This window comes from Streptomyces sp. NPDC085927, assembly GCF_044540975.1.
In the GTDB taxonomy this organism is placed as follows: Bacteria; Actinomycetota; Actinomycetes; order Streptomycetales; family Streptomycetaceae; genus Streptomyces; species Streptomyces hirsutus.
This window is the reverse complement of the sequence record NZ_JBITSN010000002.1, coordinates 1-85,267: the sequence shown is the minus strand read 5'-3', so window position 1 is coordinate 85,267 and position 85,267 is coordinate 1. Positions and strand designations below refer to the sequence as shown.

The window sequence follows — 85,267 nt, the reverse complement described above, 5'->3', positions numbered from 1 at the left end:
CCGGCGGGCGGCGCCCCCCGCCCCGGGGCGGGCGGGGGGGGGGGCGCGGGCGCCCCGGGGCCCCGGCCGGGGGGGCCCCCCCGCCCCCCCCGGCGGGGGGCGCCCCCCCCCCCCCGGCCCCCCCCCCCCACGCCGAACGCTCAACGGCCACAGAGACGCCGTCCCGGCCCCACGGCACTCACCCGAGGCGCTGGGCAGCGCGGCACGAACGTCCTCTCACCCGCCCCGGGAACGTCGCCATCTCCGCGGTGCCGATGGTGCGGGGCCGGAGACGGGCGCCTTGCGGAAGAACGTGAGCAGTCGGCCGCCATGTGTCACATAAGAGCTCAAACGAGCGGCATCAGGACAGTGGCGGTCGAAGTGCTCCCGCTTTGGCGGCGGTGTGTCCTCCCCGGAGCCCCGCAGCGTGATCCGGCATCGCGCACATCGAGGCCCCCCGGCGGCCGGGGAAAGCCGCCCGCACCTGCGGCCGACCGGAGCAGGTCGCGTTCCTCGAGGCAGTTCTCGGAGATGATCCCGACGCGGGAGGACAGCCCTCACGGCCTGCTTTCAGCAGCAAGGAACTCCGCGGCCCCGCTCTCGGCCTCTTCCTTGTCCAGCACGTCGGTCGGCCCTCATGAGGCAGTGGCGCCTCCTTGACGGGTGCGCTTCAGCGGGCTCGGTCCCGGCCCCACCCCGGCCAGCGCCGTGCAGAGAAGAACGTATGCGGTGAGGGCGAGGACCGGTATGTGCCCGCCCGGGCGGTCGATGTCGTCGGTGAAGTACCAGGAGACCCCCACCCAGACCAGCCCGCCGACGAGCACGAGCACGGCGTTGCCGGTCTCCCCCGTCACCCCCATACCGGCCCACAGCAGGAGGGGCATGAGGGTCCAGGAGGCTGCCATGGTGAATAAGAACTCGAAGGCACCGGCGAAGATCGTGTCTCCGCTCGCGGCCGCACTGTCGCGGGACCACGCGTAGCCGGTGGACATCAAGGTGTGGCAGGCCGCGGTGGCGGCGACGACGGTGAGGGCGCCTTTGGCGTGTCGCATGTATCGCATGCCGGGAATCCTCGCCCTTCGCAGGCCGGGGGTCCCCTCACGAGCGCGAGATCTACGACACGGCGACCGCCGGCCCGGGGGCGGAGGCCAGACGCAGGCCGACCTCCACCAGGGTCCAGCCGAGACGGGCGCGGAAGGGCCGAGGATGCCGAACCGACCGGGCCGTTGCGGCGAGGCGGTACGCGTCGGCTTCGGTACGGAGTTCGGCGGCGCGGATGCGGTGCAGGGCGAGGTGGATCTCGGTGTGCATCGGGTCGTGGCCTTTCAGTCCGTGGAGTCCGTCAAGTCCGTGGAGTCCGTCAAGTCCGTGGCGAGGGGGAACGCTCGGGTGTGGATGCGCACCTGGGCGGTGTCGGCGTCGTCCTCGCCGGCGGCCCGGTCGCGGTAGGTCTCGACGAGCTCGTGCATCTTCTCGACGAGTTCCCGGGTCAGCTCGGGTGTCAGCCGCAGCGTCGCGCTGCTCATGTCCCAGGTCCGGTTCCACTCCCCCGGCCAGGTCAGGCGATTGCCGAGCCAGGTCGACAGGTCCCGGCCCTGTGAGGTCGCGACCTCGTGGAGGTACAGGTCGGCGGCCCCGCGCACGTCCGGATCGGCGTCGGTGAGCAGCGCGTCGTCGAAGCTCAGGCCCTTGTGGGCCGCCTTCCACCACCGCTCCCGGCCCTTGCCGCGTTCGGGGGCGTCCTCGATGAAACCGTGCACGGCGAGCTGGCGCAGGTGGTAGCTGGTCGCCCCGCTCGACTCGCCCAGTTCCGCGGCGAGCTGGGACGCGGTGGCCGGGCCGCGGAAGCGCAGGATGTCCAGCAGCTGGATGCGCAGGGGGTGGGCAAGCCCGCGCAGGGAGCGGGCATCGAGACTGCGGACCTGCGGGTCCTGCGGTTCCTGAGGCTCATCCATGTACACAAAGATAGCTTTGCAAAGAGATCCTTGCAACAACTTCTTTGGAACTCGTGCGGGCGGCGAAAGAAACGGCCCCGCCCCCGGGCCACGGCCTCTCGGGCCGGGGCCGCCCCTCGGGAGGGAGACCCGGTCCGCCCCCGGGCGGCCCCCGTTCGGCTCCCGGCGCCACGGCTTGCGACGGCGCACAGGAGAGGGCGGCACCCCCGCACGGGTGCCGCCCTCTCTTCGTGATCCGGAGCCGTTGCCGATCGGTGAGGGTGGTCGGGTGACAGGCAACGGCTCCGGGGTTCAGTCCGCCCCGGAGGGCGGGGGCTCAGGGATCAGCGGTGGTCGCTGCCCTTCGAGGTGACCGCCGCGCGGCCTGCCTCCAGACGGGCGACCGGGATGCGGAACGGGGAGCAGGAGACGTAGTCCAGGCCCACCTCGTGGAAGAAGTGGACGGACTCCGGGTCGCCGCCGTGCTCGCCGCAGACGCCGAGCTTGAGGTCGGGGCGGGTGGCGCGGCCGGCCTCGGCGGCGAGCTTCACGAGGGAGCCGACGCCGTCCCGGTCGATGGTCTCGAACGGGGACACCCCGAAGATGCCCTTCTCCAGGTACGCGGTGAAGAAGCTGGCCTCCACGTCGTCCCGGCTGAAGCCCCACACCGTCTGGGTGAGGTCGTTCGTGCCGAAGGAGAAGAACTGCGCGGCCTCCGCGATCTGGCCGGCGGTCAGCGCGGCGCGCGGCAGCTCGATCATCGTGCCGATGGCGAGGTTCAGCTTCGTGCCGGTGGCCTCCTCGACCTCCGCGATGACCTTGTCGGCCTCCTCGCGGACGATCTCCAGCTCCTGGACCGTACCGACCAGCGGGATCATGATCTCGGCACGCGGGTCGCCCTTGGCCGCCCGGCGCTCGGCCGCCGCCTCGGCGATGGCCCGTACCTGCATGGTGAACAGGCCGGGGATGACCAGGCCGAGCCGGACGCCGCGCAGGCCCAGCATCGGGTTCTGCTCGTGCAGCCGGTGCACCGCCTGCAGGAGGCGCAGTTCGTTCTCGTGCGGTTCCTGGCGGGACTCGGCGAGGGCCACGCGGACCGACAGTTCGGTGATGTCGGGCAGGAACTCGTGCAGCGGCGGGTCGAGGAGCCGGACGGTGACGGGGAGGCCGTCCATCCCCTCGAACAGCTCGACGAAGTCCTTCCGCTGCAGCGGCAGCAGCGCCTTGAGGGACTCCTCGCGCTCGTTCTGGGTGTCGGCCAGGATCAGCCGCTCCACCAGCTCGCGCCGGTCGCCGAGGAACATGTGCTCGGTGCGGCACAGGCCGATGCCCTGGGCGCCGAAGCGGCGGGCGCGCAGCGCGTCCTCGGCGTTGTCGGCGTTGGCGCGCACGCGCAGCCGGCGCTTGCGGTCGGCGAAGGCCATCATCCGGTGGACGGCCTCGACCAGTTCGTCGGCGTCGTCGGCGCCCGGGTGCATCCGGCCCTCGAAGTACTCCACGACCGGGGACGGCACGACCGGGACCTCACCGAGGTAGACCTTGCCGGTGGAGCCGTCGATGGAGATCAGGTCGCCTTCCTCGACGACGTGCCCGCCGGGGACGGTCATCCGGCGGCGCTTGGTGTCGACCTCGAGCTCCTCGGCGCCGCACACACAGGTCTTGCCCATGCCGCGTGCGACGACGGCGGCGTGCGAGGTCTTGCCGCCGCGGGAGGTGAGGATGCCCTCGGCGGCGATCATGCCGTCCAGGTCGTCGGGGTTGGTCTCGCGGCGGACCAGGATGACCTTCTCGCCGGAGCGGGACCACTTGACGGCCGTGTACGAGTCGAAGACCGCCTTGCCGACCGCCGCGCCCGGCGAGGCCGCGATGCCGCGCCCGACCCGTTCGACCTTCGCGTCCTCGTCGAAGCGCGGGAACATCAGCTGGGCGAGCTGCGCGCCGGTGACGCGGGTGAGCGCCTCGGCCTCGTCGATCAGCCCCTGGTCGACGAGCTGGGTGGCGATGCGGAAGGCCGCGCCCGCGGTGCGCTTGCCGACGCGGGTCTGGAGCATCCACAGCTGGCCGCGCTCGATGGTGAACTCGATGTCGCAGAGATCCTTGTAGTGGTTCTCCAGCGTCTCCATGATCTGCATCAGCTGGTCGTACGACTTCTTGTCGAGCTGCTCCAGCTCCGCGAGCGGCACGGTGTTGCGGATGCCCGCGACCACGTCCTCGCCCTGGGCGTTCTGCAGGTAGTCGCCGTAGACGCCCTGGTGCCCGGAGGCGGGGTCGCGGGTGAAGGCGACGCCGGTGCCGGAGTCGGGGCCGAGGTTGCCGAAGACCATGGAGCAGACGTTGACGGCCGTGCCCAGGTCGTGCGGGATGCGCTCCTGGCGGCGGTAGAGCTTGGCCCGGTCGGTGTTCCAGGAGTCGAAGACCGCGTGGATGGCGAGGTCCATCTGCTCGCGCGGGTCCTGCGGGAAGTCCCGGCCGGCCTCGGTCTTGACGATCTTCTTGAACTTGGTGACCAGCTTCTTGAGGTCGGCGGCCTCCAGCTCGGTGTCGACCGTGACCTTCTTCGCCGCCTTCGCCGCCTCCAGCGCGTCCTCGAACAGCTCGCCGTCGACGCCGAGGACGGTCTTGCCGAACATCTGGATGAGGCGCCGGTAGGAGTCCCAGGCGAAGCGGTCGTCGCCGGCCTGCTTGGCCAGTCCCTGCACGGACTTGTCGGAGAGGCCGATGTTCAGGACGGTGTCCATCATGCCCGGCATGGAGAACTTGGCTCCGGAGCGGACCGACACGAGGAGAGGGTTGTCGGGCTGGCCGAGCTTCTTGCCCATCGCCGCTTCGAGGGCGTCGAGGTGCGCACTCACCTCGTCACGCAGTGCCGCCGGCTCCGTGCCGCTCTCCAGGTAGACCTTGCAGGCTTCCGTGGTGATGGTGAAGCCGGGAGGGACGGGAAGACCCAGATTGGTCATCTCGGCGAGGTTCGCACCTTTTCCGCCGAGGAGGTCCTTGAGGTCCTTGTTGCCCTCGGTGAAGTCGTAGACGAACTTCACGCCCTCAACGCTGTGACCCTGCTGGCCTACGTGGGGATCTTTGTTTTCCGACACGGGTCTCGACTCCTCGAGGACGCGGTGGCTGCCCTGACGGGCAGGAACATACCCAGATCAAAGGCATCTGGGTACGTCCACACGTGCGTCATGCGCCTGCGACCACTCCGCCGCCACGGGATCGAAAGTCAAGGCTTGGTAAGCCGCCACAACCGCATGTTTTCACTTCTTGAACGCGTCGGTCCCGGATTGGCCCATCTGGTCGCTCATGTGAGCGCTAACCGGCACGTCTGATTTCGCTCGATGAACGATCGAGGGATGGCACCGAGTGCCATCCTTTGAGAAGTGCACCCGCCTATAATTCGCTCATCTGAGCGCAACCCTTATCAGGGGTGGCGAGAATCACGCTGCCACAGTCGCCGGGATTTCACCATGCGGACGTGCCCCGTACGACTCCCCCGACGGCCGCGCGGGCAGTGGTGCAGGCATCTCACCTGCGCTCCACGGACGGCGTGCCCGGCCTTTGCTCCCTGTTTTCCGAACGTACCCCCGCCGCGCTGAACGCGCCGGTCAGCGCGCCCGTACGGAACTACGGCGGATCCGGACCCCCACGCCGGGTCCGCCACCTCACCGGGTTTTGCACGGAAGGACCTCCGGGTGCCTGTCTTCCCACGCCTGCGCCGACCGGCCCGCACGACCGAACCGGCCCGCGCCACCGAACCGGCCCGCGCCACCGAACCGACCCGCGCCACCGAACCGGCCCGCACGGCCGAACCGCCACGGACGGCCGGAGAGAACCCGCGGGGAGAAGGGCACCCGCACCCGCCCCCGGAGGAAGGGACGGAAGAGCGGCGTGGGGAAGAGACCTCGAGGAAGCCCGGCCTCCACGCCTTCCGCACCCTCCGCGCCCGCTGCGCCCGCCTGCGCGAGGAGTACCCCCGCGCCGCGCGTGCCGCCCGCTGGACGCTGCACGGCCTCGCCGCCGCGCTGATCGTCGGCGCGCTCCTGCTGCCGAACACCGCCGGCGCCCTGCGCCCCAGCCGGTTCACCCGGATTCCGGCCGAGGCGATCATCGGCGCGGTGCTGCTGCTCGCCCTGCCGCGCCGCCCGCGGATCGTCGCGGCGGCGCTGTACGGGGCCGGCATCGCCGTACTGACCCTGCTGAACGTGCTGGACATCGGCTTCAACGAGTATCTGGGCCGGGGCTTCAACGTGGTGCTCGACTGGGGGCTGCTCGACGACGCGCAGCACTACGTCGAGGACTCGATGGGCGGCGCCACCGCCACCGCCGCCGCCGTGGGCGCGGTCCTCCTCGCCCTGCTCCTGGTGGTCGTCATGGCACTCGCCGCGGTCCGGCTGAGCGGCCTGCTGGCCCGGCACCGTGCGCGGGCCACCCGGGGCGCGCTGATCGCGGGCACCGTGTGGATCACCTGTACCGCCCTCGGCCTGCAGGTGTCCGGTGTGCCGGTCGCCTCCGACCGGGCGGCGGCCGCGCTGAAGGTGCAGGGCAAGCGCGTGCGGGACACGCTGCGCGACGAAGCGGCGTTCGAGAAGGTGGCGCGCACGGACCCGTTCGCGGGTACGCCGTCCGGCCGGCTCCTGCCGGACCTGCGCGGCAAGGACGTCCTCATCACGTTCATCGAGAGCTACGGCCGGACCGCCCTGGAGGACCCGGTGATCGCCCCCGGCGTCACCGCCACCCTGGACGCCGGCACCGAGTCGCTCGCCGGGGCGGGGTTCGCGGCGCGCAGCGGCTGGCTGACGTCGTCGACGTTCGGCGGCAGCAGCTGGCTCGGGCACTCGACGGCGCTGTCCGGCCTGTGGATCGACAACCAGCAGCGCTACCGCACCGCCACCGCGAGCGACCGCCTCACGCTCACCAAGGCGTTCGGGAAGACCGGGGCCTGGGACACCGTCGGCGTCATGCCGGGCGTCCAGAAGGGCTGGCCCGAGGCCGAGTGGTACGGCCTCGACACGGTCTACGACGCCTTCGGGATGGGCTACCGGGGGCCCAAGTTCAGCTGGTCGACGATGCCCGACCAGTACGCGCTCGAGGCCTTCCAGCGCCTGGAGCACGGCAAGAGGCGCGACGGGGGCAAGAACCTGATGGCGGAGATCATCCTGACCTCCAGCCACCAGCCCTGGGCACCCGTCCCCGAGATGGTCGGCTGGGACGAGCTCGGCGACGGCTCCGTCTTCGGCCCCGTCCAAAAGGCGGGCAAGCAGCCCGGCGACATCGTGGCGGACACCACCAAGTCCCGTCAGGAGTACGGCAAGTCGGTCGAGTACTCGGTGACCGCCCTCACCCGGTGGCTGGAGCGCTACGGCACCGACGACACGGTCCTCGTCTTCCTCGGCGACCACCAGCCCATCGCCCGGGTCAGCGGCCTGCGGGCGAGCCGGGACGTGCCGGTGACGATCGTCGCCAAGGACCCGAAGGTGCTGGACGAGGTCGCCGACTGGAACTGGACGGAGGGACTCAGGCCGGACCGGGACGCGCCCGTGTGGCGCATGGACGCCTTCCGGGACCGTTTCCTGAAGGCGTACGGCTCCGTCCCGCACCCCGCCGGCGGCTGAACCGGCGCCGCCCCGCTCCCTGTTCCGGGCCGGGCCGGCTCAGCCGCCGGACGTGTCGAGTTCGGCGTCCTCGCCGACGCCCGCGCACTCGTAGGGGTCCTTCAGCCAGCCGTCCGGCAGCGCCACCCGGTTGTTGCCGGACGTCCGGCCGCGGGGACCGTCGGCGCCGGCCGGCCAGGGCTGGTCCAGGTCCAGTTCGTCCAGCCCGGCCCGCAGTGCCTCGAGGGACGAGGTGATCGCGAGCCGCTTGCGCATCTCGGAGCCGACCGCGAAGCCCTTCAGGTACCAGGCGACGTGCTTGCGGAAGTCGATCACTCCGCGGGCCTCGTCGCCGATCCACTCGCCGAGCAGGGTGGCGTGCCGGACCATGACGTCGGCGACCTCGCGCAGCATGGGCCGGCGGAAGTCGTCCCGGCCCTCGAAGGAGGCGACCAGGTCGGCGAACAGCCACGGCCGGCCCAGGCAGCCGCGCCCCACCACGACCCCGTCGCAGCCGGTCTCGCGCACCATCCGCAGCGCGTCGTCGGCGGACCAGATGTCGCCGTTGCCGAGCACGGGGATCTCCGGCACGTGCTCCTTGAGCCGGGCGATGGCGTCCCAGTCGGCGGTGCCGCCGTAGTGCTGGGCGGTGGTGCGGCCGTGCAGGGCGACGGCGCTCACGCCCTCTTCCACCGCGATGCGGCCGGCGTCCAGGTAGGTCAGGTGGTCGTCGTCGATGCCCTTGCGCATCTTGATCGTGACCGGGAGGTCCCCGGCGCCGGCGACCGCCTCGCGCAGGATGGAGCGCAGCAGGTTCCGCTTGTAGGGCAGGGCCGAGCCGCCGCCCTTGCGGGTCACCTTCGGTACCGGGCAGCCGAAGTTGAGGTCGATGTGGTCGGCGAGGTCCTCCTCGACGATCATGCGGACGGCCTTGCCGACGGTCACCGGGTCGACGCCGTACAGCTGGATCGAGCGCGGTGTCTCGCTCGCGTCGAACGTGATCAGCTGCATGGTCTTCTCGTTGCGTTCGACCAGCGCCCGGGTGGTGATCATCTCGCTGACGAACAGCCCCTTGCCGCCGCTGAACTCCCTGCAGAGCGTGCGGAAGGGCGCGTTGGTGATCCCGGCCATGGGGGCCAGCACGACGGGCGGCCGGACCGCGTACGGGCCGATCGTCAGGTCCGACGGGGCCGGGGCGGGGTCCGACGTCGCGGCCGGGTTCGGGGTGGAGGGGGGCGTGGACATTCCCCCATTGTCCCGCATACCGAGGATGCACCGGTCATTAGTTAGCCGCACTATTGAACCGCGCGTACGATGGCGTGCATGTCCGAGCTCAGCCCGCGCCGACGTCTCCTCGTACTCGCGATCTGCTGCATGAGTCTGCTCCTCGTGAGTCTGGACAACACGGTCCTGAACGTCGCCCTGCCGTCGCTCCAGCGGGATCTGGACGCGAGTACCTCGGGTCTGCAGTGGACCATCGACGCGTACACCCTCGTCCTGGCGTCGCTGCTGATGCTCGCCGGCTCCACGGCCGACCGGATCGGCCGCAGACGGGTCTTCACGGCGGGCCTGGTCGTCTTCACCCTCGGCTCGCTGCTGTGCTCGCTCGCGCCGAACCTGGACGCGCTGGTCGCCTTCCGCATGGTGCAGGCGGTGGGCGGTTCGATGCTCAACCCGGTCGCCATGTCGATCATCACCAACACCTTCACCGACCCGCGCGAGCGCGCCCGCGCGATCGGCGCGTGGGGCGCGGTCGTCGGCCTGTCGATGGCGGCGGGGCCCCTGGTCGGGGGTCTGCTGGTGGACTCCGTCGGCTGGCGCTCCATCTTCTGGATCAACCTGCCGGTGGGCCTCGCCGCCCTCGTCCTCACCCTGCGCTTCGTCCCGGAGTCCCGGGCGCCGAAGGCCCGCCGCGCCGACCCGGTGGGCCAGCTGCTGGTCATCGCCCTGTTCGGCTCGCTGACGTACGCGATCATCGAGGCGCCGCACGCGCCGCTCCTGGTCACGGTCCCTTTCGGCGCCCTCGCGCTCGTGTCCCTGATCGCCCTGCTCCGCTACGAGTCCCGGCGTCACGAACCCCTCATCGACCTGCGCTTCTTCCGCTCGGCACCGTTCAGCGGGGCCACGGTGATCGCGGTGAGCGCGTTCGCCTCGCTCGGCGGGTTCCTGTTCCTGTCCACGCTCTACCTGCAGAACGTACGGGGCCTGAGCGCCCTGGAGGCCGGGCTGTGGATGCTCCCCATGGCCCTCCCGACGTTCCTGTGCGCCCCGCTCTCCGGCCGGCTGGTCGGCAACCGGGGGCCCCGGCTGCCGCTGCTGATCGCGGGCGGCGCGATGACGGCGGCCGGGTTCCTGTTCGCCCTCTTCGAGGCCGAGACGTCCAACGCCACGCTGGTCGTCGGGTACGTCCTGTTCGGTGTCGGCTTCGGCTTCGTCAACGCGCCCATCACCAACACCGCCGTCTCCGGCATGCCCCGCGCCCAGGCCGGGGTGGCCTCGGCGGTGGCCTCCACCAGCCGGCAGTTGGGCCAGGCGCTCGGCGTCGCGGTGATCGGCGCGGTGCTGGCGGCCGGGGTGGGCTCCTCGTCGTACGCGGAGAGCTTCGTGGAGGCCTCGCGGCCCGGCTGGTGGATCCTCACCGCGTGCGGGCTCGCGGTGCTGGTGGTGGGCGCGGCGACCTCGGGCCGCTGGGCCCGCGCGACCGCGCGGCGGACGGCCGAGCGGCTGGAGTCGGCGGAGATCCGCGAGGCGGCCGGAGCGGACGTCTGAGCACACGGCCCCGTGTGAAGGCGTGCGCTCGCGCGTCACCGGGCGCGCGCTCCCGCGCGGGCCGGTTCTCCACCGAATTCGCCTACGGAGAGCCCCCGTTGATGTTGTTCTTGCCGCAGACTCCTTGTCGTCCCCGATCGGGGGCAACAGGTACGGCGACAACGACCGCGGATGCCGGAGGCCTCATGCCCCAGATCGACACGAGCAAAGTCAGCCGCTGGGACCAGCACGGCCGGGAGCACGTCGTACGGGTCCGGCGCACCGGTGTGCAGCGCACGATCAGCTGCGAGACCTGTGACTGGCGCCGGCGCGCCCAGTTCCTGCCCTGGCTGAAGGCACAGGAACACCTGGTGGAGGCCCACCAGGCGACGGTGGACCCCACGGAGAGATGAGCCCGCCCCGGACGGCGCGGGAAGCGCTGTCCGGGGCGGGCCCGACGCAGTCGGCGGTGCTACGGCGTCAGCAGCCGACCAGCCGGCTCGCCAGGTAGCCCTCGATCTGGTCGAGGGAGACCCGCTCCTGCTTCATGGTGTCGCGCTCGCGCACGGTCACCGCGTTGTCCTCGAGCGTGTCGAAGTCGACGGTGACGCAGAACGGCGTACCGATCTCGTCCTGGCGGCGGTAGCGGCGGCCGATGGCGCCGGCGTCGTCGAACTCGATGTTCCAGTTCTGCCGCAGCGCCTGGGCGAGGCCCTTGGCCTTCGGCGACAGCTCCGGGTTGCGGGAGAGCGGGAGCACCGCGACCTTCACCGGGGCCAGGCGCGGGTCGAGGCGCAGCACCGTGCGCTTCTCCAGCTTGCCCTTGGCGTTGGGCGCCTCGTCCTCGACGTACGCGTCGAGCAGGAAGGCGAGCATCGCCCGGCCGAGACCGGCCGCCGGCTCGATGACGTACGGCGTCCAGCGCTCGCCGGCCTCCTGGTCGAAGTAGGAGAGGTCCTGGCCGGAGGCCTTGGAGTGGGCGCCGAGGTCGTAGTCGGTGCGGTTGGCGACGCCCTCGAGCTCGCCCCACTCGCTGCCGCCGAACTGGAAGCGGTACTCGATGTCAGCGGTGCGCTTGGAGTAGTGGGAGAGCTTCTCCTTCGGGTGCTCGTACCACCGCATGTTCTCCTCGCGCATGCCGAGGCCGGTGTACCAGTTCCAGCGCTGCTCCATCCAGTATTCCTGCCACTGCTCGTCCTCGCCCGGCTTGACGAAGAACTCCATCTCCATCTGCTCGAACTCGCGGGTGCGGAAGATGAAGTTGCCGGGCGTGATCTCGTTGCGGAAGGACTTGCCCACCTGGGCGATGCCGAAGGGCGGCTTGCGGCGCGAGGTGGTCTGCACCTGGCCGAAGTTGGTGAAGATGCCCTGGGCGGTCTCGGGGCGCAGGTAGGCGACGGAGCCGGAGTCCTGCGTCGGGCCGAGGTGGGTGGAGAGCAGGCCCGAGAACTGCTTGGGCTCGGTGAACTGGCCCTTGTTGCCGCAGTTGGGGCAGTTGATGTCGGCGAGGCCGTTCTCCGGGGCGCGGCCCTTCTTCTCCTCGTACGCCTCTTCCAGGTGGTCCGCGCGGAACCGCTTGTGACAGGCGGTGCATTCGGTGAGCGGGTCCGAGAAGGTGGCGACGTGACCGGAGGCGACCCACACCTCGGGGGCCAGGATCACCGACGAGTCGATACCCACGACGTCCTCACGCGACGTCACCATGTAGCGCCACCACTGACGCTTGAGGTTCTCCTTGAGCTCGACACCCAACGGCCCGTAGTCCCAGGCGGCACGCTGGCCGCCGTAGATCTCACTGCAGGGGAATACGAAGCCTCGGCGCTTGCTCAGGCTGACGATGGTGTCGATCTTGTCGGCGGCCACGGTGCTCTCTTCATTACGACGACGGGCGACGAAGCGAGATTGCTTCCAGCGAAGCACTCAGGCTACCGGCGGGCCCTGCCCCCCGACCAATTCGGGGCCCGCACCAGGAGCCCGGGGCCCCCTGGTGCGGGCCCCTCACCCGCCTTGTTGACAACGGTTTCCATATTAGTTGAAAATGGGAGTCATGAACGTACGACGACGCCTCATACCCGCCGCAGCGGCGACCGCGGTCACCGCGCTCGCCCTGGGCACCCTGTCCGCCTGCTCCTCCGACAGCGCCGCCGCGGGCAACACCGACAAGTTCGACGTCGTCGCCTCCTTCTACCCGATGGCGTTCCTGGCCGAGCAGATCGGCGGCGACCATGTGAACGTCACCAGTCTGACCCAGCCCGGCCAGGAGCCGCACGACCTGGAGATCAGCGCCAAGCAGACCGCGCAGCTCGAGGAGACCGACGCGGCGCTCCACCTCAAGGGCCTGCAGCCCAACATCGACGAGGCCATCGGCCAGTCCGGGGTGAGGACGAAGATCGACGCGGCCACCCTGACCACCCTGGAGGCGCACGGCGCCGGGGACGGGCACGGCCACGAGGACGAGGACCACGCCCACGAGGGCGAGCACGAGGGCCACTCCCACGAGACCGAGGGCGGCAAGGACCCCCACGTCTGGCTCGACCCGGTCAAGTACGCCGAGGTCGCCGAGGGCGTCGGCGAGGCCTTCGAGAAGGCCGACCCCGACCACGCCGCCGACTACCGGAAGAACACCGAGACCCTCGTCGGCAAGCTGAACGAGCTGGACACCACGCTCGAGGCGGGCCTCGAGGACCGGAAGACCGACGTCTTCATCACCACCCACGCCTCCTTCGGCTACTTCGCCGAGCGCTACGGACTGACCGAGGAGGCCATCAACGGCCTCGACCCCGAGTCCGAGCCCAGCGCGGCCCGCGTGAAGGAGCTCGCCCGGACGGCCAAGGCCGACGGCGTGACCACCATCTTCTACGAGACACTGGTGAGTGACGACACCGCGAAGACGGTCGCCAAGGACGCCGGACTGAAGACGGACGTCCTCGACCCGCTCGAGGGCATCACCGACAGCTCCCGCGGCGACGACTACTTCGAGGTCATGGAGTCCAATCTGAAGGCCCTGCAGACGGCCCTGGGATCCGCGTGACCCGCCGCCCGGCCGGCCGACCGACCCACCGGAGGACGGCAGCATGAGCACGAAGACCGAGCCCGTCATATCGACGCCGAAGGCCGAGCCCGTCATATCCCTGCGGGGCGTCCACGCCGAGCTGGGCTCGCGCCCCGTCCTGCGCGGCATCGACCTCACCGTGCGCCGCGGCGAGGTCGTCGCCCTGCTCGGCGCCAACGGCTCCGGCAAGTCGACGACCGTGCGCAGCGTCATCGGCCAGGTGCAGACCGGCTCCGGCGAGATCGAGCTGTTCGGCGCCCCGCAGCGACGGTTCCGCGACTGGGCGCGCGTGGGGTACGTCCCGCAGCGCACCACGGCCGCGGGCGGCGTGCCCGCCACACTGACCGAGGTGGTCGCCTCCGGCCGGCTCTCCCGCACCCGCTTCGGCGTGTTCCGCAAGGCCGACCGCGAGGCCGTACGCCACGCGCTGGACCTCGTCGGCATGGCGGACCGGGCGAAGGACTCCGTGGACGCGCTCTCCGGGGGCCAGCACCAGCGGGTGCTGATCGCCCGCGCGCTCGCCGCCGAACCCGAGCTGCTGATCCTGGACGAGCCGATGGCGGGCGTCGACCTGGCCAGCCAGGAGGCGCTCGCGGGGATACTGCGCCGGCAGGTCGACCGGGGCACCACCGTCCTGCTCGTCCTGCACGAGCTGGGCCCGCTGGAGCCCCTGATCGACCGGGCGGTCGTCCTGCGCGACGGCTGCGTCCTGCACGACGGCCCGCCCCCGAAGGCGGTCGGCCAGCACGCGCTGCCCGGCCACGACCACGTACACCCGCACGCACCGGCGGGCGCCGAACCGATCCGCACGGGACTGCTGAGCTGATTGCTGATGGACCTCCTGAACTACGCCTTCATGCAGCGGGCGCTGCTGGCGGCCGTCCTGGTCGGCATCACCGCCCCCGCGGTCGGCATCTACCTCGTCCAGCGCCGCCAGGCCCTCATGGGCGACGGCATCGGGCACGTCGCGATGACCGGCGTCGGCCTCGGCTTCCTGCTCTCCTGGTCGCCGGTGTGGATGGCGACCCTGGTCTCCGTCCTCGGCGCCGTCCTGATGGAACTGATCCGCTGGTACGGCAAGGCCCGCGGTGACATCGCCCTCGCGATGCTGTTCTACGGCGGTATGGCGGGCGGCGTGATGTTCATCAACCTCGCTCCGACCGGCTCCAACGCGAACCTCACCTCGTACCTGTTCGGCTCCCTGTCGACGGTCTCCGAGTCCGACGTGACGGCCATCTGTCTGCTGGCCGCGTTCGTGGTGCTGGTCACCGTCGGTCTGCGCCGCCAGCTGTTCGCGGTCAGCCAGGACGAGGAGTTCGCGCGGGTCACGGGCCTGCCGGTGCGGTTCCTGAACCTGCTCACCGCGGTCACGGCGGCGGTCACCGTCACCGTCGCGATGCGCGTGGTGGGCCTGCTGCTGGTGAGCGCGCTCATGGTCGTGCCCGTGGCCGCGGCCCAGGCGCTCAGCCGCAGTTTCGCCGCCACCTTCGCCATCGCCGTCGCGATCGGCGTGAGCGTGACCATCGGCGGCACGGTCACCTCGTACTACCAGGACGTGCCGCCCGGGGCGACGATCGTGCTGCTGACGATCGCCGCGTTCATCGCACTGACCGTACTGGCCACCCCGCTGGCCCGCCGCCGCGCCCGCGCGCTGGCCGCGGACCGGCCCGCGCCGGACCCGGCCGAGTGCGCCGTACCGGCCGGCCGGAAACCGCCCGGCGAGGCCGACGCCTGACTCCCTCCTGCCCGGCCTGGCACAATGGCCGCGGCAGAGCAGAGGCAGACTGAGGAGGAAACCGGTGACCACCGCTGGACCGCCTGTGAAGGGCCGCGCCACCAGGCAGCGGGCCGCTGTGGCGGCTGCGCTCCAGGACGTCGACGAGTTCCGCAGCGCGCAGGAACTGCACGACGTGCTCAAGCACAAGGGCGACTCGGTCGGGCTCACCACGGTCTACCGCACCTTGCAGTCCCTCGCCGACGCCGGCGAGGTGGACGTGCTGCGCACTGCCGACGGCGAGTCCGTCTACCGCCGCTGCTCCACCGGTGACCATCACCACCACCTGGTCTGCCGCAGCTGCGGCAAGGCGGTCGAGGTCGAGGGCCCGGCCGTGGAGACCTGGGCGGAGGCCATCGCCGCCGAGCACGGCTACGTCAACGTGGCCCACACCGTGGAGATCTTCGGGACCTGCGCGGAGTGCGCGGCGGCGGCGAGCGGCACCTGAGACCCCGGGCACGGCGAGGGGCGCGGAGATGATCTCCGCGCCCCTCGCCGTGTCCACGCCTACTCCCTCACTGTTCCTGCCTGCCCTCCATGGCGAGCAGTTCCTCGTTCGGGATCGCGCCGCCGAAGCGGCGGTCGCGGGAGGCGAACTCGAGGCACGCTCGCCACAGGTCCCGGCGGTCGAAGTCCGGCCACAGGACGTCCTGGAAGACCATCTCCGCGTAGGCGCTCTGCCACAGCAGGTAGTTGGACGTGCGCTGCTCACCGCTCGGCCGCAGGAACAGGTCCACGTCCGGCATGTCCGGGTAGTACATGTAGTTCTGCAGCGTCTTCTCGTTGACCTTCGCCGGGTCGAGACGCCCCGCCTTCACGTCCTCGGCCAGTGCCTGCGCCGCGTCGGCGATCTCGGCGCGGCCACCGTAGTTCATGCAGAAGTACAGGGTGAGCCGGTCGTTGTCCTTGGTCTGCTCCTGCGCGACCTGGAGTTCCTTGGCGACCGACTTCCACAGCTTGGGCATCCGCCCCACCCAGCGCACCCGCACCCCCAGCTCGTCGAGCTCGTCACGGGACTTGCGGATGAAGTCGCGGTTGAAGTTCATCAGGAAGCGCACCTCGTCCGGCGAGCGCTTCCAGTTCTCGGTGGAGAAGGCGTACAGCGAGATGGCGCCGACGCCCATCTCGATACCGCCCTGGAGCACGTCCAGCACGCGCTCGGCGCCGACCTTGTGGCCCTCGGTGCGCGGCAGGCCCCGCTCCTTGGCCCAGCGGCCGTTGCCGTCCATCACGATCGCCACGTGCCTGGGGACCAGCTCACCGGGAAACTTCGGAGGCCGCGCGCCGGAGGGGTGCGGTACCGGCGTCTTGTACTCCCGGCGCTGACGCCCCAGGAACCCGCGTACGGCCATGTTCTTCTCGTCTCCCTCAAGGTGTTCCGGATGTTCGCTACTTCTCGACGTACCGCAGGGAGCGCAGTCCGCGCTCCAGGTGCCAGTGGAGGTACGCGGACACCAGTCCGCTCCCCTCCCGGACGTACCGCGCCTCGGACGCGTCCGCCGTCTCCCAGTCTCCCGCGAGCAGCGCGCCGAGCAGTTCCAGGGCCTGCGGCGAGGGCACGACGCTGCCGGGCACCCGGCAGTCGGCGCAGACGGAACCGCCGGACGCGACCGAGAAGAACCGGTTCGGTCCGGGCATCCCGCACTTCGCGCAGTCGCCGAAGGTCGGGGCGTAGCCGTTGACGGCGAGGGAGCGCAGCAGGAACGCGTCGAGGACGAGATGCGGTGCGTGCTCGCCGCGGGCGAGGGTCCGCAGGGCGCCGACGAGCAGCAGGTACTGCTGGACGGCCGGCTCGCCCTCGTGGTCGGTGAACCGCTCGGCGGTCTCCAGCATGGCCGTTCCGGCGGTGTAGCGGGCGTAGTCGGTGACGATCCCGCCGCCGTACGGCGCGATGGTCTCGCTCTGCGTGCACAGCGGGAGGCCGCGCCCGATCAGCTCGCTCCCCTTGGAGAAGAACTGCACGTCCACATGGGAGAACGGTTCGAGGCGCGCGCCGAACTTGGACTTCGTCCGGCGCACGCCCCTCGCCACGGCGCGTACGCGACCGTGACCGCGCGTGAGCAGGGTGATGATCCGGTCCGCTTCACCCAGCTTCTGGGTGCGCAGCACTACGCCGTCGTCGCGGAACAGACTCATGCGTCCATTCTCGCGTACGCGCCGGGCCCCCGCGGCACCGCGTCGGGGCAGGCCGGGTCAGTCGAGGCCCAGGCCCAGTCCGAAGCCGTAGGAGTACCTGTCGCCCGCCGCGTTCCGGTACGCGTAGTCGTACACTGACCGACGGGTTGATCGGTGTCGACACCAACGCCGACCACCTGGCCGCCTGGCGCCTCGATGTCCACGGCAACCCGACCGGCAGCCCGCGTCGCTTCTCCTACGACCTGTCCGGCACCGCCGAGCACCGGGACGCCCAGGTCCGCCACGCCCTGACCCAGCTGCTGCACTGGGCTAGGGCATGCGGCGTGAAGGCAATCGCGGTCGAAGACCTCGACTTCGCGGCGGAGAAGACCCGGGAGAAGCACGGCCGCCACAAGCGGTTTCGGCGGCTGATCTCCGGCCTGCCCACCGGACGGCTCCGCGCCCGCCTGGTCTCGATGGCCGACCGGACGGGGATCACCATCGTTGCCGTGGACCCCGCCTACACCTCGAAGTGGGGCGCCCAGCACTGGCAGAAACCGCTGACCAGTAGCACTCGCAGGACCACCCGGCACGATGCGGCGAGCATCGCGATCGGGCGACGCGCCCAGGGCTATCCCCTCCGGCGTCGGACGACACCGCCCCGTGCACACCGGAGTGATGGGCACGGGCATCGGACCGTCCAGGCCGGACCGGATACCCCCGGGCGTGAGGGACCCCGCCGCCGCCTTCCCGGACCACGGACCCGATCCGTGCCGCCGGACGCGGAGCGAACGCGGGCGACCAGGACACCCACCACCGTTCGGGATGTCCGCGGTGAGCGGGAATGGGTCCAGGACCCACTCCTGCTCACTGACTAGGAACGGTTGGACGTCATCACGACCGGGATGCCGAGCCGTGAGGCCTCTGCAAGCTCCTGGAACTCGTTGTTGCGCTGCTCGAGATCCTTCGGCTCGAGATCGTCGCACACGATGAAGTAGCGCAGGTGGTCCTCTCGAGCACGGTGCGGCTCGTGGTGTCGTCGACCTGCTGGGCCAGCGCGCGGACCAGGTCCCCTTCCGCCGCGGCGTTCTCGTCGGTGTCGGCGATGAACACCGCGTAGTCCCTCTCGCGGCCCCGCGCCTGGACCGCCTTGATCACGCTGGGGAAGATCGGGTTGAGCAGGTCGGGCACGACCAGTCCCACGTTGCCCGTACGGCCCGTGATCAGGCCGCGTGCGGCCCGGTTGGGGGCGTAGCCCAGGCGGGCGGCCACGGCGCGCACACGCTCCCGCGTCGCCGGCGTGACCAGCTCCGACATGCCCAGCGCACGGGACACGGTGGCCGGCGAGACCCCTGCGGCCTTCGCCACGTCCCGGATCGTTGTTGGCACTTGACCCTCCGATCTGCGTGGGAGGAGTCTGAAATCCTTTGTGGATCCGGGTCAACACATGTGCCGTAGAAATTTCATACAACCGTACAGCGCTGCGAGTTTCCCCAGGTCAACGCGTTCTCACTGAACCGGTCCGGCCAACTCCGAAGCAATGAAAAGCTTTTCATCATGTTTCATTTGCTTCATCGCCCGGCGCAAACCCGTGGGGCCGACGCACCCCGGACCCCACGGGCGGACAGGTGCCGGCAGGCCCTACGTCAAGGCAGCTCCCCCCGGCTGCGCGCGTTGGCGTACGCGGTCGCCGCGCGCAGCCGCTCGGCGGGCGTCGCCCGGCGCACCTCGACCGGCTCGGCGTCCCACTCCCGGCCGCCGCCGTACGGTCTCAGCTGGATGTAGGGCCCCTCATGCCCCATCACGATGCCGATCCTCTCGGTCCGGGTGTCCACGACGTACACGCCGACCGGCGGCTTCATCGAGCTGCCACGGCCATCACGGCCGCGAGCCGCCGTGCGGTCTCCACGGAACATCGCCCCAGGTCGACGAGCGGACAGGGCGCCTCCCGCGCAAGACTCACCGGGTCCAACCCCAGTGACGGCAGAGTAATTCCGGTCTTCGCGAGTAACGCCCGCAATTCTTTCACCACGTCCTCCGCTTCTTCGACGCAGAGCGCCGAGTGCCGTTCCTTCACCCTGGTCCCCTTCTCTTCGGCTTTCACGCTTCCCGTCCTTAAGGTGCCCTCCGGAACCTACACTCGGAAGAGTTTTGCACCCTACAAGTAATGGGCTGCACAAAGGGGTTGGGAAAGGGGTCAGCAATGGCCAACGGTTCACGCCAAGCGGCATGGGAGTTCTTCGGCGCGGAACTGAGGCGACGCCGGGAGGAGTCGGGGTTCACGCAGGTGGAGCTGGGGGCGCGGGTGTTCGTTTCGGGGGGGCTACATCGGCCAATTCGAACAGGCTATTCGGAAACCGCAATTGGACGTGGCCCAGCGGATCGACGACACCCTGCAAACCGGCGGTATTTTCGAGCGGCTGTGCAGGAAGCTGATCGACGACCGCCGGTATGCGGATTATTTTGCCAAGGCGGCGGAGCTGGAGACACTGGCGACGAAGATCTGCGAGTTCGCGCCGGCGCTGATTCCCGGACTGTTGCAGACACCGGCCTATGCGCGGGCGGTCACGCTAGCCATGAACCCCTTTGCGCCGGAGGAGTCGGTCGACGAGAAGGTATCGGGACGCATCGAACGAGGGCGCATCCTCAAAGACGCCTCTCGGCCGGTGTACTGGGCGATCCTGCACGAGAACGTGCTGCGCATCCCGGTGGGTGGGGCGGCAGTCATGGCGGAGCAACTGAAGCAGGTCGCGGGGCTCGCGCGAGAGCGGTCGGTGCTGGTGCAGGTGCTGCCGTATACGGCTGGCGCCTATCCCGTGATGACAGGGGATCTTCGACTCATGGAGTTCGACGACGCACCCGCCACCGCCTATACAGAAGCCGTGTATTCGGGGAACCTGCTGGACGATCCAGCCGTGGTGCAGCGAGCACAGTCGGCATACGATCTGCTCAGGGCGGACGCGCTGTCACCAGAGCTGTCCCTGGCCCTGATCCAATCGGCGGCGGAGGGCTTCAGACGATGCGCGAGTACGACCTGAGCGAAGCACGCTGGCGCAAGAGCACCTACAGCGACGGGAACGGCGGCAACTGCGTCGAAGTCGCCGACGGCTTCCCCGGCATCGTCCCCGTCCGGGACAGCAAAGTGACCGCCGGCCCCGTCCTGGTCATCGGCGCGACGGCCTGGACGGAATTCATGGGCGCCGTCACTGAGGGGCGTCCGGCCCGAAGGTAATCCCCCATAGGAACACGCCCGTTGCCCGGACGGGGGGGGCGCCGGTCACCTTGGTGACGTGCTCGACGGCCTCCTTCTCCGCGGGTGCGCCGGACCCGGCGACACAGCTCCGGAATTCCTCGGCCCGGGTCTTCGTGCCCTGTGCCTGCTCGCCTTCGGCGGCCTTCTCCGACGCCTCGCCGACCGACACCCGCCCCCTCCGGGCTGCGGCCGCTGCGGGTACCGCTCGTTCACGGCGTTCCCTCGAGGTCGTTCGTGCGATGCGGATGTACAACCCGTGAGGAAGCTGAGCAGTTGTACGGCTACGGAGTGATTCACGCCTTAGTGGGTATACAGGGGGAAGCGCGCGAATATGTCGTAGTCGTCCGTGCCGTGGGGCGCTTCCGACCCCGCCCAACTCCTCCCAACTCCCGCTTTTCCGCTGAGCGGTTGGTCCGACCGGAGGATGACCTGGCTATGACGCCGTTGGCGTGACGTTTCGGCGGGGCGGTTCCCGTGGCAGGCTCCAAGGCGGTCTCCTGTGAGGTAGAACCGCGATTCTTTGGAGACCGACGTGACCGCCACCTCGTACGAGTACGGCCCCCACCACACCTACGTCGACCCGTACGCCTTCGACGGGAGCGCCTACGGCGACTTCCCGATCGCACCGCCGCGCCCACCGGAGCGGCTGGACATCGCCATCGATCCGCAGGACCGGCGCCGGCTGGAACTCCACGCGGCCCTGACCGCCGCCGGGATCCCGCCGCTCCCCGAGGACCGCGAGGCCATCGACAGGCTCAGCGCCCTGCCCGGCAACATCAACGACACGATCCAGCGCTGGCTGCAGCACGCCCTCTGACGCGAGGCAAGGCGAAACGAGGCGTACGGGAGGGCGTGGCATCCGTTCCCTCCATCACTGCGTGCCCGGTGCGACCAGCCCCGACTCGTAGGCCACGATGACCAGTTGACCCCGGTCGCGGGCCGCGAGCTTGCCCATGATCCGGCTGACGTGGGTCTTGGCCGTGAGCGGACTCAGCCCCAACGCCTCGGCGACCTCGGTGTTGTTGAGCCCGCGCGCGACCAGCGCGAGCACCTCCCGCTCGCGGTCCGACAGGCACTCGGGACCGGCCGTCACCGGCATCCGAGGACTGCGCAGGAACCGTGCGATCAGCCGTGCCGTGGGCCCCGGTGACAGCAGCGCCTCACCGGCGGCAACGGTGCGGATCGCGTCGAGGAGTTCGGCGGGCCGCGTGTCCTTGACCAGGAAGCCGGAGGCGCCGGCGCGGAGCGCGTCCACGATGTTCTCGTCGGTGTCGTAGGTGGTCAGGACGAGCACCTTCACCCCGGCGAGGTCCTCGTCGGCGGCGATCAGCCGGGTGGCCTCGATGCCGTCGAGGTCGGGCATCCGGATGTCCATGACGACGAGGTCGGCGCGCCGGGTGCGGGCCAGCTCGGCCGCTTCCGCCAGGATCCGCTCGCCGAGGTGCGGCCGCTCGGCCGCCGCGGTCCTCGCCGGGGACGGCGGTGCGGGGGCCGTGGTCGTGGGTGCCTGCACGGGTTCATCCTCCGGGAGGAGGGTGCCCCTCCGTGAGGGAGGGGCACCCTTTCGTCTGTGCGCCGGTGCGGTGCCGGCCGCCTGCCTACCGTGCGGGCTCCGGCTCCCGTTCCCCCTTCTCCTCCCGTACCGGCTTCGGGGCGGGCCGGGACAGCCGGCCGGGCCACCACATCCGGCGGCGCAGCAGCACACTCGCCGTGGTCACCAGATAGGTGCGGACGAGGAACGTGTCGAGCAGGACGCCGACCGCGATGACGAAGCCGAGTTCGACCATGCCGACCAGCGGCAGGGTGGTCAGTACGGCGAAGGTCGCGGCGAGGACGATGCCCGCGGAGGCGATCACCCCGCCGGTGGTGCGCAGCGCGGTGAGGGCGGCGGCCTCGGGTTCGACGCCCGCCAGGGACTCCTCGCGCATCCGGTGCATCAGGAAGATGCCGTAGTCGACGCCGAGGGCGACGAGGAAGACGAAGGAGAGCAGTCCGAGGCCGGGGTCGGTGCCCGCGAAGCCGAACAGCGGCTCGAAGACCAGTCCCCCGATGCCGAGGGCCGCGCCCCACACGGCGACCACGGCGCCGAGCAGCAGCAGCGGCGCGACCAGGCTGCGCAGCAGCACCATCAGGATGACGAACACCGCGGCGAGCACCAGCGGCACGATCACCGAGCGGTCCCTCGACTCGGCGGCGGCGAGGTCGAGTTGCTGGGCGCTGGGGCCGCCGACGTAGCTGCCCCGGCCGTCGAGCCGGTCGCGCAGGGCCTCGATGGTGCGGGTCTCGCCCGGGGACTCGGGCGCGGCGGTGGGGAACACGGAGATCTCGGTCCAGCCTCCCCCACTCTCGGCTTCGCTCGAGCGGGGGGACCCCCATCCGTTGCGTCCGGCGGCCGCGTCCGCGACCCCGCCGGTGGCGCGGGCCGTCTCCAATACGGTGCCGGCCCGGCCGGCGGGTGCCATGACGGTGACGGGGCGGCTGCTGCGCTCGGGATACTTCTCGGCCAGGGTCCGCATCGCGGTGATGGACTCCGGCCGGTCGGTGAAGGCGTCCTCCTGCTTGAGGTCGCCGGTGAGGTTGAGCGTGCCGAGCGCGAGGGTGCCGAGGAGGACGGCCCCGCCCGCGAGGACGGCGGTGGGCCGGCGGGCGGCCGAGGTGCCCATGGCGGCGAACAGCGACCGGCGGGCCCTGGGCTCGCTGCCGAAGGCGGGGATCAGCGGCCAGAACACCCGCCGACCGAGCAGGACCAGGACGGCGGGCAGCAGGGTGGTCATGGCGACCAGCGCGGCCAGTACCCCGATCATGCCGACCGGTCCCATGCCGCTGCTGCTGTTGAGGTCGGCGGCGACCAGGCAGAGCAGCCCGGCCGCGACGGTGCCGGAGGAGGCGAGGATCGCCGGCCCGCAGCCGCGCAGGGCGACGCGCATGGCGTCGTAGGGGCGTTCGTGGCGCCGCAGTTCCTCCCGGTAGCGGGAGACGAGGAGCAGCGCGTAGTCGGTGCCGGCGCCGAGGACGAGCACGGTCATGATGCCGCCGCTCTGCCCGGTGACCGTGACGTCGAACAACTTGTGCAGCCCGTACCCGGCGGCCATCGCCAGCCCTGCCGCCGCCCCCGCGACGGTCAGCGGGACCAGCCACAGGAACGGGCTGCGGTAGATCAGCACGAGCAGGACGGTGACGACGCCGAGGGTGGCGTACAGCAGGGTGCCGTCGACCGTCTCGTACACCTTGAGCAGGTCGGTCTGGAGGGCGCCGGTCCCGCCGACCTCGACCCTCAGGCCGCCGGTGCCGCTCACGGTCTCCCGCACCCCGTCGACGAACGCGTCCCGGGCCTCCTCGTCCTGGCCGGGACCGGTGCTGGACACCGGGAACATGAGGGTGCTGCCGTCCTCGGACGGGACACCCCGCGGCTCGTTCGCCAACTCGTAGGTGCTCTCCACCTCGGCGACCTGCTCGGCGGCAATCCGCCGGTCGGCCCCGGTCAGCCCGCCGTCCCGGTGATAGACGAGCACCAGGTCGGTGGCCTCGCCCCCGGGCAACTCCTCCTGGATCCGGGCGACCTGGGTGGAGTCGGCGCTGTCGGGCAGATAGTCGACGGCCCGGTTCTGCTGCACCTCGCCGAACTTCCCGGCCAGCGGCCCGGCCAGCACCAGCACGGCCAGCCACAGCCCGACCACCACCCAGGGCACCGCCCGCCCCCGCCCCGCACGTGTCCTTACGGCCCCCATGTCCCCGTCTCCCTCCGCTCGGCCGGCTCTGCCCGGTTCGCTCTCCAGACTCCCGGCGCGCAAGGGCCGATACGTCGGGCGTGAGGGCGAGCCGGCCGGTACTGCGGAGGGTGGCGCGGGAGGCGGGCTACTCCCCGGGGAGCAACGGGGACGGCGGCCGGGCGGAGGCGGGACGGCGGAGACAAGCCGGGACAGGGCCGCGGAGAGGACGCCGTGCGGGGCGGCGGATCAGGTGCGGTCGACCATCCAGGTGCCGTCCTCCTCGTCGTCGACCCGCACCTCCAGTTCGCGGATGCTCATCCCCGCCTCCCAGAGTTTCCAGAAGCGCTTCATCTGGTCCTGGACATGGTCCGGACGTGCGATGAGCCGGGTCCTGACGTTGACGTCGCGCAGGTCCTGCTCGATCTCGAAGGAGACTTCCTCGTCGTAGACGATGAAGTCGTTGGCGGTGCCGCGCTGGATGTGCGGCGGCAGTTCGGGCAGGACCGCCACCCGCACCTCGATGCGCAGCGCCTCCTGCTCGTCGCACAGCCGCAGCAGCCGGTCGTCGAGTTCGCGGGCGCTCTCCAGCAGGAACAGCCGCCGTACGGGCACCCCGTGCTCCTCGATCGCCTGCTTCTGCGCGTCGAGGTAGCGGCCGGCGGGCTCGCTGTTCCAGAACTCCCGGTCGACGGACGTGCTGATGGCGCAGATCGACTGCTCCGCGACGTGGGTGAGGCTGAGCATCCAGTCGTGGTTCTCCCCGTGGCTCTCCACGGTCAGCCGGGTGAGCGCCGACATGTGCTCGATCACCCGCTGCATCTCCAGCCGGATGAAGGAGTAGAGGAGCGGGGATCCGGGCGCCAGGACGTCGGCGAAGCGCTGGGCCAGTTCGGGTACGCCGTCCATGCGGACCCGGTCCAGCGGCGGGTAGGGCTCCGGGGCCCGGTCCAGCTGGGCGAAGCGGTTCTCGACCAGCTGCTTCATGTCCTCGGCGTGCCGGCTCAGGTCGGTCCGCATCTCCTCGGTGTGCCGGGTGAGACCGGTCTTCAGGGCGTCGTCGTACCGCTGGAGACCGTCCCGCACGGTGTTCTCCACCTCGGTGGCGGTCCCGGTCAGGACGCGTTCCGCCCGCCTCTCCCGTTCCCGCCCGTCCCTGTCCTGCCTCTCCCGCGCCTCGCGGTCCGGGCCCAGGACGTACTGGACGGCCACGACGGCGCCGGCGCAGAGCGCGGCGGCGGCGAGCTGCCGTCCCGTACCGGCGTCCGGGGCTAGCAGTGCGGCGACGCCCCAGGCCAGGAGGCCGAGGATCAGGGCGGCCGGCAGCGGGCGCTGCCAGGCGAACGCGGCCGGGCCCGGCCGCCTGCCCGGCGTGCCGGACGCGTCGGGCGTGTCGCGTGCGGCGCGTGCGTCTGCCGAAGGGGGTAACTCCGTGCTGCCCGGGTCGTCCGGCGGTCCCGCCTGCGCGGGGATCGCCGTGCCGGGTGCGGGCTGGGTGCCCTCGGACTCAGGTGATGGTGCCGTGCTCATCTCGCTCTTCCCCCCGTTGGGATACGCGTCGGTTCGGGGTGCGGAAATGTGCTTGGGGCCGGGTCCGGCGGTTGCCCGGTGTCCGGTCAGGGACCCATGTCCGCCTCCCTGTGGGGGGACGGGATCGCGTGCAGGGTGAGCTGGTCGCGGATGCGCTGCACGAGGGTCTGCCACTGCCGGGTGAAGCCGGGCCGTTCCTCCAGCGCGTCCCAGAGCGGCGCCAGGTCCTGCGCCACCCGGGCCCGCGGCATCCACAGGTGCAGCAGATGGTCGACGGCGGGCCTCAGCGCCCTGACCACGGCGGGAAGCTCCTCGCCCGCCCCCGGACGCTGCCTCGGACGCTGCCGGGCCGGTGCTGCTCCGGCCGCCCCGGTGCCGGCCCCCAGCCGGATGCCGTCGAGGATGCGGACCACGGTGGTGAGCAGCCAGTCGTGCAGGGCGAGGTCGTCGCAGAGCCCGGCGAGCCCCTCGCCGGTGGTGCCCTCGGGCACCCGCAGCCGTACCGTGCGCAGTTCGTCCTCGGCGAGGGTGAACCGCTCGATCGACGGGCCGGCGCCCGGCTCCGCCGGCAGGGCCACCCAGCGGAGCCGGGTGGGGCGGGACCGGAGGGGCGGCCGGTGGTCGAGCAGGGGGTGGCGCAGCAGCCTGGTGTGCAGTCCGTCCGCGATCAGGCCGACGTCGAGCTCGCCGTGCCGCCCGCCGTTCAGCACGCCCTCGGCCACCGCCTCGTGGGGCAGCTTCCCGAACGGCTCGACCACGCCGGGCCGTACCAGGTAGTGGCCCCACGGCCGCCGGTGGTCGGGACCGGCGGCGGGCACCTTGAAGTAGGCGGAGGTCTGGAGCAGGCGTCCCTCGGTGAGCGCGGCCCGTGCGGCGACCGTGCCGACGACGCGGACCCGGGCGCCGTTGGCGCTGGGCAGGGGGCAGTCGACGCCGGTGAGGGTGTCGGGCGAGCGCCCGTAGAGGTTGGGGCGCTCGGAGAGCAGGACGCGTTCGTCGGCGCGCAGTCCGAGGAGCTGGGCGGCTGCCCGGCTGTCTAGGGCCTGCAGGGCCGGCAGCAGTGAGGTGCGGACCTCGCCGCAGGCGAGCACGACACGCGGTGCGGTCTTCGCCGGCCCCATGTCACGGCCCCGCGTAGAAGACGTAGGAGACGCGGTCGGCGACCGAGTCGGGGACGGGAACCTTCTCCCCGGCGGACCGGCGGGCCACTTGGCCCAGCGCTTCGGGGTCCACCTCGGTCTGGTCGAGGATGACGCGGACGGCGTGCTCGACGGGCAGGAACCGGTTGGGTACCACCGAGCAGGTGCGGTACGCGGCGAACGGGTCCGCCCGGGGGTTGAGCCGGAGCAGCGGGGGCAGTTCGTCCCAGTCCTCGGGGAAGCCGTCGGCGGTGTGCGGCTGGGGTTCGAGGACGGCCTCGCCCTCGGTGCGCAGCAGGCCGAGGCGGGAGAGCTGCCAGACCGCGGCGAGGAAGGGGCAGGACCAGGTGCGCTGCCCGTCGGGTGCGTCGCTCCAGAGTTCCACGTCCAGGAAGACGGAGTGGCGGCGGGACGCGGTCTCCTTGGGCGGCTGCCAGGCGGCGGCCTCCCTCATCGCCTGCGGGGCGCGCGCGACGGGGCTGCGCTCGCCGTTGGCCAGCCAGCCGGTCTGCGCGGCCGGCGGGCGCAGGCCGTAACTGCCGGGCGGGGGTTCCTCGACGATCCGTCCGGCCACCGCCTCCGCGACCGGCACCTTGCCGGCGACCGCGCAGCCGGACTCGCGTGCCAGGTAGTCGACGGCCAGCCCGGCCCGGTCCGCCTCCGCCAGCAGCAGCGGGACGAGTTCGGCGGGGCTGGAGAAGCGGGTGAAGTAGTCGTCGATCAGGAAGCAGGTGCTGATCCGGGGGCGTCTGCCGCCCGTCTGGGCGGCCGCCGCGGCCCGCGCCGCGTCCGCCCAGGGCCGTACCTGCGCGAAGTGCCGCCGCAGGTGTTCCGGACCGGCCTCGAAGTCCTCCATGTAGAGGTGGCCCAGCTCCAGGGAGAGGTGGGACAGCGGCACCGCCTGGGTGCGCGGTTCGGCGGTGGTCTCGCGGAACACTGCGTCCGTCATGGCCGCCCCCAGCAGGAGTCGTCGGTCAGGCGTCGTGCGATCTCCTCCAGCGCCTCGAGCGTCTCCTTGTTGGCGATCTGGGTGGAGAGCACGTCCTCTTCGGTGATCAGCTGCTCGCGCCACTGCAGGACGGGTTCCAGCGGTACGGCGCCGAGCACCACGCTGTCGCCGATGCGGTGCTCGGCGGCGAGCCGGCGCAGGGCGTCGTCGCAGGACTGCATCCAGGCCGCCTGGGCGGGCGAACCCTGGGCCCACAGCGGCGAGTCGGGGTCGGGCACGGCGGCCCGTACGAACCGGACGGCGCCGCGCAGGGTCTCCTCGTCGTGCCCGCGGTCGACGCCGCCCCGGATGATGCCGTGTTCCTTGTGGACCAGTCCGGCTGCGGCGATCACGTGCTGCCGGGTCCAGCGGTGGAAGACGAGCCAGCGGAAGGGGACGTAGCGCATCCGGGGGTGGGCGGTCGCCGCCAGGACCATGTCCACGGCGTAGCTGCGCCCGGCGCTGAGGTCCACGATGGTGAGGTCGAACTCGCCGTTCAGTCTGAGCAGGAGGTCGACGCAGCGGTCGAGGGTCTCCTCGCCGGTGACGAACTCGCCGCCGCCGGCGTCGCCGGGGAGCAGGGCCAGCCGGCCGGACTGGTTCGGCCGGGTGTGCAGCAGGGGGTGTTCGGTCTGCCGCCAGATGTCGATCCTGGCCGGTTCCGGGACCTCGCCCTCCAGGTAGGAGTGCAGGCCCCGCTCCGCGATGCCGCGCATCGCGCCCGGTACGTCGAAGACGGCGGCGGCCGTGGGCGAGCCGAAGTCGAAGTCCACGTAGGCCACGTGGTCACCGGTGAGGGCGCGCTGGTAGGCCAGGTTGGCGCTGGTGACCGAGCGGCCCGTGCCTCCCTTGTCGGAGGCGGCGAAGACGAGCACGGCTCACATCTCCTCTGCGGCGGCACCGCGGGCCTGGGCCAGGGTGTCGAGTTCCTGGAGCACGGGCAGGGCGAGTGCGAACGCGGTGGCGGGCCGCTCGTCGACCAGGTCGCGGGCGCGGTCCAGGCGGTTCTCGATGCTGCGCATGGCCCGTCCCCGGCTGCCGTCGGCGGTGGCGGAGGCCTCCAGCTGTTCCTTGCCGAACAGGTGGGCGGCCTCGCTGAGCAGTTCGCGGGCCAGCTCGGCCAGTTCGGGGCTGCGGATGGGCTGCTGTTCGTACAGGCTGCGGGCGGCGACCAGGCACTCGGTGATGCGCTCGGTGATGCTCCAGGAGAGGCGCCGGCCGAGGGCCGCGTCCGGGAAGACGGCTGCCGCGTTGTCCCAGAGGCCGGCTCCGTCGCCGTCCTCGATCCGCCGGTCCCACAGGTGCTCGAAGGCCTGCTCGCCCAGGCGGATCAGGCGGTCCTGCGCCTCGATGTTCCGGGAGAGCGCCGCGAGCTGGATGATCCGCTTGAGCAGCTGGGCGGAGAAGTCGGTCATCCGCCACTCCAGCGGCGCGCCGGACCTCTCGGACCCGGCGAGCGGCATGGTGACCCCCGGGTGGTGCAGCCCGACGGTGGGGTCGTTCCTGGTCATCCGGCTGGTGACGCGGCCTCTGTCGGCGAGGCGTTCCATGATGGCGACGGTGCGGGTGAGGTCGTCGTCGGTCGCCTTCCGGCGGATCAGGTCGTGGACGAGGATGGCCGCCACGGTGAGGGAGAAGTACTCCGACTCCAGCCGCAGACCGGTGGTCTGCCAGGGGAGGTCCTCCAGGGGCCAGCGCTCGGTGCCGAAGCGGGCGATGGCCGACCAGTACTGCTGGCTGAGTTCCCAGCGCAGGCGTAACGCCTCGGCGAGCTTCTGCTGGTCGGCGTCGAGCAGCCCCAGGGTGAGGGTGCGCTCGGAGAACAGGTCCTGGATGCCGTCCAGGGCGACGACGGTGAAGTACACGTAGGGCAGCCGGTCGGCGATGCCGTCGGGCTGGCCCTTGACCGGGACGTCCAGGTCGACGACGGTCGGCGCGTCCTTCACCACGCCCCAGGCCCAGCCGCACTCGAAGAGCTGGCTCTCGTCCCGGATGCTCTCGTCGACCTCGATGCCGCGGCTGAGGCTTTCGATGATCGTGGCGCGCAGCGGGCGGAACTTGCGGGAGAACTGCTGGAGCACGGCCCGGTCGGACTGCTTGTTCTGCCCGATGACCTGGATCAGCCGCCGGCCCTGCTCGGACTCGGCGTCGAAGACGTTGACGGTGAAGGAGCGCAGCAGGCTGACCATCGCGGCGGTCAGCCGGGTGTTGGTGGCCTCTCTCAGTTCACCGAGCGACCTGCGCACCTCGGGCCGGGTGGTGTTCTCCTCGTAGACCTTGAGGAATCCCAGGGTGGCCAGGCACAGCGTGACGGACATGGAGTAGGCGTCGACGACGCCCAGCTGGGTCTGTTCGTGGGTGAGTTTCTGCTTCGGGTCGGTCGGCCTGAAGTAGTGCCCGCCGGAGAAGGTGGGGCTGTCGTCCGGCCCGGTGTGGGTGCGCATGAACTGGGACAGGACGGTGATCAGGTTGGGCGGGATCTCGAGCCGGCTGCCGACCCGCTCCAGTGCGCGCAGGACGTCCCGCTCGGTGGTGTCCGGTTGGTCGAGACGGAACGCGGGGACCTCGGTGGCGGGGTACAGCAGACAGAGCAGCCGTTCCGCGTCCGCGACGGAGCTCAGCCCGTCGGTGTCCCCCCAGACGAGCTTTCCGTCGTCGAACGAATGGCGGGCCGCGGCCCGCCAGATGTCCAGCAGATGCTGCCGTGGCTTGATCTGCATCCCCGCACCCCTCGTACAGATCTGGTTGCCCTGTGTTCAGACATGGTCCCCGTTCCTAGGGGACGGCAACCTCCGAATTGCGCCGTCCCAGGGCAAGGATGATTCCCTCGTGTCCCGGCCGCACCATGTGGTGCAGATCGTGGATTTCCAGCTCGGAGGCGAAGGGCTCCAGGCTCTCCCGGACCCGTTTCTCGTTCACCCGGTAGGCCGGATAGCGGTGTTCGCCGACCTGGTAGCCGACCGACTCCTTCATGAACGCGGCGGCGAAGGGGGCTCCTTCGGTCAGCGCGTCCATGAAGCACCGTACGCCCCTCCGGAATTCGTCGGGGCACTCGGACATCGAGTCCGCGACGAAGAACATCGTCCCGATGTCCCAGCGCCGCTGTCCGTCGAGGTCGAGCAGGTTGGCCCGCTCCACGCGGACGATCTCGCTGAACCGGCTCCTCGGTTCGACGGCGGCGTAGGCGGGAGCCTCGCCCAGCTCGTTCCAGAACGCGTCCCAGGCCTCGTCGTAGCCCTTGGGGGACGTCTGCCGCTCCAGGTACTCGACGTTCGGCTGCGCGTACTCGAGGAGGACTATCTTTTCGCACCACGGGAGCATGGACAGGCCCGGATAGAGGTTCGCGCCGGCTCCGACGTCGACACCTCGCATCGGGTCCGGGACGCCTCCGGCGAAGCACTTGCTGAAGTAGTCGCGCATCAACCGCACGATCAGCAGGTCGACCTCGAGCGGGACGCGGTAGTTGAGGTCGACGTAGACCTCGGGATCGAACTGCGCCCATGGCGCGTCGGCGTTGCGATCCATCATCACCCTGTCGTGTTCCCTGTTCCCGTCAGTACCGGACAAAACCCTGCGCTCTGTATGCCTGCCCTCGCGGACGTCGGCAGGTGGAGCAGAGTCTGCCGGTATTCGCACGGTAAACCGGTACAGAACACCTGGAGAGCCGGGAACCGGCCAGCCCTGGACGAAGAGGCGCACGACAGGCGCACGTCAGCACTTCGCCGACAAACCTTAACTCGCCCTTGCTCGCAGTGAGTTGGACGCTCACTGTAGCGAGTTGGAGTCACCGGCCGCCACCGGGTCCCTCATCCTCACGGGTGAGTCTCCGCAGGGCTGCCGGTGTTGACGGCTGCGTGTTCGCATGCCGTCCGCATGTCCACGCATCCGAACGTTCCGCACGTCCCGACTGGGGGTGGCATGACCGCCGAACCGCTGGAGCACGCCCTGGACCGCCGTGGGTACCTCAGGGAACCGGACCCGTTCCCCGACCCCCGGCCCCTGGTCCTGCGGACGGCACAGGAATCCGACCTGCCCGAACTCCGGCGGCTCGACGAGGCGGTCTTCCAGGAGGTCGCGTACCCCGCGTTCCTGTTCCGCCAGCTCTACGACATGTACGCCGAGCACCTCCTGGTCCTCGACGACGGCGAGGGACACCTGCGCGGCTACGTCCTGGCCGCGACCACCGCGCTCAGCCGGGAGAGCTGGATCCTCGGCCTGTGCGTGGCCGAGGACCGCCGCCGCCACGGACTGGGCCGGGAGCTGATGGTGGCGGTCCTGGCACGGCTGCGCGACAGCGGCATCGAACAGGTCCGCCTGACGGTGGAACCCGCCAACCGCGCGGCCGTCCTGCTCTACCGGTCCCTGGGCTTTCGTCCCGAGCAGCCCGACGCGGGGCTGCGCCGGGACTACTTCGGCCCCGGCCAGGACCGCCTGATCATGCACCTCGGCCTCACCGGATTCCACTGAGCCGGGAGCCGGGCCGGCCCCCGGGAGGGTCAGGACGGTGTCCGTGCCGCCGTCAGCAGGCGGGTCACGTCGGTCGCGCAGATGGTGAGGGCGGCGCCGATGGTGGACAGCGTGTCGCGTTCTGCGGGGGTGTAGGGGCCGTCGGCGAGGGCGATGCGGGCCCCCTGGAGGAAGATCGATTCGCGGCCCGCGGCGGCGAGGTGCGGGGCCAGCGGGTCCAGGGCCTCGTGCAGTTCGATGGCGAGGCCCGCCGTGCAGGGCTCGCCGGTGAAGCGGCCGGTGTCGGCGGCCAGCGCCTCGACGAGGGCCGCCAGCTGGTCCTGGGTGCAGTCGTCGAAGCCGGCCGCGCGGACGGCGGTCACGGCGGTCTCCAGGGGGCCGCGCGCGCAGGTGCCGCCCGCGGCCAGCACCGCGAGGGCGACGGTGTGCACGGCGTCGCGGAGCATCGCGGAGAAGCGGGTGGTGGTGGGGTGGTCCAGGACGTCGGTGCCGAAGTGGCGGCGGCAGGCGGCGCATTCGACCACCGGGCCGGTCGCGCCGCGGGGCAGCAGGGGCACGCCCAGCAGCGCGAAACGGCGCTGTCCGGTCAGCCGCTGGTAGTTGCGGTCGCCGCCGCAGCCGGGGCAGAAGAACTCACCGTCGCCGACGGCCGTCCACGCGGTCCGGGTGCCCAGCAGGCGCGAAAGTCTGGCGACGGCGGCACGGCCGTCGGGTCCCCGTCCTGGCAGCACGTCGCACCTCCGCATCGCCCCGGCCTCATCGCCGTGCCCCGTGATGTTAGCCACATGGGTGAGGCTGAGTCAGCACCTCGGACGAGGCCTTTCCGTGACCTCCACCCGATATGGCCGGTAAACGACGGGGCCCCGCCCGCCGGAAGTGGCGGGCGGGGCCGTCGAACCCCTCGAAGCGGCTGTTCAGCGGGCCGCCCGGTTGACGGCCGAGACGACCGCCTTGAGCGAGGCGCGGGTGGTGTTCGCGTCGATTCCGATGCCCCACAGAACCTTGTCGCCGATGGCGCACTCGATGTACGAGGCGGCCTGCGCGGAGGCGCCCTCGCTCATCGTGTGCTCCTGGTAGTCGAGCAGGCGTACGTCGATGCCGATGGACTGCAGGGCGTCGAAGAACGCGGAGATCGGTCCGTTGCCGTTGCCGGTCAGCACGGTGTCGACGCCGTCGACGGCGGCCTCGACGGTGAGCGTGTCGACGCCGTCCCGGTCGGTGGTGGACTGGCCGTTCTTGACCTGGATACGGCCCCAGGGGTTGCCCGGGTTGGGCAGGTACTCGTCCTGGAACACCGACCAGATGTCGGCCGGGGTGACCTCGCCGCCCTCGGCGTCCGTCTTGGCCTGGATGATCTTCGAGAACTCGATCTGCATCCGGCGGGGCAGGTCCAGCTTGTGGTCGTTCTTCAGGACGTAGGCGATGCCGCCCTTGCCGGACTGCGAGTTGACGCGGATGACGGCCTCGTAGGAGCGGCCGACGTCCTTGGGGTCGATGGGCAGGTACGGCACCGCCCACTCGATGTCGTCGACGGTGACGCCCCTGGCCTTCGCGTCGGCCTCCATGGCGTCGAAGCCCTTCTTGATGGCGTCCTGGTGGGAGCCGGAGAAGGACGTGTAGACCAGGTCGCCCACGTACGGGTGGCGGGGGTGGACGTCCATCTGGTTGCAGTACTCCCACGTACGACGGATCTCGTCGATGTCGGAGAAGTCGATCTGCGGGTCGACGCCCTGGGAGAACAGGTTCATGCCCAGGGTGACCAGGTCGACGTTGCCGGTGCGCTCGCCCTGCCCGAACAGGCAGCCCTCGACGCGGTCGGCGCCCGCCATCAGGGACAGCTCGGCGGCGGCCACGGCCGTACCGCGGTCGTTGTGCGGGTGGATGGACAGGCAGACGTGCTCGCGGCGGGACAGGTTGCGGCCCATCCACTCGAAGCGGTCGGCGTGCGTGGACGGCGTGGAACGCTCCACCGTGGCGGGCAGGTTCAGGATGATCTCGCGGTCCGGGCCCGGCTGGTAGACGTCCATCACCGCCTCGCAGACCTCCAGCGCGAAGTCCAGCTCGGTGTCGGTGAAGATCTCGGGGCTGTACTGGTAGCCGAAGTGCGTCTCGGGGCCCAGCAGCTTCTCCGCGTACTCCACGACCAGGCGGGTGCCGTCGACGGCGATCTGCTTGATCTCGTCCCTGGAACCGCGGAAGACGACCCGGCGGAAGACCGGCGCGGTCGCGTTGTACAGGTGCACGGTGGCGCGGTGGGCGCCCTTCAGGGACTCGACGGTCCGCTCGATCAGGTCCTCGCGGGCCTGGGTCAGTACGGAGATCGTGACGTCCTCCGGGATCGCGCCCTCTTCCTCGATGATCGAGCGCACGAAGTCGAAGTCGGTCTGGCCGGAGGCCGGGAAGCCGACCTCGATCTCCTTGTAGCCCATCGTGACCAGCAGGTCGAACATCGCGCGCTTGCGGGCGGGCGACATGGGGTCGATCAGGGACTGGTTGCCGTCGCGCAGATCGGTGGAGAGCCAGCGGGGGGCGGTGGTGATCCGCTGTTCCGGCCAGGTGCGGTCGGGGATGTCGACCTGCTCGTAGCGGCCGTACTTGTGGATCGGCATGGGGCTGGGCTGCTGGCGGTTCGCCATGGTGCGTGGGCTCCTCGATGGTCCGCGGTCATCCGGTGGGAACCGGAAGGGACGGCCGACGGCGCAGCGCCAAACTCCGCGGGGAGGGGGTCGGCCTCGACTACAGGCCCTCGCCGCGGCAGCTAAGGAGAAGCAGCCCGAAACGCATGATGCTCCGCAGCCTAACCGAGACGCACTCCCGCGCGAGGGTCCGTATCAGTATGCGGGACCAGAGGGAGGAAGGGGACAAAAAGTGCCGTATACCACTCAGAGGTGCATCTATACAGGGATTGGCAGCACATTTCACCCCTCACGACTGAGGATCCGGTCGCTGATAGTGACATTTGAGTGACGCAGTGCGATGGTGCGGAGCATGACGACCAACGGGGGCCACGAGCCCGTCTTCTGCACCATCGTCCCGCCGCACGTCCTGGACCAGCTCGCGCGGGCCGACGACCCCGCCCTCTCCGGCCCCGCCCGCCGCACCCTCCAGCGCGACGCCTACGAGCGCACCCAGCGCCGCCTGACCACGGTGGTCGGCGCCACGGCCGTCGCGCCCCTCGCCGGGGCCGAGCCCGGCAAGCCGCAGCGGACGATCCACGACGCCCGGCACCGCACCGCGCTGCCGGGGGCGAAGGTCCGCGGGGAGGGCGGGAAGCCCGGCAAGGACGCCACCGTCAACCGCGCCTACGCGGGCCTCGGCGCCACCTTCGAGCTGTTCCTCAAGGCCTTCTCCCGCGACTCGATCGACGGCTCGGGCCTGCCGCTGGTCGCGACCGTGCACTACGACCGCGACTACAACAACGCCTTCTGGAACGGCGAGCAGATGGTGTTCGGCGACGGGGACGGCGAGATCTTCCTCGACTTCACGATCCCCGTCGACGTCATCGGCCACGAACTCGCGCACGGCGTCACGCAGTACACCGCCAACCTGGCCTACTTCGGCCAGTCCGGCGCGCTCAACGAGTCGGTGTCGGACGTCTTCGGCTCCCTCATCAAGCAGTACACGCTGGGCCAGACCGCCGCCGACGCCGACTGGCTGATCGGCGCCGGGCTGCTCGCCCCGCGGGTGACGGGGGTGGCGCTGCGCTCGATGAAGGAGCCGGGCACGGCGTACGACGACGACGTCCTCGGCAAGGACCCGCAGCCCGCCACGATGGACGACTACGTCCACACCGGCCGGGACAACGGCGGCGTCCACATCAACTCCGGCATCCCCAACCACGCCTTCTACCTGGCGGCCACCGCCCTCGGCGGGAACGCCTGGGAGCGGGCGGGGCAGGTCTGGTACGACGTGCTGACCGGCGGCGAACTGCTGGAGGACGCGCAGTTCACGGACTTCGCGACGCTGAGCGTGAAGGCGGCGCGGGAGCGGTTCGGCGAGGGCGAGGAGCTGCTGGCGGTGTCGAAGGCGTGGGAGCGGGTGGGGGTGCCGACGCTGTGACGCCGGCAGGGACCGGAGGAACACCGGGGCGGCCCACGGCACCGCCGGGGTGGGCCGCGGGCCCGTTCTCGTACTAGACAGGGACCATGCGAATTCAGGTGCGGCGTACGGGCGGCTTCGCGGGGATCGAGCGGCAGGCCGAGGTGGACACCTCGGGCCGGGCCGACGCCGGCGAGTGGCACGCCCTGGCCGAACGGGCCGTCACCGCCGGCCGGGGGACACCGCCCGCCGGGGTCCCGGACGGCTTCAGCTACCGGATCACGGTGGACGGGAGGTCGGTGTACTGCGCCGACCCCCGGCTGACCGAGGAACAGCGCGCGCTGATCAGCAGAGTGCTCAAGGAGGGGGCGTAACCGCCCTTCCCCACAGGGCCGTTGGCCGTCGGCGCCCGCACAGGCACCGGCGGTCCCGTCCCCGCACGGGCGTTGACTTCCCTCGCCGCCGGTACGGATGATCCACCCCATGGCGACGAACCCGATCCCCCGTTTCCCGGACGGCTTCCTGTGGGGTGTGTCGACCTCGGCGCACCAGATCGAGGGTGCGGCGGACGCGCGCGAACCGTCCGTGTGGGACGTGTTCACGGCCGAGCCGGACCGGGTGCGGGACGGTTCGACGGCGGCGGTGGCCTGTGACCACGTGCACCGGTACCGCGAGGACGTGGCACTCCTGGCCGGACTGGGCGTGGACGCGTACCGCTTCTCCGTCTCCTGGCCCCGGGTGCGCGCGCGGGGCGGCCTGGACTTCTACGACCGCTTGGTCGACGAGCTGTGCGCGGCGGGCGTACGACCGGTGCCGACGCTGTTCCACTGGGACCTGCCGGCCGGTCTGGACTGGCTGGAACGCGGCACCGCGGAGCGGTTCGCGGAGTACGTCGCCGAGGTCGCAGGCCGGCTCGGCGACCGCGTGGAGCGCTGGATCACCCTCAACGAACCCGCCGAACACACCCTGCTGGGCCACGCGCTGGGCGTCCACGCCCCCGGCCGGAGGCTGCTCTTCGACGCGTTGCCGGTGGCGCACCACCAGCTCCTCGCGCACGGGCTGGCGGTACGCGCCCTGCGCGCGGCCGGCGCCGGTGACATCGGGATCGCCAATTCCCACGGTCCGACCTGGCCGGCCTCCCCCGACCCGGCGGACGTGGCGGCGGCGGACTTCTACGACACGCTCCTGAACCGCCTGTTCGCCGACCCCGTGCTGCTCGGCCGCTACCCGGACGGCCTCGGCGACCTGATGCCGGGCGACGTCGAGGCGGACCTGAGGATCATCGCGGAGCCGGTCGACTGGTACGGCGTCAACTACTACGCACCGACCCGGGTGGGCGCCCCCCAGGGTACGGAGATCGACTTCGGCGGTGTCCGGATGCCGGCCGAACTTCCCTTTTCCGTACGGGAGATCGAGGGGTACCCGGTGACGGACTTCGGCTGGCCGGTGGTCCCCGAGGCTCTGACCGAACTCCTCACCGCCTTCCGCGCCCGCTACGGTGACCGGCTTCCCCCGGTCGTCATCACCGAGAACGGCTGCTCCTACGAGGGCCTCGACGACCGGGCCCGCATCACCTATCTCGACGGCCACATCCGTGCCCTGCACCGGGCGATGGAGGCGGGCGTGGACGTACGCGGCTACTTCGTGTGGTCCCTGATGGACAACTTCGAGTGGGCGGAGGGGTACGCCCGCCGCTTCGGCCTGGTCCACGTGGACTTCGAGACCCTGCGGCGCACACCGAAGTCGTCCTACGGCTGGCTGCGCGAGGTACTGGCCGAGCAGCACCGGCACCGGAGCCCGTCCGGCACCTGAAACCGCCCCGGTCCCCGGCACCCCGGACGGCGTCAGAACCCCAGGCGGCGCAACTGCTTCGGATCCCGCTGCCAGTCCTTGGCGACCTTCACGTGCAGGTCCAGGCTGCATCGACATGCGGCTACCGCCGCGCGGCAGGGGTGCCGAACACCGCCTCACCCCACCCCCGGAGCCCCACACCCACCCCGCGTCAGAACCCCAGGCGGCGCAACTGCTTCGGATCCCGCTGCCAGTCCTTGGCGACCTTGACATGCAGGTCCAGGAAGACGGGGGTGCCGAGCAGTGCCTCGATCTGCTTGCGCGACTTGATGCCGACGTCCTTCAGGCGCTTGCCCTTGGGGCCGATGACGATGCCCTTCTGGCTGGTGCGCTCGATGTAGAGGTTGGCGTGGATGTCGAGGAGGGGCTTGTCGGCGGGGCGGTCCTCGCGGGGCAGCATCTCCTCCACGACCACGGCGATGGAGTGCGGCAGCTCGTCGCGGACGCCCTCGAGGGCGGCCTCGCGGATCAGCTCGGCCACCATGACCAGCTCGGGCTCGTCGGTGAGGTCGCCCTCGGGGTAGAGGGCGGGGCCCTCGGGCATCAGCGGGACGAGGAGGTCGGCCAGCAGGTCGACCTGCTGGTTCGCGGTCGCCGACACCGGGACGATCTCCGCCCAGGTGATCCCGAGCTCCTTGCCCAGCAGGTCGACGGCGATCAGCTGCTCGGCGAGCGCCTTGCCGTCCACCAGGTCGGTCTTGGTGACGATGGCGACCTTCGGGGTCTTCTTGATCCCGGCCAGTTCCTTGGCGATGAAGCGGTCGCCGGGGCCGATCTTCTGGTCCGCGGGGATGCAGAAGCCGATCGCGTCGACCTCGGCCCAGGTGGTGCGGACCACGTCGTTCAGCCGCTCGCCGAGCAGCGTGCGCGGCTTGTGCAGGCCGGGGGTGTCGACGAGGATCAGCTGCGCCTCGGGGCGGTGGACGATGCCGCGCACGGTGTGCCGGGTCGTCTGCGGCCGGTTGGAGGTGATCGCCACCTTCTGCCCGACCAGAGCGTTCGTGAGGGTGGACTTGCCCGCATTGGGACGGCCCACGAAGCAGGCGAAGCCGGCCCGGTGGACTGCTTCGGCGGGCTGCTCGGATGACTGGGTACGAACACTCATGCCGCCCATTCTCCCTGATCCCCGGAGCCCTGCCGTACCACCCGCCCGCGCCGGGCCCCGAGGGCCGGGCACCCCGCGAGATGCCCGACCCCGGGAAGCGGGAGGGATCAAGCCGTGATCAAGCAGTGATCGTGCAGGTCCCGGGTGGGATTCCGGACCGTTCGCCCTCGGTGACACCCGAGGGTCCCCGGCGGTTCCCGGGCCTCCACCGGAGGTTCTCGGGGGTTCTCGGAGGGAGGTCCCGGGGGGTCATCCCGCGGGCGACGTCTCCAGGACCGTCCCGTCCGGGGCGGCCAGGAGCACCGGGGTCCCGGGGCCGCCGAGGTCCCGTACCGCCGCGCGGTCCGTGTCCGGCACCGAACCGGCGTCCGTCACCACCGCCGCCGCCTCCAGCGACTGCGCGCCGGACGCCACCGCCATCGCCACCGCCGTCTGCAGGGCGGTCAGCTTCAGGGAGTCCAGGGCCACGGTCCCGGCGACATAGGTCCGGCCGTTCTCGTCCCGTACGGCGGCCCCCTCGGGCACACCGTTGCGGGCCCGCGCGGAACGGGCCAGGGTGACGATCTTGAGGTCCTCGGGGTCGAGCGCGCTGCTGTCGGTCATGGCCCCGAGCATACGGAGCGCGGGCCCGCGGACCCGCCCCAGGGCCGCCGGCGGCGCCGCGCCGGGGCCGGGCTCGCGGCGCCGTGCCACGGAGCCGCGAGCCCGCGCCTCACGGACGGTCGAGACGGAGGCGTTCGGCGCGCGGCAGGCCGGCGACGACCAGGTCGTAGGAGTCCTCGACCAGCTCCCGGACCAGCCGGTCCGGGAGGCCGCCGTCGACGGTCACCGTGTTCCAGTGCCGCTTGTTCATGTGCCAGCCGGGGACGATCAGCCCGGGATGCTCGGCGCGGAGCCGGACCGCGTCCTGCGGATCGCACTTGAGGTTTGCCTTCAGGGGCCGCGCGTCCAGGTTCGTCAGGGCGAAGAGCTTGCCCCGGACCTTGAAGACCGAGGTCTCCGGGTTGAACGGGAAGTCCTCCACGGCCGCGTCGAAGGAGAGGCAGAGGGCGCGCAGTTCCGCCGGGGTCATGCCGACCGCTCCGCCTCCTCCGCTTCCTCCGTCTCGTCCCGGGACGGGTCGGTCGACTCCCCCGGGTCCTCGGGGCCGACCGGCTCCACCAGCACGGTGACGATCTTGTTCCGGCGGCCGGCCGCCGCCTCCGCCGTCAGCCGCAGCCGGCGCTCGTCGGGGAGGTCGACCACCGCGGACGCGCCCGCGATCGGCACCCGGCCGAGCCGCTTGGCGAGCAGTCCGCCGACGGTCTCCACGTCCTCGTCGTCGTACTCCTCCAGGCCGTACAGCTCGCCGAGGTCGGTGATGTCGAGGCGGGCGGTGACCCGGTAGCGCTCCTCGTCCAGTTCCTCCACCGGCGCGATCTCACGGTCGTACTCGTCGGTGATCTCGCCGACGATCTCCTCGAGGATGTCCTCGATGGTGACGATGCCGGCGGTGCCGCCGTACTCGTCGATGACGACGGCGACGTGGTTGTGCTCCTTCTGCATCTCGCGCAGCAGGTCACCGGCGTTCTTGGTGTCGGGCACGAAGTACGCGGGCCGCATCGCCGTGGACACCAGCTCGCTCTCCGCGTCCCGGTTGATGTGCGTCTTGCGGGCCAGGTCCTTCAGATACACGATGCCGACGACGTCGTCCTCGTTCTCGCCGGTCACCGGCATCCGGGAGAAACCGGAGCGCAGGGCGAGGGTGAGGGCCTGCCGGATGGTCCGGTAGCGCTCGATCACCACCAGGTCCGTGCGCGGGACCATGACCTCACGGACGAGGGTGTCGCCCAGTTCGAAGACGGAGTGCACCATGCGGCGCTCCTCGTCCTCGATCAGGGACTCCTGCTCGGCGAGGTCGACCAGCGCGCGCAGCTCCGCCTCCGAGGCGAAGGGGCCGCGCCTGAAGCCCTTGCCGGGGGTGAGCGCGTTGCCGATGAGGATCAGCAGGTTCGGGATCGGGCCCATGATCCGGGCGAGCGGCAGCAGGACGTACGCCGCGGCCGTGGCCGTGTTCATGGGGTGCTGGCGGCCGATGGTGCGCGGCGAGACACCGACGGCGACGTAGGAGACGAGGACCATGACCGCGATGGCGATCAGCAGGGCCTCGGCGGTGCCGTCGAACTCGCGCAGGCAGACGTAGGTGACCAGCGCGGCGGCGGCCGTCTCGCAGCCGACGCGGACCAGCAGCGCCACGTTGAGGTAGCGGGTGGGGTCGGCGGCGATCCTGGCCAGACCCGCGCTGCCCCGGCGGCCGGAGCGCGCGGCCTCCTCGGCCCGGAAGGTGGAGATCCGGGCTATGCCGGCCTCCGCGCAGGCGAACAGCCAGGCGACGACGACCAGGGCGATCGCGCCGAGAACGAGGTGCAGGCTCATGACACGGTCGGGGCGGGGGACGGGCCGCCGATGCCCTTCTCCGCGCGCCAGCCGTCGACGATGGCGGCCTGGAGGCCGAACATCTCGGCCTTCTCGTCGGGCTCCTCGTGGTCGAAGCCCAGCAGGTGCAGCACACCGTGGACGGTGAGCAGTTGGAGCTCCTCGTCCATGGTGTGCTGCGTCGGCGCCTCGGCGCCCTGCCCGGCGGCGACCTCGGGGCACAGCACGATGTCGCCGAGCAGCCCCTGCGGGGGCTCGGCCTCGTCCTTCGCGGGCGGCCGCAGCTCGTCCATCGGGAACGACATGACGTCCGTCGGTCCCGGCAGGTCCATCCACTGGATGTGGAGCTCTTCCATGGCGGCGGCGTCCACCACGATCACCGAGAGCTCGGAGAGCGGGTGGATGCGCATCCGCGCGAGCGCGTAGCGGGCGATGTCGAGGATCGCCTGCTCGTCGACCTCGGTTCCGGACTCGTTGTTGACGTCGATCGACATCTGCTGCTCGGTCTACTTCCCCTTGTGCCCGGACCTGCCCCGGCCGCTCTTGTGCGTGCCGTTCTCGGTGCCGTGCTCGCTGTCGTACTGCTCGTACGCGTCGACGATACGGCCCACCAGCCGGTGGCGTACGACGTCCTGCGACGACAGCCGGGAGAAGTGGACGTCCTCGAGGCCCTCCAGGATGTCCTGCACCTGCCGCAGACCGGACTTGGTGCCGCTCGGCAGGTCGACCTGGGTGACGTCACCCGTGATGACGATCTTCGAGTCGAACCCGAGCCGGGTGAGGAACATCTTCATCTGCTCGGGGCTGGTGTTCTGCGCCTCGTCCAGGATGATGAAGGCGTCGTTCAGGGTGCGTCCCCGCATGTACGCCAGCGGCGCGACCTCGATGGTCCCGGCCGCCATCAGGCGGGGGATGGAGTCGGGGTCGAGCATGTCGTGCAGGGCGTCGTAGAGCGGGCGCAGGTACGGGTCGATCTTCTCGTAGAGGGTGCCGGGCAGGAAGCCCAGGCGCTCTCCGGCCTCGACCGCGGGGCGGGTCAGGATGATGCGGTTGACCTGCTTGGACTGCAGGGCCTGCACCGCCTTGGCCATGGCGAGGTAGGTCTTGCCGGTACCGGCGGGTCCTATGCCGAAGACGATGGTGTGCTTGTCGATCGCGTCCACGTAGCGCTTCTGGTTGAGCGTCTTGGGGCGGATCGTGCGGCCCCGCGAGGACAGGATGTTCTGGGTGAGCACCTGGGCCGGGGTCTCCTGGCCGTCGCTCTCCCCGTTCTCGCTGGCCTTCAGCATCGCGATCGAGCGTTCCACCGCGTCCTCCGTCATCGGCTGCCCGGTGCGGAGCACCAGCATCATCTCGTCGAACAGGCGCGAGACGAGGGCTACTTCCGTGGCATCGCCGACCGCGCTGATCTCATTGCCCCGGACGTGGATGTCGGCCCCCGGGAAGGCCTTCTCGATCACGCGGAGCAGGGAGTCGCCCGAGCCCAGCACGGTCACCATGGGGTGCTTGGCCGGGACGGTGAGCTGTACTCTCGCCTGTTCCTGCGCGGGGGTCTGAGCTGTGGGTGTCTGAGTCATGGGCCGGCGCTGAAGGCCTGCGGTTCCTCCTCGTCAGGGCCGCGCAGCTGAGGGCGGCCTCGCGACTCCCAGGGTACGACGCGGGAGTGACAACCCCGTAGGCCTTTTCACAGCGGTGTGGTTGCGGGCCGGTGCGGGAGGAGTGACGGAGGGGCTTTCGGGGGCTTCGGGGACGGCGGGGCGGCCGGCGGCCGTGGTGGCGGCCGTGGGAGACCGGGCCGCCGAAGAACCGTCGCCCGGTCAGGCCGAGCGGCCGAAGCCGATCGTCGGGACCGCCCGGCGCAGGGGCCAGGGGCGGATCAGGTCGTCGGGGACCAGGTCCGCCAGGAACGCGTACCGTCTCAGGGCGGCCGGGTCCTGGCCCCGTACGGACTGGACCTCGCGCCACCAGGCGGCGATCTCCGACCAGCCGGGTGCCGACAGGGAGCCGCCGAACTCCTGGACGGAGAGGGCCGCGGTCAGGCCGGCGAAGGCGAGGCGGTCGGCGAGCGGCCAGCCGGCCAGGCTGCCGGCGACGAAGCCGGCGACGAAGACGTCCCCGGCGCCGGTCGGGTCGAGCGCCTCGACGGCGATGGCGGGCACCTCGGCGCTCTCACCGGTGCGCCGGTCCACGGCGTACGCCCCGTCCGCGCCGAGGGTGACGACGGCGACGGGCACATGGTCGGTGAGGGCGTGCGCGGCGGCGCGGGGGCAGTCGGTGCCGGTGTAGCGCATGGCCTCCTCGGCGTTGGGCAGGAAGGCCTCGCAGTACCGCAGGTCGGGCAGGGCGGCCAGGTCCCAGGCGCCGGTGTCGTCCCAGCCGACGTCGCCGAAGACGCGGGTGCCCTTCGCGGCGGCGCGGGCGATCCAGGCGTCGCTGCGGCCCGGGGTGAGGGAGGCGACGGCGGCACGCGCGCGGGGCGGGCAGGGCGGCAGGTCCGCGCCGGGCGGGAGCCGCTTGCGGGCGGTGGGGTCCGACGGGCGGGAGGGCTGCTCCGGGGGCGGCTCGTGGCCGTGGGAGACCATCGTGCGCTCCCCCTCGTACGCCATCGAGACGGTGACCGGGGAGTGCCAGCCGGGCACGGTGCGCGACGGGGAGAGGTCGATGGCCTCACCCTGCTCCAGGGCGTCCCAGCAGTACTCCCCGTAGTGGTCGTCGCCGAAGGCGGCCGCGAGGGAGGTGCGCAGGCCGAGGCGGGCCAGGGCGGTGGCCATGTTGGCGACGCCGCCGGGGCTCGATCCCATCCCGCGCGCCCAGGACTCGGTCCCGCGCACCGGGGCGGAGTCGAGCCCGGTGAAGATGATGTCGAGGAAGACCGTGCCGGTGAGGTAGACGTCCCAGGGCGGGTCGTCGGGAGTGCGCAGCGCGGCGAGCGGGTCGACCTGGGGCTGACAGTGCGCCCCCGCCGGGAGGCCGGCGTGGCCGATGACATCCCGAGGGGCGCTGTCGGTGGTTCCCTCTCCGGCTGACGTGGTGGACGCCTTCACGATGCGCTCCCTGGCCTGGTGCGGTTCTGGCCAGTGTGCACCACGCCACCGACAACGCGTCGCCCGTCACGCCGGAGCCGCTCCCCGCTCCCGGATCCGGCGTGCCACCGGGCCCCTCACCAGCGGGGCACCGCCGGGGGGAGCCAGTCGGGGTCGGCGATCCGCATGGCCGCCGCGTCGTCGCGGTCGCGGAGCGCGCCGTCGTCCTCCAGCCACCGCCGGTGCAGTGCGGCGAGCCGGTCGTGGTCGAGGGTGACGCCGAGGCCGGGCGCGTCGGACACCCGCACGGCGCCGTCCTCGAAGGTGAGGCGTTCGGTGAGGACGTCCTCGGACTGCCACGGGTAGTGGGAGTCGCAGGCGTGGTGCAGGCCCGGGACGGTGGACGCGACGTGGGTCATCGCGGCGAGGCTGATCCCGAGGTGGGTGTTGGAGTGCATGGAGACGCCCACGCCGAAGGTGCGGCAGACGGCGGCGAGATTCAGGGTGTTGCGCAGTCCGCCCCAGTAGTGGTGGTCGGAGAGGACGACCTGGACGGCGTTCGTGGTGAACGCCTCCTTGATCTCGGCGAACGTCGTCACGCACATGTTGGTCGCCAGCGGCACGCCGGTGCGGGCGGCGACCTCTGCCATGGCGGGGGTGCCGAGCGTCGGGTCCTCCAGGTACTCCAGGATGCCGCCGACCGCCTCGGCCACCTCGACGGAGGTCTCGACGGACCAGGCGCCGTTGGGGTCGAGCCGCAGCGGGTGGCCGGGGAAGGCCTCGGCGAGGGCGCGGACGGCGGCGATCTCCTCCTCGGGCGGGAAGACGCCGCCCTTGAGCTTGAAGGAACCGAAGCCGTACCGCTCCTTGAAGGCGCGGGCCTGCGCGACGACGCCGGCCGGGTCCAGGGCGGCACCCCAGTCGTCCTTCTCGGCCGGGACGCCGTCGGGGTGGCCGGCCCACTTGTAGAAGAGGTACGCGCTGTACTCCACGGTGTCGCGGAGCTTGCCGCCGAGCAGTGCGTGCACGGGCAGGCCGAGGCTCTTGCCGAGGGCGTCGAGGCAGGCGACCTCGAAGGCGGAGGCGATGGACAGCCGCAGCTTGTCGGCGGTCTGCACGCCGCGCAGCCCGCCGACGTCGACGGCGTCGTCGACCCGGGCGGCCGCGACGGCGACCTCGTCCAGGAGCGCGAACAGCTCGTTCACATCCGTGACCTTGCGGCCCTTGAGCTGCTCGGCGAAGGGGCGGGCCAGCTCCAGGTACTTGGTGTCGCCGTAGGTCTCCCCCACGCCGGTGGTCCCGTCCGCCGTGACGATCTCGACGATCAGCCGGGGCGTGTACGGCTGGTGGACGCCCTGCGTGTTCAGCAGCGGCGGATCGGCGACCAGGATCGGCGTGAGCCGCACCTCGGTGACGGTCAGGTCGCGGGCGGTGGGCACGGCTGACGCGGTCTGCGCGGTCACAGGGCGGCTCCTACGAGGTCCAGCCCGGCGGCGAGCAGGGCCTTGAGGTCGGTGAGGTCAAAGGGCGAGGGGTCGGTGAGCGGGGCGCGTACGGGGCCCACGGGGCGTCCGCGGAGCCGGGCCGCCGCCTTCACCAGTGACACCGCGTACCCGGGGGCTCGGTCACGGAGTTCGGCGAAGGGTGCGTAGAAGCCGCGCAGCAGGGTGTCGGCGGTGGCGTGGTCGCCGTCGCGCAGGGCGGTGAAGCAGGCGTCGGCGATCTCCGGGGCGAAGGCGTGGACGGCCGAGGAGTAGGCCGGGACGCCGAGGGCGGCGTAGGCGCGGGCCTGGATCTCGGCGGTGGAGGCCCCGTTGAAGAAGAGGAAGTCCTTGGGGGCGGCGAGGGTGAGGCGCTGCAGCCGGTCGAGGTCGCCGTGGCCGTCCTTGAGGCCGACGACGTTCCCGAGGGCGGCGATGCGCCGGAGCGAGCCGGGGCTGTACGCGACCTGGCCGCGCTGGTAGGCGATGAGCGGGAGCCGGGTGCGGGCGGCGATGTGCTCGAGCTGGGCGACGAGGCCGTCCTGGGGGGCGTCGACGAGGTAGTGCGGCAGGACGAGGAGCGCGTCGGCGCCGGCCTCCTCGGCGATGTGCGCGAACCGGACGGCCTGCGGCCAGCCGTATCCGGTCCCGGCGACGACCGGCACCCTGCCCGCCGCCGCCTCGACGGTGAGGGCGACGACCTGCCGGTACTCGTCCTCGTCCAGGGAGAAGAACTCGCCGGTGCCGCAGGCGGGGAAGAGGGCGCCGGGGGCGGCGGCGAGCTGACGGGCGAGGTAGGCGCGCTGCCCGTCGGGGTCGAGGGTGCCGTCGTCGTGGAAGGCGGTCAGCGGGAACGACAGCACACCGCCCGCCATCGCCTCCCGCAGCCGCCGCACCACGGCCGCGGTGTCCGTCTCCGCGTCCGCGTCCGGGCCTGTGCCACCGTCCGCGTCCGCATCCGTGCCCGCGTCCGTGCCCGTATCGAGGCTCACCCGCGCCATCTCCCCCCATGAACGCCATCCATGTATGAGAACAGAGGCTAGATAGGCGAACAGAGGTCGTCAATGGGTCGGCGGCAACCGGTCCCGGAGCGTCAGCCGGCGGCCCGTGCGGTGAGGGTCCCGATCGCCTCGGCGGCGACCTCGGGCTCGTCCACGTGGATGTAGTGCCCGCTGTTCTCGGCGGTGCTCGGTTCACTGGTGCCGGACAGCGCCGGCCACGCCTTCCGGCCCTTGGTCCAGTCCTCCTCGAGGCCCGCCCCGTACTCGGGCAGCATGTCCGCGAGGTAGGGCTGCCCCTGCCGGATCACCCGCACCGGGATGTCTCCGGCGGAACGGACCTCCCCGTCGGTGAAGGCGAGCCGCTCCGGGTTCTGCCCCTCGAACATCGAGAGGTTCTGGGCGCGCATGTCGCCGGCCGGGCCGGTGGCGGACTCGGGGATCCTGTTCCCGAGGTCGGTGCCGGCGGTGGGCGAGGTGGCGTCCAGCAGGACCAGGCCCTTGACCTTGTCCTGGTGGTCGGGGGCGTACCTGGTGGCGATCAGCCCGCCCATCGAGCACCACCCTCGGTTCGCGCACCGGACGCACCGGACGACAGGAACACGGGACTACGGGGACACGAGGACGTGGGGACGCGGGAGCGTGAGGACGCGGGAGCGTGAGGGCTACGGGAAGACGTACGCCTCCACCTCGGCGAGGTACCGGCCCCGCCGCTCCTCGTCGTCGTCCAGGAAGGCGGCGAGGAAGGAGTTGCGGGCCAGTTCGCGCAGCCGCTCCGGGCCGAGGCCGAGGGTGTCGCGCACCGCGTCGAAGTTGTCGCCGGCGTAGCCGCCGAAGTAGGCCGGGTCGTCGGAGTTCACCGTGCACAGCAGGCCGGCGTCGAGCATCGCGGGCAGCGGGTGGGCGGCGAGGGTGTCCACGGCGCGCAGCCGGACGTTCGACAGCGGGCACAGGGTCAGCGGGATCCGGTCCCGCACCAGCCGCGCCACCAGCGCCGGGTCCTCCACGCAGCGCAGCCCGTGGTCGACCCGTTCGACACCGAGCGCGTCCAGCGCCTCGGTGATGTACTCGGGCGGGCCCTCCTCACCGGCGTGCGCCACGCGCCGCAGCCCGAGCGCGGCGGCCGCCTCGTACACCTCGCGGAACTTCACCGGCGGGTGGCCGACCTCGGCGGAGTCCAGGCCCACACCGGTGATCCGGTCCAGGTGGGGCTTCGCCGCGTCCAGGGTCGCCAGGGCCGACTCGGCGGACTCGTCCCGCAGGAAGCACATGATCAGCCGGGTCGAGACGCCGTGCGTCTCCTTGCTGCGTCCGAGCGCCCGCCACAGGCCCTCGACCACCGTGCCCATGCCGACCCCGCGCGCCGTGTGCGCCTGCGGATCGAAGAAGATCTCCGCGTGCCGCACGCCCTGCGCCGCGGCGCGGGCCAGGTAGGCGTCGGCGAGGTCCTCGAAGTCCCGCTCGGTGCGCAGCACGGCCATGAGCTCGTAGTACAGGTTCAGGAACGACTGGAGGTCCTGGAACCGGTACGCCTCGCGCAGGGCGTCGGTGTCGGCGTAGGGCAGGTCGACACCGTTGCGGGCGGCGAGGGCGAAGGCGAGCTCGGGTTCGAGGGTGCCTTCGATGTGAAGGTGCAGTTCGGCTTTCGGTACGGGCATCGAAACATCGTACGGGCGATCTCAGCGACGCCTGGGAAGCGGCACTCGCAGCAGATCGCGGGCCACGGTCAGCTCGCCCGCGTACCCGGCGGCCCGCGCCTGCCGCTCGAACTCCTCCGGATCGCTGTAACGCTGGCTGAAGTGGGTGAGCACCAGATGCTTCACGTCCGCGTCCCGCGCCACCCGAGCCGCCTGTCCGGCCGTCAGGTGGCCGTGCTCGACGGCGAGCTCCTCGTCCTCGTCGAGGAACGTGGACTCGATGACGAGCAGGTCGCAGCCCTCGGCGAGCGCGTGCACCCCCTCGCAGAGCCGGGTGTCCATGACGAACGCGAACCGCTGGCCGCGCCGCACCTCGCTGACGTCCTCCAGCGCGATCCCGCCGAGGGTGCCCTCGCGCTGGATGCGGCCGACGTCCGGGCCCTTGATGCCGTGCGCGGCGAGCCGGTCGGGCAGCATCCGCCGGCCGTCGGGTTCGACCAGCCGGTAGCCGTACGACTCGACGGGGTGCGACAGCCTCCGCGCCTCCAGCGTGTACCCGGGGGTGCGGGCGAGCGGGCCGTCGACGCCGACGGGTTCCTCGGTGATGCCGACCGTCTCGCGGTAGGCGGTGGCGTACCGCAGCCGGTCGAAGAAGCGCTGCCCGGAGCCCGGGTAGTGGGCGGTGACGGGGTGCGGGACCCGGTCGAGGTTGATGCGCTGGATCACTCCGGCGAGGCCGAGCGAGTGGTCGCCGTGGAAGTGGGTGACGCAGATCCGGTTCAGGTCGTGCGCGGCGACCCCGGCGCGCAGCATCTGGCGCTGGGTGCCCTCGCCGGGGTCGAACAGGATGCCCTCGCCGTCCCAGCGCAGCAGGTAGCCGTTGTGGTTGCGGTGACGGGTGGGGACCTGGCTGGCGGTGCCGAGCACCACCAGTTCGCGTACGGACAAAGGGAGCTGCCTATCCGGGCGGCCAGTGGAGACCGCGGCCGCCCAGGACGTGGGCGTGCGCGTGCCAGACGGTCTGGCCGGCGCCGCTGCCGGTGTTGAAGACGATGCGGTGGCTCTCCAGCTGCTCCTGGTCCGCGACGGCCTGCGCCTCGCGCAGGATGTCCGCCGCGACGTCGGGGGCGGCCGCGGCGAGGGCCGCCGCGTCCTTGTGGTGCGCCTTCGGGATCACCAGGACGTGTGTGGGCGCCTGCGGGTTGATGTCGCGGAAGGCGACGGTGGTGTCCGTCTCCCGGATGATCGTCGCCGGGATCTGCCCTGCGACGATCTTGCAGAACAGGCAGTCGTCCTGCGGTTCCCCTGCCATGGCAGGCCCTCCTCGGTGCGTGGTGATCACGTACGAAGGCATCGTAGTCGCCCTCGCTGCGGCGGGCAGGCATGCCGGGGCACGGCCCGGACGGACGCGGAGGGCGGACGCGGAAATCCCGTCGCCCGCCCGGTTCCGTCCGGCACCGGCGCCGGGCCGTCTACTCCACCGTCGGCGGCGTCTTCGCCGGTGTCTCCTCGAGCGCGGCCAGCGCCAGCCGTACCGCCTCGTCGAGCTGGACGTCCCGGCCCGCCGCGTGGTCCTGCGGGCTCTGGACGACCTCCACGTCCGGGTCCACGCCGTGGTTCTCCACGCCCCAGCCGTAACCCTCCAGCCAGAAGGCGTACTTGGGCTGGGTGACGAGGGTGTGGTCGACCAGCCGGTAGCGGCTGTCGATGCCGACCACACCGCCCCAGGTGCGGGTGCCGACGACCGGGCCGATGCCGAGCGCCTTGATCGCCGCGTTGACGATGTCGCCGTCGGAGCCGGAGAACTCGTTGGCGACGGCGACGACCGGGCCGCGGGGCGCGTCCTGCGGGTAGCTCTCCGGGCGCATGCCGCGCGGCAGGTCCCAGCCGACGATCCGCCGGGCCAGCTTCTCCACGACGAGCTGGGAGGTGTGGCCGCCGCGGTTCTCCCGGACGTCCACGATCAGGCCCTCGCGGATCACCTCGACCCGCAGGTCCCGGTGGATCTGGGCCCAGCCGGGAGCCTGCATGTCGGGGACGTGGATGTAGCCGAGCCGGCCGCCGGACAGCTCGTGGACATGGGCCCGCCGGTCGGCGACCCAGGCGTGGTAGCGCAGCGGCTCCTCGTCCGCGACGGGGACGACGACCGCGTGCCGCGGGTCGCCGCCGCCGGCCGGGGAGACGGTCAGCTCGACGGGCTTGCCCGCGGTGCCGACCAGCAGCGGGGCCGGTCCGGCCACCGGGTCGACCGGCTGTCCGGCCACGGCGACGATCGCGTCACCGGTGCGGATCGCGACGCCGGGCGCGGCCAGCGGGGACCGGCCCTCCGGGTCGGAGGTCTCCGCGGGCAGGATGCGGTCGACGCGCCAGCTGCCGTCCTCGTGGCGGGAGATGTCCGCGCCGAGCAGGCCCTGCCGGGCGCCGCCGCCGAAGCTGCCGCGCGGGGTGACGTAGGCGTGCGAGGTGCCGAGTTCGCCCTGGACCTCCCAGAGGAGGTCGACCAGGTCGTCGTGGGTGGCGAGCCGGTCCAGGACGGGCCGGTAGCGGTCGAGGACGGCGTCCCAGTCGACGCCGTTCATGTCCGGCCGCCAGTAGTTGTCCCGCATGATGCGGCCGGCCTCGTCGAACATCTGCCGCCACTCGGCGGCCGGGTCGACGAACTGGCGGACCCGGTCGAGGTCGACGGTGATGTTGCTGTCGCTGTCGTCGTCGCCCGACGCGCGCCGGTCGCTGGGGACGACCTTGAGCCGGCTGTCGGTCCACAGCAGCACCCGCTTGCCGTCACCGCTGACCTCGAAGTGGTCGGCGTCCGAGGCCAGATGCTCGAGGCGCTGCTGGGCGAGGTCGTACCGCTCCAGCTCGGTCTTCGGGTCGGGGTCGTCGGGGGTGGCCCTGGTGGCGCCGAGGACGCCGCGCACCGGGTGGCGCAGCCACAGCACCCCGTCCTTGGCGGCGCGCAGGTTGGAGTAGCGGGCGGCCTCGACCGGGAACGGCACGATCCGGTCGGCGAGCCCCTCCAGGTCGATCCGGGTGGTCGGGGTGCCCTCGCTGTCGGGGGTCTCGTCCCGGTCCGGCGTCTCGAAGGGGCGGCCGTGCCGCTGCGGGCCGAACGGTGACGGGGTCGTCGCGGCGAGGGTGATCAGGTGCGGCCGGGCGCCCTCGACGAAGGCGAGGTCGAAGACGTACTCGTCGTAGACCGGGTCGAAGGAGCGGGTCGACAGGAACGCGAGGTGCTTGCCGTCGAGGGTGAAGGCGGGCGCGTAGTCCTGGAAGCGCAGCGGGGTCGCCTCGGTGACCTGGAGGTCGGTGGTGCTGGCGATCCTCAGCTGGCTGAGCGGGCGGGGGCCGGGGTGGGACCAGGCGAGCCAGGCGGAGTCGGGCGAGAAGGTCAGCCCGGAGACGTCGCCGTCGGCGCTGCGGTCGACCTCGCGGACCTCGCCGGTCTCCCGCTCGACGAGCAGGACGCGGCCGTCGTGCGAGGCGACCGCGGCGCGGCTGCCGTCCGGCGACATCGCGAGCCCCAGGACCCGGCCGAGCTGTCCGGCGGCGAGCCGGCGCGGGGTCGCGCCGGGGGCGGGGCCGGTGGCCGGGGCGAACTCCAGGGCGTCGTCGCCCTCGGCGTCCGTCACCCACACCACCCACTCCTCGCCGTCCGCGCGGAAGGTGCGCGGGCGCCGGGCGCGGACGCCGGGGGTGGCGGCGAGGGCTCGGGCGGGGCCGGACCGGTGGGTGACCCAGTGGACGGCGCCGCGCACGCAGACGGCGCTGCCGCGCGCGGTGTGGTCGGGGGCTGCGGAGCCGAACCAGCGGGCGGCGTTCACCGGGAACGGCTGGAGGTCGACGCGCTGGCCGCCGAGCCGGATGTCGAGCGGGCGGGGCTCGGCCCCGTCCAGGTCGTCGAGGAGCCACAGCTGCCCGGCGCTGGAGTAGACGACGCGGGCGCCGTCGGTGGCGGCGTGCCGGGCGTAGAACCCTCCGAGGGGGGTGTGCCGGCGCAGGTCGGATCCGTCGGCGAGGGAGGAGTACAGCGCGCCGGTGCCCTCGTGGTCGGAGAGGAACGCGATCCTCCCCCAGGTTCTCGGCTCCGCTCGAACAGGGGGGACCCCCATCCCCACCCAGAGCGGGTACTCGATGTTCCCGTCGAGGCCGGCGTGCAGGCGTACGAACTCGCCGGGGAGCGCGGGGGCTTCGGGAGCTTCGGTGGCTTCGGTGACTTCGCCGGCTCCGGGGTCTCCCGTCTCCCGCTCGATCCACAGTTTGCCCGCCGTGCCGCCCCGGTAGCGCTTCCACGTGGCGGCCTCGCGGCCCATCGTCGCGGACAGCAGTACGGTGCGCGGCCCGTGGGCGATGTCACCGACGGGGCCGTAGGGCAGCGTGGTGGCGGGTCCTCCGTCGAGGGGGATCGCGCGGGCCCAGGTGCGGCGCAGGCTGGCCTGACCGTGGGTGCTGAGCGCCAGGACCTTCCCGTCCGGGGTCCAGCCGCGCACCTGGGTCTTCCCGCTCCCCCAGTACGTCAGGCGTCTGCCGGGGCCGCCCTCGACGGGCGCGATGTGCACCTCGGGTGCGCCGTCACGGGTGGAGGTCCAGGCGACGGTGGTGCCGTCGGGCGAGATGCGGGGCATCGTCACCGGCACGTTGTCGGCGCTGGCCCGCCAGGCGCGGCCGCCGTCGAGCGGGGCGAGCCACACGTCGTCCTCGGCGGTGAAGGCGATCAACTCGCCGTGCAGATGCGGGAACCGGAAATAGGCGGCGGAGGCAATCGATGCAGGCTGTGTCACCCGATCACCCTATGCAAGCGCGGTCGGCGTGGACAGGGGTATGGATCACTTGCCCTCGACAGGGCGGCAGGAGGGGTACTGGTCGCACCACACGGTCGTCGTGACCGTGACGGTGACGGTGGGCCGCGGGCCGCGGTGCGTGGGCTCGCCCACCGCCGGCGGGCTGGTGGCGTCGCAGTCGCCCAGGCCGTCGACCCGGAACACCTGCTTGCCGTCCACCTTCGCGGTGATGTCCCCGCGCACACAGGCGCCGTTGACGGCGTGGGTGATCTTTCCGGTGACGGTGATCTCCTTGCCGTTCTCGGTCTCCCCGTCGCAGTCCACGGTGGCCACGGTCTTCTCGCTCGCGCTCGCGGACCGGGACGACGCGCTCGCGTCGTCGCCGTAGGAGGCGGTGCAGCTGAGCCAACGCACCCCGTCCTTCTGGCGGTTGAGCTCCCGTGTGACCGTCTCGTCGGTCGTGAGCGCCACCGAGGCCGAGCCGACCGAGCCCGGCTCGCACGCCACGGCCCCGCCCACGGCGATCACGGCGAACACCGCGGCCGGCACCGGCCGCCGCCACCGTGCCCCTCGCCCGGCCCTCGGCTTCGGCCGAGACCTCGGCCAACTCCTCGTCAGTGCCCTCTTGGACGCCATGGACGGCAGCCTGCCACCGTCACAGGCGTGACGGTAGGGCGCATACGGCCACCGCGCACTACCGTGGGCGGGTGCGCAGCGAACGCCGGCTCAGAAGGCTCGTCGTGGACGGTTCCGTCGCAGGGGCAACAGCCGTTCACGTGTGGTCGGTGCGCCATCGGCACAGTACCGAGGGGCCCTGTCAGGAGGTGCTCGTCCTGCGCGGGAACGGGAGGACGACGCGTCTCGTGTTCCGGGGCGGCGAGGGGCGTTTCGTCCCCGGCGGCTTCCTGCACTCGGGGTGCGTGGCCGTCAGGGGGCTGGGGACGCTGAACCTGCACGAGCCCGGTGTCCTACGGGCCTTCGTCGACGAGCCGGCCCGGCAGGGACTGCTCACCGGGTCCGCGGAGCTCGACGGCTGGGAGCTGTTCCCGGCGGTCGCCGCCGGCCGCGCGGCGGGCGGCCGGCCGGGGCGGTCACGACCAGCGGCCCGTGCGGGCCAGGAGCACGGCCGCCGCCGCGGTGCCGGCGGTGGAGGTGCGCAGGACGCTGCGGCCCAGGCGGTAGGGCTTGGCGCCGGCCTGCGCGAAGAGCTCCAACTCCTCCGGCGAGACGCCTCCTTCGGGGCCGACGACCAGCACGATGGCCCCGGAGGCGGGGAGCCCGGCGGTCGCGAGGGGTTCGGTGCCGCTCTCGTGGAGGACGGCGGCGAAGTCCGCTTCGGCGAGAAGTGACGCAACCTGTCGGGTCGTGGCCGCGTCCGCGACCTCCGGGAAGCGCGTCCGGCGGGACTGCTTGCCGGCCTCACGGGCCGTCGCCCGCCATTTGCCGAGGGACTTCAGCCCGCGCTCGCCCCGCCACTGGGTGACGCAACGCGACGCCGACCACGGCACGACCGAGTCGACGCCGACCTCGGTCATCGTCTCCACGGCCAGCTCGCCCCGGTCCCCCTTGGGCAGGGCCTGGACGACGGTGAGCCGGGGCGACTCCACGGGTTCCTCGACGACGTCACCGAGGCGCACGATCAGCCGGTCCTTGCCTTCGGTGCCGGTCACCTCGCCCTCGGCCCGGCGGCCGGCGCCGTCGGTGAGGACGACGGTCTCCCCGGCCCGCAGCCGCTTCACGGAGACGGCGTGCCGTCCCTCGGGGCCGTCGAGCACGTGGTGGCCGGAGCCGTCCGTGCCGAAGTCGTCCACGACGAAGACCGGGGCGGTCATCGGGCACCTCCCGCCGACAACGCGTTCCGGGTGGCGGTGAGTTCGGCGGCCAGCACCTCCACCAGCTGCCCGGCGGGCAGCTCGCGGGCCATCCGGTGGCCCTGTCCCGCCCACAGCGCCATGCCCTGCGGGTCCCCGGCGGCGGCCGCGGCCTTGCGCAGCGGGGCGGTCAGATGGTGGACGTCCGGGTAGGCGGCGGGCGCGTACGGGCCGTGCTCGCGCAGGAAGCGGTTGACCAGGGCGCGCGCCGGACGCCCGGAGAAGGCGCGGGTCAGTTCGGTGCGGGCGTACAGGGGGTTGGTCAGCGCCTGCTTGTGCAGGGCGTGCGCACCGGACTCGTGGGTGGCGAGGAACGCCGTGCCGAGCTGGGCCGCCGAGGCACCGGCCGCGAGGACGGCGGCGATCTGACTGCCGTGCATGATGCCGCCGGCCGCGACGACCGGGATGCCCACGGCCTCCCGCACCTGGCTGACCAGGGACAGCAGTCCGATGCCGGAGCCGTCCGCCTCCGGGTCGTCCCGGTGGGTGCCCTGATGGCCGCCGGCCTCGACGCCCTGCGCGATCACCGCGTCGGCGCCTGCCTCCTCCACGGCCCGCGCCTCGTCGGGGGTGGTGGCGGTGGCCAGCGTGAACGTGCCGGCGCGGCGCAGGGCGTCCAGGACGTCACGGGAGGGCACGCCGAAGTGGAACGACACCACCGGCACCGGGTTGTCGAGCAGGACGGCGAGTTTGGCGTCGTAGCCGTCGTCGCGGCCGCAGTCGGGGTCGCCGAGCTCGGTGGCGTACCAGGGGGCCTCACCGGCCAGCTGGTGGGCGTAGACGCCGACGGCGGCGGGGTCGGGGGTCTCGGGCTGCGGCATGAAGACGTTGACGCCGAAGGCGAGGCCGGTCAGCCCGCGCAGCTGCTTGATCTCCTGGTACATCCCGTCCGCGGTCTTGTACCCGGCCGCCAGGAACCCGAGCCCGCCCGCCTCGGACACGGCCGCGGCGAGCTGCGGCACGGCGACTCCGCCCGCCATCGGGGCCTGCACCACGGGGTGCCGGAGGAGATCGGTGAGGGCCAAGGACATGACGGCATGTTGCCACGTCCTTCGGACATCTCCGAATTGGATCGAGGTGGATCAGAGGTGGCCGAAGGCAGGTCGAAAGCGGGTCGGAGAGGGACCGGAGAGGGATCGGGGGATCGACGAAGGGCCGGAAACGGCGCGGCATCGGATCCGACGGCCCTGCCCTTGGCACGGCCCGCTTCCGGGAGGGCACCGCGGGGACCTCGTCCGGTCCCCGCGGAAAAGCACCTGTCAGTGCCCGTCGCCCCTACCCGTCAGCGCCCGTTGAAGGCGTCCTTCAGCCGGGAGAACAGGCCCTGCTGGCCCGGCTGGAACTGGCCCAGCGGGCGCTCCTCGCCGCGGAGCTTGGCGAGTTCGCGCAGCAGACGCTCCTGTTCGACGTCGAGCTTGCCCGGGGTCTGCACCTCGACGTGCACGATGAGGTCGCCCCGGCCGCCGCCGCGCAGATGCGTGACGCCCCGGCCGTGCAGCGGGATCGACTGGCCGGACTGGGTGCCGGGCCGGATGTCGACCTCCTCCATTCCGTCCAGCGTCTCCAGCGGCACTTTGGTGCCGAGGGCGGCCGCCGTCATCGGGAGGGTGACCGTGCAGTGCAGGTCGTCGCCGCGCCGCTGGAAGGTGCTGTGCGGCAGCTCGTGGATCTCGACGTACAGGTCGCCGGCGGGACCGCCGCCGGGGCCGACCTCGCCCTCGCCCGCCAGCTGGATCCGCGTGCCGTTGTCCACACCGGCCGGGATCTTCACCGTCAGGGTGCGGCGGGAACGGATCCGTCCGTCGCCCGCGCACTCCGGGCACGGGTTCGGGACGACGGTGCCGAATCCCTGGCACTGCGGGCAGGGGCGCGAGGTCATGACCTGGCCCAGGAAGGACCGCGTGACCTGCGAGACCTCGCCCCGGCCGCGGCACATGTCACAGGTCTGCGCGGTGGTGCCGGGGGCGGCGCCCTCGCCGCTGCAGGTGGTGCAGACGACCGCCGTGTCGACCTGGATGTCCTTGGTCGTGCCGAACGCGGCCTCGTCCAGCTCGACTTCGAGGCGGATCATCGCGTCCTGGCCGCGGCGGGTGCGCGAGCGCGGACCGCGCTGCGACGCCGTGCCGAAGAACGCGTCCATGATGTCGGAGAAGTTCCCGAAGCCGCCCGCGCCGAAGCCGCCCGCGCCACCGCCGCCGGACTGCTGGAGCGGGTCGCCGCCGAGGTCGTAGACCTGCTTCTTCTGCGGGTCCGACAGCACCTCGTAGGCGGCGTTGATCTCCTTGAACCGCTCCTGCGTCTTCGGATCCGGGTTGACGTCCGGATGCAGCTCGCGGGCGAGTCGCCGGAAGGCCTTCTTGATCTCTTCCTGCGACGCGTCCCGGCGTACGCCGAGTACGGCGTAATAGTCGGTGGCCACTTACGACTCCGCCAGGATCTGTCCGACGTACCGTGCCACTGCTCGTACCGCTCCCATCGTTCCCGGGTAATCCATGCGTGTCGGTCCGACCACGCCGAGCTTGGCAACCGCCTCGCCGCCCGAACCGTAGCCCACCGACACGACGGACGTGGAGTTGAGTCCCTCGTGGGCGTTCTCATGACCGATACGGACGGTCACGCCCGGATCCTTCGCCTCTCCGAGCAGCTTGAGGAGCACGACCTGCTCCTCGAGCGCCTCCAGAACAGGCCGGATCACCAAGGGAAAGTCATGCCCGAAGCGGGTCAGATTGGCGGTGCCGCCGATCATCAGCCGCTCCTCGTTCTCCTCGACCAGCGTCTCCAGGAGAGTGGAGAGCACGGTCGAGACCGTACCGCGTTCCTCGGGGTCGAAACCCTCGGGGAGGTCCTCGACGAGGGATGGTACGTCGGTGAAACGGCGGCCCGCGACACGGCTGTTGAGCCGCGCCCGCAGATCCGCCAGGGTCGCCTCGCCGACCGGCGCCGGGCAGTCGACCATGCGCTGCTCGACCCGCCCGGTGTCCGTGATCAGCACCAGCATGGCGCGTGCGGGCGCCATCGGGAGCAGCTCCACGTGCCGCACGGTCGAACGGGTCAGCGACGGGTACTGCACGACGGCGACCTGCCGGGTGAGCTGCGCGAGCAGCCGCACCGTGCGGGCCACGACGTCGTCCAGGTCGACGGCACCCTCGAGGAAGTTCTGGATGGCGCGCCGCTCGGGCGCGGTCATCGGTTTGACGCCGGCGAGCTTGTCCACGAAGAGCCGGTAGCCCTTGTCGGTGGGGATGCGCCCGGCGCTGGTGTGCGGCTGGGCGATGAAGCCCTCGTCCTCCAGGGCCGCCATGTCGTTGCGCACGGTGGCCGGGGAGACGCCCAGGTTGTGCCGCTCGGTGAGGGCCTTGGAGCCGACGGGCTCCTCGGTGCCGACGTAGTCCTGGACGATGGCGCGCAGCACCTGGAGCCTGCGTTCACTGAGCATCACGCACACCTCCAGAAGCCGTCCGTCCGGTATCTTCCCTGGCACTCTTCGCACGCGAGTGCCAGTCTCCCCGCCCAGTGTACGGCCGGGGGGTACTCCTCGGGCAAGGCCGGTCCCACGCTGTCGCGCGGCGAAAGCCGTAGGCCGTTAGCGTCGCGGTATGACGGTGGCTTGGGAAGAGTCGGGGTGGGAACGGCTGGCGCCGGGAGTGGGGCGGTGCCGGCTTCCGGTGTGGGACTGCACGGCGGGGCTCGTGGTCGGCGCGGACGCGGTGCTGCTCGTGGACGCCGGTTCCTCCCTGCGCGAGGGCGCGCGGTTGCGGACCGAGGCGCAGGCGCTCGCCGGGCGGCGTGTGACGCATCTCGCGCTCACCCACTCCCACTTCGACCATGTGCTGGGGGCGGCGGTGTTCGCGGGCGCGGAGGTGTTCGGCGCGGTGGGCCTGGACACGGTGCTGGCGCGCGGGCACGAGGAACTGCGCGCGGACGCGGAGCGCCACGGTCTGGACACGCGGAAGGCCCAGGAGGCGGTGGACGCGCTGGTCACGCCCCGGCACACGGTGGCCGGCGAGTGGACGCTCGACCTGGGCGGCGGACGGCGGGCACTCCTCGCGAACATGGGCCCGGGGCACACGGCGCACGACCTCGCGGTGCTGGTGCCCGGCGACCCGGGGGTGGTGTTCTGCGGCGATCTGGTGGAGGAGTCCGGCGAACCGCAGGCGGGCCCGGACGCCGTGCCGTCGCAGTGGCCGGGCGCCCTGGACCGGCTGTTGGCCCTGGGCGGCGAGGACGCGGTGTACGTTCCCGGCCACGGCGCGGTGGTGGACGCGGCGTTCGTACGGGCCCAGCGCGACGCCCTCGCGGCTCGTGTCGGCGTGTCGGGCTGAACCTTCGGCCGAACGGGGGCCTGCTTCTCCTATCGTCATCAGAATGCGCCCGTACTCTCCTGACCTGACCCCTGGGTGGAAGAAGTCCCGGCCCGTCCCCGAGGTGCCGGCCGAGCCCGGTCTGGTGGTGGAGGAGCCCGGCAGCGGATTCTGCGGCGCGGTGATCCGCTGCGAGGCGGGCACGGTGACCCTGGAGGACCGCTTCGGCAAGCACCGGGTGTTCCCCCTGGAGCCGCGCGGCTTCCTCCTCGAGGGGCGCGTGGTGACGCTGGTGCGGCCCGCCGCCGGTCCGTCCCGGCCGACCCGTACGGCGTCCGGTTCGGTGGCCGTCCCGGGCGCACGGGCGCGCGTGGCGCGTGCCGGGCGCATCTACGTCGAGGGGCGGCACGACGCCGAACTGGTCGAGAAGGTGTGGGGCGACGACCTGCGCATCGAGGGCGTGGTCGTGGAGTACCTGGAGGGCGTCGACGGCCTCCCGGCGATCGTCGAGGAGTTCGGTCCGGGCCCGGACGCACGGCTGGGGGTCCTGGTGGACCACTTGGTGCCGGGTTCGAAGGAGTCACGCATCGCCGAGGCGGTCACCAGTGAGCACGCCCTGGTGGTGGGCCACCCGTACATCGACATCTGGGAGGCGGTGAAGCCGTCGTCCCTGGGCATCGAGGCGTGGCCGCGCGTCCCGCGCGGCCAGGACTGGAAGACGGGGGTGTGCCGGGCTCTGGGGTGGCGCGTGGCGAACACCGGCGAGGCGTGGCAGCACATCCTCGGCTCGGTGCGCTCGTACCGGGACCTGGAGCCGGAGCTCCTGGGCCGGGTGGAGGAGCTGATCGACTTCGTGACGGTGCCGTCCTGACCCAGGGGTTTCCGCTCCGGGCCCCCTCCTCGAACGCCGGGGTGCTCTCGGCCTGTCCGGCGTTCGAGGACGAGGCCTTTCGGGCCGACAGCGGGGTCCGGGGGCGCAGCCCCGGGGGACAGGAACGGACAGGGGCGGCGGGGGTGAAAAACACCCCTCGGAAGCCCCTCAGTCCACCAGGTCCCGGACCACCCCGTCCGCCAGCAACCGTCCCCGCAGCGTCAGCACGGCCCGCCCCTCCTCGTACGGGCCCGGCTGGAGCAGGCCGTCGGCGAGGGCCCTGCCGGCGGCCCGCAGGCCCTCCGCGCGGAGGAGGGACAGCGGGACGCCCTCCTTGAGGCGCAGTTCCAGCAGGATGCGCTCCACCCGGCGGTCCTCCTCGGAGAGGATCTCGCGCCCGGCACCCGGTGAGCGGCCCTCGGCCAGGGCCGCCGCGTAGGCGCCGGGGTGCTTCACGTTCCACCAGCGCACCCCGCCCACGTGCGAGTGCGCCCCGGGGCCCGCGCCCCACCAGTCGGCGCCGCGCCAGTACAGCTCGTTGTGCAGGCAGCGGCCCGCGTCCGAGGTGGCCCAGTTCGACACCTCGTACCAGTCGAACCCGGCCGCCGACAGGATCTCCTCGGCGATCAGGTACCGGTCGGCGTGGACGTCGTCGTCGGTCATCGGGACCTCGCCGCGCCGGATGCGGCGGGCGAGCTGGGTGCCCTCCTCGACGATCAGCGCGTAGGCCGAGACGTGGTCGGGGCCCGCGCCGAGGGCCGCGTCCAGCGACGCCCGCCAGTCGTCGTCGGACTCGCCGGGGGTGCCGTAGATCAGGTCGAGGTTGACGTGCTCGAAGCCCGCCGCCCGCGCCTCGGCGACACACGCCTCCGGGCGGCCGGGGGTGTGCGTGCGGTCCAGGACCTTCAGGACGTGCTGCCGGGCGCTCTGCATGCCGAAGGAGATCCGGTTGAAGCCGCCCTCGCGCAGGGTGGCCAGATAGGCGGGGTCGACCGACTCCGGGTTCGCCTCGGTGGTGATCTCGGCGTCCGCCGCGAGCCCGAACTCGTCGCGGATCGCGGCCAGCATCCGTACGAGGTCGTCGGCGGCCAGCAGGGTGGGCGTGCCGCCGCCGACGAAGACCGTGCGGACCTCTCGCGGGTCGTCGCCGAGCACCTTGCGGGCCAGGCGGACCTCGTCGGTCAGTGTGTCGGCGTAGTTGTCGCGGGACGCCAGGACTCCCCCGCTGCCGCGCAGCTCGGTGGCGGTGTAGGTGTTGAAGTCGCAGTAGCCGCAGCGGGTCGCGCAGTACGGCACGTGCAGATAGAACCCGAGGGGGCGGTCTGCGGCCCCGGCGAGCGCGAACGCGGGGAGCGCGCCGTCGGCGGGGACGGGCTCGCCGTCGGGGAGTGCGGAAGGCATGTGCTCCATTGTCCCGCACGTGTCCCGGTCCTTTCCCGCGTCTCCTTTCCGCGTCGCGGGTGTCAGTCCGCCTGGAGTACGAGCAGGGCGAGATCGTCGGCCGGCGGCCGCGCGCCGAACTCGTGGACGAGCCGGTTGATGCGTTCCGCTATCAGGTCGGCGTCCAGTCCCACGCAGCCGGCCAGCGCCGTGGCGAGCCCGTCCCCGTCGTCGAACTGGCGGGAGCCGGAGCGCCGCTCGGTGACGCCGTCCGTGACACAGAGCAGGGTGTCGCCGGAGCGCAGCTCGAAGGTCTCGCTGGTGTAGGTGGCGTCCTCGACGACCCCGAGCAGGGTCTGCGGCTGCGCGACGGTACGGACCGTTCCGTCGGGTGCGAGCAGCAGCGGGAGGGGGTGCCCGGCGGAGGCGAGGGTGACGCGGGCGCGGACACGGCCGCGGGTGCCGTCGCCGTCTTCACCGCCGCCGTCGCCGTCGTCTTCGACGAGGGTGAGCTCACCGTAGAGGAGGGACAGGAAGCGGGTCTGCGGCCCGTCCCCGGGGGCGGTCGGACGGGCGCCGGCGGCGACGAGGGCACGGGCGGCGGCGTCGGCGGCTTCCGTGGCGTCGTCCAGGAGCAGCTGGTTGAGGCGGTCGAGGACGTCGGCGACGCGGTAGCCCTCGCGGGCGAGCAGCCGCAGCCAGGGACGGGCCAGCCCGATGACGACGGCCGCCTCGGGGCCCTTGCCCTGGACGTCGCCGATGGCGAAGCACCAGCGGCCCTCGCCGGCCTGGAACAGGTCGTAGAAGTCGCCGCTCGGCCCGCCCTTGTCGAGGGGCTCGTGGACGAGTGCGGAGTGCACGCCGGGGATCTCGGCGACGGCGCTGGGCAGCAGGCCGCGCTGGAGCACGGCGGAGATGGTGGCCTGCCGGGCGTACTGCCGGGCGGCGCCGATGGCGAGCGCCACGCGCCGCCCGAGGTCCTCCACCAGCCCGGTGACCTCGTCCGGGAACCGCCCGATCCCGGCCCGTCCGATCACCAGCGTCCCCAGCGGCCGCCCGCCGGCGACGAGACGGTAGGCGAGAGCGGTACCAAGGGCGGTGCCGGGGGTGGCCGCGGGGGCGACGCCGTAGTCGTACGGCGGGGCGTGGTCCGGCACCTTCGGCAGGCCGAAAGGGGCCTCCGGCAGGCCGAAGCCCTCCGGCAGACGGCCGAGGCCGGCCTGCGGCGGGTCGAGCGCCTTCTCGGGCCAGGGGTAGACGAGCGGGCCGGGGCATAACGGGTCGGAGAGAGGCGGCGGATTCTGCTCGAGCACCTTGCTCAGTTCCTCGACGCAGCTCTCGTCGGCGTGCCAGACCCGGGCGAGGCGGGGCCCGCCGGCCCGTCCCCCGTCGCTCCAGTCGCCATGGCCGGTGGTCTCGTCCTCCAGCCACACCGCGCACCAGTCGGCCAGCCGCGGCACGATCAGCTGGCCGGTGAGCGCGGCGACGAGATCCTCGTCGAGCTGCCCGGCGAGCAGGTCGGACGCCTCGGCCAGAAAGGACAACGCCCCGCGCCCCAGCCAGGCCCCGTCCCGCCGATACGGCCGGGACGCACTCCATTCCTCCCCGTCGGCCCCGCTCCGCGCACCGGGCACCCCGGCCCCGCGCGGCGGCTCCGGCTCCCCCTCGTACGCGTACGCGTATGTCTCGGTCCAGTCGTCCATACCGGCCGAGGCATCGATGCCGTCCGGGCCGCCCACGTCATCCGTGCCGTCCGCCGCGAGACCCCGGGCGGGGACGCGGGCCCAGACCGACTTCGTGTGCGTGCCGGGCCGGTACGTGATCCCCCAGGCCTCGGAGAGCGCGGCCACGAGCCGCAGCCCGCGCCCGTACTCGGGGCTCTCGGGGCCCTCACCGGGCGATGCGTCCGGCTCGCTGTCGCGCGGGGAGCGGGTGGGGTGGCGGTCGGCGACCTCGATGACGAGCGCGCCGGTCTCCGCCTCGAGCCGGCAGCTCAGCCGTACCTCGGTCCCGGCGTGCACGACGGCGTTGGTGACCAGTTCACTGGCGATGAGCGTGGCGTCGTTGCCGGCACGGGTGGTGAGGTGCTCGGTACCGGGCAGCGCGCGTTCCGCCCACTCGGCGAGCGCCGCCCGCACCAGGGCCCGCGCGGACCCCGGGGCGAGGGGACCGCCGGACAGGGTCGCGTCCGCCCGCGCGTACGCCCTCGCGAACGCCTCCGAGGCGGCACGCGAGGTCTCCCGTTGCGTCGGAATGGCCCCCATGGGCAGCTCCCGGACTGTTCGTACGAATACACCTCGATCAATGCCGTCAGGGTGACAGACCGACCCTACCCATAAGCAACGAGTTACCGAAGTGGACCACCGAGAGCGGGAACACTGCCCTCCACCCGGTCAAGAACTGGCCGAAAACCGATCACTTTCGAGCAATCACGTCGGAGCGCTCAGATGCGCCGGACGTAGGGAGCCCGCCACGCGGGCGAAGGGCCCGCGCCGAGCTCCGTCCAGTATGCGCGACCACTGATGATCAGGTCGTCGCGAACGGTCCAGAAGGACGCCACCCGGTGAACGCCCATCGTGGCATGCGGGACCTCGACCTCGGAGACCACGTCGTCCCCGGACGACACGATGCGCAGGACGTCGATCGACCATCCCTCCGGGTACTCCGCGTTGACGCGCACGTAGGTGTCCCGGCCGAGGATGCGTTCCCCACCGACCGGCCACTCCACGACGACATCGGCCGCCAGCAGCGCGCCGACGCCCGCCCAGTCCCGGTCCCGCATGCGGTCCCAGAGCATCCGAACGACGGTCGCAGATTCCATGACCGCATCCTGCACCGCACCACTGGCAGCGGGGGCGGGCTCCCGCCGCGGTAATTCGATGGCGCGTGCGAAACAGTGTGCCCACCCTGTTCCCGTGACAGAACCCAAGCACCGGATCCGCGCCCCGCACACGGACTCCACGGTCACCGTCCACCAGGCGTACCCGCCGGAGATCGGCCTGCCGGCGGCCGGGGAAGGCCGTTTTCCCCCGGTGCGGCAACGGGACCGGATGACGTGGATCAACGGCCTCCTGCCTCTGCCGAAGACAAAGTGACCTCGCATATGGCCCTATGGCGCTTCTTTCGCGAAGCGGGCGGCTTCGTGGGCCGGGTCCGCTGTCCGACGGTGGCGGCCCTTCTCCGGCTCGCTGCCGCAGCCACGGTCCGGACGCTACCGAAGGGTGGATTCAAGCAGCAGTTCGCACAGGTCCGCCGGCATGGTGATCATGCAGTCGTGCCCGGTGGGCAGTTCCCGTATCCATGCTGGGGAGCCGTTGGGCTGTGTTGCGGGGACGGGCCGCCGCACGATGCCTTCCGGCTCTGCGCCGACGCAGTGGATGTGCGTGCGCGGAATGGAGTCCGCGGCAGGGTTGTCCAGCCGGACCGGTTGCCGTAGGCAGCGCACTGGCTGGTCGGAGAGCGTCGCACGCAGCCATGCGACGTCCGCCGGGTCAGTGACTCCGAACAGGCCGAGGGGCGGAGGCATCTCGGGCAGCGGCGGGATGCGCCAGCCGTTGTCGGACTTGGCGGCCAGGTCGATCAGGTTCTGGGTCATGGGCTGCACGTCGACGGCGGTCTCGCCGTGCTCCGGGACCATCGCGTCGAGGTACACCAGGTGCGCGATTCGTTCCGGTACCTCGTTGGCCACGGACGAGACGACCAGCCCCGCGTAGCTGTGACCCACGAGCACCACCTCGGTCAGGTTTGCCTCGTGGATCAGCTTGACGACGTCCGCGACGTGCGTGTCGAGCCCCACCTCGGGACCGAGCAGGTGCGCCTTGTCGCCGTAGCCGGTCAGTGAGGGCGCGAACACGCGGTGTCCGGCCGATTCCAGCAGCGGGACCACCCGCTCCCAGCACCGGCCGCTGTGCCAGGCGCCGTGTACCAGCAGAAAAGTTGACATGAGGGGACTTTTTCCTCTTCGGGGTGTGGAGGCGCGGGAGCATTACGGTTCCTGTTTGTGCCTCGGTACTCTTCGGGAACCGAAATCATCGTGCTGCAACCGCCGCACCCCGATCAATGAGGCACATTTAAGTGCCCCGGTTCTCTGGAGGTAACCATGAGCGGCACAGCGGGCGGCGAGTCGCGGCCGGCGCGGCCGGAGGACCCGTGCCAGGCCCGTGAAGTGCTCGGCATCGTCGGCGACAAGTGGTCGCTGCTGATCGTGCGTAACCTCAGCCGGGGGCCGCGCCGCTTCACCGAACTCAAGCGGGCCGTCGACGGGATCAGCCAGCGCATGCTCACCGTCACCCTGCGCGGCCTGGAACGCGACGGGATCCTCACACGGACCGTCCGCAACGTCATGCCACCGCACGTCAGTTACGAACTCACTCCGATGGGCGAGACCCTCCGCGAAGCCACCGCACCCCTGTTGGAGTGGAGTATCACGCACCTGACGCACATCGACGCCGCCCGCGCCGTGTACGACGCCCGCCCCGACAACTCGCCCGACTGAACCCCGCCCGGCTGTACTCACCCATCGGCAGGTACGGCTCGATGAGTTTCCCTGGTCATCGGTGAACTGTCGCCATGTCACACCCTGCGTTCCATCGCGACCAGCCTCACCAAGGCAGCGAAACGCGCATATTGATCACACCCGCACACAGGCCCTGGTCCCACGAATGGTTTGTGAGCGCGCCTTGACATGGGTCATCAAGCCGCGTTCACAGCCCTCCGCCAGCACAGCAGCCGGATCTACTCGACCTCGATGCCGAAGTCCTGCACGAGCTCCTCCAGGCCGCTCGCGTAGCCCTTACCACCCAGGACGAAGTCCCAGTCCCCGTTCGGCCTTCGGCGGAAGGAGCCGAGTACCAAGGCGGTTTCGCGTGGCCGGCCGTCGGAGACTTCGAGTTGTCCCAACTCCGCCAGCTGCGGGTCGAGCAGGCGGATGCAGGCGTCCGTGAACCCGGAGAGGTCGGCGTCCGGGTTGACCTCTGGGTCGATGGCTGCCACTAGTACGAATCGGTCAGCCCCGTCCGGCAACCCGTCGAACGAGACACAGATCGCGGCCTTGTCGGGTGCGGTGGCAGGTAGAGCACGCACGGAGCCGTCCGGTGTCTGCGGGTTGTTGAAGAACACGAAGTGATCGTCACTGAGGACTCGGTTGCCACGGCAGACGAGAGCACACACATCCAAGGCGACGCTTCCGGTCCACGACATGCCCAGAACGTTGTAGTCGTCGGGCAACGCGGTGTCCGGACCCGACGGGGCCGACTGCGGTGCGGCTTGACGACCGCTCTCACCCAGCCGCCCACGGAGCCCATGCCGATGCAACAGGTCAACGAGCTCAGGACCCGAGATCAGTTCCAACGGCTTGCCGTTGGCGAAAGTGTGGGAGCCGGGCCCGAACCCTGACGTGGTCACGAGGACGCCCTTGTTGGCACCGGCGTCCTGCACGGTCCCGTACAGGTCACGCACAGCGGTGGGTGGCACCGTGCTGCGGTAGCGCTTCACCTGGACGACGATCTCACCGCCTCGGATGGGCGTCGGGTCCAGCGCCTTGACGTCCACACCGCCGTCGTTCGAGCGTTGGGTCGTCACCGCCTGCATCCCCATGGCCTCGAAGAGCTCGGCTACGAGGCCCTCGAAGGCAATCGGATCCATGGCATACAGGTCCGGGTCCTCATCGCTGCCGTGAGCGACAACGCGGTTCCCGACATCCTGCGGCCGCCGACCCGGCCGGACTGACGTGAGCTGGTCCGGCCGAGCCGAAAGTTGCCCTCGCAGCGCGTCAGTCAGGCAGCTGCCCGCGTCGACCTGTGCCAAGTGCAGGTCACGGAACGAAGAGCGCGAAGCCATGACAGTGGCCAGGAAGATATGGCTCGGTCGGCCCGTCGTAGGGTCATGTCCGTCGACGAACCCGTTCAGCGCCACCGACTCAAGCGCGCCCAGCTCGTCAGCGGCGAAGAGTTCATGCAGAACGAGCAGCATGCACTGCGCGAGGACCTCCCGGTAAAGAGCTCGGCGCTGGCCTACCGGGCGAGGGTTTTCCTTGTACTGGTCGGCCCCGGACATGTAACGGACGGACTTGACCTCAGGGACGATGCTGTAAGCGGGCAACTCCCAATCCAGCACCAGCTGCCGGGCCGCAGAATCGTAGGCGGCCGCGACCTGGCGCGGGAAACCTTCGGGCCACGCCGTTGAGGCATAGAGAACAGCGGAGAAGTGCTCCACCACGGAATCGGGATCCCGGCGTCTCACGCCTTCGGTCACCGCGACGACGCCGGCGTTGTGCCGCCGTACTTCGGCGAGCTGAGCATCGGCCCACTGCTGGTACTCCCGCTGGTACGAGGCCAGCTGTTGCTGCCGGTGAGCCTCCGCGGCCTGCGCAGCCTGCCAGTCCCGCTCGAAGCGCGTCCGAGCTTCGGCCTGCGCCTGGGCCCGGCGACCGGCAGTCCAGCCGCCTTGCGTCTGGTACTGATGGAAATCAGGCATCGGCACGGGTTGCGCCAATGGTCCTGGAGCGAAGGGCTGGACCTCTTCGGCGCGCATGAGCGAGGAAACCCTGAAAGCCGGAGCCTGACAGCCTGAAGCGAGAAGGTCCTGCAACGACGCGACCTGCGCGTCCAGTTCCTCTGTGCGACGCAGCGCCTCCGCCTGCCTGTACTCGCGGTGACTCTGGGCGGCTCGCCGCTGGTAGGCGCGCGCTTGCTGAGCTTCCTGTCTCCGACGTCTGGCTTCAACTTCCAGCTGGCGCTGCTGCTGCCGTTGCACCTCGGCCCACGCGCCGACAAAACCAGTAGAGCGACGACTCATGTGTTGCAGGCCCTCCCCAAGACACTCTGGTTGTCCCCACAACCAGGTGTAACGAGACGACTCTATCCAGCAATCGTCGTCCCGCATATCCACTCGTCAAAGGCAGCCTGCCCAGGGCATCCGGGCAGGTCAACGTGACGGGGAGGTAACCAGGGCAGTTCCAGGACGCAGTGGGCGAACTGTTGCATTGGGTCGCCGCTGCACCCGCCCGGAAAGGGCTGTGAACAAGGCTTGACGTGGATCAAGCCGTCGTTCCTGTGGATGATGTACCGCTGCGGATGGGGCCCCAAAGAAGGCCAGGAAACCGTCCTCGCCGTCGAGATCACCCGTGAAGGCTTCGAGTGGGCCCTGGCACACGCCTGCCTGTCCCACTACGAGCACGGGCTCCACACCGACCGCGCCGCCTGGAAGCGCCGGTTGAAGCGGGCCCCGGCCCGGGTGCAATGGGACCCCGAACGCGACCTGCGCCTTCAGCCGCTTCCCCACCGGTCGCTCCAGCCCGGCCTCGCCGGCGAAGCCGCACGTCTCTACGCCGACGAGTGGATCGTCCGCATCACCGACGTCACGCCACTCGCCCACACCGTCCACACCCATGTACGAGACGGAGACCTGGACGCCGCGCGGCACCTCCTGCCCCGTGAACGCCCCTACCCCGTGCACGACGGAAGCCCGGCTCACCTGTACCGATGAGCCGGGCCCACCAATTGGGCCGACCTGTAAGGACAGGCACCGGTCCGGGACGACTTTCCGGACCGGGGGCCCCCTGTCCCGGGACAGGGAGGCGGGCCATCAGGGGCACGCGCAGGGGCCGATCGAGCTGGGCGCATGCCGAGCCCCGCTCATGCAGTCCCTCTTGCACGGTGAAGGCGTCCGCCCCCGGCCCCACGGATCCGGGAGCGCGAGTTCCGGACAGGAAGGGGCGGGTTCCCGGACCGGTTCGGTCCGGGAACCCGCCCCGGTGTTCATGCCCTACGGGGGCGTCCCGTGCGGCTCACGCCTCCCGGGCGCCCGCGTACATCTCGTCGATCAGGTGCTTGTACTCCCGCTCGACCACCGGGCGCTTCAGCTTCAGGCTCGGGGTGATCTCGCCGTGCTCGATGTCGAGGTCGCGCGGCAGCAGGCGGAACTTCTTGATGGTCTGCCAGCGCTGGAGACCCTCGTTGAGCTGCTTGACGTAGCCGTCGACCATCTCGACCGTGGCGGGCGCGGCGACGATGTCCGCGTACGGCTTGCCCGCCAGGCCGTTCTCGGCAGCCCAGGGCGCGAGGGCCGCCTCGTCGAGGGCGATGAGGGCGGTGCAGTAGTTCCGGTCGGCGCCGTGCACCAGGATGTTGGAGACGTACGGGCACACCGCCTTGAACTGTCCCTCGACCTCGGCGGGCGCGATGTACTTGCCGCCGGAAGTCTTGATGAGGTCCTTCTTGCGGTCGGTGATGCGCAGGTAGCCGTCGGGCGACAGCTCGCCGATGTCGCCGGTGTGGAACCAGCCGTCGGACTCCAGGACCTCGGCGGTCTTCTCGGGCAGCCCGTGGTAGCCCTCCATGATGGCGGGGCCGCGCAGCAGGATCTCGCCGTCGTCGGCGATGCGCACCTCGGTGCCGGGCATCGGCTTGCCGACGGTGCCGGTGCGGTAGGCCTCGCCGGGGTTGACGAAGGAGGCCGCGGAGGACTCGGTGAGGCCGTACCCCTCCAGGATGTGGATGCCGGCACCGGAGAAGAAGTAGCCGATCTCGGGTGCGAGGGCCGCCGATCCGGAGACGCAGGCGCGCAGGTTGCCGCCGAACGCCTCGCGGATCTTGGCATAGACCAGCTTGTCGGCGAGGTTGTGCTTCGCGGTGAGGCCGAAGGGGGCACTGGCGGTGCCGGTGCGGCGGAAGTTGTCCTGGGTGACCTTGGCGTACTCGCGGGCGACGCCGGCGGCCCACTGGAAGATCTTGTACTTGGCGCCGCCGCCGGCCCGCGCCTTGGCGGCCACCCCGTTGTAGACCTTCTCGAAGATGCGGGGCACGGCCGCCATGTAGGTCGGCTGCACCACCGGCAGGTTCTCGATGATCTTGTCGACGCGGCCGTCGACGGCGGTGACGTGTCCGACCTCGATCTGGCCCGAGGTGAGCACCTTGCCGAAGACGTGGGCGAGCGGCAGCCACAGGTACTGCACGTCGTCCGGCCTGACCAGCCCGGTCGTGGCGATCGCCTTCGCCATGTACGACCAGTTGTCGTGCGGCAGGCGGACGCCCTTGGGGCGGCCGGTGGTGCCCGAGGTGTAGATGAGGGTGGCCAGCTGGTCCTTGGTGATCGCGGCGACCCGCTCCTTGACCAGTCCGGCGTCCTTCTCCAGCCGGGCCGCCCCGCGGCGCTCCAGCTCGGCGAGGCTGATCACCCAGTCGTCCGTCTCGACGCCGTCCGTGTCGATGACCACGACGTGGCCGATGTGGGGCAGCTCGGCGCGCTTCGCCACCGCCTTGGCGACCTGCTCGGCGTTCTCCGCGATCAGCACCCGGCTGTCGGAGTCCGACAGGATGTAGGCGGACTCCTCGAGGTTCGTCTGCGGGTAGACGGTGGTGGTGGCGGCGCCCGCGCACATGATGCCGAGGTCGGCGAGGATCCATTCCACCCGGGTGGCGGAGGCGAGCGCCACCCGCTCCTCCGGGTTCACGCCCAGCTCGATCAGACCGGCCGCGATGGCGTTGACCCGCTCGGCGGCCTCGGCCCAGGTGAGCGACTTCCAGTCGTCGGGGCTCTCGCCGATGGCGGACGGGACGGGGTAGCGGTACGCCTCGGCGTCCGGTGTGGCGGCGACACGCTCCAGGAAGAGGGTCGCCACGCTCGGCGGCCGGTTCTCGATCAAAGTCTGTGTGTCGCTCAAGACATCCTCCGGGGCCCGCGACGGTGCGGCTGGCTCAGATGCGGCTGGTGTACGACTGGCATGCGGGTGGTAGTCGGCCGGTTACGCTCACGTACCCTTGTTTAACTCGCGAGTAACCGTCAGGCAGGGACAGAGTAAAGGCCCACCGGCGGCTGCGTAAGGGGCCACGGCCTGTCACTTTGCACAGAGAACCCCTTCACGCGCCACAACGGAACCGACGACGGACCGGCCGCGGGCCCCCGCCCGCGGACCTGCCGCGAACGCGCCGAGGCCCGCCGCGCGTGCGCACGGCGGGCCTCGCTCCGCCCGGGGCGCCGGCGGCCCTCCCCCGGCCACCTCCGGTAACCCCCGGTTACTTCTTGCCCTTGCCCGATCCCGCGCTCTCGTCGCTGGAGAGGACGGCGATGAAGGCTTCCTGCGGGACCTCCACGGCACCCACCATCTTCATCCGCTTCTTGCCCTCCTTCTGCTTCTCCAGCAGCTTGCGCTTGCGCGAGATGTCACCGCCGTAGCACTTGGCGAGGACGTCCTTGCGGATGGCGCGGACGGTCTCGCGGGCGATCACCCGGGAACCGATGGCGGCCTGGACGGGCACCTCGAAGCCCTGCCGCGGGATCAGCTCCCGCAGCTTGGCGACCAGCCGGACTCCGTACGCGTATGCCTGGTCCTTGTGGGTGATCACCGAGAAGGCGTCCACCTTGTCGCCGTGCAGCAGGATGTCGACCTTGACCAGGCTGGAGGACTGCTCGCCCGTGGGCTCGTAGTCCAGCGAGGCGTAGCCCCGGGTCTTGGACTTCAGCTGGTCGAAGAAGTCGAAGACGATCTCCGCGAGCGGCAGCGTGTAGCGGATCTCGACCCGGTCCTCGGAGAGGTAGTCCATGCCGAGCAGGGTGCCGCGCCGGGTCTGGCACAGCTCCATGATCGCGCCGATGAACTCGGTGGGCGCCAGGATCGTGGCCCGCACCACCGGCTCGAAGACCTCGTCGATCTTCCCCTCGGGGAACTCGCTCGGGTTGGTGACGATGTGCTCGGCACCGTCCTCCATGAGCACGCGGTACACCACGTTGGGCGCGGTGGCGATCAGGTCGAGCCCGAACTCGCGCTCGAGGCGCTCACGGATCACGTCGAGGTGCAGCAGGCCCAGGAAGCCCACGCGGAAGCCGAACCCGAGGGCCGCGGACGTCTCCGGCTCGTAGACCAGGGCCGCGTCGTTGAGCTGGAGCTTGTCCAGCGCCTCGCGCAGCATGGGGTAGTCGGAGCCGTCCATCGGGTACAGGCCGGAGAAGACCATGGGCTTGGGCTCCTTGTAGCCGCCCAGCGCCTCCTCGGCCCCCTTGTGCTGGCTGGTGATGGTGTCACCGACCTTGGACTGGCGGACGTCCTTCACACCGGTGATGAGGTAGCCCACCTCGCCGACGCCGAGCCCGTCGGCGCTCAGCATCTCCGGCGAGTTGGTGCCGATCTCCAGCAGCTCGTGCGTCGCGCCCGTGGACATCATCCGGATGCGCTCGCGCTTGTTGAGCTGGCCGTCGATGACCCTGACGTACGTCACGACCCCGCGGTACGAGTCGTACACCGAGTCGAAGATCATCGCGCGGGCCGGGGCGTCCTTGACGCCGACCGGGGCGGGGACCTCGGCGACCACCTTGTCCAGCAGCGCCTCGACGCCGAGCCCGGTCTTGGCGGACACCTTCAGCACGTCGTCGGGCTCGCAGCCGACCAGGTTGGCGAGCTCCTCGGCGAACTTCTCGGGCTGCGCGGCCGGCAGGTCGATCTTGTTGAGCACCGGGATGATCGTGAGGTCGTTCTCCATCGCCAGGTACAGGTTGGCGAGGGTCTGGGCCTCGATGCCCTGCGCGGCGTCCACCAGGAGGACCGTGCCCTCGCAGGCGGCGAGCGACCGCGACACCTCGTAGGTGAAGTCGACGTGCCCCGGCGTGTCGATCATGTTGAGGATGTGCGTGCTGCCCTTGTCGTGAGTGGGCGCCCACGGCAACCGCACCGCCTGGGACTTGATCGTGATGCCGCGTTCGCGCTCGATGTCCATGCGGTCGAGGTACTGGGCGCGCATCTGCCGCTGCTCGACCACGCCGGTCAGCTGGAGCATCCGGTCGGCGAGCGTGGACTTGCCGTGGTCGATGTGCGCGATGATGCAGAAGTTGCGGATCAGAGCCGGGTCGGTACGGCTCGGCTCGGGCACGTGGATGGGGGTCGCGGGCACGCAGGGTCCTGATTCTTGAGGCGTCCGCAGTGTCTGCGGTCTCGGGTCGGATCGGATCGATACGTAGCTTCCATGGTCCCACGGGCGGGGAGTGTGGCGCCCCCGGTGGGGACCGGAGGCCCGGCCGGGGGCGGACCGGGACCTGTGCCGGGACCTTGCCGGCCCCGGCCGGGGCCGGGTTTGGGCCGCTCGGCGGGCCGCTGGTATCGTGGGTGGTTGTGTCTCTTGCCCTCTCGGTGCGGGGCACGTCTCAAGAAATTCACCGGTCCGGGACCCGCGCGGCCCCGGACCAGAACCTGTAGAGGCTCATTCGTGGCGAACATCAAGTCCCAGATCAAGCGGAACAAGACCAACGAGAAGGCCCGGCAGCGCAACAAGGCCGTCAAGTCCTCTCTGAAGACCGCGATCCGCAAGGCTCGTGAGGCCTCCGCCGCGGGCGACGCCGAGAAGGCCACCGAGTACCAGCGCGCTGCCGCGCGTCAGCTCGACAAGGCCGTCTCCAAGGGCGTCATCCACAAGAACCAGGCCGCCAACAAGAAGTCGGCGCTGGCTCGCAAGGTCGTGGCCCTCAAGGGCTGAACCGCTCGCTGAGCTGATCTGACCGGATTCGATCCGACCGCTGGAAGGACCCAGGGCGGGCCCTCTCTCTCCGCCCCCGACCGGCACCCCGAGCCTGTACGCGGCCTGCGTTCGCCACGCGGGTACGGGCTCCGAGCTTCACCGAGGACCCCGCTCCGCCCGCCCTTCCCCGGGCGGTGGAGCGGGGTCCTCGGCTTTGCCACGGGCCGGTGGCACGGCCGGGACGCCCTACGCCCGGCCCTTCGACCTGGCCGCGCGGGCGATGGTGACGACCGCCTTCTCCAGGGCGTACCCCGGGTCCTCCCCGCCGCCCTTGACGCCGGCGTCCGCCTCGGCCACCGCCCGCAGGGCGACGGACACGCCGTCGGGGGTCCAGCCCCGCATCTGCTGCCGGACCCGGTCGATCTTCCACGGCGGCATGCCCAGCTCCCGCGCCAGATCGGCCGGTCTGCCCCCGCGCGCCGACGACAGTTTCCCGATCGCCCGTACGCCCTGGGCCAGCGCGCTGGTGATCAGCACCGGCGCCACCCCCGTCGCCAGCGACCAGCGCAACGCCTCCAGCGCCTCCGCCGCCCGTCCCTCGACCGCGCGGTCGGCGACCGTGAAGCTCGACGCCTCGGCCCGCCCGGTGTAGTACCGGCCGACGACCGCCTCGTCGATCGTGCCCTCGATGTCCGCCGCCAGCTGGGACACCGCCGCCGCCAGCTCCCGCAGATCGCTGCCGAGGGAGTCGACCAGCGCCTGGCACGCCTCCGGTGTGGCCGACCTCCCGGTGGCCCGGAACTCGCCCCGGACGAAGGCCAGCCGGTCCGCCGGCTTCGTCATCTTCGGGCAGGCCACCTCCCGCGCCCCCGCCTTGCGCGCCGCGTCCAGCAGGCCCTTGCCCTTGGCGGCGCCCGCGTGCAGCAGGACGAGCGTGATCTCCTCGGCGGGCGCCCCGAGGTACGCCTTCACGTCCTTGACCGTGTCGGCCGACAGGTCCTGCGCATTGCGCACGACCACGACTTTGCGCTCGGCGAAGAGCGAGGGGCTGGTCAGCTCGGCGAGGGTGCCGGGCTGGAGCTGGTCCGGGGTGAGGTCGCGTACGTCCGTGTCGGCGTCGGCGGCCTTCGCCGCCGCCACCACCTCCTGCACCGCACGGTCGAGCAGGAGGTCCTCCTGGCCCACGGCGAGCGTCACGGGGGCGAGAGGGTCGTCTTGAGCTGTCTTCCTGGCCATCGCGCCAAGCATCGCACGCACCACTGACGGCGATGGTTCCCGACGTCACGGCACCGGGTCAGGGCTCTTCGCGCCAGCCGTCCCACTCCGCCGCGAACTCGTCCAGCGCGCCGGCATCCAGCCGTTCCCTCTCGTCGCGCAGGACGACGAGCCACTGGGCGTCCTCGGCGTCGTCCTCGCCGGCCAGGGCGTCCCGGACGAGCTGCGGCTCCTCGTCGATGCCGAAGCGCTCGCCCAGTTCCTCCGCCACCGCTTCCGCGGCATCCCTGTCGGGCAGCACCAGCACATGTCTCACATCGCTCACGGCAGCCATTGTGGCGGGCACCCGGCGGACGGCGAAGACCAGGTCGGCCCGCCGCCGACCGGCCGTCGGCCGGTCGTCGGCCGGTCAGCGGCCGGTGCTGCCGACGGGTTCCCGATCAGCCGGCCCGGTGGGGATCTCTCACGGTCGGCACCTGGGCGAGGTGGATCCCGAACCGGTCCCGGTAGTACGCGAGCACCTCCTCGTCCGTCCCCAACTCCCGCTCCTCCCGCGCACCGTTCGCCGCCGTCGTGGTGGCCCGGCGGCCGCTGAGCGTGACCCTCCCGCCGTCCTCGGTGACCCGGGAGCAGACGAGCGACCGGGTGAAATGCGACTGCGGCGAGGTGCTGTGCCACCACGCCCCGGTCACGAAGTCGCCGAGCGCCCTCGGGCGCTGCTCCAGCCGGTACACCCGCTTCCCGTCCCGCAGCACGTCCAGGTCCGCTACCGGGGCGACGTCCTGACCGCCGCGCACCCCGGCCGCGTCCGGCGCCGCCCCGGTGATCCGGAACGTGCCCCCGGGGTCCTTCTGGTCCCCCCGCTCCCCGAACGCCAGCGGCAGCAGGCAGTGCGCCCCGAACCCGACGTCGGCCAGCAGGTCGTCCCCGTCCGGGGTCCGTACCCGCAGGGCGAGATGGTCGTACGGGATGCCGAGCCGTCCTCCGTCGCCGTACACCCGCGCGGCGAGCAGGGTGACCTCGTACCCGAGGGCGGTGAGCAAGGTGCCGAAGGCTCCGTTGAGTTCGTAGCAGAAGCCGCCTCGCCGGCCGCTCACCACCTTGTCCATCAGCCGTTTCCCGTCGAGCGCGATCTCCTCACCGAGGTGGACCGAGAGGTTCTCGAAGGGCACGGTCCGCAGGTGACGCAGGTGCAGCTCGCGCAGCGCGTCGGCGCTGGGCCGGGCCGGTCGCCCGACGCCCAGCCGCCGCAGATAGGCATCGACCGCCGTCGCGTCCGGACCGGTGCCGGTGCCGGTGCCCGCTCGCGTGCCCGCGTCCGGGCCCGGACCCGCTCCCTCGGTCGGGTCCACGTTCGTGTCGTCGTGCGCGGCTTCCCTCATGCCCTCAGTGTCGCGCCACCCGCAGCTCTCCGCCCTCGTCCTCACCACCGAGCACCGCGATCGCCCCGTCCCGGTCCGTCCGCAGCACCGCGGCACCGGCGTCCCGCAGCGCGGCGACCGTGCCCGGGGCCGGATGCCCGTACGAGTTGTCCCGCCCGGCGGAGATCAGTGCCAGCCGGGGCGCCAACCGGTCTACGAGGCCGGGGTCCTGATACGCCGAACCGTGATGGGCGACCTTGAGGACGTCGACGTCCGCCAGTCGCGCCGCCGCGGGCGACCTCGCCAGGGCCCGCTGGGCCGGCGGTTCCATGTCCCCGAGCAGCAGCAGGCGCAGCCCCGCCGTCCGGACGAGCATGGCCACACTGGCGTCGTTCGGCCCCTCCGGTTCCGGGGCCGACCACATACCTGCGGGCTGTCCGGTGGTGGACGGTGGCCACACCACCTCCCAGGACAGGTCTCCCGTGCGCCGCCGCTCCCCCGCGACGGCACGCGTCACGGGCAGGTGGCTGCCGGCCGCGAGCCTCCGTACGAACCGGGCCTGGTCGGCGGGTTCCTCCAGTCCCGTCGTCGCGATGCCGCCCACCGAACGTCCGCGCAGGACGCCGGGCAGGCCCGCCACGTGGTCGGCGTGGAAGTGCGTCAGCACGACCAGCGGGACCCGGGTGACGCCGAGGGAACGCAGGCAGCGGTCGACCGGGGCCGGGTCCGGGCCGGCGTCCACGACCACGCCGGTGTCCTCGCCCGCCGCCAGCACCGTCGCGTCGCCCTGCCCCACGTCTTCTCTGTCAAGTTCAGCGTGTTGAAGCTGGAGGCCGGACGGGACCCTACGGAGATCACTGCTGATCCCGTTCATTGAAGGATGTCAACGGTTGGCGCTGAAGCGCCAACCGAGGACAAGTCGTCCCCCACCAGACCGGCTAGCGCCGACAGCGTCACTCATCGTCGTACACCGAGGTGACCGACAACGGCATGATGACAATGGGAGACCGGCAGCGACCGCGGCCGGCGGGAGAGGGGACTCGAAGAACATGCCTCTGGATCTGAGCAGATTGGGCAAGGGCGACCGTGCACCTCTCATCCGACCACGCGACATCTTTAACGGACTGCCGAACCGGCCCTTCCCGTACCTTCGTCAGGAGCAGGGTGAGGTACTCGAATCATGGTTCGATATCAGGGATAACCATGACGTCGTGATCAAACAGAACACGGGGGGCGGCAAGACGGTCGTCGGCCTGCTGATCGCGCAGAGCACATTGAACGAGGGCATTGGCAAGGCCGTTTATCTCACGCCCGACAACTACCTGGCGTCCCAGGCCCGAGCCGAGGCCCAACGGCTGGGACTAGCGACGGCCAGCGACCCGGACGACATGGAGTTCCGTGGCGAGCGGGCAATCCTGGTCACCACTTTCCACACTCTCATCAACGGCCTGTCCCGCTTTGGAGTGATCGGCGGATCACACCCTCCCATGGATCTGGGCGCCGTGATCGTCGACGACGCCCATGCCGCGCTGGCGGCCACAGAGGCTCAGTTCACGCTCAACATCGCCCGCGGGCACGACGCCTATCAGCCGCTCCTGGACATGTTCGAGGGCGACTTGCGCCGACAGTCTGCGAAGGCATGGGCAGACATCAGTACAGCGGAGTACACGGCGGCCATCCGTGTTCCGTTCTGGGCCTGGGCGGACCGGGCCCAGGAGGTAATGGAGTTGTTGCACCCGCACCGGGAAAAAAGCGATAAGTTCCGGTTCGCGTGGCCCCTGATCGCGGACGTCCTCCCGCTGTGTTCCGCGACCGCGACCAGTCAAGGCTTCGAGATCCGTCCGCCATGCCCGCCGACCCACATGATCCCGTCGTTCGCGAAGGCCCGCCGCCGCGTCTACCTCACTGCCACTCTCGCAGACGACAGTGTGCTCGTAACCTCGCTCGATGCCGACCCGGAACTCTTGGTCAAACCCGTCACTCCAGGAAGTGCGGCGGACCTCGGCGACCGGCTGATCCTTTCTCCGCTGGCGCTCAACCCGAACCTCGACGCCGGGGCCATCAGATGGCTTGCCCGGCAATTCGCCAACGGCGACCGGAACGGCGACGGTGCCCCCGACTCAGAGCCGATCAACGTCGTCGTCATCGTGCCCAGTGGGCCGGCAGTGGAGCCGTGGAAGCCATTCGCAGACGCCGTACTCAGAGTCAATGACCTTGCAGCCGGAGTGGAATCCCTCAAGTCCACACGCGGTCGGCTCGTGGTCTTGATCAACAAATACGACGGGGTCGACCTGCCCGGCGACGCCTGTCGCCTCCTGATCCTCGACGGTGTCCCCACCCCGATGAGCGGCGCCGACCGCCGCGAAGCGGATGCCCTGACTGGGAGCCCGACCGTCACCGCACGTGAGATCCAGAGGATCGAGCAGGGCATGGGGCGAGGCGTGCGTGATCGGGATGACCACTGCGCAGTTCTCCTTCTCGGAGCCAACCTCGCCCGAGCCACGACGGAGCCTAACCGCCTGTCGATGTTCTCCAATGCGACCCAGGCCCAACTTGGGCTCAGCCAGGAACTGGCTCTCCAGATCAAAGGCGAGGGAATCAACTCGATTCGGGAGGCTCTCTCCGTCTTCCTCAGCCGCGATCCGGCCTGGGTTGAGGAGAGCCGGCGTCGCACGGCCACGGTCCGCTACGCCGAGTACACGAGAATCCGCCCCGAGGCCATCGCGAGTCGGAAGGCATTCGACCTGGCCGTCGTCGGCCAGACCAGCAACGCGGCTGAACGTTTTGTTCAGGTGATCAACCAGACGGATGACGCAGCCTTGCGGGGATGGCTGATGGAGCAGCGGGCTGGATACGTTCACTTCACCGACTCGCACCAGGCTCAGCAGGTGCTCGTGAACGCTACGGGACTCAACCACGCGGTGTTGCGACCGGCTTCCGGCATCGCCCCCGCCAAGGCCAAGGCCGGGGCCGTTCAAGCCCGAGAAGCAGCCGCATTCCTGGCCGCAACATACGACAATCCAACCCAGCTCGTCCTCGGGGTCAAGGCCATGCTGGAGGATGTCACCTGGGACGAGGAGCGCACGAACCAGGCCGAAGTCGCCTGGCAACAGCTAGGACGACACCTCGGGTTCGCCAGCAGCCGCCCCGACAAGGAGAGCGGCGGCGAAGGTCCAGACAACCTCTGGATTCTCAGTCCGACTCGACATGCCGTCACAGAACTCAAAACGGGCTGCACCACGAACACCATCTCGAAACACGATCTCAACCAGCTCGGCGGCAGCGTCCGGTGGGATCGCAGCGAATATCCGGAAGCCACTCCCTTGCCGGTCATGCTCCACCCCAGCAACGTTTGCGACTCGCTGGGCACCCCGGAGCCAGGCATGGTCGTCATCACGCCAGACAAGCTCGACGCCCTCAAAGCCGCCGTAACCAAGTACACGGTTGCCCTGGCCGACGGACTGGGTCTGTGGCGGGACGAAGGCAGCGTTGCCACCCACCTCGTGGCAAACCGCCTGAACGGAGATCAACTTTTCAATACCTACGCCATCCCTGCGCGCAAGCTCTGAGCCGATCTCGACGCGGGGCCACCGACCTCGGCCGGCGGCCCCAAGTGTCGAACTCTGTAGGCCACCCTGTCCAGCAACAGCGCCACGCCCGTCTTACTTGCAATCTCAAAAGAGAAGGATTAATCGAGCTTTTCCCTTATTGGGATATTGATACGGGAAACAGAACCTGCGAATGAGGGTGGTTGGGCTTAGCGCCCTCTATAGATGACTTCATCCGCTGTCGGTTCGTCTTCAATGTAGTCATGAGGGTGGGCATCCAAGAAGACGCCCCGAGGCAGGTCACTCAAGTGCACGAGAAGCTTCGTTCCCACTTCGAGTTCGAACGCTGCGCAGTGAAACCTTTGAGGACTGAGGAGAACCTCCTCCGGATCGACCGCGACCTGGCCGTCAACGTAGATGTGGATGGCCTCCACTCCGCCAGCCATCCACCCCTGAGAGCCGCAGGCCGGGCACTTTACTGGTGCTTCTCGACCCATGGTGATCATGGGCTTACTGGTGATTGCAGCCAGAACCACGTCACGCTCTTTGGGTGACATGTGACCGAAGCGCTGCTCGAACAACGAACGAGCCTTCACCAACAAAGCTTCCGCCGAGACGCGCTCCTGTCGCACCTGTTCGTCGACGAGTTTGTCGTGCAGGACCAGGTATGGGCCCCAGTAGCCGTTCGGATCAACTTCCAGTTCCTCGAGAAGCGGGTCAACCAAGCGCGGACAGGCGGTGAACACTACTTCAGATTGCGCCGAGTCGTGTATCGCGCTGTGCCACTTCGTGAAAGCACGAGGTTAGTGAACAGCGGGGTTGTAGCTTCCCCAACGAATATTCGACCAGCCGTTCAAGCCGTCACGGAAGTGAGAGTAAATGTGCTGGTTGAACGGGACGCGCTCTAGAGGAACTTCGGCATAGCCGCCCCACTCAACGAGGTCGACCTCAGAAGCGTGGTGGATGCAATAAAGGAAGCGGTCATACAGCGGCGCGTCGTTGAAGAGAAACCAGAAGTACGGGTAGTCCTCGGAGACTGCCCGAATGAGGGACCACAAATCAGCCGTTCCGGAATCTGTGTAGTACTTAGCAGGAGCTCGGTCAACAACTCCAGCCACTTCCCCTAGCAGGCCAGCCACGCAGAAGCAGACATAGAGTGCCGCGAGGAGTTTCGCGGCGTCTGTGTACGGCTGGCCAATGCCAACCCCAGTCTGACCGTTGTGCCAGTTGCTGCGCTCATGCAGGTCTCTAACTGCGCCATGAGTGGGATGCAGGAACTTACCGAGGAACGTGTAATGAGCCTCAATGCGGTAGAGCACGGCCGGGTCAGCCAGGCCATTGAGCTCTAGGCACTGTAGCAAGGCGTCGTACGACAGGTAATGCTTGTATCGCCAGGCCTCTTCATCTTGCTGACCTCGTATCGCCTGCTTGGTCTCAGTCTCCGGCTCGTAGTACTGGAAGTAGTTTTCCTCCTTGAGTCGCATCACCTCGGGGCGAAACTCCTGGAACTGGAAGAAGTGAATAGGAATCATGAAGTCCGGGTCGTCTCGGTCCTTCAGACCTTCGTAGACGTACATGATCCGGTGCTTCGCCCGCCGATACTTCCTGACCTCAAGACAGCTTGACTTTCCTTCGTCCTGAAGCCGCGCAAGTTCTGCTTGCTCCTCACGCAGCCGCGCCTTGAACTGCCCCTCTGTCAAACGCTCACCCGAAAGGTCGGCCAGTTGGAAGTACTTGTTACCGCGACACATCAGGAGAAAGAGAAGGTAGTGCTCAAGGAGAGAGCGGCTAAGCCCCAGGGAGTCGGCAATCTTGTCGTTCTCTATGAGGAGCAAGCAACTCTCGGCCGTCTCCATGCGTAGGTTGACGAACTCAAACATATCGCCATACATACTGGAAGCTGTTTCGCCGCTGACTCGTTTGCTGTCCCATGCACAATATTCAGCAATCATCGCGCGGGTTGCCCCTACCACGCGTTCCATCTCTCGCTTCAACGCATCGCTGCTCACAGCGCTACCCCCTCAACGCGCTCAAAAGCTGCTCGGCCTGAGCAAGCAGCTGGTCGTAAGTCATGACGCTGATGCCGTGCAGACGTGCGTTGAGTCCATGCAGAGCCTTGACTTGGTCCTCCGACCAGTCATGAGAGCGACCAATGATCAAGATGGCACGGGGATGGTAGGCCACTACTTCAGGGTGATCACGCAGGCCCCTGGCGGCTGCCTCGTGCAGCGCGTCGAGGTAGCGGTGGCACTGCCCAATCGCCATTGAGACGTCACGACTCCAGAACCAGCACTTGTGCGTGTTGTCGTAGGAGATCACTGGCATGTCCGGGCGCTTGAGCTCGAAGATGTCTCGCAGTCCGTTGGCAGTCTGCGCCAGCAAGCCGTCTACGGAGTCGCCCAGTGCGATGGTCCGCACCTCATCACGCATGGTGTACGCGTTACCGAAGACCCATCCGTGGCGCTCACACCACTCCTGGTACGTCTGTTCCTTCTTCTCGCCGCTGTCCAGGTTGGTACGCAACTGACCGATGGCCAGCGAGAGTTCCGTCAGACGCACACTGGACTGCACACCCTTGAGAAGCTCCGCTCCATCCTCGGTATCTGCCAGGGAACGCAGCACATCCTCGTCAGCCACAAGCGGCGCGATGGCCTTGCCAACAGCTATCGGGTCCCGACCAGAGAGACCGGTACCGGTGCCATCGAGGCGCAGCACGAGGAAGTCACCATCCTGACGCCCCTCAGCGACAGCCAGACTCTCCTCAAGCACCCGCTTGAGCTCTTTGACTTCCTCGTGGTTCAAAGTGAACTCTACGGGGAAGAGACCGAAAATGCGCCCCTCGCGCTTTTTGTAATAGAGGAGCTTTGCCGCCACCTGATCGCCGTCCGTGCGCTTAATGTACTGCGGTAGTACTTCGAAGCGGCGCTGCGGAGTGCTGGCAATCACGATCGGGTCAGTGAAAGAAACGCGCTGCGACTGTGCCTGCCGGCGCGAAACCTGGCGCTCGTCGGTCATGAGCTATCTCCCGTTGATGTTTGACGGAGATTGTGAGCGTTACAGGATGAAAGAGCAACCCTTGGCCATAGCTGAACCTTGCCCGAGAATGGATTAACAGACAGCTCTGACACGCTTTGCACCTTTTCCGACGGTGCGGCATCTGTTGCGCACGGGGTGCACAGAGGGAGCCAGGATCGGGCCTACAGTCTCGGCAGGCCAGGCCAAGCGACACCGACAGGCGAGCGCCTAGCTGTCTCTGCGATAGCGCTCTGTTTACATCCTGGCACTTTAAGTAAGATTGATTCATGCAACCAAGCGACTTTTTCGACCTCGAAGAAAACGCGTTTTGGGATGGAGCAGACCCATGGAATGAGTCAGCGCGGATGAGTGAGGTTTTTCGGTCAGACCTTGTAAGACAGCTCCGGCTAGGCCCTGTCAACGACGTCGATGACCTGGAAGCCGCCTATGCGCTAACCCAACTTGCACACGATGAGTTTGAGAAGTACGGAACTCGAAGCAGTGACGCCAAGCTCGATGACGAACAGAGCGGCACCGTCATTCGTACGCTGCGCGCACTCCTGAAACGTCTTGGCATAGACTTCGCTCCCCCGTTTCGCAACTTCACCGGTTTTAGAGGGTACTGGGGAGAGAACGACATGGGTGGCTCATGGGCTGCCCGGCGGGGCTATGTGAACGCCCTTTTTACGCCCGTCCTCGAAAGACTGGAAGAGATGGAGGACGAACGCGTACAGACAGCATCCATCAAGGGTGTGGATGGTGAGCTCAAGAACTTGATCTTTGCGTCTACCGGGCCAAAGCCGCGCATAGTACTCAGAGACTCGATCAACAACGTCATCGAGGTTACGGAGAACGGTGAGTATTGCCTGTTCTACGACCGTCCCCTTGATCGAGCCGGCCTCTCCTGGGGAGCACTCGTCAGTTGGTGGCGAGACAAGGGCGGGCTTGCGGCCGCGGGCGATGCTGAGGTCGCGCGCGACCTGTACGGGAGGCTGAGCGAGTCTCTAGGTGACAACCCCGTGGAACGGCTGCTGTTCAGAACTTACTGCGAGCGGTACGCCTCTGACGAGGCCAGCTCGCTCCCTGCACTCATCCCGCAGGTGTACTTGCACTATGACCCGCTCACTCATAAGCAACGTGGTGGTCGCTCCAGCGCCCTCTCCCGAGAGCGTATGGACTTCCTGCTCCTCATGCCGAACGGGGTGCGCATCGTCCTGGAGGTGGACGGTAAGCAGCACTACGCCGAGGGTGACAAGGCATCCCCCAAGCTCTACTCAGAAATGGTTGCCGAGGACCGAAGGCTGCGGCTCAAGGGTTACGAGGTGTACCGGTTCGGGGGCTACGAGCTGGGTGGTGAAGGTGCGGCCGACATGCTCCGCGAGTTCTTCAACCAGCTGCTCGCCAGACACCAGTGACGCTGAGGTTTAAGGGGCGGGGTGACAGCGTTATGGAGGCTCCAGTGCCAGTCCGGTCCCGGCGATGAAGCCGTCTGTTCTGCGAGAACCGCCGCCGGCAGCTGGAGGAGAGAACTCCATCAGCCCCGGAGCGGTTCAACCACCGCTCCAGTCTTAGAAGTCATCTCATTTGGTGAGTCTGCGGTAGCAGATCAGGGTGCAGGCGATGCTGGTGAAGGCCAGGAAGTGGTCGGCCTTGCGCTCGTAG

Annotated in this window: 75 protein-coding genes and 3 pseudogenes; 24 read left to right on the top strand and 54 right to left on the bottom strand. The window is 70.5% G+C overall.

The window, feature by feature from the left end:
* Positions 1 to 614: 614 nt before the first annotated feature.
* From ACIF80_RS05325 to ppdK, 4 genes are all read right to left on the bottom strand, one after another.
* Entirely contained in the window at positions 615 to 1,040 is a 426-nt protein-coding gene (locus ACIF80_RS05325; protein ID WP_399799634.1) for a hypothetical protein, read from the bottom strand.
* A gap of 52 nt (positions 1,041 to 1,092) precedes the next feature.
* On the bottom strand, positions 1,093 to 1,290 hold the full coding sequence (locus tag ACIF80_RS05320; protein WP_399799632.1) for a hypothetical protein: 198 nt from the start codon (positions 1,288 to 1,290) through the stop codon (positions 1,093 to 1,095).
* 14 nt (positions 1,291 to 1,304) lie between these two features.
* Entirely contained in the window at positions 1,305 to 1,934 is a 630-nt protein-coding gene (locus ACIF80_RS05315; protein WP_399799630.1) for an ArsR/SmtB family transcription factor, read from the bottom strand.
* Positions 1,935 to 2,257: 323 nt separating this feature from the next.
* Entirely contained in the window at positions 2,258 to 5,005 is a 2,748-nt protein-coding gene (gene ppdK, locus ACIF80_RS05310; RefSeq protein ID WP_399799627.1) for a pyruvate, phosphate dikinase, read from the bottom strand.
* A gap of 597 nt (positions 5,006 to 5,602) precedes the next feature.
* Between ppdK and ACIF80_RS05305 the strand changes: the two genes are divergently transcribed.
* Positions 5,603 to 7,522, top strand: a complete 1,920-nt coding sequence (locus ACIF80_RS05305; protein ID WP_399799625.1) for a CDP-alcohol phosphatidyltransferase — start codon at positions 5,603 to 5,605, stop codon at positions 7,520 to 7,522.
* 39 nt (positions 7,523 to 7,561) lie between these two features.
* On the opposite strand, the gene dusB is transcribed toward ACIF80_RS05305, so the two are convergent.
* Entirely contained in the window at positions 7,562 to 8,764 is a 1,203-nt protein-coding gene (dusB, locus tag ACIF80_RS05300) for a tRNA dihydrouridine synthase DusB (protein WP_399799622.1), read from the bottom strand.
* A 60-nt stretch (positions 8,765 to 8,824) separates the two neighbouring features.
* On the opposite strand from dusB, the gene ACIF80_RS05295 reads away from it, so the two are divergent.
* On the top strand, positions 8,825 to 10,270 hold the full coding sequence (locus ACIF80_RS05295; protein WP_399799619.1) for an MFS transporter: 1,446 nt from the start codon (positions 8,825 to 8,827) through the stop codon (positions 10,268 to 10,270).
* A 185-nt stretch (positions 10,271 to 10,455) separates the two neighbouring features.
* On the top strand, positions 10,456 to 10,662 hold the full coding sequence (locus tag ACIF80_RS05290) for a hypothetical protein (protein ID WP_055592244.1): 207 nt from the start codon (positions 10,456 to 10,458) through the stop codon (positions 10,660 to 10,662).
* Between the two features lie 67 nt (positions 10,663 to 10,729).
* Here ACIF80_RS05290 and ACIF80_RS05285 read toward each other — a convergent pair whose 3' ends face one another.
* On the bottom strand, positions 10,730 to 12,112 hold the full coding sequence (locus ACIF80_RS05285) for a glycine--tRNA ligase (RefSeq protein WP_399799616.1): 1,383 nt from the start codon (positions 12,110 to 12,112) through the stop codon (positions 10,730 to 10,732).
* A gap of 184 nt (positions 12,113 to 12,296) precedes the next feature.
* Between ACIF80_RS05285 and ACIF80_RS05280 the strand changes: the two genes are divergently transcribed.
* The 4 genes from ACIF80_RS05280 to ACIF80_RS05265 all read left to right on the top strand — a co-directional run bounded on the left by ACIF80_RS05280 (position 12,297) and on the right by ACIF80_RS05265 (position 15,523).
* Positions 12,297 to 13,280 (top strand): metal ABC transporter solute-binding protein, Zn/Mn family, encoded by a 984-nt coding sequence (locus ACIF80_RS05280; protein WP_399799614.1) that lies wholly within the window; start codon positions 12,297 to 12,299, stop codon positions 13,278 to 13,280.
* Between the two features lie 43 nt (positions 13,281 to 13,323).
* Positions 13,324 to 14,127: a metal ABC transporter ATP-binding protein gene (locus ACIF80_RS05275; RefSeq protein WP_399799611.1), complete on the top strand. Its 804-nt coding sequence runs from the start codon at positions 13,324 to 13,326 to the stop codon at positions 14,125 to 14,127.
* A 6-nt stretch (positions 14,128 to 14,133) separates the two neighbouring features.
* The gene (locus ACIF80_RS05270) at positions 14,134 to 15,036 is read left to right on the top strand and encodes a metal ABC transporter permease (RefSeq protein WP_399799609.1); all 903 of its coding nucleotides are present in this window, start codon (positions 14,134 to 14,136) and stop codon (positions 15,034 to 15,036) included.
* Positions 15,037 to 15,100: 64 nt separating this feature from the next.
* Positions 15,101 to 15,523, top strand: coding sequence for a Fur family transcriptional regulator (locus tag ACIF80_RS05265; protein WP_386401606.1), 423 nt, complete (start codon positions 15,101 to 15,103; stop codon positions 15,521 to 15,523).
* Positions 15,524 to 15,590: 67 nt separating this feature from the next.
* On the opposite strand, the gene ACIF80_RS05260 is transcribed toward ACIF80_RS05265, so the two are convergent.
* Positions 15,591 to 16,427: an isoprenyl transferase gene (locus ACIF80_RS05260; RefSeq protein WP_399799604.1), complete on the bottom strand. Its 837-nt coding sequence runs from the start codon at positions 16,425 to 16,427 to the stop codon at positions 15,591 to 15,593.
* A gap of 37 nt (positions 16,428 to 16,464) precedes the next feature.
* Complete coding sequence (gene recO, locus ACIF80_RS05255) at positions 16,465 to 17,211, bottom strand: DNA repair protein RecO (RefSeq protein WP_399799603.1); 747 nt, start codon at positions 17,209 to 17,211, stop codon at positions 16,465 to 16,467.
* A 134-nt stretch (positions 17,212 to 17,345) separates the two neighbouring features.
* On the opposite strand from recO, the pseudogene ACIF80_RS05250 reads away from it, so the two are divergent.
* Positions 17,346 to 18,068 (top strand): annotated as a pseudogene (locus ACIF80_RS05250) (IS200/IS605 family accessory protein TnpB-related protein); the annotation flags it as partial.
* Between the two features lie 16 nt (positions 18,069 to 18,084).
* On the opposite strand, the gene ACIF80_RS05245 reads toward ACIF80_RS05250, so the two are convergent.
* The 3 genes from ACIF80_RS05245 to ACIF80_RS05235 all read right to left on the bottom strand — a co-directional run bounded on the left by ACIF80_RS05245 (position 18,085) and on the right by ACIF80_RS05235 (position 19,267).
* Positions 18,085 to 18,558, bottom strand: coding sequence for a LacI family DNA-binding transcriptional regulator (locus ACIF80_RS05245; RefSeq protein ID WP_399799600.1), 474 nt, complete (start codon positions 18,556 to 18,558; stop codon positions 18,085 to 18,087).
* A gap of 278 nt (positions 18,559 to 18,836) precedes the next feature.
* Complete coding sequence (locus ACIF80_RS05240) at positions 18,837 to 19,052, bottom strand: hypothetical protein (protein ID WP_055592228.1); 216 nt, start codon at positions 19,050 to 19,052, stop codon at positions 18,837 to 18,839.
* The gene (locus tag ACIF80_RS05235) at positions 19,049 to 19,267 is read right to left on the bottom strand and encodes a hypothetical protein (protein ID WP_399801176.1); all 219 of its coding nucleotides are present in this window, start codon (positions 19,265 to 19,267) and stop codon (positions 19,049 to 19,051) included. The genes ACIF80_RS05240 and ACIF80_RS05235 overlap by 4 nt, the downstream gene beginning before the upstream one ends.
* Positions 19,268 to 19,393: 126 nt before the next feature.
* Here ACIF80_RS05235 and ACIF80_RS05230 point away from each other — a divergent pair.
* The 3 genes and pseudogenes from ACIF80_RS05230 (at position 19,394) to ACIF80_RS05220 (ending at position 21,260) form a co-directional block, all read left to right on the top strand.
* Positions 19,394 to 20,228: pseudogene (locus ACIF80_RS05230) on the top strand (helix-turn-helix domain-containing protein).
* The gene (locus ACIF80_RS05225) at positions 20,210 to 20,422 is read left to right on the top strand and encodes a DUF397 domain-containing protein (RefSeq protein WP_399799597.1); all 213 of its coding nucleotides are present in this window, start codon (positions 20,210 to 20,212) and stop codon (positions 20,420 to 20,422) included. The pseudogene ACIF80_RS05230 and the gene ACIF80_RS05225 overlap by 19 nt, the downstream one beginning before the upstream one ends.
* 553 nt (positions 20,423 to 20,975) lie before the next feature.
* Positions 20,976 to 21,260, top strand: a complete 285-nt coding sequence (locus tag ACIF80_RS05220; protein ID WP_326752658.1) for a hypothetical protein — start codon at positions 20,976 to 20,978, stop codon at positions 21,258 to 21,260.
* Between the two features lie 54 nt (positions 21,261 to 21,314).
* Here ACIF80_RS05220 and ACIF80_RS05215 read toward each other — a convergent pair whose 3' ends face one another.
* From ACIF80_RS05215 to ACIF80_RS05180, 8 genes are all read right to left on the bottom strand, one after another.
* Positions 21,315 to 21,956, bottom strand: coding sequence for a response regulator (locus ACIF80_RS05215; protein ID WP_399799595.1), 642 nt, complete (start codon positions 21,954 to 21,956; stop codon positions 21,315 to 21,317).
* An 85-nt stretch (positions 21,957 to 22,041) separates the two neighbouring features.
* Complete coding sequence (locus ACIF80_RS05210) at positions 22,042 to 24,171, bottom strand: MMPL family transporter (RefSeq protein ID WP_399799592.1); 2,130 nt, start codon at positions 24,169 to 24,171, stop codon at positions 22,042 to 22,044.
* A 228-nt stretch (positions 24,172 to 24,399) separates the two neighbouring features.
* Positions 24,400 to 25,680, bottom strand: a complete 1,281-nt coding sequence (locus ACIF80_RS05205) for a hypothetical protein (protein WP_399799590.1) — start codon at positions 25,678 to 25,680, stop codon at positions 24,400 to 24,402.
* A gap of 86 nt (positions 25,681 to 25,766) precedes the next feature.
* Positions 25,767 to 26,801, bottom strand: coding sequence for an SCO2521 family protein (locus ACIF80_RS05200; RefSeq protein WP_399799587.1), 1,035 nt, complete (start codon positions 26,799 to 26,801; stop codon positions 25,767 to 25,769).
* 1 nt (position 26,802) lies between these two features.
* Positions 26,803 to 27,768, bottom strand: a complete 966-nt coding sequence (locus tag ACIF80_RS05195; protein ID WP_399799584.1) for an SCO2522 family protein — start codon at positions 27,766 to 27,768, stop codon at positions 26,803 to 26,805.
* Positions 27,765 to 28,682 (bottom strand): SCO2523 family variant P-loop protein, encoded by a 918-nt coding sequence (locus tag ACIF80_RS05190; protein ID WP_399799581.1) that lies wholly within the window; start codon positions 28,680 to 28,682, stop codon positions 27,765 to 27,767. Before ACIF80_RS05190 ends, ACIF80_RS05195 begins: the two co-directional genes overlap by 4 nt.
* Before the next feature lie 3 nt (positions 28,683 to 28,685).
* Entirely contained in the window at positions 28,686 to 30,527 is a 1,842-nt protein-coding gene (locus ACIF80_RS05185; RefSeq protein ID WP_399799580.1) for an SCO2524 family protein, read from the bottom strand.
* Positions 30,528 to 30,582: 55 nt separating this feature from the next.
* Positions 30,583 to 31,335: an SCO2525 family SAM-dependent methyltransferase gene (locus ACIF80_RS05180; RefSeq protein ID WP_399799577.1), complete on the bottom strand. Its 753-nt coding sequence runs from the start codon at positions 31,333 to 31,335 to the stop codon at positions 30,583 to 30,585.
* 390 nt (positions 31,336 to 31,725) lie between these two features.
* Between ACIF80_RS05180 and ACIF80_RS05175 the strand changes: the two genes are divergently transcribed.
* Positions 31,726 to 32,274: a GNAT family N-acetyltransferase gene (locus ACIF80_RS05175; protein WP_399799575.1), complete on the top strand. Its 549-nt coding sequence runs from the start codon at positions 31,726 to 31,728 to the stop codon at positions 32,272 to 32,274.
* Between the two features lie 29 nt (positions 32,275 to 32,303).
* Here the strand turns inward: ACIF80_RS05175 and ACIF80_RS05170 are convergent, their stop codons facing one another.
* Complete coding sequence (locus ACIF80_RS05170) at positions 32,304 to 33,005, bottom strand: TerB family tellurite resistance protein (RefSeq protein ID WP_399801174.1); 702 nt, start codon at positions 33,003 to 33,005, stop codon at positions 32,304 to 32,306.
* Between the two features lie 183 nt (positions 33,006 to 33,188).
* Positions 33,189 to 34,910, bottom strand: coding sequence for a 2-isopropylmalate synthase (leuA, locus tag ACIF80_RS05165; protein WP_399799573.1), 1,722 nt, complete (start codon positions 34,908 to 34,910; stop codon positions 33,189 to 33,191).
* A gap of 352 nt (positions 34,911 to 35,262) precedes the next feature.
* On the opposite strand from leuA, the gene ACIF80_RS05160 reads away from it, so the two are divergent.
* From ACIF80_RS05160 to ACIF80_RS05150, 3 genes are all read left to right on the top strand, one after another.
* Positions 35,263 to 36,333: a M4 family metallopeptidase gene (locus tag ACIF80_RS05160; RefSeq protein WP_399799571.1), complete on the top strand. Its 1,071-nt coding sequence runs from the start codon at positions 35,263 to 35,265 to the stop codon at positions 36,331 to 36,333.
* A gap of 86 nt (positions 36,334 to 36,419) precedes the next feature.
* Entirely contained in the window at positions 36,420 to 36,686 is a 267-nt protein-coding gene (locus ACIF80_RS05155) for a protealysin inhibitor emfourin (RefSeq protein WP_055592217.1), read from the top strand.
* A 109-nt stretch (positions 36,687 to 36,795) separates the two neighbouring features.
* Positions 36,796 to 38,124 carry a GH1 family beta-glucosidase gene (locus ACIF80_RS05150; protein ID WP_399799568.1) on the top strand — a complete coding sequence of 443 codons (1,329 nt, stop codon included), beginning with the start codon at positions 36,796 to 36,798 and terminating at the stop codon, positions 38,122 to 38,124.
* A gap of 190 nt (positions 38,125 to 38,314) precedes the next feature.
* On the opposite strand, the gene era is transcribed toward ACIF80_RS05150, so the two are convergent.
* From era to ACIF80_RS05075, 15 genes are all read right to left on the bottom strand, one after another.
* Positions 38,315 to 39,268: a GTPase Era gene (era, locus tag ACIF80_RS05145; RefSeq protein ID WP_399799567.1), complete on the bottom strand. Its 954-nt coding sequence runs from the start codon at positions 39,266 to 39,268 to the stop codon at positions 38,315 to 38,317.
* 249 nt (positions 39,269 to 39,517) lie between these two features.
* On the bottom strand, positions 39,518 to 39,871 hold the full coding sequence (locus ACIF80_RS05140; protein ID WP_326752671.1) for a cytidine deaminase: 354 nt from the start codon (positions 39,869 to 39,871) through the stop codon (positions 39,518 to 39,520).
* Between the two features lie 109 nt (positions 39,872 to 39,980).
* Complete coding sequence (locus ACIF80_RS05135) at positions 39,981 to 40,340, bottom strand: MmcQ/YjbR family DNA-binding protein (protein WP_399799564.1); 360 nt, start codon at positions 40,338 to 40,340, stop codon at positions 39,981 to 39,983.
* Positions 40,337 to 41,683 (bottom strand): hemolysin family protein, encoded by a 1,347-nt coding sequence (locus tag ACIF80_RS05130; protein WP_399799561.1) that lies wholly within the window; start codon positions 41,681 to 41,683, stop codon positions 40,337 to 40,339. Before ACIF80_RS05130 ends, ACIF80_RS05135 begins: the two co-directional genes overlap by 4 nt.
* The gene (gene ybeY / locus ACIF80_RS05125; RefSeq protein ID WP_399799559.1) at positions 41,680 to 42,177 is read right to left on the bottom strand and encodes an rRNA maturation RNase YbeY; all 498 of its coding nucleotides are present in this window, start codon (positions 42,175 to 42,177) and stop codon (positions 41,680 to 41,682) included. Before ybeY ends, ACIF80_RS05130 begins: the two co-directional genes overlap by 4 nt.
* A gap of 12 nt (positions 42,178 to 42,189) precedes the next feature.
* Positions 42,190 to 43,260 carry a PhoH family protein gene (locus ACIF80_RS05120; protein ID WP_399799556.1) on the bottom strand — a complete coding sequence of 357 codons (1,071 nt, stop codon included), beginning with the start codon at positions 43,258 to 43,260 and terminating at the stop codon, positions 42,190 to 42,192.
* A 240-nt stretch (positions 43,261 to 43,500) separates the two neighbouring features.
* Entirely contained in the window at positions 43,501 to 44,667 is a 1,167-nt protein-coding gene (locus tag ACIF80_RS05115) for a carbohydrate kinase family protein (protein WP_399801171.1), read from the bottom strand.
* A 176-nt stretch (positions 44,668 to 44,843) separates the two neighbouring features.
* Positions 44,844 to 46,145 (bottom strand): glucarate dehydratase family protein, encoded by a 1,302-nt coding sequence (locus ACIF80_RS05110; protein ID WP_399801170.1) that lies wholly within the window; start codon positions 46,143 to 46,145, stop codon positions 44,844 to 44,846.
* Between the two features lie 20 nt (positions 46,146 to 46,165).
* Positions 46,166 to 47,062: a 5-dehydro-4-deoxyglucarate dehydratase gene (locus ACIF80_RS05105; protein ID WP_399801168.1), complete on the bottom strand. Its 897-nt coding sequence runs from the start codon at positions 47,060 to 47,062 to the stop codon at positions 46,166 to 46,168.
* 218 nt (positions 47,063 to 47,280) lie between these two features.
* Positions 47,281 to 47,739, bottom strand: coding sequence for a hypothetical protein (locus tag ACIF80_RS05100; protein WP_399799553.1), 459 nt, complete (start codon positions 47,737 to 47,739; stop codon positions 47,281 to 47,283).
* Positions 47,740 to 47,850: 111 nt separating this feature from the next.
* Positions 47,851 to 48,843 (bottom strand): adenosine deaminase, encoded by a 993-nt coding sequence (locus tag ACIF80_RS05095; protein WP_399799551.1) that lies wholly within the window; start codon positions 48,841 to 48,843, stop codon positions 47,851 to 47,853.
* Between the two features lie 21 nt (positions 48,844 to 48,864).
* Complete coding sequence (locus tag ACIF80_RS05090) at positions 48,865 to 49,770, bottom strand: ribonuclease Z (RefSeq protein WP_399799548.1); 906 nt, start codon at positions 49,768 to 49,770, stop codon at positions 48,865 to 48,867.
* 10 nt (positions 49,771 to 49,780) lie between these two features.
* Positions 49,781 to 50,134: an HIT domain-containing protein gene (locus ACIF80_RS05085; RefSeq protein WP_399799546.1), complete on the bottom strand. Its 354-nt coding sequence runs from the start codon at positions 50,132 to 50,134 to the stop codon at positions 49,781 to 49,783.
* A gap of 160 nt (positions 50,135 to 50,294) precedes the next feature.
* Complete coding sequence (locus ACIF80_RS05080) at positions 50,295 to 53,600, bottom strand: S41 family peptidase (RefSeq protein ID WP_399799543.1); 3,306 nt, start codon at positions 53,598 to 53,600, stop codon at positions 50,295 to 50,297.
* Positions 53,601 to 53,645: 45 nt separating this feature from the next.
* Positions 53,646 to 54,137, bottom strand: coding sequence for a hypothetical protein (locus ACIF80_RS05075; RefSeq protein WP_399801165.1), 492 nt, complete (start codon positions 54,135 to 54,137; stop codon positions 53,646 to 53,648).
* Between ACIF80_RS05075 and ACIF80_RS05070 the strand changes: the two genes are divergently transcribed.
* Positions 54,061 to 54,267 carry a hypothetical protein gene (locus ACIF80_RS05070; protein ID WP_399801277.1) on the top strand — a complete coding sequence of 69 codons (207 nt, stop codon included), beginning with the start codon at positions 54,061 to 54,063 and terminating at the stop codon, positions 54,265 to 54,267. The genes ACIF80_RS05075 and ACIF80_RS05070 overlap by 77 nt on opposite strands.
* Before the next feature lie 424 nt (positions 54,268 to 54,691).
* On the opposite strand, the gene ACIF80_RS05065 is transcribed toward ACIF80_RS05070, so the two are convergent.
* The 4 genes from ACIF80_RS05065 to hrcA form a co-directional block, all read right to left on the bottom strand.
* Positions 54,692 to 55,432 carry a 16S rRNA (uracil(1498)-N(3))-methyltransferase gene (locus ACIF80_RS05065; protein WP_399799541.1) on the bottom strand — a complete coding sequence of 247 codons (741 nt, stop codon included), beginning with the start codon at positions 55,430 to 55,432 and terminating at the stop codon, positions 54,692 to 54,694.
* The gene (locus tag ACIF80_RS05060; RefSeq protein ID WP_399799539.1) at positions 55,429 to 56,502 is read right to left on the bottom strand and encodes a nitronate monooxygenase; all 1,074 of its coding nucleotides are present in this window, start codon (positions 56,500 to 56,502) and stop codon (positions 55,429 to 55,431) included. Before ACIF80_RS05060 ends, ACIF80_RS05065 begins: the two co-directional genes overlap by 4 nt.
* A 251-nt stretch (positions 56,503 to 56,753) precedes the next feature.
* Positions 56,754 to 57,890: a molecular chaperone DnaJ gene (dnaJ, locus tag ACIF80_RS05055; RefSeq protein ID WP_399799537.1), complete on the bottom strand. Its 1,137-nt coding sequence runs from the start codon at positions 57,888 to 57,890 to the stop codon at positions 56,754 to 56,756.
* Entirely contained in the window at positions 57,891 to 58,907 is a 1,017-nt protein-coding gene (hrcA, locus tag ACIF80_RS05050) for a heat-inducible transcriptional repressor HrcA (RefSeq protein ID WP_055591661.1), read from the bottom strand.
* A 160-nt stretch (positions 58,908 to 59,067) separates the two neighbouring features.
* Here hrcA and ACIF80_RS05045 point away from each other — a divergent pair, with 160 nt between their 5' ends.
* Together ACIF80_RS05045 and ACIF80_RS05040 are read left to right on the top strand one after the other, a co-directional pair.
* A complete protein-coding gene (locus tag ACIF80_RS05045; RefSeq protein WP_399799534.1) occupies positions 59,068 to 59,793 on the top strand; it encodes an MBL fold metallo-hydrolase in 726 nt (241 codons plus the stop codon).
* A gap of 43 nt (positions 59,794 to 59,836) precedes the next feature.
* Entirely contained in the window at positions 59,837 to 60,643 is an 807-nt protein-coding gene (locus tag ACIF80_RS05040; protein ID WP_399799531.1) for a DUF3097 domain-containing protein, read from the top strand.
* A 168-nt stretch (positions 60,644 to 60,811) separates the two neighbouring features.
* Here ACIF80_RS05040 and hemW read toward each other — a convergent pair whose 3' ends face one another.
* The 3 genes from hemW to ACIF80_RS05025 form a co-directional block, all read right to left on the bottom strand.
* The gene (gene hemW, locus ACIF80_RS05035; RefSeq protein WP_399799528.1) at positions 60,812 to 62,044 is read right to left on the bottom strand and encodes a radical SAM family heme chaperone HemW; all 1,233 of its coding nucleotides are present in this window, start codon (positions 62,042 to 62,044) and stop codon (positions 60,812 to 60,814) included.
* Between the two features lie 62 nt (positions 62,045 to 62,106).
* Positions 62,107 to 64,287: a SpoIIE family protein phosphatase gene (locus ACIF80_RS05030; protein ID WP_399799526.1), complete on the bottom strand. Its 2,181-nt coding sequence runs from the start codon at positions 64,285 to 64,287 to the stop codon at positions 62,107 to 62,109.
* A gap of 179 nt (positions 64,288 to 64,466) precedes the next feature.
* Positions 64,467 to 64,844 (bottom strand): nuclear transport factor 2 family protein, encoded by a 378-nt coding sequence (locus ACIF80_RS05025; protein WP_399799523.1) that lies wholly within the window; start codon positions 64,842 to 64,844, stop codon positions 64,467 to 64,469.
* A 94-nt stretch (positions 64,845 to 64,938) separates the two neighbouring features.
* Between ACIF80_RS05025 and ACIF80_RS05020 the strand changes: the two genes are divergently transcribed.
* Positions 64,939 to 65,118: a DUF4291 family protein gene (locus tag ACIF80_RS05020; protein ID WP_399799521.1), complete on the top strand. Its 180-nt coding sequence runs from the start codon at positions 64,939 to 64,941 to the stop codon at positions 65,116 to 65,118.
* A gap of 116 nt (positions 65,119 to 65,234) precedes the next feature.
* On the opposite strand, the gene ACIF80_RS05015 is transcribed toward ACIF80_RS05020, so the two are convergent.
* The gene (locus ACIF80_RS05015) at positions 65,235 to 65,966 is read right to left on the bottom strand and encodes an alpha/beta fold hydrolase (RefSeq protein ID WP_399799519.1); all 732 of its coding nucleotides are present in this window, start codon (positions 65,964 to 65,966) and stop codon (positions 65,235 to 65,237) included.
* Between the two features lie 156 nt (positions 65,967 to 66,122).
* On the opposite strand from ACIF80_RS05015, the gene ACIF80_RS05010 reads away from it, so the two are divergent.
* The gene (locus ACIF80_RS05010; protein ID WP_399799517.1) at positions 66,123 to 66,518 is read left to right on the top strand and encodes a winged helix-turn-helix transcriptional regulator; all 396 of its coding nucleotides are present in this window, start codon (positions 66,123 to 66,125) and stop codon (positions 66,516 to 66,518) included.
* Positions 66,519 to 66,757: 239 nt separating this feature from the next.
* Here the strand turns inward: ACIF80_RS05010 and ACIF80_RS05005 are convergent, their stop codons facing one another.
* Entirely contained in the window at positions 66,758 to 68,818 is a 2,061-nt protein-coding gene (locus ACIF80_RS05005; RefSeq protein WP_399799515.1) for a restriction endonuclease, read from the bottom strand.
* A gap of 186 nt (positions 68,819 to 69,004) precedes the next feature.
* On the opposite strand from ACIF80_RS05005, the gene ACIF80_RS05000 reads away from it, so the two are divergent.
* Positions 69,005 to 69,508: a DUF4291 domain-containing protein gene (locus ACIF80_RS05000; RefSeq protein ID WP_399801163.1), complete on the top strand. Its 504-nt coding sequence runs from the start codon at positions 69,005 to 69,007 to the stop codon at positions 69,506 to 69,508.
* 301 nt (positions 69,509 to 69,809) lie between these two features.
* On the opposite strand, the gene ACIF80_RS04995 is transcribed toward ACIF80_RS05000, so the two are convergent.
* On the bottom strand, positions 69,810 to 71,684 hold the full coding sequence (locus tag ACIF80_RS04995; RefSeq protein ID WP_399799512.1) for an AMP-dependent synthetase/ligase: 1,875 nt from the start codon (positions 71,682 to 71,684) through the stop codon (positions 69,810 to 69,812).
* Positions 71,685 to 72,036: 352 nt separating this feature from the next.
* Positions 72,037 to 73,905 (bottom strand): translation elongation factor 4, encoded by a 1,869-nt coding sequence (gene lepA / locus ACIF80_RS04990; protein WP_399799509.1) that lies wholly within the window; start codon positions 73,903 to 73,905, stop codon positions 72,037 to 72,039.
* Positions 73,906 to 74,217: 312 nt separating this feature from the next.
* Between lepA and rpsT the strand changes: the two genes are divergently transcribed.
* Complete coding sequence (gene rpsT / locus ACIF80_RS04985; protein ID WP_399799506.1) at positions 74,218 to 74,484, top strand: 30S ribosomal protein S20; 267 nt, start codon at positions 74,218 to 74,220, stop codon at positions 74,482 to 74,484.
* A 228-nt stretch (positions 74,485 to 74,712) separates the two neighbouring features.
* Here rpsT and holA read toward each other — a convergent pair whose 3' ends face one another.
* The 4 genes and pseudogenes from holA to ACIF80_RS04965 form a co-directional block, all read right to left on the bottom strand.
* Positions 74,713 to 75,702 carry a DNA polymerase III subunit delta gene (gene holA, locus ACIF80_RS04980; protein ID WP_399799503.1) on the bottom strand — a complete coding sequence of 330 codons (990 nt, stop codon included), beginning with the start codon at positions 75,700 to 75,702 and terminating at the stop codon, positions 74,713 to 74,715.
* 58 nt (positions 75,703 to 75,760) lie between these two features.
* A complete protein-coding gene (locus ACIF80_RS04975; RefSeq protein WP_399799501.1) occupies positions 75,761 to 76,006 on the bottom strand; it encodes a hypothetical protein in 246 nt (81 codons plus the stop codon).
* Between the two features lie 115 nt (positions 76,007 to 76,121).
* Positions 76,122 to 77,063, bottom strand: coding sequence for an arylamine N-acetyltransferase (locus tag ACIF80_RS04970; RefSeq protein ID WP_399799499.1), 942 nt, complete (start codon positions 77,061 to 77,063; stop codon positions 76,122 to 76,124).
* A 4-nt stretch (positions 77,064 to 77,067) separates the two neighbouring features.
* A pseudogene (locus ACIF80_RS04965) lies at positions 77,068 to 77,841 on the bottom strand (ComEC/Rec2 family competence protein); the annotation flags it as partial.
* 250 nt (positions 77,842 to 78,091) lie between these two features.
* Between ACIF80_RS04965 and ACIF80_RS04960 the strand changes: the two are divergent.
* Positions 78,092 to 80,611 carry a DEAD/DEAH box helicase family protein gene (locus ACIF80_RS04960; protein WP_399799496.1) on the top strand — a complete coding sequence of 840 codons (2,520 nt, stop codon included), beginning with the start codon at positions 78,092 to 78,094 and terminating at the stop codon, positions 80,609 to 80,611.
* Positions 80,612 to 80,799: 188 nt separating this feature from the next.
* Here ACIF80_RS04960 and ACIF80_RS04955 read toward each other — a convergent pair whose 3' ends face one another.
* The 3 genes from ACIF80_RS04955 to ACIF80_RS04945 are packed head-to-tail and all read right to left on the bottom strand — an operon-like array spanning position 80,800 to position 83,605.
* Complete coding sequence (locus tag ACIF80_RS04955) at positions 80,800 to 81,336, bottom strand: hypothetical protein (RefSeq protein WP_399799494.1); 537 nt, start codon at positions 81,334 to 81,336, stop codon at positions 80,800 to 80,802.
* A gap of 57 nt (positions 81,337 to 81,393) precedes the next feature.
* Complete coding sequence (locus tag ACIF80_RS04950; RefSeq protein WP_399799491.1) at positions 81,394 to 82,599, bottom strand: hypothetical protein; 1,206 nt, start codon at positions 82,597 to 82,599, stop codon at positions 81,394 to 81,396.
* A gap of 4 nt (positions 82,600 to 82,603) precedes the next feature.
* Positions 82,604 to 83,605 carry a Shedu anti-phage system protein SduA domain-containing protein gene (locus ACIF80_RS04945; RefSeq protein ID WP_399799489.1) on the bottom strand — a complete coding sequence of 334 codons (1,002 nt, stop codon included), beginning with the start codon at positions 83,603 to 83,605 and terminating at the stop codon, positions 82,604 to 82,606.
* Positions 83,606 to 83,892: 287 nt separating this feature from the next.
* On the opposite strand from ACIF80_RS04945, the gene ACIF80_RS04940 reads away from it, so the two are divergent.
* On the top strand, positions 83,893 to 85,020 hold the full coding sequence (locus tag ACIF80_RS04940) for a hypothetical protein (RefSeq protein WP_399799486.1): 1,128 nt from the start codon (positions 83,893 to 83,895) through the stop codon (positions 85,018 to 85,020).
* Positions 85,021 to 85,267 lie beyond the last annotated feature (247 nt).

Excerpts from the sequence above, each read along its gene's own strand:
- ACIF80_RS04940 (WP_399799486.1), top strand. The coding sequence starts at position 83,893 with ATGCAACCAAGCGACTTTTTCGACCTCGAAGAAAACGCGTTTTGGGAT.
- ACIF80_RS05010 (WP_399799517.1), top strand. The coding sequence starts at position 66,123 with ATGAGCGGCACAGCGGGCGGCGAGTCGCGGCCGGCGCGGCCGGAGGAC.
- ACIF80_RS05325 (WP_399799634.1), bottom strand. The coding sequence starts at position 1,040 with ATGCGATACATGCGACACGCCAAAGGCGCCCTCACCGTCGTCGCCGCC.
- ACIF80_RS05015 (WP_399799519.1), bottom strand. The coding sequence starts at position 65,966 with ATGTCAACTTTTCTGCTGGTACACGGCGCCTGGCACAGCGGCCGGTGC.
- ACIF80_RS05040 (WP_399799531.1), top strand. The coding sequence starts at position 59,837 with ATGCGCCCGTACTCTCCTGACCTGACCCCTGGGTGGAAGAAGTCCCGG.
- ACIF80_RS05280 (WP_399799614.1), top strand. The coding sequence starts at position 12,297 with ATGAACGTACGACGACGCCTCATACCCGCCGCAGCGGCGACCGCGGTC.
- ACIF80_RS05095 (WP_399799551.1), bottom strand. The coding sequence starts at position 48,843 with ATGCCCGTACCGAAAGCCGAACTGCACCTTCACATCGAAGGCACCCTC.
- ACIF80_RS05150 (WP_399799568.1), top strand. The coding sequence starts at position 36,796 with ATGGCGACGAACCCGATCCCCCGTTTCCCGGACGGCTTCCTGTGGGGT.
- ACIF80_RS05100 (WP_399799553.1), bottom strand. The coding sequence starts at position 47,739 with ATGGGCGGGCTGATCGCCACCAGGTACGCCCCCGACCACCAGGACAAG.
- recO (WP_399799603.1), bottom strand. The coding sequence starts at position 17,211 with ATGAGTCTGTTCCGCGACGACGGCGTAGTGCTGCGCACCCAGAAGCTG.
- ACIF80_RS05135 (WP_399799564.1), bottom strand. The coding sequence starts at position 40,340 with ATGACCCCGGCGGAACTGCGCGCCCTCTGCCTCTCCTTCGACGCGGCC.
- dusB (WP_399799622.1), bottom strand. The coding sequence starts at position 8,764 with ATGCGGGACAATGGGGGAATGTCCACGCCCCCCTCCACCCCGAACCCG.
- ACIF80_RS05290 (WP_055592244.1), top strand. The coding sequence starts at position 10,456 with ATGCCCCAGATCGACACGAGCAAAGTCAGCCGCTGGGACCAGCACGGC.
- ACIF80_RS05160 (WP_399799571.1), top strand. The coding sequence starts at position 35,263 with ATGACGACCAACGGGGGCCACGAGCCCGTCTTCTGCACCATCGTCCCG.
- ACIF80_RS05195 (WP_399799584.1), bottom strand. The coding sequence starts at position 27,768 with ATGACGGACGCAGTGTTCCGCGAGACCACCGCCGAACCGCGCACCCAG.
- ACIF80_RS05030 (WP_399799526.1), bottom strand. The coding sequence starts at position 64,287 with ATGGGGGCCATTCCGACGCAACGGGAGACCTCGCGTGCCGCCTCGGAG.
- ACIF80_RS05025 (WP_399799523.1), bottom strand. The coding sequence starts at position 64,844 with ATGGAATCTGCGACCGTCGTTCGGATGCTCTGGGACCGCATGCGGGAC.
- ACIF80_RS05185 (WP_399799580.1), bottom strand. The coding sequence starts at position 30,527 with ATGCAGATCAAGCCACGGCAGCATCTGCTGGACATCTGGCGGGCCGCG.
- ACIF80_RS05140 (WP_326752671.1), bottom strand. The coding sequence starts at position 39,871 with ATGACCGACAGCAGCGCGCTCGACCCCGAGGACCTCAAGATCGTCACC.
- ACIF80_RS05180 (WP_399799577.1), bottom strand. The coding sequence starts at position 31,335 with ATGATGGATCGCAACGCCGACGCGCCATGGGCGCAGTTCGATCCCGAG.
- ACIF80_RS05005 (WP_399799515.1), bottom strand. The coding sequence starts at position 68,818 with ATGAGTCGTCGCTCTACTGGTTTTGTCGGCGCGTGGGCCGAGGTGCAA.
- ACIF80_RS05085 (WP_399799546.1), bottom strand. The coding sequence starts at position 50,134 with ATGGCAGGGGAACCGCAGGACGACTGCCTGTTCTGCAAGATCGTCGCA.
- ACIF80_RS05320 (WP_399799632.1), bottom strand. The coding sequence starts at position 1,290 with ATGCACACCGAGATCCACCTCGCCCTGCACCGCATCCGCGCCGCCGAA.
- ACIF80_RS05270 (WP_399799609.1), top strand. The coding sequence starts at position 14,134 with ATGGACCTCCTGAACTACGCCTTCATGCAGCGGGCGCTGCTGGCGGCC.
- ACIF80_RS05295 (WP_399799619.1), top strand. The coding sequence starts at position 8,825 with ATGTCCGAGCTCAGCCCGCGCCGACGTCTCCTCGTACTCGCGATCTGC.
- ACIF80_RS05105 (WP_399801168.1), bottom strand. The coding sequence starts at position 47,062 with ATGGCGGGCGGTGTGCTGTCGTTCCCGCTGACCGCCTTCCACGACGAC.
- ybeY (WP_399799559.1), bottom strand. The coding sequence starts at position 42,177 with ATGTCGATCGACGTCAACAACGAGTCCGGAACCGAGGTCGACGAGCAG.
- ACIF80_RS05065 (WP_399799541.1), bottom strand. The coding sequence starts at position 55,432 with ATGACCGCCCCGGTCTTCGTCGTGGACGACTTCGGCACGGACGGCTCC.
- holA (WP_399799503.1), bottom strand. The coding sequence starts at position 75,702 with ATGGCCAGGAAGACAGCTCAAGACGACCCTCTCGCCCCCGTGACGCTC.
- ACIF80_RS05045 (WP_399799534.1), top strand. The coding sequence starts at position 59,068 with ATGACGGTGGCTTGGGAAGAGTCGGGGTGGGAACGGCTGGCGCCGGGA.
- ACIF80_RS04970 (WP_399799499.1), bottom strand. The coding sequence starts at position 77,063 with ATGAGGGAAGCCGCGCACGACGACACGAACGTGGACCCGACCGAGGGA.
- ACIF80_RS05240 (WP_055592228.1), bottom strand. The coding sequence starts at position 19,052 with ATGAAGCCGCCGGTCGGCGTGTACGTCGTGGACACCCGGACCGAGAGG.
- ACIF80_RS05060 (WP_399799539.1), bottom strand. The coding sequence starts at position 56,502 with ATGTCCTTGGCCCTCACCGATCTCCTCCGGCACCCCGTGGTGCAGGCC.
- ACIF80_RS04960 (WP_399799496.1), top strand. The coding sequence starts at position 78,092 with ATGCCTCTGGATCTGAGCAGATTGGGCAAGGGCGACCGTGCACCTCTC.
- ACIF80_RS05200 (WP_399799587.1), bottom strand. The coding sequence starts at position 26,801 with ATGGGGCCGGCGAAGACCGCACCGCGTGTCGTGCTCGCCTGCGGCGAG.
- ACIF80_RS05275 (WP_399799611.1), top strand. The coding sequence starts at position 13,324 with ATGAGCACGAAGACCGAGCCCGTCATATCGACGCCGAAGGCCGAGCCC.
- leuA (WP_399799573.1), bottom strand. The coding sequence starts at position 34,910 with ATGGCGAACCGCCAGCAGCCCAGCCCCATGCCGATCCACAAGTACGGC.
- hemW (WP_399799528.1), bottom strand. The coding sequence starts at position 62,044 with ATGCCTTCCGCACTCCCCGACGGCGAGCCCGTCCCCGCCGACGGCGCG.
- ACIF80_RS05210 (WP_399799592.1), bottom strand. The coding sequence starts at position 24,171 with ATGGGGGCCGTAAGGACACGTGCGGGGCGGGGGCGGGCGGTGCCCTGG.
- ACIF80_RS05175 (WP_399799575.1), top strand. The coding sequence starts at position 31,726 with ATGACCGCCGAACCGCTGGAGCACGCCCTGGACCGCCGTGGGTACCTC.
- ACIF80_RS05155 (WP_055592217.1), top strand. The coding sequence starts at position 36,420 with ATGCGAATTCAGGTGCGGCGTACGGGCGGCTTCGCGGGGATCGAGCGG.
- ACIF80_RS04945 (WP_399799489.1), bottom strand. The coding sequence starts at position 83,605 with ATGACCGACGAGCGCCAGGTTTCGCGCCGGCAGGCACAGTCGCAGCGC.
- ACIF80_RS05130 (WP_399799561.1), bottom strand. The coding sequence starts at position 41,683 with ATGAGCCTGCACCTCGTTCTCGGCGCGATCGCCCTGGTCGTCGTCGCC.
- era (WP_399799567.1), bottom strand. The coding sequence starts at position 39,268 with ATGAGTGTTCGTACCCAGTCATCCGAGCAGCCCGCCGAAGCAGTCCAC.
- ACIF80_RS05120 (WP_399799556.1), bottom strand. The coding sequence starts at position 43,260 with ATGACTCAGACACCCACAGCTCAGACCCCCGCGCAGGAACAGGCGAGA.
- ACIF80_RS05205 (WP_399799590.1), bottom strand. The coding sequence starts at position 25,680 with ATGAGCACGGCACCATCACCTGAGTCCGAGGGCACCCAGCCCGCACCC.
- ACIF80_RS05315 (WP_399799630.1), bottom strand. The coding sequence starts at position 1,934 with ATGGATGAGCCTCAGGAACCGCAGGACCCGCAGGTCCGCAGTCTCGAT.
- ACIF80_RS05260 (WP_399799604.1), bottom strand. The coding sequence starts at position 16,427 with ATGGCCGTACGCGGGTTCCTGGGGCGTCAGCGCCGGGAGTACAAGACG.
- hrcA (WP_055591661.1), bottom strand. The coding sequence starts at position 58,907 with ATGCTCAGTGAACGCAGGCTCCAGGTGCTGCGCGCCATCGTCCAGGAC.
- ACIF80_RS05225 (WP_399799597.1), top strand. The coding sequence starts at position 20,210 with ATGCGCGAGTACGACCTGAGCGAAGCACGCTGGCGCAAGAGCACCTAC.